The sequence below is a fragment of the Mangrovicoccus ximenensis genome, assembly GCF_003056725.1.
GTDB classification, from domain to species: domain Bacteria; phylum Pseudomonadota; class Alphaproteobacteria; order Rhodobacterales; family Rhodobacteraceae; genus Mangrovicoccus; species Mangrovicoccus ximenensis.
In genome coordinates, this window is the sequence record NZ_QBKZ01000025.1 from 218547 (window position 1) to 331132 (window position 112586).

Here is a 112586-nt window from a genome sequence, read left to right on the forward strand (position 1 = left end):
TGTTCCGGATGCCGACCGATGCCGAGCGCGCCGCGTTCGAGGATCTGGCCGCGCGCCTGGACGCCTGGGAGGGCGGGCTCGATGCCGAGGCGCTGCAATCCGAGGTCTTCGCGGTTGGCAAGGCGCATGGGTTCGAGCCGCTGCGCAACTGGTTCACCGCGCTTTACGAAGTGCTGCTCGGCCAGTCGCAGGGCCCGCGCTTCGGCGGCTTCATCGCGCTATACGGCGTCGACGAGACCGTGGCGCTGATCCGCCAGGCCCTGGCCGGCAAGCTGGCCGCCGCCTGACGCGGGAGCCGGACGGGCTCGCCATGCCCAGGCCTCTGCAACGCTGCCCGGACCGGGCAGCGTTCGCTGTTTCCGGGGTCCGGAGTCTGCCGGCAGGCCGGCGAGCTTGCAAAGGCCGGCTTCCGGTGCCCGGACAGGTGCGGCCAAAGCCGCGGCCATGTCGGGTCCCGTCCTGCAGCTCGCGATGGCGGCCTGCCGGCGATGTGAGGCGATCCGGCAAGCCATCTCCATGTCGTGATCGCCGCCAATGCCCGGCCGCCGTGGCGCGGACCAGCCCAATTCGGGTCATTGGCCGCGGCCGTCACGGAACGCTTCCGGGGCCGCGGCGCCCGCGGACCCGATCATCTGCAGAGAGATCCGCCTGGCCTGCATCACCGTTCGGCGGGGCATTTGCCCCCGGACGGATGCCCGCTCCGCCCGCCTCCGGCGGGCCTCGAGCACGCGCAAAGCCTCGATCAATCCAGTCCCGTCCTTCGGGGTGAAAATGCGGTGTCCGGCAACGGCCGCATGAGCCGCAGCTCCGGCCTCGAGATCATCCGTCCCGGGCACATTCGCGGCGCTTGCAGCGGACATGCCGGGCCGGTGGCGCCGGAGCGGCAGATCGGTCCACGCGCCGGGCAGGGGGCCTGCAGCGCGATGGGCTTCGCGTCCGCAGCGGGGCTGTGCTTGGGCCGGTCCGGCATCGACCCGCTGCCCTCCCGGCGATCTCCATGGCGTCCGTCATCGGTCCCGGATTTGCCTCCGGTCGCGTTCCCGGTCCGGGCAACGACGGCGGCTCGCTCCTTGGCCGCCGCCGGAGATGCGCCGATGGTCCGCCCCCCCTTCTCGGCGGCAATGGCAACCGGCCTGACATGGCCGGGCGCCTTGGCCCTGAAAGTCCTCCTCGGCCAGGACGGCGCGCCGGCGGCATTCTTCCGCTGACCGGGCTGCCGCGGCAGCAGGGCATTGCGGGCCGCCCGGCGTGTCACGGGGTGACCCTGCTCGGGTCTGCTGCCGCCCACTGCGCGAAGCCTGTCAGGTCACGCCGTTGTCCATCGGGCCCGGATCGGCGGTACCGCCACGGGCAACTTCGCGGGACAGGACCGGTGCTGAAGACGTCTGCATGGCCTCCGGGGAGCTCTGCCGGCGGGATCCGGGGCGAACGCAATCCCAAGGTGTGTCGGCGGCGCAGGCTCCCGGCGCTTTCCTGGCATGGCAGCCCGGGCGGAAAGTTTCTTGCCGCTCATGTGCAAGCGGTTTGACCGCCTAGTCTGCCATGCCGAGACCAATGTCCCGGATCAAGGAAGCAGATTAAGGATGACATTACTTTCCCGCTCTATAGGTTGAACCGCCAAGAGGAGAATTCGGACATGCGGATGCTCAGTTTGACGGCCGTCCTGTCGGGAACGGCGACCTTCAGCGCGGTCATGGCCATGGCGCAGGAAGACCGCGGCGCGGCGGTGCGCTCGGTGATCGACGGCCAGCTGACCGCCTTCGCCTCGGGGGACCTGCCGCGGGCCTATGCTGCCGCCTCGCGCTCGATCCGCGGACAGCTTGGCTCGGCGGACCGTTTCGGCCAGCTCATGCGGGCCGGATTTCCGATGGTCTGGGACGCGCGCCGGGTCAGCTATCTGCCGCTCACGGAAAGCCGTCCGCTGCGCCAGCGGGTGCTTGTCCGCGATGCCGAAGGGCTGACCCATGTGCTTGAATACGACATGGTCCAGGCGGACGGGGCGTGGAAGATCGACGGCCTGAGGACGCTTCCGGCGGTCGGGCTGGCGACTCCGGCCTGAACCCCGGCCATTGTCTGCGCTCCGGCCTGCCCGGTTGCCAGCCTTGCCGCGGCCCGGGCTTTCCGTCGGCTCGCGGACCAGGAGTGATCGTGCCCGCAGCGCAAGGGATCGCTTGCGAGCGGTCAGCCCGCGGCCGGTCGCCATGGAGCAGGCCTTGCGCCTGCCGGAGCCCGGCGGATCTCTGCGGAGTTCTCTCGCTGCCCGGGAACGGGCCGCCAGGGGTGCGGCAGGGACGGCGGTCTTGGCTGGCCTGCGCCGCAAGCCCGGCGCTTCGAGGAAGAGGCGCAGGCCATTGGCACGGGACAGGTCACATGGCGTTTCCTGCCGCGGCACCATCGGGCCGGGCCCGCTGGGACAGGCGGTGGCAGGAAGGCGGATCAGGTGCCAGTCCGAGGCACTTGGCGCTTGACGAAAACCGAGCCGGGACGACGAACCGGAGGTGCCATGCGGCGGAGGTCAAGGCATGGCAGGATCGGGAGCCGATCCAGCGGATCGCATCCCCTGCCGCCGGTCCTCCGTCGGGGCTTTCGGCGGGCAGCTGATGGCGGTCGAGACGTCCGGGAAGTGCGATTCTCCCGGGATCATCGGCTGGATGCGGACCGCGCCCAAGGCGCACGCTCGAGGCGCGTGGCAGTGGCTGCGGCCCAGGGCGTTCCATGCGCTAAAGCCCCAGATCCTCCGGCGCCAGCTGGTAGGCCTTGCCGAAGCCGCCGTTGAGCGCAGCGGAGCTGACCTCGAAGCGGGCAAAGAGGAAATCCGCGAAATCGGCATAGAGCTTGGCCTTGGGATAGAGGCCCAGATAGTGGCTGCGCAGCGCCGCGTGTCCGGCATCGCCATGGCGGACGAAGTCTGCGCGGCAGGCCAGCGTCATGCGCGGATGGGTCAGCGGATCGCCGGCCGGGCCCGGTTCGCCGACCAGTAGCGCGCAGCGCGGGTCGGCCAGCAGGTGGCCGGTATGGGCCGAGAGCTCCGAGATCAGCGTCAGCGGCGCGCCCTCCGGGCCGGGAACCAGCGCAATCCGGCTGACCGTGGGGATGCCTGTGGCGCGGTCGAAAACCGCAAGCGCGGCGAAACGTGCCCCGGCCAGCAGGCTCCGCGCCAGCGCACGGGCATCGTCATCGGTGTCGCGGATCGGGCCTCTCTCTGCCATGGCTGCAGGCTAGCGGCGTTCGGGGATTCTGCAAGCGCTCAGAATTCCAGCCATATCCCGGCGCGCAACCCGGCCCGGTCGCCGCCTTCGGCATCCCATAGCAGCGCGGTTTCCAGCGACAGCCAGTCGAGCGGGCGGAACACATAGGTCGGCACCAGGCGCCAGTTCGGCGGATTGTCCGGATAGTCGGAATACTGGAGCTGCAGATAGGCGAGGCTGCGATCGCCCGGCGCGAGACCGAGCGTGGCGTCGACCTTGGGGATGCGGTCGCCATGGTCCCGGCGGAGTTCCATGCGCGCGTCCACGGCCGCCCAGCCATTGCCCAGCGGGGTTCCGAACCCCATGCCCCAGGACAGGCCCGGGCGCAGCACCGGTTCGGTCCCGCCGGGACGGAGATCGGCAAGGTTTGCGGCGTCGAACCCGTCTGCGGGATAGTCCCGCTGGCCGATGCCGAATTCCAGCGCGACCTGCTGGCGCCATCCGGCAGGGGTGACGTTCACGCTGGCGAAGACGATGGCCTGGTAGGTGTCCGGCCCGTGATCCATCCCGGCATCGATGCCCAGCGTCACCCGGTCGGTCACGCCGAATTCGGCATAGACCGAGCTGAAACCGAAGCTCTCGGGATCGTCCTCCGGCGTCCCGCCGAAGCCGAGCGCCGCCAGCCCGGTCCCCTGGGCGGCGGTTTCCTCGTAGGCGAAGCTGAGGAAGCCATTGCCCTTGCCGCGCGGCCAGGCCCCGGCGAACGCCGCGGGCGCGCAGGCAAGCAGGAGAAGACAGGCGAGACAGCGCAGGATCATGCCGTTAACCATTTAGCCGTCGTGGTGAATCCCGGGTTAACGGCGCCGCCGGATCCGGGCGATTGCGCGCTGCGGGGGGCGGCGGCTGCGCGCAATGCCTGCTTGACGGGCGGCCTGGCGCGCCGCATCACTCGCGCCATGAGCCGCATTCTGTTCGTCGCCCCGCGCTTTCACACCAACCTGTTCTTCGCCACCAAGGCGCTGGTCGAGGCCGGCCACGAGGTCGAGGTCTTCGTGCCGAAGCGCGAGCCGGCCGAGGACTGGAGCTTCGTCACCCCGCGCATCTTCGCCCCGGGAACGCCGGGCCGGGAGATCCGCCGCGCGGTGCGGGACTTCGCGCCGGATCTCGCGCTGGTGCGCCATGCCCGCCCGGTCTCGGGGGCGGGACCACGCCGCGCCGGTCATGCCGCAAGGCGTGATCCCCGCGGTTCCTCCGTGGCCGGCTCTCCCGGTGCGTCCGCGCGCCGACGCGCTCCGCAGGGCAGGGTCGCGCGCCGGGCGGATGAAGGGCGGCGTTCGGCAGCAATCCGGCCTGTACAACGTGCTGCGGGCGGTAATGTGTTGCGGTTTCTCCGCGGCGACCGATGCGCCAGAGCGGTCTCGTCCGGGGTTCGCGGGATGCAGCCAGTGGATTCCGGCGCGCCGTCGCGGAGAAAGTCGTTCCGGATTTCATCAAGGCTGCACCCGGAATGGAGCTGGACGGGCCGCCTTCAGGGCCATTTGCCCAGTTTTTCGGCCATTCGCTGCGGTCTGTTGGGCTTTTCCTGAACTCTGTTCGGCGCCGGAAGCCGCTTGTCCGGGGTGCCCTCCGCGTCCGCGGCCTCCGCGTGACAAGCTTCTATGCCGGACGTGCTCAGCCGCCGGGCGGGCTGGCAGGATGGCGGCGGCCGCGCGCAGACATTCGGCGAGAAGCCGGACCGCAGGACATGCCGTGATCTGCGGGGCGCTGCCGGTTGCCCGCAGGCGCCGATACCGTGACGGGAGATCGGGCCGGGTCCCTGCGCTGAAGCCGGATGTTCCGGGCGCCGGCGGCGGGCAAGGGCCCTCGGGGTCGCCGCGGTCCTTCAGGAACGGGACGCAGAGCAGGCTCGCCGCGCCGCAGGCGGAGAAGGTCGCGGCCGAGCCGAGCAACGGCAAGGCGGCGAAGCCGGCGAAGATCGCCCCGAAGATCGCACCGAGCGACCCTGCCGCCAGAACGATGCCGAGCGACGATCCTTCGCGGCCGGGCCGCGCCTCGACGGCGAGCTTGGCGAGGAAGGGCGTCGGGAAGCTGACCAGAACCGATGCCGGAAAAAAGGCGGCGAGCACCGTGACCAGCATGCCGCCTGTGCCGCGCGCGCCTGCGGCATGCAGGAACGCCAGGACCGCGGGAGACAGCGCCATCAGCACCGACGTCGCCACCAGGGCCCGGCGGATCCGCAGGAAGGCGGCGCGGCGGTCGCCTTCGGCGGCGAGCCCGCCGAGCGCATTGCCCAGCGAAAACCCCGCCAGCACGGAAGCGATGACCGCCGTCCAGGTGATCAGCGAGGTGCCGAAGAACGGGGCCAGCACGCGGCCTGCGGCGATCTCGTAGGTGAGGCCGACGATGGAAAGGACCAGCAGAAGGCCGATCGTGGTCCAGAACCGCATGGGGGTCTCCTCGGACATCCTGGCTTGGCGCTGGACCGGGCCGCGCTCCGCCGGGGCGGATGGTCCCCGGGGCACCGGAATCCGATCTAGGCGGCAGGACGGGCCGCGGCAAGCCGCCCGCCGCCTTTGACGCCGGGCTGCGCCGATGCAGCGCATCCGGATCCGCGACGGGACGGCTACAGTGGGGCCACGCGCAGCAGCCCCGTGGAGACGCCATGTCCGACGCCCCCGAACAGTCCGCCCCGGCCCTAGAAGGCGAGACCGGCATTCTGGCCCGCCGCCGGATCGAGGCCGGCATCATCGCACCGATCTACGAAGAGCTCTGTGCGCGGCTGGGCAAGGCGGAGGCCCGGGACATCCTCGGCGCGGCGATCCGCAAGGACGCGCTGCAGGCCGGGCGGGGCTTTGCGGCACGGACCCCCGGCGGCACGGATCTGAAGAGCTTCCAGGAGCTCCAGCCGCTCTGGACCCAGGACGACGCGCTGGAGATCGAGGTGGAAGAGGCCGGCGACACGTCCTTCCGCTACCGGGTGACCCGCTGCCGCTATGCGGAGATGTACCGCGAGATGGGACTCGGCGAGATCGGGCACCTGCTGTCCTGCAACCGCGATTTCGCCTTCCCCGAGGGCTATGACCCGGCGATCTCGCTGGACCGGCCGCAGACCCTGATGGAGGGCGCCTCCTGCTGCGTGTTCCGCTACAGCTATGATCCCGGGACCGGTGCGGCGTGACGGAAGGCCGGCATCACGCGGCGCCGTCCGGCGCCTTCGTCTCCGCGAAAATCCAGTCGATGTAGTCCTGGTTGGCAGCCGCCACGTCGAGACAGAGGATGGCGGGCGTTTCATAGGGGTGGAGCGCGGCTGCGGCGGCCGCGGCCTCGGCGAAAAGCGCCTTGCGGGTTTTCACGAGAAGCGGCACTTCCTCCGCCTCGACCACCTCTCCCTTCCAGAAGTACCGGCTGGAGATCCGGGGATAGCGGTTCGAGCAGGCCACCAGGCGCTGCTCCATGAGGCCGCGTGCCAGCTGGTCCGCGGCGTCCTCCGAGGGACAGTTGATCCAGATCTCGACAATCATGGCGCCAGGGTCGCATGTTTTGAGCGGGCCGGGCAAGGCAGCTCTGACCGGAAGGCCGCCGCGGCCGGTGCCGGAGGCGCGGCAGGGCGCCATTGCCCGGCACGGGGAACGTCCCGGCCGGGGCTGGCCGATGTGCTGCTGCCGAGCCGGGGAGGCGCAGGTCCCGTCCGGCCCTGCACCGCCGCTCGGTCGGCGGCGCGCCGTGTCGGACCTCCAGCCGCTGGAGAGGGGCATCATCGACCGTCCGGCAAGAGGGCAGGCCAGGCTTCGCCGCGCCATTGATCGGGCTGCAAAAGGATGAGACTTCGCGGTGCATGGCGGCTGCCCCTCCGTTCTGCCGTGTTCCCTGATGCCGGACCCGCCGCACGGGTCCCGATTGCGGGTTCTCTGGCGGGCCCGGCCTCCGGAAATGGCCTGCCGGACCGCGAAGCGGCGCGAATCGCCGGATCGCCATGCAGCGCGGCCACCCGCTTTCCGGGGCACGCCGGAGGAGAGAGGACGCAGCCGCTCCGTCCGCCATGCAGGACCGCCGGATGCGGGTCTGCGCAGGAGGACGGCTGGTTCAGGGACTGCGTTCCGGGGCAGCGGCCGTCGAGGGGCTCCGCAGGCTGGCGGCGCGGCATCGCTCTCCTGTCACCGTCATTCGGGCAGCGCGACCGGCCCCCGCTCCGCCCAGAGGTCGCCGGGGCCGGGATTCTCCGCCGGGCTCGCGCCGCCCAGATGCGCCATGATCCCCCAGACCGCGTTCAGCGCCGTCTGAACCGCGCCCTCGACCCAGGCCGGGGTCCAGCTGACGCCGTCGCCCGCAAGGAACAGGCCGCGCTCGGCATCGGGCAGGTCCCCTTGCATGAAATGGCCGTAGATGCGGTGGTTGTAGCGGTAATGGCCGGGCAGCGCCCCCTTGAAGGCGCCGAGGAAATCGGCATCCGCCTCCCAGCTGACGCAGATCGGACGGCCGCGGATATGCGCGGCGATGTCTACGCCGGGATAGATCTTGGCCAGCGCCTTCAGTGCCAGCTCGACCCGCTTCTCGTCCGGCAAGGGCAGCACCTTCAGCGCGTCGGTCATCCAGGAGTAGCTGAGGCAGATCACCCCGGGCCGGTCCGGGCCGTTGTCGAAGAAATAGGTGCCGCGGGTCAGCCGGTCGGTCAGCGTCATCGACATCGCAGGCCGGCCGGTCGCCGGGTCGATGTCCTTCCAGAACGGCCGGTCGACCATCACGAAGGTCTTCGCCGCCTGCATGTAGCGTGTCCGGTCGAGCGCCATCCACATCTTCTGGCCGAAAAGCTCCTCCTCGGTGTCGATCGCGGTGGTCAAGAGATGCGTCTGGCAGGTCGCCAGCACCGCCGGATAGGCCGCCTCGTTGCCCCATTGGTCGGTGACCGCGATCATCCCGCCCGCGCGGTGCAGCCGTGCGACGCGGCTGCGGGTTGCGCCGCCGTTCAGCGCGGCCAGCGTCGTGCCTTCCGGCCAGTGGGCGCAGTCCGGCGCGGCCTGCCAGAGCCGGTGCAGCACCTGCTCCACCCCGCCCACGACGAAGCGCTGGTCGTCGTCGAGGCCCAGCAGGTTGACCCGCAGGATCTCCAGCATCGAGTTGGGGAAATCGCTGTCCCAGCCGCCGGTGCCGAAGCCGACCTGGCCGAACACCTCGCGGGCGCGGAAGCCGAGCGACTGGAAAGCCCGCGACCCGGCGATGAAATCGTAGAAGGTGCGCTCGTCCCAGAGCTTCACCAGCGGGTCCCAGATCGCCTTGATCCGGGCGACGTCGCGGGCGCGCACTGCGGCCTGCAGTTCGGGGAAGGCGGCCTGCTCGTCCAGCGCGGCGTCATAGGCTTCGGCGATGCCGGCATAAAGGGGCGGCAGGTCCGACAGCTTGCGGGCGAAATGGGTCTCGCCCTCGAGGTCGATCACGGTCGAGCCGGCCGCCGGGCTCAGCGGGTTCGGGAAGGGCCGGGTCTCGCAGCCGGCCAGCCCGAGATAATGGTAGAATCCCTTCGATGAGACCGGAAAGCGCATGCCGCCAAGTTCCGCGACGATGCCGTCCGACCCCTCGAAGGTCTCCGAGCGCAGCCGGCCGCCGAACTTGCCGGATTCGTAAATCACCGGGCGGAGGCCGAGCTTCATCAGCTCGTAGGCCGCTATGATCCCCGCCGCCCCTGCCCCGATCACCGCGACCGGGGTTCCGGCCATGTCGCGCGGCAGCTGCCCCAGCCCGGCGGGATGCGAGATCCAGCCCTGGTAATCGAAGGGGAAATCGGGACCGAAGGCGGAGAGATCGGACATGGCAGGTTCCTTTCCGGGGCTCAGATGCCGAGCCGGTAGACGGCGGTGATCAGGAGCGCGCCGCAGGCCGTCACGGCCAGCGCGAAGCGCAGGTTCCAGCGATGGGCGACGCGGGACGGCGGAACGCCGCAGAGCCGCCCGGTGATCAGCGACATGGCGCTGATCGGGTTGACGCAGATCGCCACCGCCCAGCCGATGCAGAGCGCGAGACCGAGCGCGGTGGCATGGTCCTGTCCCAGCGCGGTCGGCGCCAGAACCTGCGCGGCCATCACAACGAAGATGCTGTTCGGCAGGTAGAGCGCGGCGGCGAGCGGGATTGCGGCGAAGGCGGCCAGCAGCACCGGCAGCGAGGCGAAGCCCGCCGACATGAGCACCGGCCAGATCGGGCTGGCCTGGACTGCCGCCGACAGAGCCGCGCCGATCACGTTGGCGGCAAGGAAGAGCGCGCTTTCCGAGCGCAGGTCGCCGAGCCTGATGCGCGCGGCGGCACAGCCGGGCGAACCGGCGCTGGCGGCCGGGGACCGCGACTATGCGCTGGTCTGCCGCTTCCGCGAGGCGCTGGAGGACGGGTTCCGCACCAACCGCTCGATCGCCGATTATGCCCGTGCGCTCGGCGTCACCACCCACCGGCTGAACCAGGCCTGCCGCACGCGGGCGGGCAAGTCGCCCTCGGGCCTCCTGCACGAGCGCACCATCGTCGAGGCCAAGCGCTATCTGGTCTATCTCGACCGCTCTGTCGCCGAGATCGGCTACGAGCTCGGCTTCGAGGATCCGGCCTATTTCAGCCGCTACTTCACCCGCCGGGTCGGGACCACCCCGGGCAGCTACCGCCGCCGCATGACCGGAAGCCAGGACGGCGCCGCCGCGGATATGCAATAGGAACCGCCAAAGCTGCAATGAGCCGCCTGCCGCCGACCGCTAGAACCGGGGGACATCCAAGGAGGACAAGGCGATGTTCCATGAATTGCGGGTCTATGACCTCGTGCCCGGCAAGGCCCCGGACTATCTGGAGCTGTTCCGCACGAAAGGCGTGCAGCATGTCACGCGGCACCTGCCGATGGCGGGCTATTGGCTGAGCGATACCGGCGCGCTGAACCGCATCTACCATCTGTGGATCTATGCCTCGCTGGAGGAGCGCGCCGCGGCACGTGCCGGGCTGGGCGGCGACCGCGACTGGAACGACGGCTTCGTGCCCGAGGGCTTTCCGCTGATCCTCAGCCAGGAGAACATGCTGATGCGCTGCCTCGTCTCGTCACCGCTTCTCGACCGGGTCGCGGCCGCGCGGAAGGACCGCCACGGGCCGCAGCCTGCGGGCGAGCCGGTCTTCGGGCCGCGGCTGCTGACGCTCGTCGAAGGCGAGGCGAGCGGCATGGCCGCAGTGCTTTCCGCTGACGGAACGGAGATGGCGCGGCCAGCTTGCCGGCCCTTGCTTGGGGGCAAGCCGCGTCAGCGGCCCGCCTCCGGGGTCAGCGGCAGACCTTCTGCGCGGTCTGGCCGAACACCCTGTAGCGGCGCCAGAAATCCTCGTGGTTCGAGCGGTCGGACTGGCGGATGTCCTGGGCCATCTGCGGATCGCGGAAGAACTTGGCGGCGAGGCGCTGGTCCGAGCCGGTCAGGGTCTGGTCGGCGACCCGCTGGATGCAGTTGCACAGCGGTGCCGATGCGGCGGAGCGCTCGGATTTCAGGCAGGCACGCTCGATGCGTGCGGCCTCGGCGGCGGGGGCGGACAACAGGAACGCGGCGGCTATCAGGGCGCCAGCACGGGCCGCAGCGGCGGTCCGGATCGGGGTCTTCGCGGGTGACATGCTCTGCCTCGGATTTTTATTGAGTCTTGTTCCGCAAGGTTAGGAAAATCCCGATGTTTCGGCAAGAGCCGGGGCAGGGCCGCGCCGCAGCCCTGCGGATCAAAACGGCGAGATCGAGGCGCCCTGCGAAATCAGGAGCTTGCGGGCGGCCGAGGCGGAACGGATGGCGTCCTCATTGTCGCGGTAGTACCAGAGGGCTTCCACGGCGCGCGCGCTGTCCCAGCTGCCGGGCGTGCCGTCGCTGCCAATGATCCGGCTCCGCTTGGCGATGCAGTCGGCACGGGCGCATTCCAGCGCGAGAGACCAGAGCTCGGTCGTCCCTGCCGGGCGGCGCAGGACGGTGAGCCGTTCGTAGTCGAGCGCCTTCGGGTCGAGAGAATAGCAGGTCTGGACGCGGTCCCCCAGATGGTTCCTGACCTCTCCGCACCAGGACCAGGTGTCTCCGAGTTCCACCTCCGAGGGGGTCCAGATGGCGCGCCCGCCGCCCCCCGACAGCGGGACCGCGGCGATGCGCGACGCCAGGAACCGGGCGGCGGCCTGGTCGGCGCCTGCGGCGGAACGCGGCGCACCGTCTGGTCGAGCACCAGCCGCACGCCCGTCGCCGAGACCACCGCAGTCCCGACCTCGAGCCGCTCCTCGAAGCGAGCGGGCTTCAGGAACTCGGCGCCGATCCGGCGCACCACGAAGACCGTGCCCGCCTCGCGCAGCGCCAGCTGGTCGAGCCCGAGGCTGCGCACGAAGGCGCTGCGGGCGCGCTCGATGAATTTCAGGTAATTCGCGTGATAGACGATGCCGCCCATGTCGGTGTCCTCGTAGAACACCTCGGTCTCGAAGACATGCCGGACGCTCACCCCCGTGCCGCCCGCGCGAAGAGCCGCAGCGCATGCGACGGATCCGCCGCCGAGGCGGGCAGCACCGGGTCATAGGCCGCGCGCAACACCAGCGCGATCTCCGGGCGCAGCACCGGACGGCCATCCGGCAGCAGCGCCAGCGGGCTCTCTGCGGCAAAGGCCGTGTCCGACCACAGGAGCGCCACCTGCACCGCCTGCCCCAGCGCCAGAACCTCGGCCGGCTGCGCCGCCATCGCCGCGTCCATCCGCACGAAGGCGAAGCAGGCACGGATCGCCCCGTCCGCATCGAAGCGGAACGCCCGGTACTGGGTCGCCCCCGAAGCCGAGAGCCGCGCCACCAGCGCCGCCAGATCCGGCACCAGCCGGTCCAGATCCGGCACCGACAGCAGCTCTTCCCAGTCGCGGAAGAAGAACAGCATCAGGTTGGCGCCCAGCTCCGGATCGGTCTCGGCCAAGCCGGGCCCGGCGAGCTGCGCCACCGCCTCGATGCGCCCTTGATGGTGGAGAGCGTCGCGTCCTCCACCCCGAAGACGATCGGCGCGAAAGGCCGGCCCCAGCGGGCACAGAGATAGCTTCCGTCGGAACGGGTGAAGAGGCGGGTCACGTCATCGGGCGTCATCGCAGTCATGCGCCGGGTTCTGCGTCAGCCCCCGCCCGGATGCAAGGCCCGCGCGCCGGTCCAGCCGAGCGCCCGCGCCAGATGCGCCCGCGCCTCCTCCTCGACGATCCGCCCATGGGCCAGCACGATGCGCTGCGTCGGCCAGCCGAGGATCCGCTCCCATGCCGCACCATTCCGCCCCCGGCGCGGTGCTGGCCGCGATCGGCCGCGCCGCCCGACGCGCAGGCTGGCGTCCCGCCTCCGGCTCGGGCAATGTGGCGCCATGACAAAGACAGACCTGCCCTTCGGCGGCCAGATCAGCCGCTATTACGAGAAGGACGCCCCCGAAGAGGTCCGCAAGGCCATCGCCGGGGCCTCCAAGGACGACATTCTCGGCGAGAACTATCCCTATCCCGAGCGGATGCCGGGAAGGCTCTACGAGAAGGAGCTCTACAAGCTGCAGATAGAGCTGGCGAAATTCCAGACCCATGTGCAGCGCCACGGCACCCGCGTGGTGGTGCTGTTCGAGGGGCGCGACGCGGCCGGCAAGGGCGGCACGATCAAGCGCTTCCGCGAGAACATGAACCCGCGCGTCGCCCGCGTGGTCGCGCTTCCCGCGCCGAACGAGCGCGAGAAGAGCCAGTTCTACCTGCAGCGCTACATGTCCCACCTGCCCGCGGCGGGCGAGATCGCGCTGTTCGACCGCTCCTGGTACAACCGCGGCGTGGTGGAGAAGGTCTTCGGCTTCTGCTCGCCCGAGGAGCGCGCCCGCTTCTTCCGGCTCTGCCCCGGCTTCGAGACCGCGATGATCGAGGACGGCATCCATCTGGTGAAGTTCTGGCTGACCGTCAGCCGCCCCGAGCCGTAAAGCTCCACCACGCCATGGCTCATCGCCCAGATATGGGCGCTGAACATCGCTGCCGGCGGGCGGCGCTCGGGCGGGATGTGCTGGCTGAGCTGCTCGGCCGCCTTCTCCAGCACGCCGCGGGCGCGGGACGCGGCGGCGGCAAGCTCGGGATTGCGGTTCACCGAGATGCCGCTCTCGAACATGGCGACGTAATGGCCGGGATATTTCTCGGCAAAGGCCAGATAGGCGCGGCCGGTCGCCTCGAAGGCCGCGACCGCCGAGGGGCGGCCGTCATCGAAGGCGTAGTCCATCAGCTCGGCGAAGATCTCGTAGCCCTGGCGCGCGGCTTCGGCGATCAGGTCCTCGCGCCCCTCGAAATGGCGGTAGACGGCGGCCGGGGTGACCCCGGCCGTCTTGGCGGCTTCCGACAGCGTGAAGCCGGTGGGCCCCTTTTCGGCGATCAGCACCAGCGCGGCCTCGACCAGCGCCTGGCGCAGGTTGCCGTGATGGTAGCCGCGCTTACCCATGGAAGAGGGCGGGGCCCCCGCAGATCTCGGGATCGGGGGCATGGACGATNGTCCTCGTCGCGGCCCTCANTAGGGGATCTGGTTGAGCACGTGCCGGATCGCCGCGATGCGCGCCCGGCGCTTGTCGTCCGAGCGGATCACCGTCCAGGGCGCGGCCACCGTGTCGGTCGCCTCGAAGGTTTCCCGGATCGCCGTGGTGTAGTCGTCCCAGTGCCGCAGCCCCTCGACATCTATGTTGCTGAGCTTCCATTGCTTCAGCGGGTCGGTCTCGCGGGCGAGGAAGCGGCGCAGCTAAGAAGCTGGCCGATCCCGAGCTCTACGAGCCCGAGCGCGCAGGCGACCGCCAGGTCTGGCAGAAGAAATATGCCGAGGTGATGGACGGGATCGACCGCGCCGAGGCCCTCTGGATGGCCGCGCAGGAGAAGCTGGACGCCGCCGGGGGGTGACCCCCCCCCGGCTGCCGCCGCGGCGAACCGGCAGTTCGGCAAGCCCTTGCAAATGTTGAAATATTAACTTCACAAAAGCATCAGATCACCGTCAAGAACGGGTCTTAGAGGGGCGGCAGTTGCATTTGGCCAACTGCTTTCCAAGGACCACCCAATGACCGCAAAGACCTTGATGCTTGCCGCCTTCGCGGCAACCACTGCCCTCCCCGCCCTCGCTGCCAGCTTCAACACCCTCACCGGCGACGCGCCGCTGGTCATCGCGCATCGCGGCGCGTCCGGCTACCTGCCCGAGCACACCCTGGCCGCCTACGAGCTGGCCATCCAGATGGGCGCCGACATCGTCGAGCCCGATGTCGGCACCACCGCCGACGGCCAGCTGGTCGTGATGCATGACGACAGCCTGGCGCGCACCACCAATGTCGAAGAGCTCTTCGCCCCGCGCAACGGCGGCTATGCCCTGGCCGATTTCACCCTGGCCGAGATCAAGACCCTGACCGTCGAGCCCTACGCCACCGCGTCCGAGACCTATCCGGGCTTCGTGCCGTCGATGGCCGATCCCTACAGGGTGCCGACCTTCAACGAATTCCTCGACTGGGTCAGCGACTACAACGATGCCAACGGCACCACGATCGGCGTCTATCCCGAATCGAAGCCGCCGAGCACCCCGGCCCAGAATGCCGGCATCGTCGCCGCCATGAACTTCCACGGCTTCACCGGCGCCGACCAGAACAGCTACATCCAGACCTTCGACCACCTGGCCGCTTTCGAGATCGCCGAGCTGGAAGGCCTGCTGGGCATGGAAGTGCCGGTTGCCGCGCTCGGCTACGCGACCGAGACCGCCGACGGCTATGCCGTCTATGACTACATCAACGGCAGCGCCACCACGCTGGAGGCCATGGAAGGCCGTCTCGGCGGCGTCGGCGTCTCGCTGGGCAGCCCGGGCCTGACCTCGGAATTCGTCGCCGCCGCCCATGCGCTCGGCCTCGAAGTCCATGCCTGGACCTTCAACACGATGGATCCCGAAGCCGCCCGCGCGCAGTATCTCGAATACATCGCCATGGGCCTCGACGGCATCTTCTCGAACTACCCGGATCTCGCCGTGGCCGCGGTCCGCGAATATGCCGACATGGCGCCGGTCCCGCTGCCCGCCGCGCTGCCGGTGCTGCTGGCAGGCCTCGGCGCGCTCGGCGCGGGCCGCTCCGCCGCCCCGGCCAGCGTCCGCGCGGCATAGTCGAGAAGCCGCGCCCAGGCCGAGTCCGGGCCGCCGATCTTGACCCGCGCCGCCCAGAGCCGGTCGCAGGGCACGAAGCCGAACCAGCGTTCGGCGGTCTCCTCCATGGCGCTGTGCGGGATGGTCAGGTTGAGCTGCATGTGGCGGCCGTCGCCCTCGAGCCAGTACTCGGTGCGCGAACAGTCGACGACGAAGCTCTCGCCCGCGCCGGTCTCCACCGCGCCGCGGCTGCCGTCATGGCGAAGCGCCCCGGCGAGTGTGTTCAGCACGATGATGTTGCCCGCCCGCGGATCGAACCGGTCGAGCCGGATGCCGGTGCCGTAGGAAAAGCGCGACAGGGTGATCCGCCCGGCCCGCACCGGGATCATCGTCGCGTCGGGGCGCGCGCCGCGCTCCAGCGGCCGCACCCGGTAGGGCATGTAGACCGTCCTGCAGAACTCCTCGACCTCGTCCCAGTCGCTCGACCGGGTGCGGCCGCGATGCCGCGCGGTCCCGCCCGACGCATCGAGCAGCAGCGCGTCTTCCAGCATTCTGCCGTCCTCCCCGCAATCTCCTCCGGGGCCGAGGATAGCACGGGCCGGGCCGGTTGCGCCCGGCCCGGACCACAGACTTTGGTCGCAGGGACGGAACTCAGCGCTGGCGGCGCGCCGTCAGCCAGCGGTTCCAGCTTTCCTTGCTGCCGGCGAAGGCGTTCAGGTCGACCTGGCCGCCCACCCCGTGGACCACGCCGGTGCCGGTATACTGCCAGAAGGACCAGCTTTCGTTCGGATAGCGCTCGGACGGGTGCGCCGCGACCGAGCGCAGCCAGAACTCCGCCCCCTGGATCGCGCCGAGCTCGTTGTGCTCGTAGAAATCCGGCGTGGTGTAGATCACCGGCGTGGTGCCGTAATGGCGGCCGACGATGTCGAGGAAGGTCCGCATCTCCGAGCGGACGGTCTGGGGATCGGGCTTGTAGGGACAGGTCTTGGACTGGTGGTTCCATTCCATGTCCAGCACCGGCGGCAGGTCGCCCGCGCGGCGCGGCACGTTCTGGATGAACCAGTTGGCCTGCTCGCGCGCGGTGCGGCAGAAATAGTAGAAGTGGTACGCCCCGACCGGCACCCCGGCCGAGCGCGCCTTGGCGAGGTTCATCGCGAAGGCCGGGTCGGAATGGTCGCCGCCTTCGGTGGCCTTCAGCCAGGCGAAGGAAATCCCCGAGGAGCGCGCCCGCTTGAAGTCGATCTCGCCCTGGTAGCGCGAGGCATCGATGCCGTGCACGCTGTAGCGGTCGGGGGCCAGCACGTCCCAGCTGCTCGGGCGCAGGTCGCCGAACTGGTGCGGGATGCCGTCGGCGCGGTGGTCCGCGGGCAGCAGCTGGCGCGGCGTGCCGACGGGGGATGCGTGCTCCACCCTTCCGCCCCCGCAGGCGGACAGGAGGAAACTCGCCAGTATCAGGGCTGCGGCTCCGGCGCGGCGGAGCGCCTTGGGGTGGGACATTCTGCTCTCCATTTTTTGGCGGCCGGTTGGTTCTGCTCGGGTCCGGCCCGTGGATTCCGGACGCAAGATAGCACGTTCCGGGCGTCCGCGAAGCACCGGGATGCGGATTGCGGCCGAATCCGGGTCCGGAATTCAGGCAGGCGGGCCCTGCGGACCATTGCCTGTGCGGCGCAGGGCCTTACTCTGGGGGCGAGGCAAATCACCAAAGAACACAGGCGAGACACATGCAGATCACCAGGAGAGAGTTCGGGCTCGGCGCCATCGCGGCCGGGCTGGCGGGCTGCACGCAACCGGTCACACGCGGGGCCGATGCCTCGATCGGACTGCCCGACGACCTGAGGCCCGTGCGCAATGCAGGCTATGACGCCTGGGTCGCGGGCTTCCGCTCCCGCGCGGCGGCGCAGGGCATTTCCTCCGCCACCTTCGACCGCGCCTTCCGCAGCGCGGGCTTCCTGCCCGGCGTGATCTCGCGCGACCGCAACCAGGCGGAATTCTCGCGCACGCTGGAAGACTACCTGGCCATCGCCGCCTCGGACGAGCGGGTCTCGAAGGGCCGCGCGGCCTATTCCCGGCACCGCTCCACGCTGGAGGCGCTGCAGTCGCGCTACGGGGTCGATGCGCAGATCATCTGCGCGATCTGGGGGCTCGAGAGCTTCTACGGCGAACGGCGCGGCAATGTCCCGGTGATCTCGGCCACCTCGACACTGGCCTATGAGGGCCGCCGCGGCCAGTTCTTCGAAAGCCAGCTCATCGCTGCGCTGAAGATCATCCAGTCGGGCGACATCGATCCCGAGCACATGACCGGCAGCTGGGCGGGCGCGATGGGGCATACCCAGTTCATCCCGACCTCCTACCTGGCCTTCGCGGTGGACTACACCGGCGACGGGCGGCGCGACATCTGGTCGGAGGACCCGACCGACTCGCTGGCCTCCACCGCCGCCTACCTGGCGAAGAACGGCTGGGTGCGCGGCACCCGATGGGGCGAGGAATATCTCGGCGGCACGCCCTCGGGCAGCCTGATCCAGCCGCAGCCGGGCGGGCCGCGCTTTGCCGTCACGCGCAATTTCAGCGTCATCAAGCGCTACAACAACTCGGATTCCTACGCGATCGGCGTCGGCCACCTGTCGGACCGGATCGTCGGCGGCGGGCCGCTGCGCACGCCCTTCCCGCCGGACCGCTACGGACTGACCAAGGATGACCGGATGGCGCTGCAGGCACGGCTGACCCGGGCGGGCTACGATACCGGAGGCGTCGACGGCGTGCTGGGGCCGAACAGCCTCGAGGCGATCGAGGCCTACCAGCGCGCCCGCGGCCTGCCGGTCACCGGCCAGCCCTCGCAGGAGCTGCTGCGCATGCTGGGCTGAGGCTCAGTCCCAGGCGACCGACCGCAGGAGGTTGCCCCGCGCCGTGGCGAGGTGGTCCGCGAAATGCCGGACCGCCTCTTCTCCGCGGCCTTCGAGAATGGCGTCGAGCACCTTCAGGTGCTCTTCCGCCGCGCCGCGGTTGCGGGCGAATTCGTCGTCCTTGCGCCACTGGTAGTGGTAATGGACGATGATCGAGATCCGCTGGATGAACTCGTCGAAGAACCGGTTGCCCGCCGCGCCGCAGACCAGCGCGTGAAACTGAGCGTCGAGCGCCGGAAACTCGGCCAGCCCGGCCTCGGGCCCGGAGAGCAGCCGCCGGTGCGCCTCGGCCAGCGCCGCGCGAGGGCGCCGCGTTGCGCCAGATCGGGCGGTAGCGCCGCGGCAGCTGCGAATGGCCGAGCCCCGGCCGGTCGAAGCGGATCACCGTGAAGCCGCGGGCCAGCTCCGGCACCAGCGGCTCGAAATCCCGCAGATTTCCGCCCGCGCCATGCAGCAGGACCAGCGGCGGGCCGCTGCCCTCGACGGTCATGTGCAGCTCGATGCCGTCGATGCCGGTCATCTCGCAGGCAGGCGGATGGGCGGTTTCGGCGCGGTGCTCGCGCCGTTCCGCGGTGAGGTGGATGCCGAAATAGGCCGCGACTTTCGCCGAGGCCATGGCGATCATGAGGCTAGCTGCCAATGCGGTCGAGCTCGAAATGGGTGGTCTGGTAGATCTCGTTGATCCAGTTGCCGTAGAGCAGATGCGCATGGCTGCGCCAGCGGTTCAGCGGGGTCTTCGAGGGATCGTCGTCCGGATAGTAGTTGCCGGGCACGTTGATCGGCGTGCCGGCCGCGACGTCGCGGTCGTATTCCTGCTTCAGCGTGTCGGAGTCGTATTCGAAATGGTTGAAGATGTAGAGCGCGCGGTGGCCCGCATCCTCGACCAGGCAGGGGCCGACCTCGTCGCTGCCGAGCAGGATCTTCAGCCCGTCGACCGCCTCGATCTCATCCTGCTTCATCTCGGTCCAGCGGCTGACCGGGATCACGAAATCATCCGAGAAGCCGCGGAGGTAGGGCGAGGCGGGCGCGAGGTTCTGGTGGCGGAAGCAGCCGAAGGCCTTGTGCGGCAGGATGTGCTTCTGCACGCCGTGCAGCGCGTAGATCATCGCCATCCCGCCCCAGCAGACGCCGAAGGTGGAATGCACGTTGGTCTGGGTCCAGGCGAAGACCTCCTTCAGCTCGTCCCAATAGGTGACCTCGTCGAAGGGCAGGTGCTCGACCGGCGCGCCGGTGATGACGAGCCCGTCGAACTTCTGGTCCTTCACCTCCTGGAACGGGCGGTAGAAGGCCTCCATGTGCTCGGCGGCGGTGTGCTTCGACTGGTGCTCGGTCATGCGGATCAGCGTGAACTCGATCTGCAGCGGCGTGGCGCCGATCAGGCGGGCGAACTGGGTCTCGGTCTGGATCTTCTTCGGCATCAGGTTCAGCAGGCCGATGCGCAGCGGCCGGATGTCCTGGCGGGCGGCGCGGGTGTCCGACATGACCATGACGCCCTCGCGGTCCAGCACGGAATATGCGGGAAGCTCGGCGGGCAGGGTGATGGGCATTGTCGGTCTCCGGTTGTCTNGAGGGCTCGGATGTAGTCNCCGTCAGGCGCGCGCCTCAAGGGCANCGGGCGATCAGGTCTTCGAAAGCGGCGGGGCTGTCGACGCGGGCGACGTCATGCGCCTGCACGGTGATGCCCCAATTGTCGGCCATGGCCTTGTAGCGGGGGCGGCGGTGGGCCAGCGCGCGCGAATACATCCAGCGGATGAAGGCGTCGGGATCGACCTCTTCCTCGGCCAGCCCGTTCTCCGCCAGATAGGCGGCCCAGTTCTCCCTCAGGAAGCCCGGCTCGTAGTACATCGGCTTCGGCGCCCGGTCGAAGCGGGCAATCAGCGCGTCGCGGTGATCGGCGGTGTCCTCGATCCAGACCATCAGCGTNCTCGGAGGAGAGCGCGGTCAGCACCGGGTCGGCGGCATCCCATGGATCGACCACTTCGCAGATCGAGCCGCCGGTATCGCAGACGAAATTCGGGTACTGGTAGATGTCCTGGGCGCGGCGGATGAAATGGCCGGTGTCGAGCAGCGCGGAAATCTCGGCTGCGCGGTGCTGTTCCTGGCGGCGCATGTAGTCCTCGAAGGACAGGCCGCCCTTGGCCGGATTGCCGGGCTTGCCCAGATAGGTCGAGAGCGGCGCCAGGTTCTCGAAGGTGATGTTCGAGGCGATGTAGATCGAGTCGGTGCGCAGCAGCTCGGCGAGGAACGGGTTGCGCATCGCTTCGCGCTTGAAGTTGTCGACGATGTGCTCGCCCATGTAGCGCGTGCCGATGCGGTAATCGACCGAGTAGTGGAACCAGCGGCCGCTGCCGCGCAGGGTGTTCGAGACATGGGTCTTGCCCAGCCCCGACATGCCGAAGAGAAGCACGCGCTTCTCCTGTGAATCCCGCCAGTCCTGTGCAGAGGGAAGCGTCATTGGGCCGGTCCGTCCTGTTCTGTCCGGATGTCGCGTTAGCAGCGGCAGGGGACCGGTTTCAATGGCTATCTGGGGCCATCCGGCCGCGGCGGCCGCCCCGCGCGGGGGGGCGGCCGCGGCCGGTCAGAAGCTGTAGCCGAGCTTGATCCCGACCGAGACCGCGTCATTGTCGGGGAAATCGGCGCGCGCGACCTGCACGGTCTGGGCCTTGGCGTCGCCGAGCCACGTGTAGCGCAGCCCGGCCGAGACATCGACCTTGCCGATCGTGTACTGCCCGCCCAGCCGCAGCGCCTTGCTGCCATGGGTCGGCGCCAGCGGCGAGACCAGGTCGTCGCCGTCGACCACGTCGTAGATATAGGCCAGCGAGGCGCTGAAATCGTCGGTGAAGCGGTGGCCGACGCCCAGCGTGTAGGTCGTGCTGTCGTCGAGCGAGACCAGCCCGCCGCCGGTCATCNTCCTCGAAGAGCTCGGGCACCACGGTGAACTGCGAATGGNTCGACCCAGCGGACCTGGCCGNAAGGCCAGCCAGCCGGGCGCGATCCCGGTCCTGAANATCGAGGTTGACCGCGCGCNGGGGTCTTCACCTTGGTCCGNGTCCGAGCTGCCGAGGCTGGCGCCGTTCATCGTCTCGGAGGTGCGGAACTCGTGCTCGATCTCCGAGAAATAGGTCAGCGCGACGCGCAGCGCGATCTCGGGCCGCTCATAGGCACCGCCGATCAGGTAGCCGTAGCCGTCATCGCTCTTCAGGTCGACCTCGTAGCCCGAATAGGGGCCGTAGGCGGCACCCGACAGGNCCGATGCCGCCATCGNGCACGCTGGTAGCNGCAGGCCGCCATGCNACGCTGAAATTCGTGTCNGAGGTGATAGCGCNCCGATCAGCGACAGCGTGTAGCTGTCGGCTTCGGCATAGGTGCCCCCGAGCAGTGATCCCAGCGGTCCGGCCTCGGCGTCGTCATATTTGACATCGACGCCGTAATCCTCTCCGCCGGTGACGATCACCGAGACCTTCTCGTTCAGGTCGTATTTCAGGCCGAATCGCAGCAGGTCGAAATCGCCGGCCACGTCGCCGTAATCCGCGCCGCTGTCATAGGCGAAGGGAAAGCCCGGCGGGGACTGCCCGACATCTTGGCCCTGCACGCTGGTCCAGGTGCGCGCGACGGCGATTTCGGCATAGTTGCCGTCATGGAAGATCAGCGCAACGTCCTGTCCGGACCGGTCGATTCCGCCGGCATGGGCCGCGCCGGCCGTGCCGAGGCAGGCAAGTCCCGCGATCAAGCTCTTCATGTCATCCCCCCTTCGGCCGCCGTGATTGTCGTTCTCTGCTGGCCGCTTTCTTGATCAAGCGTCAAGCAAAGACGGGCGTCAATTCAATGACGCCCGTCCAGTGTTCTCGTGACGCAACGTTCTATGCTGCAGTCATTCCCATTCGATCGTGCCCGGTGGCTTCGAGGTGATGTCGTAGGTCACCCGGTTGATGCCCTTCACCTCGTTGATGATCCGCGTCGCGGTCTCGCCGAGGAAGTCGTGGCCGAACGGATAGTAATCCGCGGTCATGCCGTCGACCGAGGTCACCGCGCGCAGCGCGCAGGCATAGTCGTAGGTGCGGCCGTCGCCCATCACGCCGACGGTGCGGACCGGCAGGATCGCGACGAAGGCCTGCCAGATTTCGTCATAGAGACCGTGCTTGCGGATCTGGTCGATATAGACAGCATCCGCCTTGCGCAGGATCTCCAGCTTCTCGCGGGTGATCTCGCCGGGGCAGCGGATCGCCAGGCCCGGTCCCGGGAAGGGATGGCGGCCGATGAAGCTGTCGGGCAGGCCAAGCTCGCGGCCGAGGGCGCGGACCTCGTCCTTGAACAGCTCGCGCAGCGGCTCGACGAGCTTCAGGCCCATCTTTTCCGGCAGGCCGCCCACATTGTGGTGCGACTTGATCGTGACCGAGGGACCGCCGGAGAAGCTGACCGATTCGATCACGTCCGGATAGAGCGTGCCCTGCGCCAGGAATTCGGCGCCGTCGATCGTGTCGGCGTGCTTCTGGAACACGTCGATGAAGAGCCGGCCGATGATCTTGCGCTTGGTTTCCGGGTCCGACTGGCCGTCGAGCTCGCCCAGGAACAGCTCGGTCTCGTCGGCATGGATCANGCGGGATGTTGTAATGGTCGCGGAACATCGAGACCACTTCGTCGGCCTCGTTCATCCGCAGCAGGCCGTGATCGACGAAGACGCAGGTCAGCTGGTCGCCGATCGCTTCGTGGATGAGGACCGCGGCCACGGAGGAATCGACGCCGCCGGACAGGCCGCAGATCACCTTCTTGTCGCCGACCTGTTCGCGGATCTTGCGGATCGCTTCGTCGCGATAGGCCGCCATCGTCCAGTCGCCGGAGAAGCCCGCGATCTTGACGAAGTTCTCGAACAGGGTCTTGCCGTTCGGGGTGTGGTGCACTTCGGGGTGGAACTGCACCGCGTAGAAATGGCGGCTCTCGTCGGCGGTGATCGCGAAGGGCGCGCCCGGCGAGGTGGCGTGGACCTCGAAGCCCGGCGCGATGCGGGCGACATGGTCGCCATGGCTCATCCAGACCTGCTCGCGCGGGGTGCCGTCGGGACCGGCTTCGAGGAAGAGGCCGGCGAAGATGTCATGGCGCTTGTCGGTGGGCGTGATGTAGGCGCGGCCGAATTCGGCGGTNGCCGTGGCCCGACTCGACCTTGCCGCCCAGCATTTCCATCATCACTTGCTGGCCGTAGCAGATCCCGAGGATCGGCACGCCCAGATCGAAGACGGAGGCGGGGGGACGCGGCGACCCTTCGCGGGTCACGCTGTCGGGGCCGCCGGACAAGACGACGGCTTTCGGCGAGAACTCCTTCAGGAAGGCGTCGGAGACGTTCTGATAGGGGTGGATCTCGCAATAGACATTCAGTTCGCGCAGGCGGCGCGCAATCAGCTGCGTTACCTGGCTGCCGAAGTCGATGATGAGGAGGGAGATCCTCGAGGATGTTGGCGAATTTGCAGACTTCCGCATGGAGCTGGCGGTAGGTGATGTGGCGCGCGGGCTCGTTGGGATCGTCCGGCTCGAAGATGATCGCGGTCTGGCTGCCGCGGGTTTCGAGATGGCGGTCGATGCAGTTGGCGGCGACGTTGAGCGTGCCGTCCTCGAACCATTTGATCCCGACATTGCCGGGGGCGAAGGAGGTGTTCTTGACCTTGGTGAAGGGCTTGATCCAGTCGAGCCTTTCGCGCGCGGCCTCGCCCCAGAACCCCTCGGGGTCCGTGACGGAGCGTTCGTACATTTCCAGGTACTGCGCCTCGGTCACCAGCGCCTTCGCCTGCACATCCGCAGACGGGGGATAAACCCCCTCCACCTTATCGAGCATATGTCTCTCCCGTGTCCATGACCACGGGCTGCACCGCTGGCTGCGGCTGCCGGAGGGCAGCAGCGAAGAGGCCTTTCTGAACCGCGCCCTGCTGCACGATGTCGCGCTGACGCCGGGGGCGGCCTTCAGTGCCGGAGAGACCGGACCGGCCGTGCGGATATGCCTCGGCGGGGTCTCCCGCGAGGCGCTCAGGGAGGGGCTGCGCCGCCTCGCGCCGCTTCTGCGCGAGGCCGGTTCCGGGCTCCGGAACAGCGCCTGAACGGCGGTTCCGCCCGGATTGTCATGGGTCAATGTTCGGATTGACATGAGATTGGCCTGCTTTGAGGCTTGGGGACAGTCACGGCGGGCAGAAGACCCGCCGCACCGGATAAGGTGAATTCCAAATCGGTTTGGCGCCGTTATCGAACCAGACAAGGGGAATGACACGATGACCCGTAGAACGATTTTCGCCACCAGCGCGCTTGCCCTGATGCTCGGAGCCGGGGCGGCCGCCGCGGATACCTGGCGCTATGCTTTCGAAGAGGCGATGGAAGAGGTGCAGGGCAAGTTCGCCCAGAAATTCAAGGAAGAGGTCGAGGCCAATTCGGATCACGAGATCCAGCTCTTCCCGTTCGGCACGCTCGGCGAGTCCGCCGACATCATGGAGCAGGCGCAGTCCGGCATCCTGCAGTTCGTCGACCAGTCGCCGGGCTTCACCGGGGCGCTGATCCCCGAGGCGCAGGTGTTCTTCGTACCCTACCTGCTGCCTTCGGACGAGGAACAGCTGGTCAGCTTCTTCCGCAATTCGAAGGCGATCAACGAGCTTTTCCCGCCGCTCTATGCCGAGCAGGGGCTCGAGCTGCTGACCATGTTCCCCGAAGGCGAGGTCATGATGACCACGACCGAGGCTGTGAGCGGTCCGGCCGATCTCGACGAGGTGAAGTTCCGGGTGATGACCAACCCGCTGCTTGTCGAAAGCTACAAGGCCTTCGGCGCCACGCCGACGCCGCTGCCCTGGGGCGAGGTCTACGGCGCGCTGCAGACCGGCATCATCCAGGGCCAGGAGAACCCGGCCTTCTTCATCGAGTCCACCAAGATGTACGAGGTCACCGACCACATCACGCGGGCCGGGCACAACAACTTCACCACCGCGGTCATGGCCAACAAGGAGTTCTTCGACGGCCTCTCCGAAGAGGACCAGACCGTCATCTCGAACGCGATCGACGCGGCCTTCGACTACATCATCGACTACCAGGACGGGCTGACCGAGGAGTCGCTGGCCAAGATCCAGGAAGCCAAGCCGTCGATGACGATCACCACGCTCAGCGAGGAGGAGCGCGCGCCGTTCAAGGCCACCGCGGACTCGGTCGAGCAGGAGTTCCTGGAGATCGGCGGCGAGCAGGCGCAGGCGATCCTCGACCAGATGAAGGCGGATCTGGAAGCGGCCGCCGACGGCTGAGCGCCGTGCCGATCCACTGAAACGGCCGGGCCGCCGCGATGCGCGGCCCGGCGCCCGAGGACAGCTTCCCCTCCCCATCAAGGACCGCTGCCATGAATGCAGATGACCCGCGCATGCGCGATGCCGATCCGGACCTGCTGGCCGAAGTGCAGGTTCCTGCGGTCGACGACGATATCGACGACTCGAACTACGTGTCCGGCCTGCCCGGATTTCTCGGCGTGATCGACGTCGCCATCGCCCGGATCGAGGCGGTGCTGCTGGCGGCGGGGGTGCTGCTGATGGCGCTCAACACCGTGGCCAACGTGGTCGGGCGCTATCTGCTGGGACAGAGCCTGTTCTTCTCCGAGGAGCTGAACCAGGCGCTGATCATCCTGATCACCTTCGCGGGCATCTCCTATGCCGCGCGGCATGGCCGCCACATCCGCATGTCGGCGATCTTCGACGCGCTGGCGCCGCCCCTGCGCAAGCCCTTGATGGTGCTGATCGCGGTGGTCACCGCAGCGGCGATGTTCCTGCTCTGCTGGTACGCGGTCGATTACGTCGGCACGCAGGCCTCGCGCGGACGGCTCCTGCCGGCGCTGCAGATCCCGGTTTGGTGGATCATCGTCTGGGCGCCGCTCGGTTTCTTCCTGACCGGGCTGCAATACGCGCTGACCGCCATCAAGAACGTGATCGACAAGGATATCTGGCTCTCCACATCGACGATGGAAGGCTATGACAATGACGGCGAAGAGGAGGTCTGAGCCATGAGCCTCGCCATCTTCGGCACGATGATCGTGCTCTTGCTGCTCGGCTTCCCGATGATGATCCCGCTGATCGCCGGGTCGCTGATCGGCTTCGTGTCGCTGTTCGGCGGTCTGGGACAGCTCGACACGATGGTGCAGCAGATCCTCGCGGGCATCCGGCCCGCCAGCCTGATCGCCGTGCCGATGTTCATCTTCGCCGCCGACATCATGACCCGTGGCCAGTCGGCCTCGCGGCTGATCGACCTGGTCATGGCCTTCGTCGGCCACCTCAAGGGCGGTCTCGCGGTCTCGACCGCCACGGCCTGCACGCTGTTCGGCGCGGTCTCGGGCTCCACCCAGGCGACGGTGGTCGCGGTGGGCGGGCCGTTGCGGCCGCGGATGCTGCAGGCGGGCTACAAGGACAATTTCGTGCTGGCGCTGATCGTCAACGCCTCCGACATCGCCTTCCTGATTCCGCCCTCGATCGGCATGATCATCTACGGCGTGGTCTCGGGCACCTCGATTTCCGAACTCTTCATCGCGGGCATCGGGCCGGGGCTGCTGATCCTCCTGCTGTTCTCGATCTATTCGTATTTCTACGCCAAGCGGCACAACGTGCCGACCGAGCCGAAAGCGAGCTGGGCCGAGCGCGGACAGGCGGTCCGCCGCGCGCTCTGGCCGCTGGGCTTCCCGGTGATCATCGTCGGCGGCATCTATGGCGGCATCTTCTCGCCCACCGAGGCGGCGGCGGCCTGCGTGCTCTATGCGCTGATCCTCGAAATGGGCGTGTTCCGCGAGATGTCGGTGAAGCAGCTCTATGCCACCGCCAAGTCGACCGGCCTGATCACCGCGGTGGTCTTCATCCTCGTCGGCGCGGGCGCGGCGTTTTCCTACGTGATCAGCTTCGCCCAGATCCCGCAGCAGGTGCTGGCCGGCATCGGCATCGACCAGATGGGGCCCTACGGCATCCTCTTCACCATCTCGGTCGCCTTCTTCGTCGGCTGCATGTTCGTCGATCCGATCGTGGTGATCCTGATCCTGGTGCCGATCTTCGCGCCGGTGGTGCAGTCGGCCGGGCTCGACCCGGTGCTGGTCGGCACGATCATCACGCTGCAGGTCGCCATCGGGTCCGCCACGCCGCCCTTCGGCTGCGATATCTTCACCGCCATCGCCGTGTTCCGGCGGCCCTATGCGGAGGTCGTGAAAGGCACGCCGCCCTTCATCCTGATGCTGCTGGGCGTGGCGGTCCTGCTGATCTTCGTGCCGGAAATCGCGCTCTTCCTGCGCGACCTGGCATTCGCGAAGTGAGGAGGAGGCCGAGATGTTCAAGAAAATCCTGCTGGGCTATGACGGCTCGAAAGGCGCCTGGGCGGCGCTTGAGAAAGCGGCGGAGCTGGCCAGGCTGACCGGCGGCACGCTGGTGGTGCTGACGGTGTACCGCCACCATTCGATGCTGGAGGCGTCGCTGTCCATGGTGCGCGGCAGCGAGGAGAAGGGCGCGCATCTCGACGACGTGATGCGGGCGGTGGCGCGCGAGGAGGCCGAAGCGGCCAAGGCCCATGCGCAGGAGCTGGGCGTGGCCTCGGTGCAGGCCTTCATCAAGACCGGCCCCTATGCGCGCACCATCGTGTCCTTCGCGCGCGACAAGGATTGCGATCTGATCGTGCTGGGCTCGCGCGGGCTCGGCTCGTCCGAGGGCTACATGCTGGGCTCGGTGAGCCACAAGGTCACCAGCCTGACGGATGTGCCGGTGCTGGTCATCTAGGCAGGAGAGGCAGCGATGTTCGGACCCGGCCCGGTGCGGCGCTTCGGGCTCGTGGCGCTGGCCACCGACCTGACGATCGAGGGCGATGCCGCGCGGCTGATGCCTGCGGGCACGCAGCTCCACGTCACGCGGATCGGCTTCGACAACCCGACCACGCCCGAGAGCCTGCGCGCGACCGGGCCGCGGCTGTGCTGCCCGGCTGCGGCGAGGCGGGCGCCACGGAATTCGGCCGGGTGCTCGAGGATGTCGAGGTGGTGCTGCTGGCGGCCGATCCCGAGGTCTCGGCGGCGGCGGCGGTGCCGCAGCGGCCGCGGCTCGACTGGGTCCACACCATGACCTTCGGCGCGCAGCTGCCGAAATCGCTGCACGTCAACGAGGTGGAACAGCGCCTGCAGGTCGCGGTCGACACCCGCGCGGGCAGCGCGCATGGATATGTCTTCGTCTCCGACACCGACGAGGCGGCGCAGACTCATGATCTGACCGCGCTGCTCGAAGGGCCGGAGCAGCTCCACGACACCCAGTCGAGCCGCGAGACCGGCCTGGTCTTCTTCGCGGGCCAGTCCTGGGGATTTGCCGACGGGCTGCACGGCGTCGGCGTCTGGCGGGCCGGCACGGTCGCCTCGCAGGCGGCGCCGCTGGCGCTGATCCCGACCGAGGGACGCTATCAGCGGCTTGCCGTCTCGCCGGTCTCGGGCGCGCTCTTCGTGCTGGAAACCGATGGCGGCGGCGACGCCCGGCTGGCGTCCTACGGGGCGGCGGATCTCCTCGGCGCCGGGCGATCCGCCCGGCTCGCGGGTCAGCGTCACCGGCAGGCCGCGCTCCCGCAGCGTGGCGGCCAGCCGCCTTGCCTGGGTGGACTTGCCCGAGCCGTCGATCCCCTCGAAGCTGATGAAGCGGCCGCGGCTCAAAACAGCCCCTGCACCTGGGTCACCAGCTTCTGCGCCAGCACGTTGGTGGCGGTGCGCACGCGCGGCACGAAGCCGCCGCGGATCACGTCGCGGTCGGAGACCAGCGGGATATGCGCGTCCGGCAGACCCTCGCGGCGCACGACCAGATCGGCGACCGGCTCGCCTGCCGAGATCGGCGCCTCGAGCGGACCGGTGAATTCGACCGTCGCGGTCATCTCGCCGAGATTGATCGACGGCACCAGCACCGAGGCGTCCTGCGGCGCGACCAGGCCGATTTCCTGCACGTCGCCCATCCAGACCGGCGCGGCGGCGACCTTCTGGCCCTGGGTCAGCAGGTCGGTCTTGACGAACTGGCGGAAGCCCCAGTTGACGATCCGCTCGGCCTCTTCGGCGCGGGCATCCGAGGATTGCAGCCCGGAGATCACGAAGACGATGCGGCGGTCGCCCTGCATGGCGGAGCCGACGAGGCCATAGCCCGCTTCGCTGGTATGGCCGGTCTTCAGCCCGTCGGCGCCGATGCCGAGACCGAGGAGCGGGTTGCGGTTGAACCGGTTCTGCGGCGCGCGCCCGTCGAAATCCCATTCCGGGATCGAGAAATAGCCGTAGTATTCCGGGAAGTCCGTGATGATGCGGGTGGCCAGCGTCGCCAGGTCATGGGTGCTCATCCGGTGGATCGGGTTCGGCCAGCCGCTCGCATTGGCGAAGGTCGAGTTGGTCATGCCCAGATCCTGCGCCCGCTGGTTCATCAGCCGCGCGAAGGCGTCCTCGGTGCCCGCCAGCCCCTCGGCCACGACCACCGTCGCGTCATTGCCGGACTGGACGATGATCCCGTGCAGAAGCTCGTCCACCGTCGGGCGGTCGCGCTCGTTGAGGAACATGGTGGAGCCGCCCATCTCGCGCGCCTTGGTGGAGACGCCGAAGCGGGTGTCGAGCGAGACGTTCGGGTTGTCGCGCAGCGCTTCGAACAGCATGTAGACCGTCATCAGCTTCGACATCGAGGCCGGCGGCAGCGGGATGTCGGCATTCTTGTCCAGGAGGACGGTGCCGGTCGTCAGGTCGACGACATAGGCGGAGGTCGCCTGGGTCTCGAATTCCGCGCGTGCCGGGACCGCGACGGTGCAGGCCGGGAGGAGAAAGGCCAGGGTGAGCAGCAGACGGATCATGGGAACTCCCTTATGGGTCGTGCTGTCCCTCTATAGCGTGCTGCATCGCGGCTTCAAACCCGCGCGCGCCATTTCGCGGAGATTGCCGCGAGGGCAGAAACGGCGCTGCTCCGGGGCCGGATCCCGGGCTGGTTTGCCTTGCGCGCGCGGCAGAGCCGTCGGCGGATACGAGGGCGGCGAGGGGGTCACGCTGGTTTGCCTTGCGCGCGCGGCAGAGCCTCCGGGCCGGGTCCGCCGGACGTTTCGATGCATTGAGCCTTCCGAAACCCGCCTGAGCCTTCGCGCAGTCACACAAACGCCATTTCGGAATGAACAATATCAATCACTTATCGGATTAACTGTCGAACTTGGGAGAGCCGGGTGATATCAACAGAGCCCAGTTCCCCCGGGCCTTGTTGCACAAAGATGCTCCAGGATTCACTTCGTGAATCCAATGTCGTAGCGGGCTCGCATGAGCAGACCGCCGAAGCCGACCTGTAAGACCACCAATTGGCCCGCGCAGCTCGCCGGTGCGCGCCACCGGTCCGGGCGCAGCGGCGAGCGAGGCGCTGAAGCAGCGTGGATCGCTGACCGTCTGGTTCGATCCTTCGATGCAGTGGGAGGCAGTGCCTTCCGGACGTCGCGGCCGCCAGCAAGCGTGCAGCGACGCGGCGATCCAGGCCTGCCTGACCCTCAAAGTCCTTCTCGGGCTGCCGCTTCGCCAGGGTGAGCCAGCGAGGCGCCATCGGTCCGGGCCCGCTGGCGACCGGTTTCGTGGCAAGCCTGCTGGACCTGTCCGGGCTGGGTTGGCCGGTGCCCTTCGTCGGGCGACCGCGGCTCCAAGGGGGCGCTGCACCTGCCCGTCCCCTCCCGGGCATTGCTGCGCAATGCGCAGACGCCGCAGGGCTTCCGGGCGGCGGCGATCCGGTCGGCCCATGCCGCCTGGACCGGCGCCCCCGCCGCCGACGACGTCGAGGTCGCCCGCGCCCATGGGCTTGACGTTGCCATCGTCGAAGGGGATGAAAACAATCTGAAAGTCACCCATCCGCAGGATTTCGCGCGCGCCGCGGCGATCCTGCAGAGGCAGGAACGGGAACCCCGGACCATGGATATCCGCACCGGCAACGGCTTCGACGTGCACGCTTTCGAGCCCGGCGACCATGTGATGCTCTGCGGCGTGAAGGTGCCGCACACGGCGGCGCTGAAGGGCGATGGCCCTGAAGGACTGGATCGCCTGCCGGACCACGGGGCGGATTTCGCGCTATGCACTGACCCAGGGCGGCCGCGCCGCNGCTGCGCAGGATGCTGGCCGGGGAAGAGCAGGAGGGCTTCGCCGAGGCCATGTCGCCCTTCGCCGCCCAGCATCGCGACATGGAAGAGCGCGAAATCGCGGAACCGGGCGGCCGCGGCCAGCGGGTGAAGTACAACCTGGCGGAGTCGCCNGCTTTCGGTGCTGGCGCGGCGCCGCGACAAGGACGGCCAGCCCTTCCTGTCGAACGCGCTGGTGGCGGCGGGCGAACGGCTGCGCGAGGATTTCGAGCTGGCGCAGATGGGGCCGCGCACCACGCAGAACTGGGAGGCCTTCCTGACCGCGGGCGACCGNGACGCAGCCGGGCTCCGGCGAAGGCACCGGATACGGCCCGCAGGCGGCGCGCGACCGGGTGCAGGCGGCGCTCCAGGATCTGGGGCCGGGGCTGGGCGACGTGGTGCTGCGCTGCTGCTGCTATCTCGAAGGCATGGAGAGCTGCGAGAAGCGGATGGGCTGGTCGGCGCGCTCGGGCAAGGTGGTGCTCAGGATCGCGCTGCAGCGGCTCAAGCGCCATTACGAGGAAACCCATGGCAAGTTCGGTCCGCTGATCGGCTGACCGGCCGGGGTCCGGACAGGCAAAAGGGGCCCGCCGGGCCCCTTTCCTTTTGCGGTTGCAGCATGCAACCGCGTACCGGCTGCGCTTACGCGGCTTCGGTCTTGGCCTTTTCCAGGTAGGCCATCAGGGTCTCGGGGGAGGACTCGCCATAGGGGTCTTCGCCGAAGTTGTCGCACAGGCCGGGCTCTTCGAACCAGGCTTCGATCACGCCGTCCTTGACGACGGCGGCATAGCGCCAGGAGCGCGCGCCGAAGCCCAGGTTGTCCTTCTGGACCAGCATGCCCATGCGGCGGGTGAACTCGCCCGAGCCGTCCGGGATGACCTTGACGTTGTCGATGCCCTGGGCCTCTTTCCACTTGTTCATGACGAAGCTGTCATTGACCGACATGCAGTAGATTTCGTCGATGCCCAGTTCCTTGAACTTCTCGAAGTTGCCCNTCGAAGCCCGGCAGCTGGTAGGTCGAGCAGGTCGGGGTGAAGGCGCCCGGCAGGGAGAACAGGATGACGCGCTTGCCGGCGAAGTAATCGTCGGTGGTCATGTCCTGCCAGCGGAACGGGTTCGGCCCGCCGACGGCCTCGTCGCGGACGCGGGTCTTGAAGGTGACTTTCGGCAGGGGAAGTCCGGCTTTCATCGGGGTATCCTCATCATCGGGAGCATGAATTCTCTGGCAACGGGCAGGTGCCGCGTCGCAGCACGGCCCTTTTAGAACCTTTCCAAACTTCGCCGCAAGGCAGCAAATGCGCCCCGCGACCGGATGTGCCAGGATTCCGCGGGTATCCGAGTGTTTTGCTCAATTTCCGTGCGCCGCCCGNGGCGCCCCCGGCGGAAGGGAGCCGCCGGCTGCCAAGGCGATTCGCACATGGCAGGGTTGCGGCCCGGGCCATGTCCCCTTTGCCGATCCCCGTATAAGGGTATATAGCGGCATGAAACTTGGAGGCCCCNCATGCGCGACCTGAAGATCCCCGGCGAACGCCATCCCGAGAAGGCGCACCGCAAGGACAATGCCCAGCCGAAGAAGCCGGACTGGATCCGCGTGAAGGCGCCGGGCTCGGAAGGCTACCGCAAGACCAAGGCGATCATGGACGAGCACAAGCTGGTCACGGTCTGCCAGGAAGCGGCCTGCCCGAATGCCGGGGAGTGCTGGTCGCAGGGCCATGCCACCATGATGATCATGGGCGACATCTGCACCCGCGGCTGCACCTTCTGCAACGTCGCCACCGGGCGTCCGGACACGCTCGACGTGTTCGAGCCGGGCCGCGTCGCCGATGCCGTGCAGAAGCTGGGGCTGAACCATGTCGTCGTAACCTCGGTCGACCGCGACGACCTGAAGGATGGCGGCGCCGAGCATTTCGCCCAGACCATCCGCGCGATCCGCCACCGCTCGCCCGAGACCACGATCGAGATCCTGACGCCCGACTTCCTCAAATGCGGCCCCGAGGCGCTGGAGGTCATCGTCGAGGCGCGCCCGGACGTGTTCAACCACAATCTCGAGACCGTGCCCGGCCTCTATCCGGAGGTCCGTCCCGGCGCGCGCTACTTCCATTCTCTGCGGCTGCTGCAGCGCGTGAAGGAAATGGACCCGACCATGTTCACCAAGTCCGGCATCATGGTCGGCCTCGGCGAGGACAAGCAGGCGGTGCACCAGATCATGGATGACATGCGCGCCGCCGATGTCGATTTCCTGACCATCGGCCAGTACCTGCAGCCGACGCCCAAGCACCATGCCGTCGACCGCTTCGTCACGCCCGAGGAGTTCAAGAGCTACGAGACCGTGGCCTATGGCAAGGGCTTCCTGATGGTCTCGGCCACGCCGCTGACCCGCTCGAGCTACCATGCGGGCGACGATTTCGCCCGGCTGCGCGACAACCGCCTGAAGAAGATGGGCAAGCTGCCGGCATAAATCCCGCCTGGATGGAGGGTTCCGTGCTACCCTCCGGGCATGGCTTNGCCCGGGGGATCAGATGCGGCTGAAAATCCTGTCCTGGAATGTCGAGCATTTCAGCGGCCGGGGACGCGGTGCGCGGGCAGGCCGGATCGAGCGGGTGGGCGCCGCGCTCGAGGCCGAGGCCCCCGACATCTTCGCCCTGATCGAGGTCGAGGGCAGCACGGTCTTCGGCGAGCTGACCCGGCGCTTCCCCGGATACGTTCTGAACATCACCGAAGGCCCGCAGAGCCAGGAAATCCTGATCGGCGTGCGTGGCGGAATTTCCGCCTTCTTCACCCAGCGCGACGNAGTTCCGCCGCAACAACCTGAGCTTGCGGCCCGGCGCGCTCCTGACGCTGACCAATCCGGATGGCCGGCCGCTGACCATCCTCTTCGCGCATCTCAAAAGCAGCCCGGCGCCCGAGGGATTCGGCCTGCGCGACGCGATGTTCGAGAAGGTCCGCGGCCTGAAGCGGGCGCTCGACCGGGCCAATGCCCCGGAGGAGGCGCGGATGCTGCTGGTCGGCGATCTCAACACGATGGGGCTGAACACGACCTATTCCGATGCCGATCTCGATTCGCGCCAGGAAATCGCCCGGCTCGACCGGGTGCTGGCCGTGGCCGGCCTGCACCGCCAACCGGCTTCGCACGACGCGAGCTACTGGGAAGGCTCGGCAGGCAGCTACGGTCCGGCGATGCTCGANCCATGTCTATGCGACGGCNGAATGTCGGGATCGCCGCGCTTCCGGGCGGGGCGAGGGTGCGCGTCGGCGGCTGGGCCGAAGCCGCGCCGGGTCCCGGCCGCGACGCCTGGATCGCGGCCTTCTCGGACCATGCGCCGCTGATCTTCACGGTCGAAGGTTTCTGACGCCTCAGTCGATCGTCGGCAGTGCCTTCAGATAGGCGGCGACGGCGGCGCGGTCCTCCGCGGGCAGCTTCGCGTAATTGTCGACGATGAAGGCCATGTGGCCGCCGACCGAATCGAAATCCGGGGTGAAGCCCGATTCGAGGTAATAGGCGATGTCCGCCTCCGACCAGTCGAGCCCGCCGGGCGAAATGTCCGGCACCGTGCCCTGGCCGTCGGGATTGGGCGCGCCGCCGAGCCAGGCGCTGCGGATGGTGGCGCCGAGCAGGTTGCGCGGCGTGTGGCATTCGCCGCAATGGCCGAGCGCCTCCACCAGGTAGCGGCCCTCCTCGGGCGCGTCTTCGATCACCCAGTCGTCGCCGAGGAACATCCATTTCCAGCCGCCCAGGGCGCGGCGGATGTTGAAGGGAAAGCCCACTTCATGCGGCTGGCTCGGGACGTCGGAGGCCGGGAGCGTGTCCATGTAGGCCTTGAGGTCGGCGATGTCGCCGGGGAGCATCCGGATATAGGCGGTGTAGGGGAAGGCGGGATAGTAATGCTGCCCCTCGGGCGAGACGCCGCGGGTCAGCGCCAGCGCCAGATCCTCGGTGCTCCAGCCGCCGATGCCTTCGGGCGCGGGCGAGATGTTCGGGGCGACGAAGGTGCCGAATTCCGACGGGAAGCGCATGCCGCCCGCCAGCACCAGCCGGTCCTCGCCCTCCGCGTCGGGGGCGGCATGGCAGGAGGCGCAGCCCGCGGCCAGGAAGATGCGCTCGCCGCGCCCGACATCTGCTTCGGCTGCCTGCAGGGCCTGCCGCGTGTCGCGGGCCAGCTTGCCCGGGGCGGTGAGCCACAGGAACATCCCGAAGCCGATCAGCGCGACGAGCGCCAGCGCCGCCAATCCCCTGAGAAATCCCATCATCCGTTCTCCAAATCGTGAAGCAATGCGAGCCATGGTGGGGCGGCTTGCCGCCCCGGGCCAATGACAAATCCGTGGCCGCGCCATTGCGGCGCAGCCGGAGCCGCCTCAGTCGAGGAAGCGGACCTTGCCGATATAGGGCAGGTTGCGGTTGCGCTGCGCGAAATCGATGCCGTAGCCGACGACGAATNTCGTCGGGGATCTCGAAGCCGATCCAGCGTGCCTTGAAATCGACCTCGCGGCGCGACGGCTTGTCGAGAAGCGCGATCGTCGCCAGCGACTTGGGATTGCGCGATTTCAGCATGTTGGTGACATGGTGCAGCGTGAAGCCGGTATCGACCACGTCCTCCACCACCAGCACGTCGCGCCCCTCGATGCCGCTGCGCAGGTCCTTCAGGATGCGGACCTCTCGGCTCGATTCGGTGGCGTCGCCATAGGAGGACGCTTCGATGAAATCGACCTCGATGCCCATGTCGAGCTCGCGCACCAGGTCGGAGATGAAGATGAAGCTGCCGCGCAGCAGACCGACCACGACCAGCTTGTCGACGCCCGCATAGGCGGTCTCGATTTCGCGGGCCAGCGCCTCGATCCGGGCCGCGATGGCCTTGGCCGAGATCATCTGGTCGATCACATAGGGTCTTTCAGGCATGACGCCCCCTTGAACTTTGCTCGTGATCGCTAGGATAACACCGCGACCGCAGGAAGTTCCACGAGACCGATGCCCAAGCACCAAGAGACCCGCCAGCTGCCCTATTCCGCCGACGACATGTATGCGCTTGTCGCGGATGTGGGATCCTATCCGAAATTCCTGCCCTGGTGCGCCGCGGCGCGGATCCGCTCGCGCAAGCAGGCCGGGGACCANCGAGGTCATGGAGGCCGACCTGGTCATCTCTTTCAAGGTCTTCCGCGAGAAATTCGGCTCGCGCGTGACGCTCTGGCCCGAGAAGCGGCGGATCGACACCGAATATATCGACGGCCCCTTCCGCTACATGCAGTCGACCTGGGAATTCGCCGACCGCCCCGAGGGCGGCTGCACGGTGGAGTTCTCGACCGATTTCGAATTCCGCAACCGCGTGCTGCAGGGCGTGATCGGGGTCGTGTTCAACGAGGCGATGCAGCGGATCGTGCGCGCCTTCGAGGAGCGCGCTGCGAAGATCTACGGTCCGCAGGGCTGATCGGCGGCAGTTGCAGTTTGCAACCGGGGCGGTTGCGGGCTGCAATCACCNCTTCGGAAAGCCGCGCCGCAAGCNAGCTCCAGCGCATGCGCGACGGTCGCGGCGCGGACCTCGGTGCGGCCGATCGCGCCGAAATCGACGGTCTCGGTGACGGTCTTGCGGCCGGTCTGGGCGAGGCCGAAACAGACCCGGCCTTCCGGCTTGTGCTCCGATCCGCCGGGGCCCGCGATGCCGGTCACCGCGACGGCCAGATCCGCGGCCGAGCGGTTCAGCGCCCCTTCGGCCATTTCCCGCGCGACGTCTTCGGAGACGGCACCGACCGCCTGGAGNCGTGCGCGGATGGACCGCCAGCATCTCGATCTTGGCCTGGTTGGTATAGGTGACGAAGCCGCGGTCGAAGATGGCGGAACTGCCCGCCACCTCGGTGATTGCGCCGGAAATCAGCCCGGCGGTGCAGCTTTCCGCGGTGGCGATCATCACGCCCCGGGCGCGGGCCAGCTCGAGAAGCCGCGCCGCACTCATGCCCCCAGCACTCCATGNGGCGATGAAGGCGGCGAAGGCGACGGTGACGGCGGCCATCAGGCCCGCGATCACGTCATCGACCATCACCCAGTGGGGCGCGTCCTTGCGGTCGGCCCAGCCCACCGGCCCCGGTTTCCAGATGTCGAAGAGGCGGAACATCACGAAGGCGCCGACCCANGCCCGGCCAGGGGAANCAGCCAGGGATCGACCCCGGCATGGCTCAGGCCCAGCGACAGCGGCCACATCGCGACCCATTGTCCGGCGACCTCGTCGATGACGATTTCCGACGCGTCCTTCTTGNCCGGTGGCGGCGCGTTCGGCGCGGCNAGGCCCAGATGCCTGCCGCAAAGACGGCGAGCGTGGCCAGCGACAGCAAGGCGAAACCGCCCAGCCCGTGCNAGGACATAGCCCAGCGGGATGGCGGCGGCGGAGCCCCAGGTGCCGGGGGCGGGACGCAGCAGGCCGACGCCGCCGAAAGTGCCGATCAGGCGCGACGGTCTCATTGTGCAACCACCGTGCAGGTGGCGATGGCGGCGATGCCTTCCTCGCGCCCGGTGAAGCCCAGCCGCTCGGAGGTGGTCGCCTTGACGCTGATCCGCCCCGCCTCGATGCCGGTGATTTCCGCCAGGGCGGTCATCATCGCCTCTGCGTGGGGCCCGACCTTGGGGCGCTCGCAGATCAGCGTGCAGTCGATATTGGTGACGGCGAAGCCGCGCGCGCGGGCCAGATCGACGGCGTGGCGCAGGAAGATCTCGCTCGCCGCGCCCTTCCATTGCGGGTCCGAGGGCGGAAAGTGGCGGCCGATATCGCCTTCGGCCAGCGCGCCGTAGATCGCGTCGGTGATGGCGTGCATGCCGACATCGGCGTCGGAATGGCCTCGCCTGCGCCAGCAGCGCGAAGCTCGCCGCCATGAAGACGACCGTGCCGAGGCTCGGCCAGAAACGGGTGAAGCCCGCGGATTGCTTCATCAGCAGCGCCCAGGCGATTTCGAGAAGACCGGCAATGACGAGATAGGTCCAGGCCACGGTGAGCTCCTTGCTTCGGACCGCCGGGCCGTCCCGGTCTTCTGCCCTCTTCAAGGGGGGGGGGGACGTGGCCCCGCCCACCATCTGGAGGTGCGGCAGCCCGGTTGCAAGGCATGGATTTCCCTTCGGCGGGCGATCGACCTGCACTTTGTGCCGGCGGAGCCATGTGCGGCGGGCTGCGCGGGCCGGGGGCATCGCCGGGACCGGCCCCGAGATCGCGGCAGTGGCAGGGGCCCCTGCCGCCGGGGTTCCCTGCGCTTGGCGCAATCCGGGGGGCATGAGCGCACGGGTCGGGACGCTGTCCCGCCCGGACATCTTTATGTCGCGACCGGTTTGGCGCCTGTCGCGATGGTCCGCCCCCGGAGCACCGGGGTGCCGTGCGCCGCTCCGTGAGCCTTGCACGCTGCCGGATTGCCCGTGCAGGGCGATCGCGGGATGCTGCTGCCGGTGTCTCCGGTTTCGGCGGGGCCATGGCCGCAGGCCGATGGAGTCATGCCGGGCTCGCAATGTCGCGGGCCAAGGGCGGTGACGCGGGCCGCTGCGGGATGCGGCCGATTTGCGCAGGCCCGGACGTCCCGGCCGTGCAACCGGGCAAACATGGCAGGCGATGTGCCGGACAGGCGGCCGCACGGACTGCAATTCAGGGTTGCGGGTGCTAGGCTGGCCATCGGGGCGAGGACGGAGGAGGCATGCAGATGGAACGGAAGCGGGGGCGTCTTGCCGCGCTGCTGGTGGCGGCGGCCACCCTGCCGGGGGCTGCCGCGGGCGGCGAGGGCGGCTTTGTCCCCTGTGCCGATCCGGCCTATCTGGCGGAAGACGGCGCGGCGCACGGAGCGGTCTGGAGCCCCGGCCGGGCCAGGTCGCAGGCATTGAGATCCTCGAAGCGGAGCGGCAGCGCGCGGGTCCGGGCGGCGCGGGCATGCAGGCCGATCCCGGCGGCGCAGGCCGGGCAGTCGCCGTTGTAGATCACCGTGACGGAGCGGCAGGCGCGGGACATGGCGCAAGGATAGACTCCTGCGCCGATGGATCAACCGTGAGCGGCACGCGTCTTGTCTGCACCGGAGGGCGCCGCTAGATACTTGTACTGGCTGGGTGAGGAGAGATGCATGCGCCTGGGAAGATCGGCTGTTCCGTCACTGCTGCTGGTTGCGGCGCTCGGGCTTCAGGCCTGTGCCGTTCCGGTGGCGCCGCAGGGCGGGCAGGGCAATGCGGGATCGGCTGCGGCGATCTCGGGGACGCCGACGCCGGCGCCCGCCACCAAGTCGTTTTCCGTGATCGTCGGCCGGGTCGAGCCGGTGGCCGAACAATTCTGCCGGTCGACGCCGGGCCAGAGGGACTGCAACTACCGCATCGTGCTGGACCGCGATCCCTCGAAGCCGGCGAATGCCTACCAGACCCGGACCGAAAGCGGCCAGCCGCTTCTGGTGGTGAACCAGACGCTGCTCGACGAACTCGACAATGCCGACGAGGTCGCCTTCGTGATCTCGCACGAGGCGGCGCATCATATCGGCGACCACATTCCGCGCCAGCAGAGCAGCACCGAGGCCGCGGCGATCGCGGCCGGGCTTGCCGCCGCGGCGCTCGGCGGGGATTCCTCGCTGATCGCCAATGCCCAGCAGATGGGCGCCTTTGCCGGGTCGCGCGCCTATTCCAAGAATTACGAGCTGGAGGCAGACAGCCTCGGCGCGCAGATCGCCTTTTACGCGGGCTATGACCCGGTGGTCGGCATCAACTACTTCGCCCGCGCCCGCGATCCGGGGGACCAGTTCCTCGGCACCCACCCGCCGAATGCCGACCGCATCAAGGTGGTGAAAGATACGATGGCGCGGGTGCGGCGCACGCAGTAGCGCCCGGCCGCCCGGCCCGCAGCCGGGACCAGAGCCCGGCCAGGCTGACGGCGAGATAGAAGACCTGGATCATCACCGAGCCGAGGTTGAAATCCATCGTCAGGCTGGCCAGCACCGCCAGCGCGGCGAGGCCGTTGAGCGCATAGAAGGACGGGCTGTCGCCGGTGATCCGTCCGATGCTGATCCCGGCATAGGCGACGGCATAGAGCGCGAATCCCGCGACCCCGAGGATTTCGGCCGCTCCGGCCCGTTCGAGCATGTCCATGCAATCCCCCCTCGGCTGGCATGGCGGACACGCCCGCACATGCGTTTCTGGAACGATCATGACCCTGGGGAAGGGTGCGGGTCCGTGAGGAATGGCACAGACGCCGGAATTCCCGGCCCGGGGCGGGCCGGGAGGCGGGGCGGCTCAGACGAGCCGGCCCCAGAGATCGTACTCGCCGGCCTCGTCGACCTCGACGGTGACGATGTCGCCGGGCTTGAGCGCGTCGAAGCCTTCGTCGATGAACAGGTTGCCGTCGATCTCGGGCGCGTCTGCCATGGTGCGGCAGGTCGCGGCCTCGCCGTCGACCTCGTCGACGATGACCTGGATCACCTTGCCGACCTTGGCTTCGAGCTTCGCCTCGGAGATCGCCTGCGCCTTCTCCATGAAGCGCTCCCAGCGCTCCTGCTTGACCTCGGCGGGCACATGGTCCGGCAGGTCATTGGCGCGGGCGCCCTTGACGTTCTCGTACTGGAAGCAGCCGACCCGGTCGAGCTGGGCCTCGTCCATCCAGTCGAGCAGATGCTGGAACTCGGCCTCGGTCTCGCCGGGATAGCCGACGATGAAGGTCGAGCGCAGCGTCAGGTCCGGCACCGCGGTGCGCCAGGCGGCGATTTCCTCCAGCGTCCGCGACGCGGCGGCCGGACGCGCCATGCGCTTCAGCGTGTCCGGATGGGCGTGCTGGAACGGGATGTCGAGATAGGGCAGCAGCCCCTGGCCGGTGGCGGCGGCCTCCATCATCGGCACCAGGTCGCGCACATGCGGATAGGGATAGACGTAGTGCATCCGCACCCAGGCGCCCAAAGAGCCCAGGTCGCGCGCCAGGTCGAGGATCGGCGCCTTCGACGGCCGGTCGGCCCAGTCGGTGCCATAGGCCGAGGTGTCCTGGCTGATCACCAGCAGTTCCCGCACGCCCGCTTCGACCAGCTTTTCGGCCTCGCGCATCACCGCCTTGTGCGGGCGCGACGCCAGCCGCCCGCGCATGTCGGGGATGATGCAGAACTTGCACTTGTGGTTGCAGCCCTCGGAAATCTTCAGATAGCTGTAATGCCGCGGAGTCAGGCTGACCCCGCTGGCGGGCAGCAGGTCGATGAACGGATCGGGCGCGGGCGGCACGGCGCCATGCACGGCATCCAGAACCTGCTCGTATTGATGCGGCCCGGTCACGGCCAGCACCTTGGGATGCACGCCGGTGATGTATTCGGGCTCCGCCCCGAGGCAGCCGGTGACGATCACCTTGCCGTTCTCGCGCAGCGCCTCGCCGATCGCCTCGAGGCTTTCGGCCTTGGCGCTGTCGAGGAAGCCGCAGGTATTGACGATCACCGCCTCCGCGCCCTGGTAGTCGGGCGAGATCGCATAGCCCTCGGCGCGCAGCCGGGTCAGGATGCGTTCGCTGTCGACCAGCGCCTTGGGACAGCCGAGGGAGACCATGCCGATGGTCGGCTGGCCGGGGCGGGCGGGCTCGTCGAAGCGGCCCTTCGGAGCGAGGTCCGGACGGAGGGACGGGGGATTCTGGGACATGCCGCCGCATCTAGCCTGTTTCCCGCGCCGTGGGAAGCGTCCGGCGCGGCACCGCCTGTGCGGAAAGTCACCGACCGCGGGCGCCGTTCTGGTATGCTTGGCCAAAGCAGGCCCGGGAGGCGGGCAGGGAGGCCGGAAATGAGCGACGTCCATGAATGGTGCAAGTCGAAATATCCCCGGATCAAGGCGATGGTCGACAGCTTCTACGAAAGCAAGCCGGACCGGGAGCTGCGGGCCCCGACCCAGGATGCCAGCAACCTGATCCGCATCGCCGGCGAGATCGAGTCGGTGGTCAGCACGCTGAAATACGTCCGGCGGCCGACCAGTCCGCTGGCCGACCTTGCCGGCATCGTCGGCAACGAGCGCACGCCCGACCATGCGTTCTTCGGCCCGGCGCCGAACCTGAATGTCGCCGATGCCGGGGGTTTTGCCAGTGCCGCAGGTCTGGCCGCCGATCTGGGCGGGGCGCTGCTGGCGGTCTTCAAGGGCGCGCGCGAAGAGGCGAAACTCTCCGCGAGCCTCGGAAAGGACGGCACCGCAAGGTCCGAGTACAAGATCGGCATGCTGCGCAACTACGAGACGCTGGTGCAGCTGCTGCTGCTTTTTGCCGAGATGGGCGCGGGCAGCGAGGACGCCGCGAAGAAGCTCAACAAGAACGGGCTGAACGTGCCGATCCTGAACAATGCCTGGCGGGTGATGAGCGGCAACCGCTGGCTGGTGCTGGCGGGCTGAACGGCGGCTTCGGCGCGGCCTATCCGCTGCTGAGGCAGAACCGGCTTGCCGCAGCGGAGGGCCGGGCGCAGGGTCTGGCCTGCCGACCTGTCCGCCGAGGAGCCCCGCATGACCAGCCCCGCCGCCGAGCTTGCCCGCACTGTCGCCCGGCCCTTCGGAGAGGCCGCGGCGATGCCGGTCTCCGTCTATGTCTCTCCCGAGTTCCTGGCGGCGGAACAATCCGAAATCTTTGCCAAAAGCTGGATCTGCGCGGGCCGCGCGGATGCGCTGGCGTCACCGGGAGACTACCTGGCGCTGGAGATCGCGGGCGAGCCGGTGATCGTGCTGCGCGACGGCGAGGGGCGGCTGCGCGCCCTGTCGAATGTCTGCCGCCACCGGATGTCGGTGCTGCTCGAGGGGCGCGGCCATGTGCGGGCAATCACCTGTCCCTACCATGCCTGGACCTACAATCTCGACGGCTCGCTGCGCGGCGCCCCCGCGATGGAACGCAACGGCAGCTTCTGCAGGGCGGAGACGCGCCTGCCGGAAATCCGCGCCGAAGACTGGAAGGGCTGGATCCTGCTGACGCTCGATCCGGAGCTGCCGCCGCCGGAGGAGGTCTTCGCCGGGATCGAGGGGCTGGTCGGCTATCTCGGCATGGAAAGCTACACCGAGACCTTCCGCGAGGAACACCGCTGGAACACCAACTGGAAGATCCTCGCCGAGAATTTCATGGAAAGCTACCATCTGCCGATGTGCCATGCCGGCACGATCGGCGGCGCCTCGAAGCTTTCCGAGATGGTCTGCCCCGAGGGCTTCCCGGGTTTCAACTACCACCACATCCTGAAGGACGAGCGGGTGCCGCTGGCGCTGGCGCATCCGTCGAATGCCGGGCTCAAGGGCGAAGACCGGCGGCGCACCTGGCTGCTGGCGCTCTACCCGTCGCTGCTTGTCACGCTGACGCCGGGCTATTTCTGGTATCTCTCGCTGACGCCTGACGGGCCGGACCATGTGAAGATCCTGTTCGGCGGCGGCCTGTCGCCCGATTTCATGGCCGATCCGGAGGCGGAGGCGCATTTCGCGGCGCTGAAAGGCTTGCTCGACGAGGTGAATGACGAGGATCGCGGCTGCACCGAGCGGGTCTGGAAGGGGATGCAGAGCCGCTTCGCCGCGCCCGGCCCGCTGTCGCATCTGGAACGGCCGAACTGGGAATTCGCCCGCTGGATTTCGGAGCGCATCCCGGGCTAGGCGCAGCGGCGGCGCGCGGCGCAGAGGCCGGGCAGGGCCTTGTCCACCCGATACGGGACGGTGCCGCTGTGGCCGCAGATGGTCCGGGAGCCGGACGCCCCTGCCGCGCGGTGCGGTCCTGTCGCCGGTGATCCCGCAGCGCTTCTTCCCGCCGCAGGCGGACCTGGGCCGCCCCCGTGGCGGCGGAAAAATTTCCGGGCCGTGTTCCGCCATCCGGGCCGGTTCGCCAGGCAATCTTCCGGTCTTTTCGGACGCCCCGCCGGGGTGCTGCCCTGCAGCGGACATGCGCAGCTTTGCGGCTTCGGCTGGCCGCCTTCGCCGAGGAGGACAGAGCGCGCCGCGGGGCCTCCAGCCGACCTCGCCTGCAGGCGTTTCCGGCTCCGCGTGGCAGAGCGGCCAGCTCGGAGGGCCGCTGGCCTGCGCTTCGGGCGGGTCCGGTCCGTCATGGGGGCGCTCCTGCCTTGGACACCCCGGCCCGTCTCGTCGGCCCGGAACGGCGGGCGCCGCATCCATGTCTTGCAGCCTTCCGGCGATATCCTTTGCCATGCCCCGCAGGACCCGGCCAGGCTCATGCCGAAATCCCGCGATTTCAGGCCGCGGATGAAACATCGGCGGCCGGAAGACGCTAGGGGACCGTCGAGGCAGCGGCAGGGCACGAGCCCGCAGAATGATTTGCTTCACCGGCGCCTCACCGACAGGATCGATCTGCGCCACGCGCCGATGCAGATCACCGGGCTGAACGGCTTGGAGAGCTTCGGGTGCCAATGGCCCGGGCCTGCCGGCTCGCGACCGGCCGTCCGGCAATGCAGCTGCGGCTGGGCGCCGGGCGGTTTTTCCTGCAGAACGCCCGTTGGTTTTCCGACAAATCCGTCGCGTACCGGGGCGAAAATCCTTGCCGCGGGCCTGTCTCCGGCGAGGCAGACTTCCGGCGCCGTCCGCCGGTTGCGCCCTCGTTTCCGAAGGGAGGACGCAACCGGATCGGCGCGTGGCGCAGCCTGTGGCATTGGTCCGGGCAAGCCCGGGACGGCGCGGAAACCATGCTGTCCCGGATGATCTCGGCCGGAAAAGGCAGCCGGGGCCCCGGCGGAGCTGCCCCCCTGCGGGCGCGGGCGCGGCAAGCCGTTTGCCTTGGGGCAGGAAGGGGGGGTGAACCTGCGGCAGCCCTGTGTCCGGCTCGCCCGCCGTCTGGCCCGGTTGGCGGGACGAACCCGGTGCATGGCAGGTTCAGCACGCGCAAGGTCCAGCAAAAGCGCAGGCGATATGCCGGACGGGTCATGCGGGAGCTGCAGCACCACTTCGGCAACATGCCCGAGGGCAGGCTGCGCGACCGGAAGATGAGATCGCGGCGGCTGCGCCGGGCGCCGAAAGTCCATGCGAGGCGCGGGACGACCGGAGACTGCCGCTCGACAGACAAGGCACCGCTGCGCTGCGGGGCCGCCAGCGCAGCCGCCCGGCGGCCATCATCGGCGGCATTTTCATGGTCGGCGGGCGGAGCTTTCCGTGCTTCGCCCTTGGAGGCCGCTCGCTCGTTCCCGCGCCGGAGCAGGTGGACGGCACAAGGCGGCGGCCTGCTCCGGCGCGGGAGCTCGATCGGGCCCGGGATCGGCTGCATGAAAATGGATGGCGGCCTGGCGCGATCTGCACCGTGCCCTGCGGCCACGGCAACGGCATCCGAAAGAATCGCGCCCGCCGCACATCGCTTCGGGCTGCGGTCATCGCCGTGATCCTTGCATTGGGGAGGCGCCCAGCCCTGCGGGGCTGGGCTGTGGCCACCGCTTGGTCAGGTTGCAGGCGTCCGCCCGGCAGGGGGGAGCGGCGATGCCGCCGGCTCCGCAGCCGGGCACGCGCCGGAGTTGGGCGCAGCCCGGAGGCGGAGTATCTTTGCCTGGAATGATCCGCGCCAGAGTGCATCGGTCACAGGAAGGGCCGGGGCGGCGCCGGGGTGGTTGCAAAGTGCAACCAGCACGCGCTCGATCACGTCATGGGCCAAGAGCGGCCGCGCCGCGTCATGGATCAGCACCTCCGCGGTGCCGTCCGGCAGGGCGGCCAGCCCCGCGCGCACCGAGGCATCCCGGGTTGCCCCGCCATCGACCAGGATCGTGCCCTGCGGCAGCGTGACCTTGGCCAGGTGCCCCGCGCGGTCATCGGGGTGGACGACCAGCACGGTTGCGGACACCCGGGGATGCGAGGCCAGTGCCCGGAGCGTGTGAGATAGGATTGGCATCCCGGCAAGAGACTGATATTGTTTGGGAATGTCTCCGCCTGCGCGGGTGCCGCGGCCGGCGGCGACAATCAGGGCTGTGACGGACATGCGGAGGCCTCCTTCGTTCGGGCTGCATAGACCGGGCGCGTGTTGCTGACAATCCATGCAGCCGCGAGGAGATTTCAGCCTATAATTTGTGCAGGAGATGTTTTATGCGGAGTTCGACGCGGCGAGCGATTGCACAGGATTTGCCGCCCGTTTAGTTCCGAAGCAGAGCTGCGCAAGGATTGGGCACTTGACTAAACAGCTGGCGGCACCGGGTGCGCCAACAATATCGCTGGCCCCGATGGCGGGGATCACCGACCTTCCGTTCCGGCAGCTTGTCGCGGGGTTCGGTGCCGATCTCGTGACCAGCGAGATGGTGGCCAGCCAGGAAGTTGTCCAGGCGAAGCCGGGGGTGCGCGAGCGCGCCGAGCTGGGTCTGGACCAGGCCCGCACTGCGGTGCAGCTGGCCGGGCGCGATCCGCACTGGATGGCCGAGGCCGCGCGCTTCGTCGCCGGGCAGGGCGCGCAGATCATCGACATCAACATGGGCTGCCCCGCCAAGAAGGTGGTGGGCGGCCTGTCGGGCTCGGCGCTGATGCGCGATCTCGACCTGGCGCTGCGGCTGATCGAGGCGGTGGCCGAAGCCGTCGAGGTGCCGGTGACGCTGAAGACCCGGCTGGGCTGGGATGACGGCACGCTGAATGCCGCGGAACTGGCGCGCCGTGCCGAAGGCGCGGGCGTGCAGCGCATCGTGATCCATGGCCGGACCCGCTGCCAGTTCTACAAGGGGCAGGCCGATTGGGCGGCGATCCGCGAGGTGGTCGAGGCCGTCTCCGTTCCGGTCATTGCCAATGGCGACATCATCGACGGCGGGACCGCGCGCGAGGCGCTGCGGCTCTCCGGCGCGGCCGGGATCATGGTGGGGCGCGGCGCCTATGGCCGCCCGTGGTTGCTGTCTGCAATCGCCCATGAGCTGACCGGCACGCCCGCTCCGGACATTCCGGAAAACCAGGCGCTTGTGGAGATGGTTGCAGATCACCACCGCGCCATGCTCGACTTCTACGGCCCCGAACTGGGCATCCGCGTCGCGCGGAAGCACCTGGGCTGGTACATGGACGCGGCCGGGACCGATCCCGAGACCCGCCGCGCCGTGCTGACTTCCCGCGAGGCCGCCGAGGTTCACCGCCTCCTGCCGCGCGCCCTACTGCCAACGGAGGCTCTTGCGGCATGACCGCGGACTGGACCGAACAACTCTGGGCCTCGCTGCCCATTCCCGCCTTCCTCCTCAATGCCGACGACACGATCGCCGACATCACGCCGACGGCCGAGGCCTTCCTCAACATGTCCGACAAGGCGCTGATCGGCTATCCGATCTGGGACAAGCTGATGATCGACGCGCCGCTGGAGGANATCCTTCGNCCCGCGTCCGCCGCGACCAGTCGGGGCTGNTTCATCAACAATGTCGATGTCGGCGGCGGCAACCGCCCCCCCGTCCAGTGCAACATCCAGATCGGCCCGCTGATCGACACGCCCGANCATGGTGCTGGTGCTCTTGGAGCCGCGCCAGATTGCCGACCGGATGGAAAGCGCCCACGCGGTGAAATCCGCGGCGAAATCGGCGATCGGCATGGCCGAGATGCTGGCCCACGAGATCAAGAACCCGCTGGCGGGCATCACCGGCGCGGCGCAGCTGCTGAGCATGAACCTCTCGGGCGAAGACCAGGAGATGACCGACCTGATCGTCGCCGAGACCCGGCGGATCACCAAGCTGCTGGAGCAGGTCGAGCAGTTCGGCAACCTGCGTCCGCCGGAGCTGAAGGCGATCAACGTCCATGACCTCCTCGACCGGGCGCGGCGCTCGGCCGTGGTGGGCTTTGCCGCCCATATGCGGATCATCGAGGAATACGATCCCTCGCTGCCCTCGACCTATGTCGACGGCGACCAAATGCTGCAGGTCTTCCTGAACCTGCTGAAGAACGCGGCCGAGGCCTCGGANCGGGGCCGGGACGATCCGGATCCGCACGTTCTACGAACTCAGCCTGCGGCTGCGGCGCACCGATGGATCCGGTGCCGCATTGCCGCTGCAGGTGGAAATCATCGATGACGGTCCCGGGCTGAAGCCCGAGATCNGCGGATTCGATCTTCGATCCCTTCGTGTCCGGACGGGAGAACGGAACGGGGCTGGGGCTTGCGCTGGTGTCGAAGATCGTGTCGGAACATGGCGGCTGGATCGGGGTGGAGAGCGTGCCGGGGCGCACCGTGTTCCGCATCTCCCTCCCGGTTGCACCGNAAGAATACGGAGAATGACTGATGGACGGGACCGTTCTTGTTGCAGATGACGACCGGACGATCCGGACGGTGCTGACCCAGGCGCTGACCCGCGCCGGCTGCAAGGTCCATGCGACTTCCTCGCTGATGACGCTGCTGCGCTGGGTCGAGGAAGGGAAGGGCGATCTGGTCATTTCCGACGTGATGATGCCCGACGGCAACGGGCTCGACGCCCTGCCGAAGATCGCCGAGTACCGGCCCGGCCTGCCGGTGATCGTGATCTCGGCGCAGAACACGATCATGACCGCGATCCAGGCGGCGGAGGCGGACGCCTTCGACTACCTGCCGAAGCCCTTCGACCTGCCCGACCTGATGAAGCGCGCGGGCAAGGCGCTGGAGGTCAAGCGCCGCGCGCCGCAGCCGCGCAAGGAGACCGAGCAGGCGNACCGGCGACCTGCCGCTGGTGGGGCGCACCCCGGGCATGCAGGCGCTCTACCGCCTGGTGGCGCGGGTGATGAATTCCGAGCTGCCGGTTCTGATCACCGGCGAATCCGGCACCGGCAAATCGCTGATCGCCCGCGCGATCCATGACTTCTCGGACCGCCGCACCATGCCCTTCGTGGTGGTCTCGGCCTCGGACCTGGCCTCGATGGACGGCCCGGCGCAGATCATCGCGCGCGCCCGCGGCGGCTCGATCCTGTTCGACGAGGTCGGCGATTTCGACGACGAGGCGCAGGCCCGCATCGTGCGGATGCTCGACGGCTTCGGCGATCCGGCGCCGCGCGTTCTGGCCTCGTCGCAGGGCGACCTGGCCTCGCGGATGGACGAGGGGCGGTTCCGCCAGGACCTGTTCTACCGGCTCGGCGGCGTGACCATCGCGGTGCCGAGCCTGCGCGAGCGGGTCGACGACATCCCGCTGCTGGCCGAGCATTTCCTGACCCGTTCCGAGCGCGACGGCGGCCCGGTGCGCCGCTTCACGCCCGACGCGATGGAGATGATCCGCGCCTATAGCTGGCCCGGCAACGTCCGCCAGCTGGAGAACACGATCCGCCGCCTGGTGATCACCGCCGGCGAAGAGGACATCACCCGCGCCGAGGTCGACCAGATCCTCGGCAACCAGCCGGCCATGGAGCCGCTGTCGGGGCGCGGCGACGGCGAGAAGCTGAGCGCTTCGGTCGCCAAGCATCTGCGGCGCTATTTCGACCTGCATGGCGGCGTGCTGCCGCCGCCGGGGCTTTACCAGCGCATCCTGCGCGAGGTGGAGCTGCCGCTGATCGAGATCGCTCTGGATGCCACCGGCGGCAACCAGGCCAAATGTGCCGACCTCCTGGGGATCAACCGCAATACCTTGCGGAAAAAGATCACCGATCTCGATATTCGGGTGACACGCCGGCGCAAGTTGATGTAAACCTGCCACNAGCGTGGCGCGAAAGCCNGCAACAGACGGTTTTGCGCCCGAGGTGGGTNTCGGGTGACTTGAATGCGAGCGAATGCGGGCCAGCGTGCCTGGCNGTGATCTGATNCCTCCGCCTGGAGCGGGGGCGCATGTCCAATGCCGCGACCCTGGGGCTGGTGCTCCTGGGTCCGGTGATGACGGTGGCGACCTATCTGGTCCTCGGCCCGCTCGACAAGGGCGGCAGCGGCANTGTCGCTGCGGCTGATCCTGCTGGCCGATCTCGTCTATGTCCTTTTCATCGCCACGCTGGTGCTGCGCCGGATCGCCAAGNATGGTGGCGGCGCGGCGGGCGAAATCGGCGGGCTCGCGGCTGCACCTGCGGCTCACCGGGGTCTTCGCGCTGGTGGCGCTGGGGCCGACCGTGCTGGTTGCGGTGTTTGCCGGGCTGACGCTGAATGTCGGGCTCGAGGGCTGGTTCTCGGACCGGGTGCGCCAGGTGGTCGGCACCTCGCTGGCCGCGGCGCAGGCCTATGAGCGCGAGCACCGCGAAGGGCTGGCCACCGATGCCCGCGCCGTTGCCGATTTCCTCGACCGCCAGCGCCAGCAGACCGTCCTGATGTCCGACGGCGACGTGCGCCAGGTTCTGGGCCAGGCCCAGGGCGCCATCCAGCGCGGCCTGAAGGAAGCCTATGTGATCGACGGCGGCCGCGAGATCCGCGCCCGCGGCGACCGCTCCTACCTGTTCAACTACGATCCGCCCGCCGAGGACGAGATGGCCCGTGCCCGCGACGGCGAGACGGTGATCATAGAGGACTGGGAGCATAACGAATACCGCGCGCTGATCCGGCTCGACGCCTTCGTCGACCGCTATCTCTATGTGTCGCGCACCGTCGACGGCGGGATCCTGACGCTGCTCGACGACACCNCAGGCGACCGTGCGGCTCTACAACCAGCTCGAGACCGAGCGGGGGCGGCTGCTCCTCGAATTCGGCCTGATCTATCTCGGCTTCGCGCTGATCCTGATCCTGGCGTCGATCTGGCTCGGCCTGTGGTTCGCCGAACGGCTGTCGAAGCCGGTCGGGCGGCTGGCCTCGGCGGCGCAGCGCGTCGGCCAGGGCCATCTGAACGTCAAGGTGCGCGAGGAAGAGGGCGATGACGAGATCGCGCTGCTCGGGCGGATGTTCAACCAGATGACCCGCGAGCTCAGCCAGCAGCGCGAGAGCCTGATTCACAGCGCCTCCGAGACCGAGGCCCAGCGGCGGCTGTTCGATTCGGTGCTGGGTTCGGTCAGCGCGGGCGTCATCGGCCTCGATGCCGAGGGCCGCGTCGAATTCGTCAACCGCTCGGNGGCGGGGGATGCTCNGATCTCGAGGGGTTCGAGCCCGCCGGCCAGCAGCTCGCCGAGATCGTGCCGGAATTCGCCGAGCTGCTCGACACGCTGCGCAACGGACGGCGCGAACAGGTGCAGCAGGAGTTGAAGCTGCGCCGCCACGGCGCGCTGGAAAGCNGTGCTGGTGCGGATGGGCGAGCGGCGCGCCGATGACGGCACTCCCGAGGGCTTCGTGGTCGCTTTCGACGACGTGACCGAGCTGGTCTCGGCGCAGCGCACGGCGGCCTGGGGCGACGTGGCGCGGCGGATCGCGCATGAGATCAAGAACCCGCTCACCCCGATCCAGCTGTCGGCGGAGCGGGTGAAGCGGAAATTCTCCCGCGAGGTTGCCGAGCCGCAGAAGCTGGGCGAGCTGACCGACGTGATCGTGCGCCAGACCGAAGACCTGCGCCGGATCGTCGACGAATTCTCGAAATTCGCGCGGATGCCCGAGCCGAACGCGACGCGCNCAGGATCTGTCGGCGCTGCTGCGCGAGGCGGTGACCCTGCAGAAGGCCGGCAATCCGCAGGTGCGGCTCAAGGCCGACCTGCCCGGCGACGCGGTCTGGGGCGATGTCGACAAGACGCTGGTGGCGCAAGGTCTGACCAACCTGATCAAGAACGCCATCGAGGCGACCGAGACCCGTGCCGAAAAGGGCGCGGAGTTCGATCCCGAGGTGCGGGTCTCGCTGGTGCCGGGGGCGCCGGGGGGCATGGCGGAGATCGCCGTCGAGGATAACGGTCCGGGCTTTCCCGAGGACCGCTCGCGGCTGTTCGAGCCTTACGTGACGACGCGCGAGAAGGGGACCGGACTCGGCCTCGCCATCGTGAAGAAGATCGTCGAGGAACATGACGGCGAATTGCGGCTGGAAGATGCCGGAGCCTTCGGCACGGACGGGCACCGGGGGGCGCGCGTCGTGATGCGCCTGCCGATGTGGGCCGAGAAGTCCGTGCCGGACGCGGCGGCCGAATAAGACAAAAAGGGATCGANGGCATGAGCGACATTCTCATCGTGGATGACGAAAGGGACATCCGGGAGCTGATCGGCGACATCCTGGAGGACGAGGGCTTCGCCACCAGGCGGGTGGGGACCTCGGATGACTGCGTGGCGGCGCTNGGCCGAGCAGCTGCCGGCGCTGATGATCCTGGATATCTGGCTGAAGGACAGCGACATGGACGGGATCGACATCCTGTCCAAGGTCAAGCGCGAGACGCCAGAGGTTCCGGTGGTGATCATCTCGGGCCACGGAAATGTCGAGATCGCCGTCGCCGCGATCAAGCAGGGCGCCTATGACTTCATCGAGAAGCCCTTCAACATCGACCAGCTGCTGGTGGTGATCCGCCGCGCGATGGAGACCTCGCGGCTGCGCCGGGAGAATTCCGAGCTNGCGCCGCGCGGAATCGACCCCGACCGAGCTGGTGGGCTCCTCGCCGGTCTTCCGCTCCTTCCGCAGCCAGCTCGACAAGGTCACGCGCTCGAACGGGCGGGTGATGCTGGTCGGCGCGCCGGGATCGGGCAAGGAGACGGCGGCGCGCTACATCCACCGCAACAGCGCGCGGGCGGGGGCGAGCTTCGTCACCATGAACTGCGCCGCGATCGAGGCCGACCGGCTGGAGGCGGCGCTGTTCGGCCGCGAATCCGCGGGCCAGCAGGTCGAGCCGGGCCTTCTGGAGCAGGCCGACGAGGGCACGCTCTATCTCGACGAGGTGGCGGACCTGTCGCCCGAGACCCAGGGCAAGCTCCTGCGCGTTCTGGTCGACCAGCGCTTCCAGCGGGTCGGCGGATCGGCGCAGATCAGTGTCGACGTGCGGATCATCTCGGCCACGGCGCGCGACCTCAAGCGCGAGATCGCCGCCGGACGGTTCCGCGAGGAACTCTACCACCGGCTGAACGTGGTGCCGATCCACGTGCCCTCGCTCGAGGACCGGCGCAGCGACATTCCCGAGCTGGCCCGCCATTTCGCCGAAGTGTTCAACCAGTCCGAGGGGCTGCCCGCCCGCGCGCTCAGCGACGACGCCGCGGCGCTGGTGCAGACCATGAGCTGGCCGGGCAATGTCCGCCAGCTCAGGAACATGATCGAGCGCATCCTGATCATGGGCCAGGAGAAGGGCGACATCGAGCCGGGCGAGCTGCCCGGACCCGATGGCGGCAACGGCGCGGGCACCGAGGAGGAACGGCTGATCCTGTCGAACGCGATCGCCCATCTGCCGCTCAGGGAGGCGCGCGAGCTGTTCGAACGGGAATACCTGCTGACCCAGATCAACCGCTTCGGCGGCAACATCTCGCGGACGGCGAATTTCGTCGGCATGGAACGCTCGGCGCTGCACCGCAAGCTGAAGTCGCTCGGCGTGGTGACCTCGGCCAAGTCGGGCGCGCGCATTGCCGCCTTTGCCGACAGCGCCGAGAANTTGACCCCGGTCNCCCGCTCCGTGTCAGNGACGGGGCCGGNAGCATGTTGAAGGACGCGGCATGAAAGTCATCATCTGCGGCGCGGGCCAGGTCGGCTGGCAGATCGCGCGGCACCTGTCTGTCGAGAAGAACGACGTGACGGTGGTCGACAGCAATCCCGAGCTGGTGCGCCGTGCGACGGACAACCTCGACGTGCAGGGGATCGCGGGCTTTGCCTCCTATCCCGACGTGCTGGCCAGCGCCGGCGCGCGCGATGCCGACATGATCATCGCCGCCACCCATTCGGACGAGGTCAACATGGTCACCTGCCAGGTGGCCCATTCGGTCTTTGCCGTGCCGCGCAAGATTGCGCGGCTGCGCGCCCAGAGCTATCTGGACGCGATCTATTCCGATCTCTACCGCCGCGACCACCTGCCGATCGACGTGGTGATCAGCCCCGAGCGCGAGGTCGCCGAGGCGGCGCTGTCGCGCTTCGCGGTGCCGATGGCCTTCGATACCGAGCAGTTCCTCGGCGGGCGGGCGCAGATGCTGGGCATTGCGCTCAGCGATGACTGCCCGGTGCTCGACACGCCGCTGAGGCAGCTGACCGACCTGTTCTCGACGCTGCGCGCCGTGGTTGTGGGCGTGCGCCGCGAGGGCTCGCTCTTCGCGCCCGATCCCGGCGACATGCTGTTCGCGGGCGATGAAATCTACGTCTTCGCCCATGTCGACGATGCCGAGCGCACCATGGAGATCTTCGGCAAGACCAATCCCAAGCAGGAACGCGTCGTCATCGTCGGCGGCGGCAATGTCGGGCTGGCGGTGGCGCGGCGGCTGGAGAAGCAGGCCAAGCGGGTCCGCGTGCGGATGATCGAGCGCGACCGCAAGATCGCCGAGCGTGCCGCGGATTCGCTGGAGCGCACCATCGTGCTGAACGGCGACGGGCTCGACGCGGAACTGCTCGAAGAGGCCGGGATCGACCGCGCCGACGCGATCCTGACCGTGACCGATGACGACAAGGTCAACCTGCTGGCGGCGGTGCGCGCCAAGGCCAAGGGCTGTCCGATGGCAATCAGCCTGGTCAACGACCCGTCGCTGCTGCCGCTGATGGGGCCCCTCGACATCGACGCCTACATCAACCCGCGCTCGACCACCGTGTCCTCGATCCTGCGCCATGTCCGCCATGGCCGGGTGCGCGGCGTCTATTCGATCGGCGATGCCGAGGCGGAGATCATCGAGGCGCAGGTGCTGTCGACCTCGCCGATCGCNGGGCAACGTGATCCGCGACATTCCCTTCCCCGAAGGCGTGCTGGTCGGCGCGGTGCTGAAAGGCCAGAAAGTGGTCACGCCCAGGGGCGACACGCGGCTGGAAGAGGGCGACGTGATCTCGCTCTTCGCGCTGACTGCCGACATCCCGGAGGTGGAGCGCCTGCTGCAGGTCTCCATCGACTTCTTCTGACATGAGGATGGACTGGGANGCGGGTGCCGCTCTTCCTCTGGTTCGTGGGGATCTGCGCGGTGGCGATGCTGCCGGTGGCGCTCCTGGCGGCGACGGATGGCGACCACGCCACCGGGCGGCCCTTCCTCTACGGCGCGGTGCTGTTCTCCAGCGTGGCCTACATGGTGGCGCTGGCGATGAACAACGTGCCGATCGTCAACCATGCCCGCAGCCAGCTGCTGGCGCTGCTCGGCGCCTTCACGCTGCTGCCGTTGATGCTGGCCNTGGCCGATGGTCGAGGCGGTNCGGCGANCATGAGCCTGCTCGACGGCTATCTCGAGATGGTCTCCTCGGCCACCACGACCGGCATGACGATGGAGCCCGCGCCGCTNGACCTGGCACCGCGCGGTGCATTTCTGGCGTGCCGAGGTGGCCTGGCTCGGCGGGCTGCTGATCTGGGTGGCGGCGATCGCGATCCTGGCGCCGCTCAGGATCGGCGGCTTCGAGCTGATCCTCCCCCGCAACCGCGAAATCCGCAAGCAGGTGCGCTGGATGGGGCAGAGGGCGATCTCGCCGCCGCGCCGGGTGCNAGCGCGCGGTCCAGCAGCTCGCCGGGGTCTATGCCGGGCTGACCTTCGCGCTCTGGGTCCTGCTGATGATCGTCGGCGAAATGCCCTTCGTGGCGCTCTGCCACGCAATGGCGGTGCTCTCGACCTCGGGCATCTCGCCGGTCGGCGGGCTGACCGGCGGCGAGGCGGGGCTCCTTGGCGAGGTCGTGGTCTTCGGCTTCCTGATCTTCGCGGTCAGCCGCCGCAGCTTCTCGAAGGACCTGCCCGCGCTCGGGCGGCGCTGGCTCTGGCAGGAGCCCGAGGTGCAGGTGGCGGCGGGCTGCGTCGCGCTGGTGACCTTCGTGCTGTTCGTGCGCCACTGGTACGTGCTGTTCGAGACCGCCGAGAGCTTCGGCATCGACCTGATCCCGCGCGCGGTCTGGGGCGCGGTCTTCACCGCCGCCTCCTTCCTGACCACGACGGGCTTCGTCAGCCAGGAATGGGAAATCGCCCGGCTCTGGTCCGGCCTCTCGACGCCGGGCATGGTGCTGATGGGGCTGGCGCTGATCGGCGGCGGCGTGGCGACCTCGGCGGGCGGCGTCAAGCTGCTGCGCATCTACGTGCTCTACAAGCATGGCCAGCACGAGTTTTCCCGGCTGATCCACCCCTCGACCGTCGGCGGGGTCGGGGGCANCGCGGCAGCGCATGATCGGACGGCAGGCGGCCTTCATGGCCTGGCTCTTCTTCATGCTGAGCGCGCTGTCGATCACCTTCGTGACCATGGTGCTCTGCCTGATCGGCCATTNCCTTCGAGACCGCGACCGTTCTGACGCTGGCGGCGATCTCGAATACCGGCCAGCTGACCGATGTCGCGATCCTGCCGCCTCTCGACACCGGATCGCTGTCCGAGCGGACCAAGATGGTGCTGGCCGCGGCCATGGCGCTGGGACGGCTCGAGACGCTGGCGATCATCGCGCTCTTCAACCCGAATTTCTGGCGGAAATGATGCGCCTTCGGGCCGCAGATGCGATCAATTCGACGTGGATTGCATTAATGCCGCATCTGCAAATTATTCCCGGAAACCCCTCGCGGAGGGTCTGGAACTCCCCCATGGGCCGCGACATACTCCGNGCGGTGAGTATCCGGTCCGCNCCAAAACGGAAAGAAAAAAACAAAATGCCGTCAGACAAGCAAAATCTCCAAGACGCGTTCCTCAATCACGTCCGCAAGACCAAGGTTCCGGTCACGATCTTCCTGATCAACGGTGTCAAGCTCCAGGGCGTGATCACCTGGTTCGACAATTTCTGCGTGCTGCTGCGCCGCGACGGACAGTCGCAGCTGGTCTACAAGCACGCGATCTCGACCATCATGCCGAGCTCTCCCATCAATCTTTACGACGGGGACGACTGATAGACACCCCAGAGACCGAGGAAAGGCCGACCCGTGCCTTTGTCCTCCATCCCGACCTGAAATCGGAGCGCGACCGGCGGGATGCCGAGCGCGCCCTTGAAGAGGCTGTTTCGCTGGCCGCCGCCCTGCCGGGCATCGAGCTGGTGGGCGATGCCGTCGTGCCGCTTGCCAAGCCGCGGGCCGGATACCTGTTCGGCTCCGGCAAGATGGACGAGCTGGGCGCAATGCTGGAGGCTGCCGGGGCCGACCTTGTCCTGATCGACGGGCCGGTGACGCCGGTGCAGCAGCGCAACCTGGAAAAGGCGTGGAAGGTCAAGCTTCTCGACCGGACCGGGCTGATCCTGGAAATCTTCGCCGACCGGGCGCGCACCCGCGAGGGCGTGCTGCAGGTGGAGATGGCCGCGCTCAGCTACCAGCGCACCCGCCTCGTCCGCGCCTGGACCCACCTGGAACGCCAGCGCGGCGGTCTCGGCTTCGTCGGCGGCCCCGGCGAGACCCAGATCGAGGCCGACCGGCGCGCCATCGACGAACAGATCGTCCGGATCAAGCGCCAGCTCGAGAAGGTGGTGAAGACCCGCACGCTGCACCGCGCGGCGCGCGCCAAGGTGCCCTATCCGATCGTGGCGCTGGTCGGCTACACCAATGCCGGGAAATCGACGCTCTTCAACCGGGTGACCGGCGCCGAAGTCCTGGCCAAGGACATGCTCTTCGCGACGCTCGACCCGACGATGCNGCGAGCTGCAGATCGAGGACGGGCCGAAGGTGATCCTGTCCGACACGGTGGGCTTCATCTCCGACCTGCCGACCCAGCTGGTCGCGGCCTTCCGCGCCACGCTGGAAGAGGTCCTGGCCGCCGACCTGATCCTGCATGTCCGCGACATCTCGCATCCCGAGACCGCCCTGCAGGCGCAGAACGTCACCGAAATTCTCGGCAGCCTCGGCGTCGGGAAGGACGTGCCGCTCTACGAGGTCTGGAACAAGATCGACCAGCTGCCGAGCACCGGGCGAACCTGTCGCAGAAGCGCGCCTTCGACGCGATGACCGAGGGCACCGGCGTGGCGCGCTCCCGGGGGATCCTGTCCCCGGCGAATGCGATCCGGACCTGTCTCACGCTGAAGGTCCCGTTCGACCTGCCGCTCCGCCGGACCGTCGGCCTGGTGGCGAGCCTGATCGAGATGGCCGGGCTCGACTGGCCCGTGCCCGACCATGCGGCGCTGTGCCGGCGTCAGGCCCGGATCGCGGTGCAGATCCCGCATCGGCGCTCCGGGGCGCCTCTGAAGCTGCTGATCTCCTCTCGGGCATTGCGGCGCAATGCCCTGCCGGGCAGCGGACAGCACCGGCATCCGTTTCCGCGGCGACGGCGAATGGCTGGCGCGCAAGCATGGTGCGACGCGCAGGCGCGAATGGCGGAAGGTGCATCTGGCGCTGGACAGGGCCACGGGCGATATCCGCGCGGCCGAGTTCACCTCGAGCCGACAGGGCGGCAGCCGGATCCTGCCGATCCGTCGCAACGGGCGCGCCTGGAAGCCGGACTGCCCCGCCGCGCTCGCCGAAACGAAATCCTGCGGGCGACGCGTTGTCCGGGGCGATCGATCTGGAAGAAATGGAGCAGCTGCCATGCGCGGAATCGCGTCGAGGCCCGGATGAACCGCCTCAAACTCTTCGGCGAACGGATCATGTCACGAGACCCCGGCCGCCGGACCGCCGAAGTCCGGATCCGCATCATTCGCAGCTGCGCTCGGACCGGTGGCGCCTGCCGCTCATTCATGAACCGCTGCCCGGCCTTGGGAAGAGCCGAGATCGAAGCCGTCGCCTGAAACCTTCGGGGAAAGGGGCAGAGCACCCTGTCGGCCGATCAGCGCAACAAATCCCCGTGCGGGCCGTCCCGTTCCGGCATCCGCCCGGGAGGGTCCGCCCGGCGCCCGGCTTGACCGCGCTCCCGTCAGGATCCGGCGGATATAGCCGATTCAAGGGTGGCTGCCGCGACAGGGCGGCGGCACGGCGGCGGCTGCGCCACGGAGGGGTGGCGGGGCAGCTCCGCCCCGCCGGGCCTGGTCCCGTCCGGAATTGGCGCGGAGGCAGGAGACGTCCGAACGCCGCCAACCGCGTTGCGGGCGCGACGCCGGGAAAGGCCGGGTCCGGAACGGAAACGGGGCCGCAAAGGCGGCCCCGGTCTTCAATTGCAGCGCGTTCTGCGGGATCAGAGACCCAGCTTGGCCGCCACCAGATCGTTCACCGCCTTCGGGTTGGCCTTGCCGCCGGTGGCCTTCATCACCTGGCCGACGAACCATCCCGCGAGCTTCGGGTTCTGCTTGGCCTTCTCGACCTGCGCCGGGTTCGCCGCGATGATCTCGTCGACCGCAGCCTCGATGGCGCCGGTATCGGTGACCTGCTTCATGCCGCGGTCCTCGACGATCTTCTCCGGGTCGCCGCCCTCGACATAGACGATCTCGAACAGGTCCTTGGCGATCTTGCCGGAAATCGCGTCCGACTTGATCAGGCGGATGATGCCCGCCAGCTGTTCCGGTGAGACCGGGCTTTCGGAAATGCCCTTGTCGTCCTTCTTCAGCCGGCCGAAAAGCTCGTTGATCACCCAGTTGGCGGCCAGCTTGCCGTCGCCGCCTTCGGCGACCTTCTCGAAATAGGCCGCGTTCTCGACCTCGGCGGTCAGCACGGAAGCGTCATAGTCGGTCAGGCCGAAAACCTGCATGAACCGCGCCTTCTTGGCGTCGGGCAGCTCGGGCAGCGCGGCGGCGATGCCGTCGACCCAGGCCTGCTCGATCTCCAGCGGCATCAGGTCGGGGCAGGGGAAGTAGCGGTAGTCATGCGCCTCTTCCTTCGAGCGCATCGAGCGCGTCTCGTTCCTGTCCGGATCGTAGAGCCGGGTTTCCTGGTCGATCTTGCCGCCATCCTCGAGAATCGCGATCTGGCGGCGCGCCTCGTAGTCGATCGCCGCCTGGATGAAGCGCATCGAGTTCATGTTCTTGATCTCGCAGCGGGTGCCGAGATGCGAGAAATCCTGGGTTTCCTGGTATTTCTCGTACTGGCCCGGACGGCAGACCGAGACGTTGACGTCGGCGCGCAGGTTGCCGTTCTGCATGTTGCCGTCGCAGGTGCCCAGGTAGCGCAGGATCTGGCGCAGCTTGCCGACATAGGCGGCCGCTTCCTCGGGGCCGCGGATGTCGGGGCGCGAGACGATCTCCATCAGCGCGACGCCGGTGCGGTTCAGGTCGACGAAGGACATGTGCGGGTCCATGTCATGGATCGACTTGCCGGCGTCCTGCTCGAGGTGGATGCGCTCGATGCGCACCAGCCGCGCGATGCCTTCGCCCATCTCGACCAGGACTTCGCCTTCGCCGACGATGGGATGGTAGAGCTGGCTGATCTGATAGCCCTGCGGCAGGTCGGGATAGAAGTAGTTCTTGCGGTCGAAAGCCGAGACGAGGTTGATCCCCGCCTTCAGGCCGAGGCCGGTGCGCACCGCCTGCTCGACGCAGAACTCGTTGATCACCGGCAGCATGCCGGGCATCGCGGCGTCGACGAAGGACACGTTGGAATTCGGCTCGGCGCCGAATTTCGTCGAGGCGCCCGAGAACAGCTTGGCCTCGGAGGACACCTGCGCGTGGATCTCCATCCCGATCACGAGTTCCCAGTCGCCGGTAGCGCCGGAAATCACCTTGGGTTTCGGGGTGTCGTAGGTCAGGTCGAGCATGGGATCTCCGTCGAGGGCATTGCCGGGATGGGGTCTTCTACGCCAAGCGGGGCGCGGGAAACAAGGGCCGCCGGGCAGGCGGGATGTTACAGCGGATGAGCGGGGATCTGCCCATTTCCGGCATGCGTCAACCTTTGTCTTTGCCGGGTGCGCAACCCGGCCTAACCAGTCCGACGGCGAAATTGCGATAGAGGTTCCGCATGTCGAAGCTGCGGCTTGGCGTTCTGGTTCTGAGTATGGCCCTCGGGGCCTGTTCCGTTGAAAACGGCCCGGCCCTGGCCAGCAAGTCCGAAACGCCCGCAATGGCGTGGGACAAATCGGCCAAGGGAGAGGTCTGGACGCAGGCCGCGCTGAAGGCGCTGCAGGAGCATGGCAGCGGCCTGCCTGCCATGGTGCCGAAAGATATCGACAACTACTGCCCGGGCTACAAGTCCGCCTCCACCGAGGACCGGCAGGCCTTCTGGGCGGGGCTGATCTCGTCGCTGGCCAAGCACGAGAGCACCTGGCGCGAGACCGCCGTCGGCGGCGGCGGGCGCTGGTTCGGCCTGGTGCAGATTTCGCCGGGCACCGCGCGCGCCTATGGCTGCGAGGCCAAGAGCGGCTCGGCGCTGCTCGACGGCTCCAAGAACGTCAGCTGCGCGGTCCGCATCATGAACCGCACCGTGTCGCGCGACGGCGTGATCTCGGCGGGCATGCGCGGCGTCGCGGCCGACTGGGGTCCGTTCCACTCCTCGCGCAAGCGCAACGACATGATGACCTGGGTCAAGAGCCAGGGCTACTGCCAGCCCGAGGGCTGATCCGCAGCGGATCAGCCGATCTGCCCGCCGCGGCGCAGATAGGGATCGTCCGGCTCGGGCGCAAGATTCATGATGACGTCCTGGGCGGGCGAGGGCGCGACGTGGTTGAGGGCCTGCATCGGGTTCCGGGACAGCGCGAACTGCGCCTTCAATTCCTGCTGCATCTCGAGCTTCCGGAAGGTCTGCCGCCCGGTCACGTGATCGGCGTCGCAGAGCTTCTGGTCCTGGAAGCGCCTGATCGCGGCGGCAAGCAGCGTGTCGTCATGGGGCCGGAACAACTGCCGTCCGATGAAGGGGTTGCGGCTGGTATGCTTGCATCTGGTCCCTTCGAATTCCTTCGCCACGATCCGTCCGCGGGAATAGTAGTTGCCGATGCGGTATTGGGGATGCGTCCGCACGCTGGCGCGCCCGATATTGGTGCGGATGCCGTGGAATTGCGTGATGCGGCCGTAGTCGTTACCGTTTCGGAAATAGACTGTCGGATTGCCGATGAGGCATCCGGTGTAGCCGATGATGTTGCCGATGACGTAGAAGTCGTCGCGATAGCCCATGGTGCCTGTCTCCCTGCATGGAATGCGCAGGCTTGCGCATCCTTCTGCAGGTCAGTCGCGGCAGGACCCGGCCCGGTTCAAAGAAAGTTCAGTAGCTGAGCCGTTTCGTCTTGGCGACCCAGCGGCTGTTCTGCACCAGCGAGACATCCGGCGCGTAGCGGCCGCCGAGCGCCAGCGTCGCCTTGCGCAGCATCTCGATCCCCTCGTCGGATTTCACCGGCAGGGAGGCGGGCGAGATCGCTTCGCCGATGGTCACGCGGTAGGGCTGCTTGGCCTTGTTCAGCGTCTCGTGGAACAGCGTGATGTCCCTGAGCGTCGGGTGCAGGAAGTCGAAGAGATAGAACAGCACCGAGTTGCGCGCGCGGATGTTCACCGGGATCACCGGCAGGTCGAACTTGCGCGCGATCATCGCCGCCGAGGCCATCCAGGGCCGTTCGTAGAGCCTCAGGCCGCGGCGCTTGGCCAGCCGCCCCGAGGGGAAGATCACGCCGATCCGGCCCTGGTCCACCGCCTTGCGGGTATAGGCCATGGTCTCGCGGGTCTTGGAGTGGCTGCGCTTCTCCTTGCGCCATTCGACCGGGGCAATCATGCCGTCGAATTGCGGCAGCACCCGCAGGATGTCGCTGTTGGCGTAGAAATACGCGTCGCTGCGCACCTTGTTGAGGACCGTGTTCAGGATGATGCCGTCGGCGATCCCGGTCGGATGGTTCGCCACGATCAGCGCGGGACCGGCGGCGGGGATGTTCGCGATCCCGGAGAATTCCAGATCCTTGGCCAGCATCTCGCCCAGCTGGCACATGATCTCCTGGACGGGAAGCGGGTCGAAATGTTCGCCCAGCCGCACGGTCTTCGGATAGCCGAGCATGCGGGTCAGCGCGAAACGGCAGGGGGGGGCCCAGGGAAGGTCCTTGAACAGCCAGGGCGCCCTTTCGGCGATGAGAGGATCGATTCTGTCTTGCATCCGAATATCCTGACCGCGATCTGCGACGGCCCCGTGACAATATGCGCTGCCGGTGCCTGTCTTCAAGGCAATTTGCGGACCGCCTGCCGTACGGGGCGCCGCGGCGCCTATCCCGTCAAGCTTATCGCAGGCCGCAGCAGGGCGTCGATGCGGCGGTGGAGCGCGTCCGGGTCGATCGGCTTGCGCGCCACCTCGACCCCGCGGCGCTCCATCTTCTGGCGCAGCTCCAGCGATTTGTCGGAGGCGATCACCAGCGTCGGCAGGCTGGTCAGCTGCGGCACGCGCTGCCGCAGCCCGTCGAGCTGGGCCACGCCCTCGCCGCGGTGGATGCCGAGGATCACCAGGTCGGGCAGGATGCCGATCTCGCCGATCAGCTCGGCCGCCTCCGCGGCGTCCGGCACGTCGAGCACCTCCATCTGCCAGACATCGAGCTGCTGGGCGAGGGCGGCGCGCAGCGTCTCGTCGGCCTCGACGATCAGCGCGATCTGGCCTTCGAGCGACGAGCCACCGCTGCGCGCGCGGCAGCCTGAGCCATGGCGGTCGAGACCCCCGTCTGCGACTTCGGCTGGCAGCCCCCGCCCTTCGCCCTGCCCGGCACCGACGGGCGGCTCCACACGCTCGGCGGCATCGCCGGGCCGAAGGGCACGCTCGTCATGTTCATCTGCAACCATTGTCCTTACGTGCTGGCGGTGCTCGACCGCATCCTGCGCGACGCGCGCGATCTGCAATCCATCGGCATCGGCGTGGCCGCGATCTGCTCGAACGATGCCGAGGCCTATCCCGCCGACAGCTTCCCGCGCATGAAGGAGATGGCCGCGCGCGACGGCTTTCCTTTCCCGTACCTGCATGATGCCGACCAATCCGTGGCCGGTGCCTGGGGCGCCGCCTGCACGCCGGATTTCTTCGGTTTCGATGCCGAAATGGGGCTGCAATACCGCGGTCGGCTCGATGCCTCGCGCAAGCAGGCCGCGCCGCGCGACACGCGCCGGGACCTCTTCGAGGCGATGCGGCAGGTCGCCGGAACCGGCCGCGGCCCGGAGGCGCAGATCCCCTCGATGGGCTGCTCGATCAAATGGAGGGAACCGGCATGATCCCGATCGTCTTCGATCTCGACGGCACGCTGATCGACAGCGCCCCGGACATCCACGCCGCGGCCGCCAAGATGCAGGAAGAGGCCGGGCTGGCGCCGCTCGATCTGCCCCGCATCCGCAGCTTCATCGGCAACGGCGTGCCCGTCCTGGTCGAACGGATCATGGAGGCCCACGGACTCGGCTCCGCCCCGTCTCGCCACGCAGCGCTGACCGCGCGCTTCCTCGCCCATTACGACGCCGCGCCCGCCGCGCTGACCCGGCCCTATGCCCATGTCCCAGAGATGCTGGCCGAGCTGGCGGCGGCCGGCCATCCGCTCGGGATCTGCACCAACAAGCCGGCCGGTCCGGCCCGCGCCATCGTGCTGCGGCTGATCTATGCCGGGCCGTTTCCCGATCCGGCGGCGGCCAAGGCGGGCATGGCGGAGATCCGCGGCCTCGGCTTCCGCGACGCCTTCGTCTGGGACCGGCGCTGAGCGCGGATCAGCTGCCGCTCGCTGGGCCTTGCCTCGCTGCCATGGCCATCTGCGGCAGGAAGGAAGGCGATCGGGCATCTTGCCGGTCTGGCCGCATGGGGCGAGCCGGCTCCGGACCTGGGCCGCGACCGCCCGCCGGAGATCGGGCCTTCCCGCGCCGACAGGGCGTGCTGCGGAATGATCTGTCCTGCCCGCTCTTTGCTAATCCGCTTGCCGGGGGGCGGAGGGCCTGTGTGCGGGAGCGGGCCGAGGCCGTTCAGCTGCCGTTTGCCGGAGGTCGGCCGGGCCTTCCCTCGCCGCCACTGCGTGTTGCGGCGGGAAGGCGATCGGCACCTTGCCGGTCTGGCGGCATGAGGGCGAGCCGGGGGCGGGCCGCGGCGGCACCCTTGTCCGGGGACGACGCCGCGCGGATCAGCTGCAGACGGCCTGCAGCCTGAGCCAGTCGGCATCGCTCATCAGCGGCGCGGGCGTGCCGCCCGGGAAGGGATCGTCCTCGATCATCTCGATCCAGGCATCGCCGCCGGGCAGGGCAGTCCGTCCGAAGGGCTCCGAGGACAGCTCGGCCTCGGCGAAGCGCTGCAGGACGGGTGCCGGATCGGCTTGGCCGGGCAGCAATCCCGGCGGCAGCTGTCCCAGCGCCAGCGCATCGGCGGCGCGGCCCATCAGCTCCTGCGGCACCACGCCGGTGGTGAGCATGCGGAAGGTCTGCCACGGCCCGGCCAGCTCCAGGAGCCAGATCATCGGATCTTCGGAGGTGCCCATCGCCGCCGCCGCGAGCAGGTGGCCCGCCACGGTGTCGGGGCCGTCCTCTTCGGACAGCAACTGGCCGCCGATCGCCAGGATGCCGCCGGGCAGCACCTTCACGTCGGCGCCGTTCTCCAGCACCCGCAGTTCCCAGGGCGCATCGCCGAACAGCCGCTTCTGCAGCTTGCCGAGCGCGCGCCGGCCGGGAATGTCGCGGCAGGGGCGGCCGGAATAGGGCTCGAGCGCAATCACCAGGCGGCGGCCGATATCCTGGCGCGTCGCCTCGGGCAGGGCCTGGGCGGTATGGGTCACCAGCGCGCCCGGAAGCCACATCACCGCCGCTGCCAGCGCCGCCGCGAAGAGGCACAGGGTCATGAACAGCCGCAGCGCGCCATGGTGCGGGCGGCTGCGGGCCACGGCGCGGCGCACCGTCTCGATCGCGGCGATCATCTCGGGATCGCTGAGTTCCAGCCGCTCGTCATCCTCCGGTCCCGGCGCATAGATCGCGGGATCGTTGCCGGGCGCGACGCGCCGGATCGCGGCAAGCGACCAATGGGTCAGCGCGGCGTCGGTCTGGTCGTTGATCACCAGCGTCGCCTCGCCGAGCGAGACGAAGACGTCCCTGCGCTGGCTGTCGGGGCTTTCGTGCCAGACCCCGGGGGCCTCGAGCCGCTGGTACTGGGTCAGGGCAGTCATGGCCGGTTCTGCTCGTCCTTGGCTTTTTCCGATGCTTAGCCGATGCCGGGGCGTTCGTCTATCGCCTGCGCACTGCCGCAAACGTGATGGTGCCGCAGGCCGGCGGGGCGGGTGTGGGCGATTCGTTAACCATGTCCCGGGCAGAAGGAGGGGCGGAACAGGCCGGCGGGCCGATGGCCGCGCGCGCCCGTGCTGCGGGGCGCTCCGTCGACGCGCTCCGGAACGTTGCGTCCCTGCCGGCACGCCTGGCGGCGCACCAACCACACCCGGCCGCACGGCACCACGTTCCGTTCCCTGCGTTTGCCGGGGGACGCAACGTTTCGGACCTTTCACGGAAATTTCCCTTCCGTGCCAGCGGCTCCTGCGGCTAGCGTGGCGGCGGAGCATCTGCCCGGGAGGACGCCGTGACATTGAAACTCTACTGCTTCGGCGAGAGCGGACACAGCTACAAGGCGGCGCTTGCGCTGGAACTGGCGGGGCTGGACTGGGAGCCGGTCTTCGTCGATTTCTTCGCGGGCGAGACCCGCAGCGCGGCCTACCGGACCGAGGTCAACGAGATGGGCGAGGCGCCGGTGCTGGTCGATGCCTCGGGGCTGCACCTGACCCAGTCGGGGGTGATCCAGATGGCGGTCAGCGAGCTCAGCGGCAAGTTCGCCGGCGACACGCCCGACGAGGCCCGCGAGATCCTGCGCTGGGTGCTGTGGGACAACCACAAGCTCAGCTCGATCGCCGGCATGGCGCGGTTCCAGATGAACTTCCTGCCGGAAGAGAAGCGCGTGCCCGAGGTGATCGGCTTCCTCAAGGGGCGGCTGGCGGCGGCGCTGGAGGTGCTCGACACGCATCTGGAGGGGCGCGACTGGATCGTCGGCGAGGCGCCGAGCAATGCCGACCTGACCTGCGCGGGCTATCTCTACTATCCCGAGGAGTTCGGCTTCGATCGCGCCGCGCATCCGGCGGTCGATGCCTGGCTGTCGCGGCTTTCGGGGCTGCCGGGATGGAAGCATCCCTATGAGCTGATGACCCCGGCCCATCCGGCGGTCCGCAGGAAATTCCTGGAAGAAGCGGTGACCGAATGACCGACGCCTATATCTACGATGCCATCCGCACGCCCCGCGGGAGGGGGCGCAGGGACGGCGCGCTGCACGAGGTGACCTCGGTGCGGCTCTCGGCGCTGGCGCTGAACGCCATCAAGGCGCGCAACGAGCTGGAAACCACGGCGGTGGAGGACGTGATCTGGGGCAATGTCACCCAGGTCGGCGAGCAGGGCGGCTGCCTGGCGCGGACCGCCGTCCTCGCCTCGGACTTCGCCGACCGGGTGCCGGGTCTGTCGATCAACCGCTTCTGCGCCTCGGGCATGGAGGCGGTGAACCTCGCGGCCAACCAGGTGCGCGCGGGCGCGGGCCAGGCCTATGTCGCGGGCGGGGTGGAGATGATGAGCCGCGTGCCGATGGGGTCGGACGGCGCGGCGGTGGCGGTCGATCCGACGGTTGCCATGGCGCATTACTTCGTGCCGCAGGGCATCGCGGCCGACCTGATCGCCACCGAATACGGCTTCACCCGCGACGAGGCGGATGCTCTGGCGGTGGAAAGCCAGCGCCGCGCCAAGGCGGCCTGGGATGCGGGCCGCTTCGACCGCTCGGTGGTGCCGGTGACCGACCGGAACGGGCTGACCATCCTCGACCGCGACGAATACATGCGCCCCGAGACCGACATGCAGAGCCTCGGCGCGCTGAAGCCGTCCTTCAAGGATATGGGCGAGACCATGCCCGGTTTCGACCAGGTGGCGATCATGCGCTATCCGCATCTGGAGCGGATCGAGCATGTCCACCATGCCGGGAATTCCTCGGGCATCGTCGACGGCGCCGCGGCGGTGCTGATCGGCTCGAAGGCCTTCGGCGAAGCGCATGGGCTTAAACCGCGGGCGCGCATCCGCCACACCGCGAAGATCGGCACCGACCCGACGATCATGCTCACGGGGCCGGTTCCCGTGACCGAGAAGGTGCTGGCCGAGACCGGCATGGCAATCTCGGATTTCGACCTCTTCGAGGTGAACGAGGCCTTCGCCGCCGTGGTGCTGCGGTTCATGCAGGCCTTCGGCGCGGATCCTGCCAAGGTCAACGTCAATGGTGGCGCGATTGCCATGGGGCATCCCCTGGGCGCGACCGGCGCCATCATCATCGGCACGCTGCTCGACGAGCTGGAGCGGCAGGACAAGGAAACCGGCCTGGCGACGCTCTGCATCGCCAGCGGCATGGGGGCAGCGACGGTGATCGAGAGGGTCTAGGGCATGGAGACAGGGGCGGCAGCGGAGATCGTCACGATCGAGATGGTCCGGAAATACCTGGACCGGCTCTCCGCTGCCGTCATGGCGCGCGATTTCGACACATTCGCCGACATGTACGCGCTGCCCTTTGTCATCCATTCCCGGCTCCACCGCTATGAACGGGGAACGCGGGAGGAGCTGCGCAGGAGCTTCGACCTCTGGCAGCGCACCATCGAGGTCAATCAGGTGACGGAGGTGGTGCTGCGGCCGCGGCGGATCGAGACCTTCGGGCATGACATGCTGATTGTCGATTACGATGCCGATCTGCTGAACGGCGCGCAGAAGATGCTGCCCACCTTCGGCAATGTCGTGCTTCTGCGCCGCTGCGAGGGAGTCTGGCGGATGGAACAGGCGATGACCGGCACCGAGAATGGCCCCGCCTCGCTGTTTCTCAGGGTCGATGCAAAGAACCCGCAGCCGCAGGCGGAAAGCTATATCCTGGACGGAAAGCGTCCGAAGAAGACCTGAGGAGAGACATGGTGATCGAAGGCGGATGCGCTTGCGGGCAGGTGCGCTACCGCAGCCCGGGGCCGGTGAAATTCGCGCTGCGCTGCGCCTGCCGGTCCTGCCAGAGGGACTCGGGCGGCGGCCACGGCACCCATGCGGCGCTGCCGCTCGACGGGTTCGAGGTGACCGGCGAAACGGCCGCCTGGACGCGCAGCGGGCGGTCGGGGCTCTCGGTGACCAAGGTGTTCTGTCCCGCCTGCGGCTGTCCGCTCTACGGGCTGGCGGAGCGCGCCCCGACGACGGTGATGGCCGCGGCCGGATCGCTCGACGACCCGTCGCAGATTGCGCCGGGGCTGGTCGTCTATCGCGAGGAGGCCCCGGACTGGGACCTTCTGCCCCCGGAACAGGAGCGCTGCCATGCCGAAGCTTGATCTTTCAGAGGTGCCGGTGAGGACCGGCTCGATCTACCCCGCGCCCTATGACGCGATGATGGCGGGGCGGTCCTCGCTCCGGCTCGGCCAGGCGGGCGGGCTGACCCAGTTCGGCGTCAACCTGGTGACGCTGGAGCCGGGGTCGGTGTCCTCGCTGCGCCACTGGCACCTGAACGAGGACGAATTCGTCATGGTCACCGAAGGCGTTCTGGTGCTGATCGACGAGGCTGGCGAACACCAGATGCGGCCCGGCGACTGCGCCGCCTTTCCCGCCGGCGTGCCGGACGGGCATTGCTTCGCGAACAGGACGGGCGAGGCGGCGCGCTTCCTCGTGGTGGGCTCGAGGGCGCCGCGCGAGGTGGCGACCTACAGCGACAAGGACCTGGTGGTCACCGTGGAGGACGGCACGGCCACCTTCGCCCGCAAGGACGGGCGCCCCTACGAGCAGGAGGAGAGCGATGGCTGATTTTTCGTATGGCGTGGACGGCGACGGCGTCGCGGTCATCACCTGGGACGTGCCGGAAAAGTCGATGAACGTGATGAGCCTCGAGGGGCTCGCGCTCTTCGAGGAGCTGATCGACCGGGCGCTGGCAGACGGGGCGGTGAGGGGCGTGGTCTTCACTTCCGGCAAGGACAGCTTCGCCGGCGGCATGGATCTCAACATCATCGCGACGATGAAGGCCGCGGCCGGCGACACCCCGGCGAAAGGGCTCTTCGAGGGCATCTGCGGCATCCACAGGATGATGCGCAAGGTCGAGCTGGCCGGGCGCGATCCGAAGACCCGGAAGGGCGGCAAGCCGATCGCCGCCGCGCTGACCGGCACCGCGCTGGGGCTGGGGCTGGAGCTGCCGCTTGCCTGCCACCGCATCTTTGCCGCAGACAATCCGAAGGCCAAGATCGGCCTGCCCGAGATCATGGTCGGCATCTTCCCGGGCGCGGGCGGCACCACGCGGCTCAGCCGCAAGCTCGGCGCGATGGCGGCTTCGCCGGTGCTTTTGGAAGGCAAGCTCTTCGCGCCCGACAAGGCCAGGGGCGCCGGGCTGGTCGACGAGGTCGTGCCGGCGGGCGAGCTTCTGGCGCGGGCCAAGGCCTGGGTGCTGGAGGCCAAGGAGGCCGATCTGGTGAAGCCCTGGGATGCGCGCGGCGAGAAGATCCCCGGCGGCACGCCCTATCACCCGGCGGGCTTCATGACCTATGTCGGCGCCTCGGCGATGGTCAACGGCAAGACCAAGGGCGTCTATCCGGCGGCCAAGGCGCTGCTGTCGGCGGTCTATGAAGGCGCGCAGGTCGATATCGACACCGCGCTTCGGATCGAGGCGCGCTGGTTCACCAACGTGCTGATGAACCCGTCCTCGGGGGCGATGATCCGCTCGCTCTTCATCAACAAGGAAGCGCTGGAGAAGGGCGCGCGGCGTCCGGACGTGCCGGATCAGCGCGTGCAGAAGCTCGGCGTCCTCGGCGCGGGCATGATGGGGGCGGGCATCGCCCATGTCTCGGCGCTGGCCGGGATCGAGGTCGTGCTGGTCGACCAGTCGCAGGAGGCCGCCGAAAGGGGCAAGGCCCATTCCGAGGGCCTGCTGCAGAAGGCCGTCAGCCGCCGCAAGTCGACGCCGGAGAAGATGGCCGAGGTGCTGGCGCGGATCACGCCCACCGGCGATTTCGCCGCGCTCGCGGGCTGCGACCTGGTGGTCGAGGCCGTCTTCGAAGACCCCGAGGTGAAGGCCGAGGCGACCGCCAAGGCCGAAGCGCATCTGCCCGAAACGGCGGTCTTCGCCACCAATACCTCGACCCTGCCGATCGGCGAATTGGCGAAGGCCAGCCGCAGGCCGGAGGACTTCATCGGCATCCATTTCTTTTCGCCGGTCGACCGGATGGCGCTGGTGGAGATCATCCGCGGCAAGCAGACCGGCGACCGCGCCGTGGCCAAGGCGCTGGATTTCGTCCGCCAGATCCGCAAGACGCCGATCGTGGTCAACGACGCGCGCTATTTCTACGCCAACCGCTGCATCCTTCCCTATGTCGACGAGGGCGTGCGGATGGTGCGCGAGGGCGTGGTGCCGGCACTGGTGGAGAACGCGGCCAAGCTCGTGGGCATGCCGGTCGGGCCCCTGCAGCTGATCGACGAGGTGTCGATCGATCTCGGGGCCAAGATCGCGCGGGCGACCAGGGCGGCGATGGGCGCGGCCTATCCGCCGGAGAACACCGATGACGTGATCTTCTGGATGGAGGAGCAGGGCCGTCTCGGCCGCAAGGCCAAGGCGGGATTCTACGCCTATGACGGGGAGGGCAGGCGGACCGGGCTCTGGGACGGTCTGGCCGCGCGCTTCGACCCGACGGGTCCGCAGCCCGAGCTGGCCGAGATCCAGCACCGCCTGCTGATGATGCAGGCGCTGGAGGCGGTGCGCGCGCTGGAGGAGGGCGTGCTGATGGACGTGCGCGAAGGCGATGTCGCCTCGATCCTCGGCTGGGGCTTCGCCCCCTGGTCGGGCGGCGTGCTCAGCTGGCTCGACATGATCGGCGCGGCGAAGGCCGTGGAGATCTGCAACGGGCTCGAGGCCAAGTTCGGCTCCCGCTTCGCCGCGCCCGAGCTCCTGCGGGACCTCGCCGTGAAGGGCGAGAGCTTCTATTCCCGCTACCGTCCCGCGCAGGCGGCCTGATCCGGCGCGGGTGAGGGGGCCGGGGGGAGAGGGCCTGCCCTCTCCCCCCGCCTGGTCAGCGGATCAGCAGCACCGGCACATGGCAGCTGCGCACCAGCTCGGAGGTCGTCGAGCCCAAGAGCAGCCCGCGGATCCGCGAATGGCCATAGGCGCCCATCACCAGCATGTCGGCGCCGCGCGCTTCGATCTCGCGGGCGATCACCTCGTCGGGCGCGCCCGGCAGGATGTCGCCCTCGGCATTGTGGCCCGCGCCGCGCAGCATGGCGAGCGCGCCGTCGAGGCGGCGGCGGCCCTCGACCGACTCGGTCCCGGCCATGATCACCTGGAAATCGAGCCCGGCGAAGATCGGGTCGCGCATCGCATGGTCCACCGCCTTCAGCGCGGCGGGCTTGCCGTCGAAGGCGATCATCACCTTCGAGATCGGCTTGAAGGCGCGCGCGGCGACGATGATCGGCTTGGTCGAGGAGCGCGCCACCCGCTCGAAATTCGAGCCGAGATGCAGCTTGGCGTAATCCGCCGCCTCGCCGCGCTTGCCGATCAGCACGTAATCGGCCGTGCCCTCCAGCTCGGCGATGGCCTCGACCAGATCGCCCGAGCGCAGCCGGACCTCGGCTTCGGCGACGCCCGCATGCTCGATCCGGGTCTTGGCATCCTCGAGGATCGCCCGGCCGCGCTTCTGCGCGAGCTTGGCCTTGGCGGCGTCCAGCTCGGCCAGCTCCTCGAGCAGCTGGGTGCGGGCGCCGAGGCCGATATTGCCCGACAGGTCCTGCTTCACCCCCTGGCGGTGGCCCATCACATGGACGGCCGTGACGCCGCCCTTGATGCGCTCGGCCGCCCAGGCGGCGAGGTCGCAGACGCTTTCGGAATAGGTGGAGCCGTCCACCAGCGCGATCAGTTTGCTCATCTCAATGCCCCAGCAGGTCTTCCATGGCGCCCGGCTTGTCATGGACGGCAAGCTTGTCCACGATCGTTTCGGAGGCCCTGTTCATGCCGACGATCTCGACCTCGGCGCCGTCGCGGCGGAATTTAAGCACCGCCATGTCCAGCGCCTGGACCGAGGAAATGTCCCAGATATGCGCGTTCGACACGTCGATGACCACCTTTTCCAGCGCTTCGCCATGGTCGAAGCTCTGCGAGAAGGCATGCGCCGAGGCGAAGAAGATCTGTCCCTGGAAGCGGTAGGTGCGGGTCTTGCCGTCCGCCGACAGCTCGCTCTCCACCCGGAAGAGCTGGGCGATCTTGGCGGCGAAGAAGATCCCCGACAGCAGCACGCCGGTCAGCACGCCATAGGCCAGGTTATGCGTCGCCACGGTCACCGCGACGGTCGCCAGCATGACGACAGAGGACGAGGTCGGGTGCTCCTTCAGCTGCTTGATCGACGACCACGAGAACGTGCCGATCGACACCATGATCATGATCGCGACCAGCGCGGGCATCGGGATCTTCGAGACCAGCACGTCGCCGAGGATCACCACCAGGATCAGGAGGAACACGCCCGCGACGAAGCAGGAAAGCCGCCCGCGGCCGCCCGATTTCACGTTGATCATCGACTGGCCGATCATGGCGCAGCCCGCCATCCCGCCGATGAAGCCCGAGGCGATGTTGGCGAGGCCCTGGCCCACGCATTCGCGGTTCTTGTCCGAGCTGGTGTCGGTCAGGTCGTCCACGAGCTGCGCGGTCATCAGGCTTTCCAGCAGGCCCACGACCGCGATGGCGGCGGAAACGGGAAGGATGATGAAGATGGTCTCGAGGCTCACCGGGATGTCCGGGATCAGGAAGACCGGCAGGCTGTCGGGCAGGTCGCCCATGTCGCCCACGGTGCGCACGTCGAGCCCCAGCACCATGGCCAGCGCGGTCAGCACCACGATGTTGACGAGCGGCGAGGGCACCGCCGTGGTGATCCGCGGGAACAGGTAGATGATGGCCAGCCCGGCCGCGATCATCACGAAGGTCAGCCAGTTCACGCCGGGCGTCGCCGGGTTCATCTCGGGGATCTGCGCCAGGAAGATCAGGATCGCCAGCGCGTTGACGAAGCCGGTCATCACCGAACGCGACACGAAGCGCATCACCTGGCCGAGCTTGAGCGCGCCCAGCCCCACCTGGATCACGCCGGCCAGAACCGAGGCGGCGAGCAGGTATTCCAGCCCGTGGTCGCGCACCAGCGTGACCATCAGGACCGCGGTGGCGGCCGTGGCGGCCGAGATCATGCCGGGCCGGCCGCCCGCGATGGCGGTCACAACGGCGATGCAGAAGGAGGCATAGAGCCCGACCTTGGGATCGACGCCCGCGATGATCGAGAAGGCGATCGCCTCGGGGATCAGCGCAAGCGCCACCACCAGGCCTGCCAGCAGGTCGGCGCGGACATTGCCCAGCCAGTCCTGTCTGAGATTGTCGAATACCGATGCCGTCACGGGCCACACCTCACGTCTTCGTTGAAACGCAGCCGCTTTAGCGCGAACAGGCCCCGGAAAGCGACCCAAATATGCCGCCGTGCCAATTCCGCGCGGGGCTGCGGGGCGCGCGGCCTTGTGCGCTGGACGCGGCGGGCGCATTGTCCTAGCAAAACGGACTGGTTTGTCTCCCGCACCGGCGGGAGAGGTTAAAGGAGATGCTGCGATGGTGACCGAAGCAGACGTCAAAGCCAAGCTCGCGCTTGTCACGGGGCCCGACAGGCAGGGCGACCTGGTCTCGCTGGGCATGATCGAGGGCCTGTCGATCCGCGGCGACCGGGTGACCTTCGTGATCCGGGTTCCGGCCGCGCGCGCCCGCGAGCTGGAGCCGATGCGCCAGGCCGCCGAGCAGGTCGTGGCCGAGATCCCGGGGATTGCCGGGGTGACCGCGGTGCTGACCGCCGAGCGCGACCCGAATGCGAAGCCGCCGGAAATCCCCAGCCTGAAGCCCGCCGCAGCGAAGAAGCCTACGCCGCATGGCGGGCTGAAGCCGAAGGCGCCGATCGCGGATGTCGCCGCGGTGATCGCGGTGGCCTCGGGCAAGGGCGGGGTCGGCAAGTCGACCACCTCGGTCAACCTGGCGCTGGCGCTGAAGGCCGAGGGCAAGCGCGTCGGGCTGCTCGATGCCGATATCTACGGGCCGTCGCTGCCCCGGATGCTCGGCTCGACGCTGCGGCCCGAACAGGTCGACAAGCGGATGAAGCCGGTCGAGGCGCAGGGGCTGCAGGTCATGTCGATGGGCTTCCTCGTCGACGAGGCGGCACCGATGGTCTGGCGCGGCCCGATGGTGATGTCGGCGCTGACCCAGATGATGCGCGAAGTCGACTGGGGCCCTCTCGACGTGCTGGTCGTGGACATGCCGCCCGGAACCGGCGACGCGCAGCTGACGCTCTGCCAGTCGGTCCCGCTGGCGGGCGCGGTGATCGTCTCGACGCCGCAGGACATCGCGCTGATCGATGCGCGCAAGGGACTCAACATGTTCCGCAAGGTCGAGGTGCCGGTTCTCGGCATCATCGAGAACATGAGCTATTTCCTCTGCCCGTCCTGCGGCGACCGTTCGGACATCTTCGGCCATGGCGGCGCGCGCGAGGAGGCGGCGAAGCTCGGCGTGCCGTTCCTCGGCGAAATCCCGCTCCACATGGAGATCCGGCGCAATTCGGATGCCGGCACCCCGGTCGTGGCCTCCGAGCCCGACGGCCCGCATGCCGGGGCTTACCGCGCCATCGCGCGCGGCGTGCTGGCGCAGATGGCGGCGGAGCCTGCGACCGCCTGACCCGCCGCGGCGTGATAGTATCACCGGCGCTCTCCGCCCTATCCTGGGGGCGGGGAGGTCCGGAGCCGGGAGAGGCAGATGCCGCACGACCATCATCACGGCCATGGCCATCATCATGTCGATCCGGCGGCGGGCGATGCCCGCGTCGCGATGGCGGTCGGCGTCAACCTGGCGCTGACCGTGGCGCAGGTGATCGGCGGCATCTTCTCGGGCAGCCTGGCGCTGATCGCCGATGCGCTGCACAACCTGTCGGACGCGATGGCGCTGGTCATCGCCTTCGCGGCGCGCAAGATCGCGCGGCGCCCGGCGGACGAGGCGATGACCTTCGGCTATGCCCGCGCCGAGGTGGTGGCCGCGCTGATCAACTACACCACGCTGATCGTGCTCGGGCTGTTCCTCGTCTACGAGGCGGTGATGCGCTTCTTCGCGCCCGAGCCGGTGGCGGGCTGGACGGTGGTGATCGTGGCGGGCATCGCGCTGGCCATCGACCTGGCGACCGCGGCGCTGACCTATTCGATGTCCAAGGACAGCGTGAACATCCGCGCCGCCTTCGTGCACAATGTCGCCGATGCGGCCGGGTCCGTGGCGGTGATCGTCGCGGGCAGCCTGGTGATCCTGTTCGACTGGTGGATCGTCGACCCGCTGGTGACGCTGGGCATCGCGGGATACATGCTGTGGATGAGCTTCGCCGAGATCGGCGGGGTGATCCGCATCCTGATGCTGGGCGCGCCGCCGCAGATGGACGCCTCGCAGGTGCTGGCGACGGTGCGCGCGACCGAGGGCGTCGCCGGGGTGCATCACGCGCATCTGTGGCTGATGGACGAGAAGGGCGCCTCGCTCGACATGCATGTCGTCGTGCAGGAGGGCGCCTGGGAGCGCGCCGACAGCATCAAGCTTGACCTGCGGCAGCGCCTGAAGGATGCGCATGGCATCGGCCATGGCATGATCGAGCTGGAAAGCGCGGGCCATGCCTGCCGCGGCGCGCGGCTCTGGGGGCACTGAGCGCGGGACGTGACGCGACGGCGCGTGGAACTCCGCCCCGTCCTGCCGCATTTTTCCTGCGGAGACAGCCATCAGGAGTCCTGCCATGTCCCGCATCTTCGTCATCGGCGCCACCGGCGGCGTCGGCCACCGCCTCGTTCCCCTGCTGACCGGCGCCGGCTACGGCGTCTCTGGCCTCCACCGCAAGCCGGAGCAGGCAGACGCGCTGCGCGCGGCGTCGCGGGTCAGCCGCCACTCGATGGGCGCGGGCAGGCGGTAGAGCGCGCCGGGCGGCGACAGCAGCACCGTGGCGGAGCGGCAGGACAGGGTGACGAGGCGGGGTGCGGTCATCGCGGATCGGCCTTTGCGGGAAACGGCCGGGGGCGGCAGCGGACCGCCGCCCCCGGAGAGGAGGCTCAGGACTTGATGTCGTCGAGCGCTTCCTGGATGGCGTAGATCATCTCGTCCGCCGCGGTTTCCGCGTCGATTTCGCCATAGGCGAAGAGTTCGAGATTGTCCTCCATCGCGGAGCGGACATCGGGATGCTCCATGTAGGGATGGATCGCCGGGCCCTCGGCGCCGATCACCAGCTCCTGCGCGGCGATCTGGCCGGGCTTCAGCACGCCCTCGTCGGTCAGCTGCGTGAGCGCGGCCTTCGAGGCCGGCACGCCGCGGGCGGAGCCCATGGCGGCGATGCCCTCGGGCTCGTTCAGCAGGCAATTGACGATTTCGGCGGCGGCCTCGGGGTTCTCCGAGTTCTTTGAGATCGAGAACACCATCGACGCCTTGCGGTAGACGCCCTCGGTCAGCTCGTCCGCCTGGTCGATGATGCCGGTATATTCAAGCTCCTGGCCCTCTTCCATCGGGTCGGAAATCTTGAAGTAGGTGCTGTCCCACTGGTAGCTGCCGGCGATCTCGCCCTTGGTCCATTTCGGGTTCTCGTGGATCGGCAGGTTGCCCGCCGCCAGAACGTCTGGCCAGGGCTGGATGACATGGTTGTCGACCAGGCTCTGGTAGAAGGTGATCGCGTCGGCCAGCTCCTCGAGCGTCCAGAGGACCTCGTTGGTTTCGGGATCGATCAGCGGCTTGCCGGTCTTCTGCGTGCCGTAGAGCGTGACCAGCAGCGTGCCGTCGAGCGCGATGCCCTCGAACGGGTAATAGGCGTCGCCCAGCTTCTCCTGGAAGACCGGCCCGGCGGCCAGCAGGTCGTCCCAGGTCTTCGGCAGCGGCAGGCCCGCCTTGTCATAGGTGGTCTTGTTGAAGACGAAGAGCCGCCCGGTGGTCGAGACCGGCAGGCCGTTCAGCACGCCGTTGCGGCGCCCGGCCTCGAGCTGTTCCGCGGTCCAGTTGGTCAGGTCGAGATCGTCGAACTGCTCCAGATCGGCGAAGCCGTCGCCGCGCGCCGAGAAGATCGGCAGCCAGGGCCAGTTGATCTGCATGATGTCGGCCTCGGTCCGGCCGGCGATCTGGGTGGCGACCTTCTCGAAATGGCCCTGCCAGCCGGTGAATTCCGGCTTGATCACATGGCCGTGCTTCTCGCCGCAGACCTTCAGCGCCTCCTGCGTAGCCAGGTGGCGGCTGTCGCCGCCCCACCAGCTCATCCTCAGTTCCGCCGCCTGTGCCGCGCCCGCAAGCGCCGTGGTGGCAAGCGCGAGGCCCATCAATGCCGTTTTCATCCCGTTTCTCCTCCCTTGGATCGTCAGTTGAGCGCGCCCTTGAGCGAGACATTCTCGCCCGAGGACACGTCGAAGACATGCGCGTGGCTGCCCGAGACGGTCAGGCCGACCCGGTCTCCGCGCTGCGTGCTGCGGTCGAAGGCTTCGGAGGGCACCACCGCGACGAAGGCGGCATTGCCGACCTTTGCGTGGAGATTCACCTCGTGGCCCATGAATTCGATGTTGGTGACGGTGCCGGTCAGGCTGTTCGGGCTGCCTGCCGGGACCACGCCCAGATGCTGCGGCCGGATGCCGAGGGTAACCGGACCGTCCTGGATGTAGAGCCTGCGCGCCAGCTCGTCGCCCGCATCGACCGTCTGGCCGTCGAGCGTCAGCTGCGCGCCCAAGCCGCGGGTCAGCACGGCCGGGACCAGGTTCATCTCGGGCATGCCGATGAAGCCCGCGACGAAGGCGTTGGCCGGGCGCTCGTACAATGTCACCGGATCGGCGACCTGCATGATATGGCCGTCCTTCATCACGCAGATGCGGTCGCCCATGGTCATCGCCTCGACCTGGTCATGGGTCACGTAGACGACCGTCGCCGGGCGGCCTTCCGCCTTCAGCCGCTTGTGCAGGTCGGTGATCCGCACCCGCATCGCGGCGCGCAGCTTGGCGTCGAGGTTCGACAGCGGCTCGTCGAAGAGGAAGACGTCGGGGTGCTTGATCAGCGCGCGGCCCACGGCGACCCGCTGCGCCTGCCCGCCCGACAGCTGCTTCGGGAGCCGGTCGAGGAGCTTTTCGATCTCGAGGATCTCGGACACCTCGCCGGTGGCCGTGGCGATCTCGTCCTTCGGCTTGCCGCGCAGCTGCAGCCCGAAGCCCAAGTTCCGCCGCACCTTCATGTGCGGGTAGAGCGCGTAGTTCTGGAACACCATGGCGATGCCGCGCTTGCCCGGCACCAGGTCGTTCACGACGTTGTCGCCGATCCGGATCTCGCCGCCCGTGACGGTTTCGAGCCCGGCGATCATCCTGAGCGTGGTGGACTTGGCGCAGCCCGACGGCCCCACCAGCACCATGAATTCACCTTCCTTGACATCGAGGTTGATCCCGTGGACCGCCTTGAAGCCGTTGCCGTAGGTCTTTTCGACCCCTTTGAGTTGAAGTTCAGCCATCAGCCTTTGACTCCTCCGGACGAGATGCCTTCGATGAAGTATTTCTGTGCCATGAAGAACACGGCGAGGGACGGGGCGAGCGCGAGGACCGACATCGCGAGGATCTGGTTCCAGGCGAAGGCCTCGGTCGTGTCGATCGACAGCTTGAGCGCCAGCGAGACCGGATATTTCTCGACCGAGGAGATGTAGATCAGCGGGCCGAGGAAGTCGTTCATGGTCCACATGAACTGGAACAGGCAGACCGAGATCAGCGCGGGCATCAGCATCGGCACGACGATGTAGACCAGCGTCTGCAGCGTGGTCGCACCGTCGACGCGGGCGGCCTCCTCCATGTCGCGCGGGATGGCGCGCAGGAACTGGATCACCATGAAGACGAAGAACGCGTCGCCCGCCAGCGCCGAGGGCACCCAGAGCGGCAGGAAGCTGTCGAGCCAGCCGATGTCGCGGAACAGCAGGTATTGCGGGATCCGCGTGACCACGTTCGGCAGGAGCAGCGTCGCGATCACGGTCATGAACAGGAACTTCTTGCCCGGGAAATCGAAGCGGGCGAAGCCGTAGGCCACCAGCGTGCAGGAGATCGCGGTCCCGATGGTCTTGGGGATGATGATCCACAGCGTGTTCACGAAGAACTTGCCGAAGGTATAGGGCGTCGAGGTCTGCCAGCCTTCGATATAGCCCGAGAGCGTCGGCTCCTTCGGCCAGAACCCGGCCGAGGAAAACATCTCGGCATTGGTCTTGAAGGAGGCGCCGACCAGCCAGATCAGCGGGTAGATCATCACGAGCCCGACCAGGGTCAGCAGGCCATAGCGCAGGATCGAGGATCGCATGGCCTTGCGGCGGTGCTTCAGCTCGATGGCGGTCGGCGGCTCGGAGCCTTTCCGGACGGGGATGTCGGTAATGGCGGCCATGGATCAGCTCCTCTTGTCGCCGGCGTAGTAGACCCACTTCTTCGACGACCAGAACGCGATGAGGGTCAGGACCATGATGATGGCAAAGAGCACCCAGGCGATGGCGGAGGCATAGCCCATGTCGAAGCTCTTGAAGGCCTTGTCGTAGATGTAGAGCGGCAGCAGGTAGGTGGATTTCATCGGGCCGCCGTCGGTGATGATGTAGGGGCCGTTGAACTCCTGGAAGGCCTGCACCGTCTGCATGATCAGGTTGAAGAAGATCACCGGGGTGATCAGCGGCAGGGTGATGTGGCGGAAGATCTTCCAGGGCCCCGCCCCGTCGATCGCCGCCGCCTCGTAGAGCGACTTGTCGACGGATTGCAGCGCGGCGAGGAAGATCACCATGGCCGAGCCGAACTGCCAGCAGCGCAGCAGCGTGATGGTGAAAAGCGCGTTCTCGGGATCGCCGAACCAGTTGATCGGCTCCATGCCGAGGCTGCCCAGCATCATGTTGACGAGGCCGGTATCGGCGAAGATGTAGCGCCACAGCACCGCGATCGCGACCGAGCCGCCGAGGATCGAGGGCACGTAATAGGCGGTGCGGAACAGGTTGATCGCCTTCAGCCGGTAGTTCAGCACGACCGCGATGAAGAGCGCGAAGGCGAGCTTCAGGGGCACGGTGGTGAAGACGTAGATCAGCGTCACCTTCAGCGACTTGTCGAAAGTGCGGTCGCGGGTGAACAGCTTCTCGTAATTCGCCGTGCCCACCCATTCCGGCTTGTTCAGCAGGTCATAGTCGGTGAAGCTGAGATAGAAGGACGCGAGGAACGGGAAGGCCGTGAAGAGCAAGAGCCCGATCACGTAGGGCGACACGTACCAAAGCCCCATCCATTTGCTTTCGCCACCCATCATGCGGCTCCTTTCAGGGTCTCGGGAATCCAGGCGCCGGTGGCGGCGATCATCTCCTGGAACAGGCTCCGCGCCCGCGCCTCGCCGAGAGGCGCCACCAGCGGATCGGAACGGAAGAGCGGGAAGAGCGCCGCGCCATCGCCTGCCATCACGGCCTCGAGAAGCGCCGCCTGGCGCTGCGCATGGTCCGCGACCACCGGTTCCAGCGCGGCGGGCAGCCGCCCGGCGAAGACCGGCGCGATGCCGAGCCCGGAGAACACCGCGTTGCGGCGGGGGCCGGTCCGGACATCGCCATGACCGGGCCGAACCCGGTCAATGCCGCCGCCGCGAGCCTGTTTGCGCTGATCGGGCGGATCCGCAACCGCGCCCAGCATGCCGATCCCGAGGAGCTGCGCCGCGCCGTGGTGGCCGAGATCCGCGGTTTCGAGGACCGCGCTTTGCAATCGGGCGTCGACCAGCAGACCGTCCGCGTGGCGCGCTACGCGCTCTGCGCGACGATCGACGACGTGGTGCTGAACACGCCCTGGGCGGGCGAGTCCTCCTGGGGGCAGCAGAGCATGGTCGCCACCTTCCACCGCGAAACCGTGGGCGGCGACCGGTTCTACGACCTGCTCGGGCGGCTCAAACAGGACCCGGCCAAGAACCTGCATCTGCTGGAATTCCTGCATGTCTGCCTGTCCCTGGGCTTCGAGGGGCGGCTCAGGGTCGAACAGTCCGGCCGCGACCGCCATGCCGAGATCCGGCTGGGGCTGCAGCGCATCATCGCCTCGCAGCGGGGCATGCCGCCCGAGGCGCTGTCGCCGCATTGGGAAGGCGTGAAGAAACCTCACCGGCCGCTCTCGGCGTGGAAGCCGGTCTGGGTCTCCGCCGGGCTTCTGGGCCTCGTGCTGCTCTGCGGCTTCCTGGCGCTGAGCTACACGCTCGGCCTCTCGACCCGCGGCCTTGCGGGGCAGCTCGCCGTGCTCGACCCGCCGGGCGTGGCCAGGCTCGACCGGCCGGCGCCGCCCGCGCTGCCCTTGCCCGACGACACGCGGCAGCTCGAGGAAGTGCAGGGCTTCCTGACCGAGGCGATCGCCGCCGGGCTGGTCACCGCCTTCCAGGACGCCAACACGATCACCGTGCGTTTTGCCGGGGCCAACATGTTCGCCTCCGCCTCCGACCGGCTGCAGCCGCAATTCGAGGCGCCCTTGGCCGCAGTGGCCGAGGCGCTCAACGAAAGCACCACCGGCCCGGTGCTGATCGCGGGGCATTCCGACAGCGATCCGATCCGCACCGCGCGCTTCCCCGACAACATGGCGCTGTCGCTGGCGCGCGCCGAGGCGGTGCGGGCGCGGCTCGCCAAGCTGGTCGGCGACCCCTCGCGGCTCAGCGCCGAGGGCCGCGCCGCCGCGGAACCCATCGCCGACAACGCCACCCGCGAGGGCAAGGCGCAGAACCGGCGGATCGAGATCATCCTCCTGCGCGAAGGCGTGCAGTTGCAAGGAGGCGTGCAGTGAAGCAGGTCTGGAACGCGCTGACCTCGGCGGTCGGCATCCTCGTCATCGTCGCGCTGGTCTTCTCGGGGATCATCTGGCTGGTCGGGCCGCTCTTGGCGATCGGCGAGGCACGGCCCTTCGACACAGTGACCGGACGGCTGGTCGGGCTCGCCGTGCTCTGGCTGTCGACGCTCCTCGTGATCCTCCTGGTGCTGGTCTCCGGCCGCAAGCGCGATGCGGCAATCGTCGAGGAGGTGACCGCTCAGGCCGAGGACGCGCCGCCGCCCGACGGCTATGCCGCCGAGGATGTCGAGGAAATGCGGGGCAAGCTCCGCCGCGCGCTCAAGGTGCTGCGCGGCGCCAAGGGCGGGCGCAAGCGGCTCTATGACCTGCCCTGGTACGTGATCATCGGCCCGCCGGGCGCCGGCAAGACCACCGCCATCGCCAATTCCCGGCTGAACTTCCCGCTCGAGGACGAGTTCGGCAAGGCGGCGCTGGCCGGGGTCGGCGGCACGCGGAACTGCGACTGGTGGTTCACCGACCAGGCGGTGCTGATCGACACGGCCGGGCGCTACACCACCCAGGACAGCGACGCGGCCTCGGACAATGCCGCCTGGCAGGGCTTCCTCGGCATGCTCAAGCGCCAGCGCCCGCGCCAGCCGGTGAACGGCGCCATCGTCGCGATCAGCCTGTCGGACCTGTCGAACCAGGACGAGATCACCCGCAAGGCCCATGCCCAGGCCGTGCGCCGCCGCCTGCACGAGCTGCGCACCCGGCTCGGCATCCGCTTTCCGGTCTACGTGCTCTTCACCAAGGCCGATCTGGTGGCGGGCTTCGCCGAGTATTTCGACCGGCTCGGCAAGGACGGGCTGGCGCAGGTCTGGGGCGCGACCCTGCCGCTCGCGGATCCGCGCGACAAGACCGCCGCCTGGGACCGGCTGGCGCCGGAATTCGACGCGCTGGTGGCGCGGCTGAACGAGGGGCTGATCGCCCGCCTGCAGGAGGAGCAGGACCCGCAGCGCCGCGCGCTGATCGCCGCCTTCCCGGCGCAGATCGCCTCGCTGAAGCCGGTGGCCGAGGAATTCCTCGGCGAGCTCTTCCAGGAGAACAGCTACGAGCACCGCCAGATGCTGCGCGGCGTCTATTTCACCTCGGGCACCCAGGAAGGCACGCCGATCGACCGGCTGATGCAGGGCATGGCGCGGACCTTCGGCATCGGGCGGCAGGCGATCGGCTCGGGCCGCGGCACCGGGGTCTCGTATTTCCTGACGCGGCTCTTCTCCGACGTGATCTTCCCCGAGGCCGGGCTGGTCAGCGCCGATGACAAGATCGAGCGCCGCTACCGCTGGAGCCGCCGCCTGGCGATCGCCGCCGCGGTGCTGGCGGCGGCCGGGCTGGGCGCGGTCTGGACCCGCAGCTAGGATGGCGGCATGACGGTCGGCGTTCTGCTCGGCGCGATCGGCGCCGGGCTCCACGCCCTGGCCTTCGGCCCCGACCCGATGAAGAGCAAGGGCATCGCCTCGGACGATTTCCAGTCCGGCCGCGTCGCCCGCGCCGTCGACAGCGCCGAGGCGGAGCTGGCCGCGATGCACCGCGCGCTCGATCCGCTGAAGGACCGCGAACTGGAGCTGGTCGTCGCCCGCTTCCAGGCCACCGCCCGCGAGATGTTCCGCACTGTCGAGCAGGATCCGCGCGACCTGACCGCGGCGCGCAAGTATCTCGGGGTCTACCTGTCCGGTGCCCGCGAGGCGTCCGAGAAATACGCCGCCTATTACGCCCGCAGCCGCGAACCGGCCGCGCGCAGCGATTTCATGGCGCTGCTCGACGACCTCGACCGGAATTTTTCGAAGAAGACGGAAACCTTGCTTCTGGACGACCGTTCCCAGCTTGACATCGAGATGGAAGTGCTGAGAGAGCGGCTGTCGCGGGAGCCCCATCTGAGCGCGCCGAGGACAGACGAATGACCGACACCAAGCTTCAGTCCGAAATCGCCAGCCTAGCCGCGGCGGCACTGCCCGAACCGGCCGAGACGCCCGCCCTGCCGCCGGAAAAACAGGCCGAGATCGAGCGCCGCATGGCCGAGATCCGCATCGGCGACACCGGCACGATCATCGGCTTCGGCTCCGCCGCGCAGGCCGAGCTGCAGTCGATCAGCCAGGCAATGCTGGCCGATGTGCGCAACAAGGATCTCGGCCCGGCGGGCGACTCCTTGCGCGACATGGTGGCGACGATCCGCGGGTTTTCCACCGAGGAGCTCGACCCCGGCCGCAAGCGCAGCTGGTGGGAGAAGCTGACCGGCAAGCGCGGCGACGTATCGAAATTCATGTCGCAATACGAGGATGTGCAGGCCCAGATCGACGAGATCACCGGCAGCCTCGAAAAGCACGAGCACACGCTCCTGAAGGACATCAAGGGGCTCGACCTGCTCTACGGCAAGACTCTGGCCTTCTATGACGAGCTGGCGCTCTACATCGCGGCCGGCGAGATGCGGCTGGCCTCGATCGACGCCAATGACATCCCCGCCAAGGAGGCCGAGATCGCCGCGGCGCCCGAGGGCGACCAGGTGATGGAGGCGCAGGAGCTGCGCGACCTGCGCGCCGCGCGCGACGATCTGGAGCGCCGGGTGCATGACCTGAAGCTGACCCGGCAGGTGACGATGCAGTCGCTGCCCTCGATCAGATTGGTGCAGGAAAACGACAAGGCGCTGATCACCAAGATCAACTCGACGCTGGTCAATACCGTGCCGCTCTGGGAAACCCAGCTGGCGCAGGCGCTGACCATCCAGCGCTCGGCCGCCGCCGCCAATGCGGTCAAGGAGGCCAGCGACCTGACCAACGAACTCCTGACCTCGAATGCCGCCAACCTGCGCCAGGCCAATGCCCAGGTGCGCGAACAGACCGAGCGCGGCGTCTACGACATCGAGGCGATCAAGACTGCCAATGCCGAGCTGATCGCGACGATCGAGGACTCCCTGCGCATCGCCGACGAGGGCAAGGCGAAGCGCGCCGCCGCGGAGCAGGACCTGCTCCAGATGGAAGCCGAGCTGCGCGACACCCTGGCCTCGGCCAAGTCGCGCGGACCAGCCGGGAGCTGACACGCCATGGTGGCATGGGGGCGGAGAACCTGCGGCATTGCAGCCGCCGCGATGCTGCTGGGGCTGGCGGGATGCCTTTCGCCCGCGCCCGTCCCCGAGGCTGCGCCCGAAAAGCCGCGGCTGGTGCGCAGCTCGCCCGCCAGCCCGGCCACCGCATGCCAGGCCCAGCCGCACAGGATCAGCGGCATCATCCTCGGACCCACGGTGCAGGCGACGAGCCCGACCAGCCCCATGCGCGATTTCGACAGCAGGATCATCGTCACCCCTGCCGCGACGCCGATGGCGCGCCATTTGATCCGGCGTTCCTCCAGCGCGAAGCACACCTGGATCACGCCGAGCAGCGCGGCGAAGGGAGACCAGGGCGCGTAGAACTGCCAGCGCGGCGTCCAGCTCCCCGGATCCCAGGTGAAGAAGAACACCGTGAAATATTCCGGTCCGGGGCCGCCCACCGCCTTCAGTGGCGAGGTGAACAGCCGCTCGGGCAGCCCGATCTGCGGCGCCATGAACAGGATCGGCGTCAGAGCCAGCGTCCAGAGCCCGACGATGCATTGCCCGCGCACGAGGATCTCGCGCCGGATGGGCAGCACCGCGCCGGCGAAGGGAAAGAGCGCCAGGAGCGCCCAGCCCTTCGCCCAGCCGACGGTCGACTTGATGGTCTGCTTCAGCCCGAGCCCCCAGTCGAGATGCCCTGCCCAGAGCGCCGCCAGCATCGCCGCCATCCCGGCCGCCCAGGCCAGCACCACCGGCGGCACCGGCCCGGCGGCGCGCAGATCCCGGGCCGGAAAGCGGCACTGCGCCCGCCCGCCGCGCAAGCCGGTCCGGAGCGCCATTGCCTGCAAGGGCGCAGCCGCGCGGGCAGCCCTTTCCGTTCCATATTCCGGCTCAGCCTTCGTTCCGGCCATGCCGCGCGCCCTGACGCGGTTCAAGACCGCCATGCAGCTGCGCCCGGCGCCGTGGCGGGAAAGCGGATCGTCGGCCGATTGCCGCGGAGCGCCCAGTTGCCCAGCCTTCTCAGGGCTTGCCAGGCCCCGATGCGGATGGCCGAGGCGCCGCCCGCTGTCCCGACTGGCAAAAACGGGCCGCTGCCGGAGGCCGGCCGGTCCGCCTGCGGCTGGGGAAGCCGGATCGGTCCCGGAACCGCAGCTGAAAACAGCATTGTTTCACAACTCCTGGTGCAACGAATTAATATTCGAAATCCGTGCGGTTAGTCGGAGTTTGAGTGCAAAGAAAAGCCCGCCCGCAGCCGCAGGACGAACTGGTGCGCCCATGACGATGCCCCACGCGTCCTGAGGGCATCGTCATGGGCCGTGCGGGACGCCCGCCGGTCATCCCGAAGGCGGCAACCCGGTTTCGCTTGCCAATCAAGGGCCTGTTCCGGCCGCAGCCCCGGCAGACCATCGGGATGGTGGCCAGCCCGCTGCGCCTGGCCGGGCTGGTCCACGCTGTGGGGCAGGCAGAAGGCCCTCGAGGTCCGGGTCCCGGATCGGCAAGCTGCCGCGCGGCTGACCCTGCGGGTCCCCTCTCGGGCAGCGGACAGCACCGGCGTCAAGCTCCTCGGTGAATGAAGCGGTACCGTGGAAGCGCTGGCACCGCGGAAGCAAGACGGCTGAGTGGCAAGCCCGGAAGCCCGGAAGCCCGGTGTTCAGGACCGGCGCCAATGGCGCAAGCTCCATCTGGCCATGGAGCCAGCCACCTCGCACAGAGAGGCCGGCAGCCCGGCCTTGCCTGATCTGCCGGAGGAGGTCCCAGAGGGCGGGGATATCGGCACCGTGACTGCCGATGGTGCCCATGACATCTGCCGCTTCCACGCCTCAAATCTCGAGCCTGGCGCAGTTCCGATCATTCCCATCCGCAAGAGTGCTCGATTGCGGAAGGAAAACCGCCCGGCTGCGCTCGCCGGAAACCAACCCCTGCGGGCAGGCCGGTACTATGCAGGGCGTTCCGGAAGCGCCGGGCCGGAGACCGCGCCCGGAGCCGGATCGGGGCGAAGATGCGATGACCGGAAGCATTCGGAAAGCGTATCGAGGCCAGAGACCCTGACCGCCGAAACTCTCATCTGCATCATTCGCGGCTGCGCCAGGACCGATGGCGCTCGCCGCTCATTCACGAATCCACGCAAGGCCACGGCACTGCCGAGATCGAATGCGCGGTCTGACCTCATGTGGGGAAAGAGGGATCACGTCCGGAGGCCGGCTTCTGCAGCACTGCAGTTCTGCCGGAGCGATGGACCGCTGCGCGGGCGCCTCCAGTCCCGGCGGATCGCTGCGGCAGCCGCCGCGCCTGTCCTGCACAGGCCTTCACATGCCCGACTGCTTCAGCCGGACCTCGGGACCCGGTGAACGGAGGTCCTGCTCCCGATGATGCACAGCAGCGCCAGCGGCCATGCCGGCAGGGCTGGGCGCGGGAGGCGAAGGCCGCAAGCCCCTGCCGCGGCGCAGCTGGCGTCTCCCGGCCGTCCTGCCGTTCGCATCGAGGCCGCGCAATCCGGAAAATGCGGCCTGAGCCCGCCTCCCGGAAAACCGCCGCCCCCGCGCTCCGGTGGGGGCGGCTGCGCAAGGACAGCCCCATGACCCGCATGATCCCCGGCCTCGCAGCCGCCCTGCTTCTGCCCTTGGCGGCCGCGGCCGCATCGCAGGACGGCAAGTTCAAGGCCGACGGCGCCGGAACGGCGCCCTGCTCGGATTTCACCGCGGCACTCGAGGCCGGAGACCGCGTCAAGGTGGCGGGCTTCGCCGCCTGGACCGAGGGTTTCCTCACCGCGGTCAATGCCTTGCAGGCGGACACCTATGACATCACGCCTTGGCAGACCACGCCGGTTCTGATGGAGAAGCTGCGCCGCTTCTGCCTCGGGCATCCCGGAACGCAGATGATCGAGGCCACCGGACAGCTGGCCGCGGTGCTGGCACCCTATCGCCAGGTCGCGGAGTCGCCGATGGTCCAGGCCCGCAATTCAGGCCGCGCGGTCATGCTGCCTGCCGTCATCCTCGAACGCGTGCGCCAGGTCCTGGAAGAGGAGCGCGGCAGCGGCCTGTCCACCGCCGGAGGAGATTTCGACGCCGCGTTCTCTGCCGCGCTCGCCGGGTTCCAGAAGGCCCGCGGCCTGGCGGAGACCGGGCTTCCCGACCAGCTGACGCTGAATATGATGTTTCCGTAAAAGCCAGGCCATTGCCGGAAGGACGGATTGATAATTCGCCGCAACCCAGCCAAGAGGGGGACAACTGCTTCATCGGGAAGGATACAGTCATGAGCAAAGTTCTGGTCATCGGCGCGGGCGGCGTCAGCTCGGTCGCGGTGCACAAGATGGCGATGAATCCGGAGATCTTCTCCGAGATCCACCTGGCCAGCCGCACGAAATCCAAATGCGACGACATCGCCGTCGAGGTGAAGAAGCGGACCGGCGTCGAGATCTCGACGTACGGGATCGACGCGATGGACGTGGCCGCGACCGCCGCGCTGATCCGCCAGACCGGCGCGTCGCTGGTGGTCAACCTCGCGCTGCCCTACCAGGATCTGGCGCTGATGGATGCCTGCCTCGAGGCGGGCGTGAACTATCTCGACACCGCGAATTACGAGCCCGAGGACGAGGCCAAGTTCGAATACAGCTGGCAGTGGGCCTACCAGGACAAGTTCAAGGAAGCGGGCCTGACCGCGATCCTGGGCTCCGGCTTCGATCCGGGCGTGACCTCTGTCTATGCGACCTGGCTGAAGAAGCACAAGCTCGAGGGCATCCGGCAGCTCGACATCCTCGACTGCAACGGCGGCGACAACGGGCTGCCCTTCGCGACGAACTTCAACCCGGAGATCAACATCCGCGAAGTGACCGCGCCGGCCCGCCACTGGGAGAACGGCGCCTGGGTCGAGAGCCCGGCGATGACCACCAAGGTCGCGTTCGACTTCCCCGGCGTCGGCGAGAAGAACATGTACCTGATGTATCACGAGGAGCTGGAGTCGCTGTCGGCCCACAACCCCGAGATCGAGCGGGCGCGGTTCTGGATGACTTTCGGCGATGCGTACATCAACCACGTCACCGTGCTGGAGAACGTGGGCATGACCTCGATCGAGCCGGTGATGCATAACGGCGTCGAGATCATCCCGCTGCAGTTCCTCAAGACCGTGCTGCCGAACCCGGGCGACCTGGGCGCGAAGACCGTCGGCAAGACCTGCATCGGCGACATCGCGACCGGTCCGGCGAAGGACGGCTCGGGCGAGAAGACCTACTACATCTACAACATCTGCGACCACGAGGAGTGCTTCGCCGAGGTGGGATCGCAGGCCGTGGCCTACACGACCGGCGTTCCGGCGATGATCGGCGCGGCGCAGGTGCTGCTGGGCAACTGGACCCAGCCGGGCGTGTGGAACATGGAGCAGCTCGATCCCGACCACTACATGGACATGCTGAACAAGCATGGCCTGCCCTGGCAGGTGGTGGAGCTCGACGCCCCGGCGGCGTTCTGATCCGGACGTGACGACAGGCCGGGCGCCGCGGCATCGAGCCCGCGGCGCCCGGCGCGACCCCCGCGCGGCCGACGCAGAGGGCCGCGCGGCTGCTGCGTTCCAGGACGGAGCCTTCGGCAAGCGGGACCGGCCGGATCAGGCGGTAGCCGCTGCGGCCGACGGTTTCGATGAATTGCGGATCGGCGGCGCTGTCGCCGAGCAGCTGGCGCAACTCGCGGATGCACTGTTTCGGTCCCGCCTCGCTGCCATGGCGGCTGCCCCAGACGAGGCCGCGCAGCTCGTCCTGGCTGACGGTTTCGCCTTGGCGCTCGGCCAGCGCCACCATGACCGCCAGCGTCTTGCGGCGCAGCCTGTGGGCCTTGCCGTTGCGGATCAACTCGCCGCGGGAAATGTCGAGTTCGATACTGGTCACTGCACGTCTTGCCTGTCCTTGTGCCGCTTTCGGCCGGCCGCCTCCGCTCCGCCGGAGCCTAGCCGGCCCGGTGTACTGCCAATGATGACAATAATTATACTAAAATTGACCGGTGCCTGGCTTTGATTTGCCTGCGGGCCGGGCCAGACATGTTTCCGGACGGAGGCGCGGCGGCGGCGCGCGGAGCAAGCGGGAGCGGAACAGGCGGAATTGGCGACCGGGCCGGAACGGAGCCCAGGCGGCGGGGCGGCGATCGCCATTGCAGGGCGCTGCCATCCCCGCAGACGCTCAGGCGCGACCCCCGGTCCGCCATCCAGACGCAGCCCGGACGGCCCCGGGGCGCCACGGCAGACTGCCTCGACGGCACAGGCAGCCCGTCCGGCGCGATCCGCACGCCCCGGAAGGATCGGTCCCAGTGCCGCCCGGCCGGACGGACGGCCTGCCCCGCAACACCGCATGCCGATACGGCGCAACCGGACCGCGCCGCCTGCAGGCACAGCAATCCATTTCGATGTCCCGCCGGACCGGATCACAAGATTTCCTGACCGGCATGCTGCGTGAACCGTGCGGCAGCAGAAGGACCGGCCGGGATGGCGCTGCTCCCGACGGTCCGGAGCCTCGGCACGCACCGGCGTCCTCGTCCCCCTTCCGGATTTTGCCCGCGAAATGAATTGCTTCTGCTTGCCCGCGCAGGCCGCTCCAGACCGTCCGGAGCACCATCGGGATGCTGCAACCGGCGGCGGAGATGGCCCGGCACGGAACGCCGCCGGGCCCTTTCCGCGACCTATCGGGCCTCGGATCGCCCGGCGGGCGGACCCGGCTTCCCCCGATCGCGGAAAACTGCGGGCAGGAGCCAGCCTGTGCGGGACGCCAAGCCCGTCACGAGCTCCCAGAACCCTATGACGTTCGGCAGGGGGACAGCCGACGCTGTCAGGACGGAACGCCCGTCTCGCCCCATTGCGCCAGCTTGCGGTCGATGGTCTTGCGCGACACGCCGAGACGCCGCGCCGCCTCGGCACGGTTGCCGTCGCAGCGGTCGAGCATGTGCAGGATGTGGCGCTGCACCACCAGGTCCAGATCTTCGATCGCCTGCGTCCCGGTGACCGCGCCGCCGCCGGCAAATTCCTCGGGAAAGCCGCCGAGAATCACCGAGCGCTCCACCAGGTTGCGCAGTTCGCGGACATTGCCGGGCCAGCCATAGCGGCGCAGCTTCAGCAGGGTCTCCTGATCAAGCTCCAGCCCCGGCATGCCGAGCGCGCGGGAGAACTGCGTCATGAAGAGCGCCGCCAGCTCGAGGATGTCGTCGGACCGTTCGCTGAGCGGCGGCATCTCGACCCGGAGCACGTCGATGCGGTGGTAGAGATCGGCGCGGAACCGGCCCTCGGCCACCAGCGCGCGCAGGTCGGCATTGGTCGCGAAGAGAAAGCGCAGGTTCAGCCGCAGCTCGCGCTCGGCGCCGACCGGGCGGATGCGCTGGTCCTCGAGCACCCGCAGCAGCGCCGCCTGCAGAGGCTCGGGCATCTGCGCCACCTCGTCGAGGAAGAGCGTCCCGCCATCGGCCAGCAGCAGGAGCCCCGGCTTCAGCCGCCCGTCGGCGCCGATGCTCCCGAACAGTTCCTGCACCATCCGCTCGGGCGCGATCGCAGCGCAGTTTACCGGCACGAAGGGTTTCTCGGCGCGCTCCGACAGCTCGTGGAGCTGCCGCGCCGCCAGTTCCTTGCCGGTGCCGCTGGCGCCGGTGAACAGCACGGGGGTCGGCAGCGGCGCCAGCTTCTCCAGCATCGCGCGGACCTCGACCATGCCGTCGGAGGTGCCCAGGAGCTTGCCCTGGAGCTGGCCGCTGCGCAGTTCCCGGCGCAGGAGCGCGTTGTCGCGGCGCAGGTACTTGCGGTCGAGCGTGCGCGCCACCGCGCCGAGGATCTGGTTGGCGCGGAACGGCTTCAGCACGAAATCGCTGACCCCGGCCCGCAGCGCGGCGATCGCGGTTTCCAGATCCGCATAGGCGGTGACCAGGATCGTGTCGCCGAAGAAGCCGCGCCGGGTCTGCTCGGCCAGCCAGTCGAGCCCGGTGGTCTTCGGCATGACATTGTCGAGGATCACCAGATCGAAATGCGCCGCGTCGAGCATCTGCGTGGCCTCGGCCGCGGAGCCCGCCGCCTCGACCTTCTGAACCCGGGGTGCCAGCAGCTTCACGAGGAAATTGCGCATGCCGGGCTCGTCATCGACCACCAGGACCGAAGCCCCGGCCAGCATCGGCCCGTAATCGTCCCGGCTTGCGTCCTTCGGCGTCACGCGCAGGCCCTCAGTCGACCCGGACGTTCGGGCTGGAGAAGACGTGCTCGGACGAGAGGCCGAGCGCGTGCAGGCCGAAATAGGCGGCAACGCCGATCAGGGCGATGGCGGCGAAACCGGAGAACATGGCTTTCATGGCGGGTCACTTTCCTTTGGTGGCCACTTTGAGATAGGCGATCAGGTCGCTCCGGTCATCCGGCGCGGCGATCACCTGCATCGGCATTTTCGACCCCGGGATGTAATGGTCCGGGCCCTCGTCGAAAAGCGCGTCGATGGTTGCGGCGTCCCAGACGATGTCCGAGCCGCTCAGCGTGTCGGAATAGGCATAGCCGGGCAGGCTGCCTGCCGCGCGGCCGAAGAGCCCGTGCAGCGTGGGCCCGGCCTTGCGCGACGGCCCCGGCTCCAGAGCGTGGCAGATCGAGCATTTGCGCATGAACTGCCGCTCGCCGTTCGGCATCGTGGCGGCCTCGCGCAGGAAGGAGCGCGCGCCTGAAATGCCGGGTTCGAAGGCGTCGAGCATCTCGACGGGCCACGAATAGGCAATGTCGTCAAGCCCGCCGGCATGGATCACGTCGCCCGCCGCCGAGAAGGCCAGTGCCCAGACCGGACCCTGCCGCGTGGCGCGGAAATCGCGGTCGATCCGCCAGCTGGCCGTATCGACGACCATGATGAAGCCCTCGCCGTCGCCCACCGCCAGCTGCTGCGTGGCGGGGTGATGCGCCATGGCGAGGATCGGGCGGCGCTCCAGCGTCAGATCGGCGATCTGCGCGCCGGTCTCCGGGTCCAGGACCCGCGTGCCGCCATCGACCGCGCCATAGGCGATCCAGCCGTCGCCGGGCACGATCCGGTTGATGCCGAAGCCGTGCTGCGCGAGCGCCAGCGGCGCCGCCTCGCCTGGTCCGTAGCGCAGCAGCGCCCCGGCCATCGACGAGATGAATCCCCCTGATTTGCGCAACAGCGCCAGCGGATACCAATCAATGGCAGGCAATTGCACGTTCCCCGAGACCGGCAACGACAGCTGCCGAGGGAAGGCCAACGCCGGGGCAGCAGGACCCGGGACGGAGAAGTGACTGGCATTGACCGCCGCATGAACCGGGCGCCCTGGACTGCGGGCCGGTGAATTCCCGATGGAAAACCGGGGCAGTTCCCAAAGGAAATCAACCCAGTGATCCTCGGCGCCGTTATCTTCCCCCGATGCGCTCCGCAAATTGACACCACTAATCGCGGAGAAGAGTTTTGAGCCGGCGCGGCGATTTCAGATTGCAACCGGGCTGGATGAGGGAACTCAGGCAGCCCTCGGTGCTTCCGGCAAGGCAATCGGGCCAAACCCGTTGAGCACGTCGCCTTCGACCTCGTAGAGCCGGGTGCGGATGGTCATGTCCGGTTCGCGGCCCATCAGATGCTCCTCCCGCAATTCCCTCTGGAACCGCCGCCAGAGGCGCTGGCCGCCGCCATAGAACAGCCGCGGGCGCAGATCGCCCGGACCGGGCGCGTCCTCGAGCCCCCAGGCGCAGAGTTCGACAATCGCAGGCACGAGCTGGATCGCGGTCTCGGTCAGGGCATAGGGGCGCCGTTGATGCGCGTCGGCCCGCTCTGCCTGGGTCAGCAGGCCGTCCGCCACCATTCGCTTCAGCCGCGAGGCCAGGATGTTGCTGGCGATGCCCTCGCGCGAATTCTGCCGCAGTCCGCGGAAGCAGCGGGTGCCGTCGAACATGATGTCGCGCAGGATCAGGAGCGTCCAGCGGTCGCCCAGCAGCCGGGTTGCGCGGTGCAGCGGATGCTCGGTTCCGGCATCCTCGGGGGAAAGGTCCTGGGCAAAGGGCTCTGACATGGCGGTTTCACCTTGCAATCGGGTCGCTGGACCCGGTGTCGCACGGCAACCCTTGCAGAGCCCTTAACCACGCTACCGGCGCGGCGGCCTGAGCCAGACCGTGCCTTCGGCTCCGGCCCGCGCCAGGTCCAGATCCAGCGTCATCGGGATGTATTCGCCGCGCCGCCAGAGCTCGCCGAGGTCGTCGTAATGGCGTGACAGCGGATGGCCGGACTGGCCGGTCGCGATGACGAAGAGGGAGGCGTTCGGATCGGCCAGGTCGTAGACGCCGCGATAGCCCGAGGCATGGACATTGGCGAACGGATCGGGGCCCGTGCCCTTGGTCTGGCCGCGCGCCAGGGTCTGGTCGCCGCCGGAGGTCGATTGCCGGATGTTCACCAGCCAGTTCAGCACCGGCACGCTGCCCAGCACGGGATGGTCGTGCCGCGCCTGGTGGGCATCGCCCCAGCGCAAGGATTCCAGCCGCCCGCCATGGGTCTCGTCCAGCCAGACCAGCGCGTCGTCGAGCGACAGCCGGGCGATTTCCGCACAGGTTTCGACCCGGTCCGANCTGGGCCACGTCGCACCAGGCGGCAGCGCCGTCGACATTGCGGAACACGCGCTCGATGAACAGCGGCTCGACATGCGAGAAGGTCGCGGCCAGCGGGCCGCCGAGCTCGTCCTCGATCAGCCGTTGCTGCAGGAAGCGCATCCAGGCCATGTAGATCAGCGGCTCGGGCAGGTGCTCGTTCATTTCGCCGTTCCAGTCTGCCAGAAGATCGAGCGCCTCGCGGCGGCGGCGTTCCGGCGTGCCCTCGGCGGCGGCGTCGCCGGTGTACCACAGATCGGCGCCGACCAGTGGCAGCAGCGTGCGGGCTGAGACCGAGACGGTGTCGAGCTGCGCTTCCATGAAGCTCTCGCGGGTGTGGACCTCGCGGTCCTGCATCAGCCGCTGCCAGCGCTGCACCCGCTGGGTGTCGCCCCAGGTGAAGCTGACATGGCGCGGATAGGGGGCGTCGGTGAACTTGTTGTTGGTATTGCCGAGGATGCCGCCCGCGGGGTCGCGGAAGCGCGGATTGTCCTCGTAGGGCAGGTAGCCGTCCCAGCGGTTCTGCGCGACCCAGCCGAGCGAGGGAATGGCGCCNGCGGCCGTGCATCGCNGGGATCGCGCTTNCGGCTGGCGGCCGATCAGCTGCATGCCGACATGCGTGCCGTCTGCCATGGTCAGCACCTGCGCCGGGGCAATGATGCCGCGCGCCGCCTCGGTGGCTTCGGCGACCGAACGCGATTGCATCAGCCGCAGCGCGGCGGTCATGGTGGTGTCGGCCGGGTCGAGCACCGTCCAGTTCAGCGACATGACATGGCCCGGCGGGGTGATCTCCGAGAGTTCGTAGACCGTGCCGGGCAGGACCGGGCCGTTCTCGGTGCGGCGCAGGGTCAGGGTGCGCGGCGCGGCATCCTTCACCTGCAGCAGCACCTGCTCGGTTTCAAATTGCAACCACCCGTCCGGTCCGCGGTATTGCGACGGGTCCTCCGGGTTTACTTCCTCGATATGCAGGTCCTGGTCGTCGAGATAGGCGCTGGTCAGCCCCCAGGCGAAATCGCCNGTTCCGCCCGATCAGCACGTTCGGCATGCCGGGGATCGTGCCGCCGATCACGCCGCCGCCGGGCAGCTGCAGCTCGGCGAGATACCAGATCGACGGCGCGGTCAGTTCCAGATGCGGATCATTGGCGAGGAGCGGCCCGCCACCGCGACCGTGTCGCCCTTGCCGATGCCGCGCGCCGAAAGCGCCGAGGCCAGGCGGCGGCAGCGGGCATAGGTCTCGGACCAGCTGCGGCGCACTTCGCCATAGCTGACCGCCAGGTTGTCGGGATAGATGTCGGCGGTCCGCGCCAGGAAGCTCAAGGGCGACAGCGCCTCGAAATTCGCCCCGGTCTTGTCCAGACCCTGTTCGTAGATATTCGCTCCGCCCGTTCCGGACATCCCTCGCCTCCCCGCAGAAATCCCGATTGCACAATGTGTGGCGCGGCGATGTTTCCCAAGATTTTCCCAAACCTTACGAATTGTAACGGGGTCTTCGCGGCGCCCGAAAATGGCCTAAACTGCTATGACCCGAGGGAAGAGGGCGATGTACCACGCAACGCAGGGCGAGAAGCGCGCAGACGAGCTGTTCCAGGCCGGGCTCGATCATATCGACCAGGGCATCACGATTTTCGACCGCAATCTCCGGCTGGTCGGCTGGAACAAGCGTTTCATCGACCTGCTGGGCTTCCCGGAGGACCTCGCCTATCCCGGCGCGCCCTTCGAAATCTTCATAAGGCACAATGCGGAACGCGGCGAATACGGTCCCGGCGACACCGAGGACCAGATCCGCTCCCGCGTCGAGCGCGCGCGGCTTTTCGAGCCGCATCTCTTCGAGCGCCCCCGCCCCGACGGCCGCATCCTGCGCGTCGAGGGCGTGCCGATGACGACGGGCGGATTCGTCACCGTCTATACCGACATCACCAACGAAAAGAGCCGCGAGGAGGTCCAGGAGAGGCTGATCCGCGAGCGCACCGCGGCGCTTCGCCTCAGCGAGGAGCGGCTGCGCCTGATCGCCGACAACGTGCCCGCCGGCATCGCGCAGGTCGACCGCGACATGCGCATCCGCTTCGCCAATATCCGCTTCGCCCGCGCCTACGGGCTGAGCCCGACCGAAATCCTCGGCCTGACCTGCGACGACATCCTGAAATCCGAGACATTGGATTTCTCGCGGCCGTTCTTCGAGCAGGCCCGCCAGGGCGTGCCGGTGGATTACGAGATGACGGTGACGCTGCCCTCCGGCCGGGTGATCGAGATCCGCACCTTCCTGCGCCCCGACCGGCCCGGCGACGGCACGCCCTGCGGCTTCTACCTGCTGTCGGTCGACATCACCCGGCTGAAGAAGGCGACCGCCGCGGCGCTGCAGGCGCAGAAGATGGACGCGCTGGGGCAGCTCAGCTCGGGCATCGCGCATGACTTCAACAACCTGCTGACGGTGATCATCGGCAACCTGGTGCCGCTCTGCGACCGGCTGGGCGATACCGAGGTCACCCGCGAACTGGCCCAGCCCGCGCTTGCCGCGGCACGGCGCGGCGCCAATTTCACCCGGCGGCTGCTGGCGGTGGCGCGGCGCCAGGCGCTGCAGCCCTCGGCGGTCGATGTCGAGGACGCGATCGGCCAGCTGGTGAAGCTGCTGCGCCCCTCCCTGCCCGACAACGTGGAAATCTCCACCCGGCTGCGCGGCGGCTCGAAACCGGCCTTCGTCGATCCCGGACAGCTGGAGATGGCGCTTCTGAACCTCGCGATCAATGCCCGCGACGCGCTCAAGGACGGCGGCCGGATCGAGCTGGCCACGCGGCGCCAGACGCTGGGCGCGGCCGAGGCGGAATCGCTGAAGCTGAAGCCCGGCGACTACGTGCGGATCTCGGTCTCGGATGACGGGCCCGGCATGCCGCCGGAAACCGCGGCGCGCGCCTTCGAGCCGTTCTTCTCGACCAAGACCGATGGCGGCGGCTCGGGGCTGGGCCTGGCCATGGTCTACGGCTTCGTCCGCCAGTCCGAGGGCGCGATCCTGCTCGACACCGAGCAGGGCCGCGGCACCCGCTTCGACATCTTCCTGCCCGCGGTCTGCGCGCCGGTGCTGCCGCAGGCGGAGGAGGAGGACGGGATCGTGCTGACCGGAGAGGCCCCGGGGCTGGCGCTCTTGGTCGAGGACAATCCCGAGGTGCGCCGGGTGATCCGCCGCCAGCTCGCAGATCTGGGCTACCCGATCATCGAAGCCGCCAGCGCCGAGGAGGCCGAGGAAACGCTCGACGCGGTGTCGGCGATCCACCTGGTGGTGACCGATGTCGCCATGCCCGGTGCCGTCGACGGGCGCGAACTGGCGCGGCGGCTGCGTGCCGCACGGCCCGAGATTGCCGTCGTCGTGATGACCGGGCATAGCGAGGTGCCCTCGACCGAGACCGGCGCGGCGGCGATTCCGTTCCTGAGGAAGCCCTTCGAACGTCCCGCCCTTGCCGCCGCCATCGCCGCCGAGGCCAACCGCATTGCCTGCCTGGAGGAGAAGGCCTGATGGCGCAGCTGGTGTTCCTGCTCGAAGATGACAGCGACGTGGCCGCCGTGCTGCGCCGGTCGCTCGAAGAACACGGTTTCGAGGTCGAGCGCTTCGCCCGGCGCGCCGATATCGTCGCGCGGCTGTCGCGGGTGCGCCCGGATGTCTGCCTCGTCGATCTCGGCCTGCCCGACGGCGACGGGCTGAGCGTGGTGGGCCACCTGATGCGCGACCTCGCCATCCCGACGATCATCGTCTCGGGCCGCGGCGAGGTCACCGACCGCGTGGTCGGGCTGGAGCTCGGCGCCGACGACTATCTGGTGAAGCCGGTGGAGCCGCGCGAGCTGGTCGCCCGCGTCCGCTCGCGCAAGCCGCGCGCAAGGATCCCGCGCTTGTCCTCTGGGCCTTCGGCTACGGCGCCCGCGCGGGCGATGCGATCCGCTTCGTTCTGGAGGGGCCCGGCGGCGAGGTCATCGACCGCACCGTGTTGCTGGAAAAGACTCAGGCGCAAGCCTTCCNGGCAGGTATCGCGGCCGGGTCGACTGGCGCAGGAACGGCGCAGTGATCGACAGCCGGGACATCGCGCTGACCCTGACCGACTGAGCTCAGCGCTCGGTCAGCTTCAGCTCGATGCGGCGGTTGCGGGCGCGGGCGTCGGGCGTGCCGGCAGGATCGACCGGCTGGAACTCGCCGAAACCGGTCGCAGCCAGCCGCTCGGGCGGGAAACCGTATTCGTCGATCATGAAGCGCACCACCGACAGCGCGCGGGCCTGGCTGAGCTCCCAGTTGTCGCGGAACCGGCTGGAGCGGATCGGGATGGCGTCGGTATGGCCGTCGACGCGGACGATCCAGTCGATGCCCGGCGGGATCACCGCGGCGACCTCCTGCAGGAGCTGGGCGACCTTGGCGATCTCCTCGCGGCCCGCAGGCGACAGCTCGGCCTGGCCGACATCGAACAGCACCTCGCTGTCGAAGACGAAACGGTCGCCGACGATCTGCACGCCTTCCTGGTCGCCGATCGCATCGCGCAGCCGCCCGAAGAATTCCGACTGGTAGCGCTCGAGCCGCTGCGCCTCTTCCTCCAGCCGCTTGCGCTCGGCCTCTTCCAGCTGGGCGCGGCGCCGCTCCTCCATGTTGGCACGCGCCAGCGCGGTGTTCAGCCGCTGGCCGAGATCGCCGATCTCGGCCTCTGCCGCATCGCCGCGCGCATCGGCGGCATCGAGCAGCAATTGCAGGCTGCCGAGCTGGTCGCGCAGTTCCGAGAGCTGGGCATTGGCCAGCGCGACCTCGCGCGCCCGCGCCGGCTGAGCGCTCGGCGCGGGCCATCGCCTGCCCTGAGCCTGCGCTTCGCGGGGCGGAGGCATGGCCGGATTCGAACCGGCCGGACAGGGCTTGCAGGCCGGCGGCGTTGCCGCGATGCTGGCGGCCGGATGGGCGGAGAGGGGGCCTTGGGCATCTGGCGCATGGTGCGGGCGCGCCGATGGATACGGAGTTCATGGCCGGGATGGCCGCCGCGCTGGCCGCGCAAGGGCTGCGCGTGGCCCGGTTCGAATTCGGCTACATGGCCGCGCGGCGCAGCGGCGGCCCGAAGCGGGCCCGCCTCGATGCCGAGCGCGCGGGCCTCCTCGTCGCCGAGGCTCAGCACGTTGATCCGCCAGCGCAGCAGCGCCAGCGGCACCAGCCCGGCCAGCACCATCGGCAGCGCGGGCAGGATATCCGCCGCCGTGACCGAGGCCAGCGAGCCCAGGAGCCAGAAGGTGATCGCCGGAAGCTGGTCATAGGGATCGGCCATCACCTTCAGGAGCGACGTCGCCGCCCCCGCCAGCGCCCCGATCACCACGCCCAAGAGCACCAGCGTCAGCACCCGGTCGCCCTGGCGCACCATCGCGCCCGCCGCCGTCACCGCGCCCACCGCCGCCATGCCGCCGAGAAAGGCCGACATCTGGATCGCCGCGACCGGCAGCGACAGGAAGATCCAAGGCGCCGATCATGCTCAGCGCCGGGGTGCCGCAGCCGAGCGAGATCACCAGCCACGCATAGCCCGGCGGAGCGAGGTTCAGCAGCACGCCGAGCGGCGCCGCAATCAGCGTCAGCGGCAGGCCGGTGGTCAGCCAATGCGCCGCCGCCTTGATCAGGATGACCCCCTCGAGCGGCAGCGGCGCGGTCGCCATCAGCTCCAGCGTGCCGTCCTCGTGGTCGAGTGCCAGCATCCGGTCGAGCGACAGCAGGCACGCGAGCAGCGCGCCGATCCACAGCACGCCCGCCGCGATCGGCTGCAGCCGCTGGGTGTCCGGGCCGACCGCGAAGGGCACCAGCACCGTGACGATCAGGAAGAAGGCCAGCGCCAGGCCGAAGCCGCCCCCCGCCCGCACCGCGAGCTTGAGATCGCGCGCCAAGAGGGCGATCACAGGAAGGCCTCGTCGAAATCGGAGGCGCGGGTCTGCGGCCTCGCCTTGTAAGGCGCCAGATCGAGGAGCCGCGCCTCGGCCAGGCCCAGATCGATATGGGTGGCGATCAGCGCGGCGCCTCCGCCCGACAGATGCGCCCGCACGGCCGCCGCGAAAAGCCCGACACTGGCCGCGTCGAGCGACACCGTGGGCTCGTCGAGCACCCAGACCGGGCGTCCGGTGACCAGCAGCCGCGCCAGCCCCAGCCGCCGCTTCTGCCCGGCGGACAGCGTTCCGGCGAGCCGCGCGCTCAGGTCGTTCAGGTTGAAGGCGTCGAGCGCCGGGGCGATGCCGGTGCTGCCGAAGACCGCGGCCCAGAAGCGCAGGTTCTCGGTCACCGAAAGCTGCGCCTTGATGCCGTCGGCATGTCCGGCATAGGCGATCCGCTCCGCGCCCTCGACATGGCCCGAGAGCGGCGGCGCCAGCCCGGCGACCACCCGCAAGAGCGTCGTCTTGCCGATCCCGTTCGGCCCGCGCAGCACCAGCGCCTCGCCGGCATCGAGCCGGAAGGAAACGCCCTCGGTCACGGGCACGCCGCCGCGGGCGCAGGTCAGGTCGGTCACGCTCAGCATCCCTGCCTGCTATCCCATGGAACCCGCCGGGAAAAGCCCTGCCGCAGCGGTTGCGACCTATTGGGGAGGCTGCCCGGTCCGGTCCGGCGCAACCCGGCCTTAACCCTGGCCGGGCGATGACGGCGCATGACGCACATCCTGCTCCATGTCGGTCCCTGTCCGCTCGGCGCGGGCGGGCCAGCGGCAGGGCGGCGAGGCCGGCGCAGAAGCCGCGGCGGGTGATGTCGAAGGTCATGTCAGTCGATCCCGTTCGCGCGCTGCAATTCGCGGACATAGGCGGTGATCGCGGCCACGTCGGCGCGGGTGACGCCGGGCTGGGCGGGGTCGGCATGATGGCCGGGCTCGTAGATCACATGCACCAGCGGCGGTCCGGAGCCCTGCCGGCCGGCGGCATTCTCTCCGTGGCACTCGGCGCAGGCCGCATCGAAGGCCTGCTTGCCGGTGGCCACCGCCGCGACGACGCCGCCCGAGGAGCCGCCAGGGGTCAGCGCCGGGTCGTAGGGATTGCGCGTCACGCCGAAGGTCAGGTTGTCCGTATAGCCCTCGACCGCGAATTCCGGCGTGTTGCCCTTGCCGGTGACGATCGCGCCGGCACGGCGCAGGGCCGCCACCGGCAGCTCGTCATGATCCGGCACCCGGCGGGCCAGTTCCGCATTGCCCCAGGCGGCGGGCAGCCCGGCACTCACGAGGTTGTCCTTGATGATCACCGGCAGGCCGTCGAGCGGACCGAGGGGCGTTCCGGCCTTCCAGCGGGCGGCAGCGGCCCCGGCCTCGGCCATGGCGGTCGCCCCGGGGACGGAGGCTCCGGGCAGGGCCGCGACGGAGCGGCGGACAATTCCGCCGGCCGCGGCTCGGGGGGGCGCAACGGCGGCGACGGCGGCCGGGACAACGATCGTTCCAGTGATCGTTCCAGTAACCGGTCCAGCGATCGCTCCGGTGACCGGGCCAATGACCGGGATCGCGACGGGAAGGACCGCGCATCGCGCGCATCGGAGCGCTCGGTCAGCTCCTCCTCGGACAGGAAAACCTCGGGCCTCGGTCGGAACTGAGGCCGGACCTGCCTTGGCTGTGACCAATTTTCGGGCAAATTTTGACCGAATGGTCATGAAATTTTCCGCTCCGGCATCGATGCGGGCAGTTTCCGGGCATTTCCATTGACGCGCACGGGCCGGGCAGCGGTAGCGTGAGGCCGGGCGGCCCGCGGCCGGCGCGATGCCGCCCGCGACGGTCGGCAACGGAGTCGGGGATGAGGCCCAGGGATCGCAGGGGCGAGATCGCGAAGCTCGTGCAGCGCAGCGGCGAGATCGGCGTCGACGCGCTGGCGCGGCTCTTCGACGTGTCGCCGGAGACGATCCGGCGCGATCTCGGGCAGATGGCCGAAGAGGGCACGATCCTGAAGGTCCATGGCGGCGCGCGGGCGCTGGGGCGGAACTTCGTCGAGGACAGTTTCCAGGCGCGGATGCAGGAGGAGCCGCTGGCCAAGGCGGTGATCGCGGAAAAGCTCTGCGAGGTGGTCCGCGCGGGCGACACGGTGATGATCGACACCGGATCGACCACGGCGATCGCGGCCGAGCGGCTGGCGGGGCTGCGCGGGCTGAAGGTGATCACCAACTCCCTGCATGTCGCCGAGACCTTCGGCCGCCACGGCGCGCAATCGGGGATCGAGATTTTCCTGCTCGGCGGCAGCTATGCGCCGGGCAACAGCCAGACCACCGGGCCGGACGCCATCGCGCAGATCGATCTCTACCGCGCCGACCATGCGATCTCGGCCGTGACGGCGGTCTCGGCGCGCGAGGGCGCGACCAATTCCAATGTCCACGAGGCGCAGATCGCGCGCGCGATGATCGCCCGCGCGCAGAACGTCATCGTGCTGGCCCATGCCGGCAAGTTCGGGCGCCGCGCGGCTTTCCGGGTCTGCGGCTTCGACCGGATGGACATGCTGATCAGCGACCGCCGCCCCGAAGGGGCGCTGGCCCATGCGCTGGACGGCGCCGGGGTGACGGTCCGGTGAAACCAAGGGGTAGCGATTAGAGCGATGCCAAACGCCGTGAGAACCTATGTGCGGGTCGTGGACCGCCTGTCCGACTGGGTCGGAATAGTGGCCATGTACCTGATCTTCCTGATGATCGCCGTCCTGCTTCTGGATGCCGTCACCCGCAACGTGATCGACATCCCGCTGCATTGGTGCATCGAGTTCACCCAGTTCACGCTGGCCGCCTATTACTTCATGGGCGGCGCGATGACGCTGAAGAACGAGTCCCATGTCCGCATGGACCTGTTCTACGAACGGCTCTCGCCGAAGGGCAAGGCGCGGCTCGACGCGGTGACCATCCTCTGCCTGCTCTTCTATCTCTGCGTGCTGCTCTGGGGCTCGGTCTCGTCGCTGGAATACGCGATCCAGACCAACGAGAAGCGGTTCTCGATGTGGAATCCCTCGATGATCCCGATCAAGACGCTGATGACTGCCTGCATCGTGCTGATGATCCTGCAGTCGCTGTCGATCCTCGCCAAGACCGTGGGCTTCCTCAAAGGGGAGGACCTGGCATGAGCTACGAGATGATCGCGCTGCTGATGTTCGCCTCGATGATGGTGCTCCTGCTGACCGGGCAGCGGGTCTTTGCCGCCATCGGCTTCGTCGCTTCGGGCATGGTGCTGATGCTCTACGGCACGGGGGGCGTCGAGATCCCGTTCTCGGCGGCGTTCAAGCTGTTCAACTGGTTCCCGATGCTGACGCTGCCCCTGTTCATCTACATGGGCTACATCCTCAGCGAGGCCGGGATCGCCGAGGATCTCTACCGGATGCTGCATGTCTGGTTCGGACGGGTGCGCGGCGGGCTGGCGATCGGCACGATCTTCCTGATGGTGATCATCTCGGCGATGAACGGGCTGTCGGTCGCGGGCATGGCGATCGGCGCGACCATCGCGCTCCCGGAGATGCTGCGGCGGGGCTATGACAAGGTGCTGATCACCGGGGTGGTGCAGGGCGGCTCGTCCCTGGGCATCCTGGTGCCGCCCTCGGTCGTCATGGTGCTCTACGGCATGATCGCGCGCCAGCCGGTCAGCCAGCTCTGGCTGGCGGGGGTGGTCCCGGGTCTGCTGATGGCGGCGATGTTCGTGGTCTATGTGGTGATCCGGGCCAAGATGAACCCCGCGCTGGCGCCGACCGTGCCGGAGGAAGACCTGAACATGCCGCGGAGCGAGAAGCTGAAGCTGCTGCGCGCGGGCATCATCCCGTTCCTGATCTTCTTCCTGATGACCGGGCTCTTCGTGATGGGCGTCACCTCGCTGGTCGAAAGCTCGGCCGTGGGCGCCACCGCCGCGACCGTGGCCGCCGCCGTGAAGGGACGGCTGAGCTTCCGGCTGATCCACGAGACCGCGCGCAAGACGCTGAACGTCTCCTGCATGTTCCTGTGGCTGATCCTCGCCGCTTTGGCCTTCGGCTCGGTCTTCGACGGGCTCGGCGCCGTCCGGGCGCTGGAGAACCTGTTCATCAACAACTGGGATCTGAGCCCCTGGCAGGTGATCATCATGATGCAGGTGAGCTTCATCGTGATGGGGATGTTCCTCGACGACACCGCCATGCTGGTGATCGTGGCGCCGCTCTACGTGCCGCTCGTCAAGATGCTCGATCTCGGATTCGACAACCAGCTGATCTGGTTCGGCGTGCTCTACACCATGACCTGCCAGATCGCCTATATCACGCCGCCCTTCGGCTATAACCTCTTCCTGATGCGCGCCATGGCGCCGAAGGAGATCACCCTCACGGACATCTACCGTTCGATCTGGCCCTTCGTGATCATGATGGCCGCGACGATCGCTCTGGTGATGCTGTTTCCGCAGATCGCGCTCTGGCTGCCCGCGGCCGTGCGCTGACCATAACCAACTGGGAGCAAGTGAATGACCGAAAAGAAATTGACCCCCTCCGAGAAGATCCTGGCCTCGCGCCGGAAATTCCTGGCGACCGGCGCCTTCGGGGCGGCGGGCGCGCTGGCGGCCCCGGCGGTCGTGGCGCAGACCGGACCGATCAAGTGGCGGCTGCAGACCTATTCGGGTGCGCCGCTGGGCGCCCATGTGATCAAGCCGCAGATCGAGGCCTTCAACGCCGCCGCCAATGGCGAGATGGAGATCGAGCTCTACTATGCCGACCAGCTGGTGCCGACGGGCGAGCTGTTCCGCGCGATGCAGTCGGGCGTGATCGACGCGGTGCAGTCGGACGAGGCCACGATGGCCTCGCCGGTCGATATCGGCGTCTTCGGCGGCTATTTCCCCTTCGCCACGCGCTACTCGCTCGATGTGCCGGCGATGTTCATGTATTACGGCCTCGATGAAATCTGGAAGTCGGCCTATGACGAGGTCGACAACGTCACCTGGCTGTCGACCGGCGCCTGGGACCCTCTGCACATCTTCACCAAGGAACCGATCCGCTCGCTCGCCGACATGCGCGGCAAGCGCGTCTTCGGCGTGCCGACCGCCGGGCGGTTCCTGTCGAAATACGGGCTGATCCCGGTCACCGTGCCGTGGGACGATGTCGAGGTCGCGCTGCAGACCGGCGAGCTGGACGGCGTGGCCTGGTGCGGCTTCACCGAGGCCTATGAGGTCGGCTGGGCGGATATCTGCAACTACGCGCTCACTAACTCGGTCACCGGCGCCTGGTTCGGGTCGTATTTCGCCAATACCGCCAGCTGGGAGAAGGTGCCGCCGCATCTGCAGCAGCTCTTCAAGTCGACGATCGACCAGAGCCATTACTACCGCGATGTCTGGTATTGGGGCGGCGAGGCGAAGCTGCGCGTCGAGGGCGAGAAGATGGAACTGACCTCGCTGCCGCCCGAGGAATGGGCGCAGGTCACCAAGGATGCCGAGGGCTTCTGGGACGACGTCGCCAGCTCGTCGGAGCGCGCGGGGAAGGTCGTGGAGATCTTCAAGACCTATGCCGCCAACATGGAGAAGGCGGGCTATCCCTACCGCTGACCGGGAGGCGCCGGGTCAAGCCCGGCGCGGCCCTGCGCGGGACAACAGCGGCGGCTGCAGCCTGCGGCCGCCGGACTGACCAGAAAGGCTCCGGACATGACCCTCTACCGCAGCACCATCGGCGGCGAGCGCCACGTTTTCGACGACCTGCGCGCCACCATGGCGGCGGCCACGCCGCTGCGTTCGGGCGACGAGCTGGCGGGCATCGGGGTTCGGCCAGGCTCTGCAGCGGCGCGCCGGTTTCCGCGTCGAAGCACTGCACCAGCGAGCCGCGCGGCGAGCTGATCGCCGCCATCTGCCCGTCCCGCGACATCGCCACCGAGCCGGCATAGCCCTGCATCTGCCGGTGCGCATCGCCCTCGAAGGCGGCGAAGACCGGCGCCCCGCCCCGGCGGTGCAGCATCAGCAGGGGCGGCGCAACGGCAATGTCGCCCTCCCATTGCATCGCTGCCGCGACAAGCCCGTCGGACCGCACCGCCAGGTGGCGGATCGAGTTCAGGTGCCAGTCGGGCGGCAGATCGACGGTCTCGAGGATCTCGCCGTCGGCCGTCGCATAGGCGAGGTTCGGCTTCATCACCGGCAGGTTCAGCTTGGCCCGACCGCTGTCGGGATGGGTGTCGATGCCGCCATTTGCGATCGCCAGCACCCCGGTGCCGGGCAGGAACAGCGCCTCGTGCGGACCGACGCCGCCGGACCGGAACTCGCCGATCCGCCGGTAGCCCGCGGCGGCGTCCCAGATGCCGATCCGCCCCTCGCCCAGATCATAGGCGTTTTCCGGCGTGAAGAGCAGGCTGCCATCGGCAGAGAAGGTGCCATGCCCCATGAAATGGCGGTTCTCCGGCGATTCGAGCTCGGCCAGCACCGCACCCGAGCGGCAGTCGATCACCAGCGCGAAGGTCCCCGGACGGCGGGCGAAGGCCACCGCCTCGGGGCGTTCGGGATGCGCCGCCCCGGCATGGCCGCGCCCCGGCAGCGGCAGCTGGAACACGATCTCTCCGCCGGCCCGCAGCTGCGGCGTCGTCGGCTACCGGCCCTCGCCGGGCGTCGTGCCGGGCAATACCCGCGGCATCGGCTTCTTCCCGCTCTCGACCTCCGGCCCGATGGGCCGAAGCGTGGAGGACACCGCGCTGATGCTGTCGGTGCTGGCACGGCCCGACATGCGCGATCCCTATACCGCGGTGGTCGACGGCCGCACCGCCTGGGACCCGGCGCGCTTCGCCGCCCTGCCGCGCCGCGACCTGTCCTCGCTGCGGGTCGCCTTCACCGAAGATTACGGCTTCGCGCCCACCGAAGGAATCGTGCGCGACCACTTCCGCCGCGTGGTTCCGCAGATCGCGCCGTTCTTCTCGGCCGCCGGCGAAGGCACGCCCGACTGCTCCGGCGCCGACCGCATCTTCTCGGTGCTGCGCGGCATCCTGTTCCTCGGCATGCACGGCAAGCGGCTCGACGCCCATCCCGAGCAGGTCGGCCCCAACGTCACCGAGAACATCATCGAAGGCCGCAGCTTCACCCCGGACGATATCGCCGAGGCGCTGTCGATGCAGGGCGCCTACCACCAGCGCTGGCAGACCTGGTTCGAGACCCATGACTTCGTGATCTCCCCGGCGGTGACGATCAGCCCGCGCGACTGGCACGAACTCTATCCGACCGAAATCGACGGCGTGGCGACCAAAAGCTACTATCACTGGCTCGCCATGGCCTATGCCTCGACCCTCGCGGGGCATCCGTCGATCACCATTCCCTGCGGCCATGACGCGAACGGCATGCCCTTCGGGCTTCAGATCGTCGGGCGCCGCTATGACGACCTCGGCGTTCTGGCCGTGGCGGCCGAACTGGAAGCGGTGATCGCGGGCCTCGGCGATCTCGCTCCGCGCCGCCCCGACATCGCCGCCCTGAAGGCGGCGGGGCCGCTGTCGGAGGTCGAGGGCTTCCTCAGCCTCTGACCCCTGCCGGAACGCAGAAAGGGCGCCCCGCGGGGCGCCCTTTCCCTGTCCGGAGAGCAGTGCAGATCACTCCGGCGCGTAGTCGTTGACGAAGCTGCGCAGCTCTTCGATCCGCTCGGCGGGAACCTCGGACAACACCCCGGCCATCGGCAGGGTCGCCTCGCGGAACGTCGCCAGCTCCTCGGCGCTGGGTTCGTAGACCGCGATGCCCGCCTCTTCGAGATTCTGCTTGTGGACCACTTCGGAGGCATCGACCCAGTCGAAGACTTCGGCCAGCGCCTCGACCGAGGCTTTCTCGAAGCTCGCCTGCTCCTCTGCGGACAGGCCGTCCCACCACGCGGTGGAGGCCAGCGCGAGGCGGGCGGACATGATCACCTTGGCGTCGGTGAAATTGGAGAACAGGTCGGCCTGGCCGAAGACCAGCGGCACCAGCGAGGCGTTGACATAGCCGTTGGCGATGCCGGTCTGGATGGCGTTCGGCACTTCCGAGAACGGGATGACCACGCCGCTGGCGCCCATCATCGAGAACATCTCGAGCTGGTTCGGGTCGAGCGCCCGCATGCGCAGCCCCTCCATGTCCGAGACGGTCCGGACTTCCTTCTCGTTGTTGAAGATGCCGAGGAAGCCGCCGGTCGGCACGATGGCCATGATGCGCATGCCTTCGGCGGCCAGCTCCTCGTTCACCTCGTCGAGATAGCCGGACTCGGTGAAGAACCTGAACTCGTGCTGCGGGGTCTCGAAGGTGTAGGGCAGCTGCAGCGCGCGCATCTCCTCGACGAACTGCGTCGCCACGGCATAGTTCGACATCGACAGGTCGAGGATGCCCGCGCGGATCTGGTCGAGCCGCTCGTCCTCGCCGCCGATCGTGTCGCGCGGGAAGGTCTCGGTGTCCCAGCCCGCCTCGGCCAGCGCGGCGAACAGGTTGTCCACGTAGCGATAGGTGCCGGACTGTTCGCGGTCGGGATTGGAATCCAGCGCCACGTTGATCGACTGCGCGGAGGCAGCGGAGGCCAGAAGCAGCGCGGCGGCGGCGGTCGGAAGAAGGTTCATCGGTTACTCCAGCATGTTGGATTCGGTGTTCTTGGCAAAGGCGATCTCCTGCTCGAGCACCTTCGGCGAGACGAGCGCGCCGAGGCCGGCGAGCCCGTGGAACAGGATCAGGATCAGCGCGACGGGCAGGGCAGAGGCCATCCAGGCGGTGGAGACTTCGAGCCCCTCGGAGGTGCGGCCGATCTGGCGTTCGAGATAGGGCCAAGTGTACCACAGGACCGGCGCGAAGAAGGTCCAGGCGGCCAGGAACCGGGCCACGACCTGGACCTTCTGCCGCCAGATCACGTGGCTCGGCGGATGGACCATCGCCGGGTCGGCATGGGTGTGGAACGCCACCGAGGCGCCCAGCAGCCCGCCCCAGACCATGAGCCAGCGCGCCAGCTCCTCGGTCCAGAACGGCGGAGAGGCGAAGACGTAGCGCGCCACCACCTGGAGCATCATCACGCAGAGCATCGCGCCGAAGCACAGCGCGGCGGCGCGCATGGCGATGCGGTTGAGCTGCTGCGACAGCGCGTAGGCAAGGTTGGCAAGTCGGATCATGTGTCTCTCCTCACTGGGCGAAGCCGGCAAGACGCGGCAGGAAGAGCGTCAGCTCGGGGATGAAGGTCAGCAGCATGAGCACGGCCAGCTGCACCAGGAGGAACGGCGCCGCCGCCCGGGCGATGCCCCAGTAGGGCGCGCCCGACACCGCGGAGACCACCAGCAGCGCCGCGCCGAAGGGCGGGGTGACGATGCCCAGCATCAGGTTCACGACGATGACGATGCCGAGATGGATCGGATCGGCGCCCATCGAGATGCCGGTCGGCACCAGGAGCGGCACCAGCAGGGCCAGAGCGACGGGCACTTCGAGGAACATGCCCGCGACCAGGAACACCGCGTTGAGCAGCAGCAGGTATTTCCAGCCTTCGAAGCCCAGCCCGATCAGCGCGTCGGCAAGCAGCGTCGGCAGCTTCTCCAGGCCGGCGAGGTAGCCGAAGATCGCCACGCCCGACAGCAGGATGAAGATCGAGCCGGACAGGATCGCGGTGCGTTCGAGGCTCTTGATCAGCTTGCCCCAGGACATCTGGCCGTAGATGAGCCCGGCGAGGATGGCGCAGCAGACGGCGACGCCGGCGGCTTCGGTCGGGGTCATGACGCCGAAGACGATGCCCGACAGGATGATCACCGGAATGACGGTGGCGGGCAGGGCATAGACCGCGCGGCGCAGCACTTCGCGGGCAGGCACGCGCTCGCCCGAGGGGTGGTCGTGGCGGTGCGCCATCCAGGCATTCGCGCCGAACAGCGCCAGCGCCATGATCAGCCCCGGGATGATGCCCGCCACGAACAGCGCCGCGACCGAGGTGTTCATCAGCGCCCCGTAGAAGATCATCACGATCGAGGGCGGGATGATCGGCCCGATGACCGAGGAGGCGGCGGTGACGGCGCCCGCATATTGCACGCTGTAGCCCGCCTTGCGCATCGCCGGGACCAGCGTGTTCGACACCGCGGCCGCATCGGCCATCGCCGAGCCGGAGATGCCCGCGAAGAACACCGAGGTCAGGATGTTCACATGGCCGAGGCCGCCCTTGAGCCGTGCCATCATCGCCATGGCCAGGTCGATCAGCGCCTTGGTGACGCCCGCGCGGTTCATGATCTCGCCCGCCAGGATGAACAGCGGCATCGACATGATCGAGAACAGGTCGACATGCGCGATGATCCGCTGCGGAGCCGCGGCCAGGAACCGCGCCCGGTCGGCGGCGAAGAAGGAGAGGATCGAGGCGGCGCCGATCAGGTGGGCAAGCACGGCGCCGCCCATGAGGAGGGCGGCTGAGAAGACTAAGATCGGCAGTGCCGTCATTTTGACCCCATTCGTCAGGTTCGTGTATTTCGCGGCCCGCCGGACGGCCAAGCTTGTTGCGTTCCCAATTGAACGATGTTCTATAAGGGATAAATCCAACTCGTGCAGGCTGTCGCGGAAAAAATTTTTAGCCTGTTTTTTGATCGGAATTTGCGCCAATGACCACCGGAAGCGCTGATAAATCGGGCAAGTCTCCGCGCGGACGGGCCGCGGCGGTCGGTTTGAGCAAGAATCAGGTGGTCGCCGCAGCGGTCGCGCAGATCGACGAGAAGGGCCTCGCGGCCTTCTCTTTGCGCGAACTGGCGCGCAGCCTGGGCGTGTCTCCGGCGGTGATCTACTGGCATGTCGGCGGCACCAAGGAGGATCTCTTCGCCGAGATTTCCGCCTCGATCACCGGATCGCTCTCCGGCAGCCTCGACGCCGGCATGCCCTGGGACGCGCGGCTGCGGCAGGTGTTCCGCAACTACCGGACGCTGGTGCACCGCCATCCGGCCGTGGCGCCGTTGCTCGGAGCGCAGATGAAATCGAACGGCGTCGCCAACCTCGACTGGGTGGAGACGATCCTGTCGGCGCTGCATGACGGCGGCTATCGCGGCGATGCGCTGCGCCCGGCCTTCAACGTGCTGGTCGGCGGCCTGGCAGGCTTCGTCACCATGGAGCTAGCGCCGCCGCCCGTCGGCAAGCCCGACAGCGCGGGCAAGGGCTGGGAAGACCTGTTCGCCGAGCGCGTCGCGCAGATCGATCCCGAGGTCTACCCGCTGACCTCGGCGGCGCTGCCGGACATCACCAACCGCATCTTCGTCCTGCGCTGGCAGAACGGCGCCGACGTGTCCTACGGCGACAGCTTCGAACTGCTTCTCGATCTGCTGATCGAGGGGCTGAAGGCCCGGGCACCCGCCGTTTCCTCCTGACTCCTCCGACTCCCACTCTCAGAACACAAGGAAAGTCTGATGAACCTCCCCTTCTCCAAGACCCGCCGCGTCGGCAGCACCGTCTATCTCTCGGGCGAGATCGGCTTCGGCGCCGACGGCACCGTGCCC

87 protein-coding genes and 34 pseudogenes (2 of these 121 cut by a window edge) are annotated in these 112586 nt (G+C 68.4%); 58 read left to right on the plus strand and 63 right to left on the minus strand.

What is annotated here, in order from left to right; genetic code table 11:
• Together C7T91_RS28875 and C7T91_RS28880 are read left to right on the plus strand one after the other, a co-directional pair.
• Positions 1–287, plus strand: partial view of a lysine--tRNA ligase gene (locus C7T91_RS28875; RefSeq protein ID WP_108263464.1) — the end only. Its footprint begins 1300 nt before the window's first position; the window shows 287 of its 1587 coding nt (coding positions 1301–1587); its start codon lies off the left edge, out of view; its stop codon occupies positions 285–287.
• Positions 288–1642: 1355 nt separating this feature from the next.
• The gene (locus C7T91_RS28880) at positions 1643–2059 is read left to right on the plus strand and encodes a DUF4864 domain-containing protein (protein ID WP_161556155.1); all 417 of its coding nucleotides are present in this window, start codon (positions 1643–1645) and stop codon (positions 2057–2059) included.
• 661 nt (positions 2060–2720) lie between these two features.
• Here C7T91_RS28880 and C7T91_RS28885 read toward each other — a convergent pair.
• On the minus strand, positions 2721–3209 hold the full coding sequence (locus C7T91_RS28885) for a HugZ family pyridoxamine 5'-phosphate oxidase (RefSeq protein WP_108263317.1): 489 nt from the start codon (positions 3207–3209) through the stop codon (positions 2721–2723).
• A 38-nt stretch (positions 3210–3247) separates the two neighbouring features.
• Positions 3248–4018 (minus strand): hypothetical protein, encoded by a 771-nt coding sequence (locus C7T91_RS28890; RefSeq protein ID WP_145963061.1) that lies wholly within the window; start codon positions 4016–4018, stop codon positions 3248–3250.
• Between the two features lie 126 nt (positions 4019–4144).
• On the opposite strand from C7T91_RS28890, the gene C7T91_RS31965 reads away from it, so the two are divergent.
• A complete protein-coding gene (locus C7T91_RS31965) occupies positions 4145–4774 on the plus strand; it encodes a hypothetical protein (RefSeq protein WP_145963062.1) in 630 nt (209 codons plus the stop codon).
• Here the strand turns inward: C7T91_RS31965 and C7T91_RS34030 are convergent.
• Positions 4679–5635: a fused MFS/spermidine synthase gene (locus C7T91_RS34030; RefSeq protein ID WP_201742294.1), complete on the minus strand. Its 957-nt coding sequence runs from the start codon at positions 5633–5635 to the stop codon at positions 4679–4681. The genes C7T91_RS31965 and C7T91_RS34030 overlap by 96 nt on opposite strands.
• A gap of 215 nt (positions 5636–5850) precedes the next feature.
• Between C7T91_RS34030 and C7T91_RS28900 the strand changes: the two genes are divergently transcribed.
• The gene (locus C7T91_RS28900; protein WP_108263319.1) at positions 5851–6366 is read left to right on the plus strand and encodes an L-2-amino-thiazoline-4-carboxylic acid hydrolase; all 516 of its coding nucleotides are present in this window, start codon (positions 5851–5853) and stop codon (positions 6364–6366) included.
• 13 nt (positions 6367–6379) lie between these two features.
• On the opposite strand, the gene cutA is transcribed toward C7T91_RS28900, so the two are convergent.
• From cutA to C7T91_RS28915, 3 genes are all read right to left on the minus strand, one after another.
• On the minus strand, positions 6380–6709 hold the full coding sequence (gene cutA / locus C7T91_RS33045; RefSeq protein ID WP_161556156.1) for a divalent-cation tolerance protein CutA: 330 nt from the start codon (positions 6707–6709) through the stop codon (positions 6380–6382).
• Between the two features lie 639 nt (positions 6710–7348).
• Entirely contained in the window at positions 7349–8992 is a 1644-nt protein-coding gene (locus C7T91_RS28910; RefSeq protein WP_108263321.1) for a flavin monoamine oxidase family protein, read from the minus strand.
• A gap of 20 nt (positions 8993–9012) precedes the next feature.
• A complete protein-coding gene (locus tag C7T91_RS28915) occupies positions 9013–9366 on the minus strand; it encodes a hypothetical protein (RefSeq protein WP_145963063.1) in 354 nt (117 codons plus the stop codon).
• Between C7T91_RS28915 and C7T91_RS28920 the strand changes: the two genes are divergently transcribed.
• Together C7T91_RS28920 and C7T91_RS40175 are read left to right on the plus strand one after the other, a co-directional pair.
• Positions 9359–9871: a helix-turn-helix domain-containing protein gene (locus tag C7T91_RS28920; RefSeq protein ID WP_145963064.1), complete on the plus strand. Its 513-nt coding sequence runs from the start codon at positions 9359–9361 to the stop codon at positions 9869–9871. The two genes, C7T91_RS28915 and C7T91_RS28920, sit on opposite strands and share 8 nt — an antisense overlap.
• A 73-nt stretch (positions 9872–9944) precedes the next feature.
• Positions 9945–10238: pseudogene (locus C7T91_RS40175) on the plus strand (NIPSNAP family protein); the annotation flags it as partial.
• A 220-nt stretch (positions 10239–10458) separates the two neighbouring features.
• On the opposite strand, the gene C7T91_RS28930 reads toward C7T91_RS40175, so the two are convergent.
• From C7T91_RS28930 to C7T91_RS28940, 4 genes and pseudogenes are all read right to left on the minus strand, one after another.
• A complete protein-coding gene (locus C7T91_RS28930) occupies positions 10459–10797 on the minus strand; it encodes a hypothetical protein (protein WP_108263324.1) in 339 nt (112 codons plus the stop codon).
• Positions 10798–10896: 99 nt separating this feature from the next.
• Positions 10897–11250 (minus strand): hypothetical protein, encoded by a 354-nt coding sequence (locus C7T91_RS37380; protein WP_236638615.1) that lies wholly within the window; start codon positions 11248–11250, stop codon positions 10897–10899.
• Positions 11251–11357: 107 nt separating this feature from the next.
• Positions 11358–11648 (minus strand): annotated as a pseudogene (locus C7T91_RS37385) (YbgC/FadM family acyl-CoA thioesterase); the annotation flags it as partial.
• Positions 11645–12267 (minus strand): annotated as a pseudogene (locus C7T91_RS28940) (hypothetical protein). The pseudogenes C7T91_RS37385 and C7T91_RS28940, both read right to left, overlap by 4 nt.
• A 400-nt stretch (positions 12268–12667) precedes the next feature.
• Between C7T91_RS28940 and C7T91_RS28945 the strand changes: the two are divergent.
• Positions 12668–13114: a polyphosphate kinase 2 family protein gene (locus C7T91_RS28945; RefSeq protein ID WP_236638605.1), complete on the plus strand. Its 447-nt coding sequence runs from the start codon at positions 12668–12670 to the stop codon at positions 13112–13114.
• Here the strand turns inward: C7T91_RS28945 and C7T91_RS28950 are convergent.
• Positions 13111–13620 (minus strand): annotated as a pseudogene (locus C7T91_RS28950) (TetR/AcrR family transcriptional regulator); the annotation flags it as partial. The gene C7T91_RS28945 and the pseudogene C7T91_RS28950 overlap by 4 nt on opposite strands.
• A 66-nt stretch (positions 13621–13686) precedes the next feature.
• Positions 13687–13911 carry a polyphosphate kinase 2 family protein gene (locus tag C7T91_RS28955; RefSeq protein WP_108263326.1) on the minus strand — a complete coding sequence of 75 codons (225 nt, stop codon included), beginning with the start codon at positions 13909–13911 and terminating at the stop codon, positions 13687–13689.
• A 309-nt stretch (positions 13912–14220) separates the two neighbouring features.
• Here C7T91_RS28955 and C7T91_RS37390 point away from each other — a divergent pair, with 309 nt between their 5' ends.
• Complete coding sequence (locus C7T91_RS37390; protein WP_108263327.1) at positions 14221–15297, plus strand: glycerophosphodiester phosphodiesterase family protein; 1077 nt, start codon at positions 14221–14223, stop codon at positions 15295–15297.
• A 20-nt stretch (positions 15298–15317) separates the two neighbouring features.
• On the opposite strand, the pseudogene C7T91_RS28965 reads toward C7T91_RS37390, so the two are convergent.
• Together C7T91_RS28965 and C7T91_RS28970 are read right to left on the minus strand one after the other, a co-directional pair.
• Positions 15318–15827: pseudogene (locus C7T91_RS28965) on the minus strand (AraC-like ligand-binding domain-containing protein); the annotation flags it as partial.
• 100 nt (positions 15828–15927) lie between these two features.
• Positions 15928–16773, minus strand: a complete 846-nt coding sequence (locus C7T91_RS28970; protein WP_108263329.1) for a glycoside hydrolase family 25 protein — start codon at positions 16771–16773, stop codon at positions 15928–15930.
• A gap of 224 nt (positions 16774–16997) precedes the next feature.
• Between C7T91_RS28970 and C7T91_RS28975 the strand changes: the two genes are divergently transcribed.
• Positions 16998–18137, plus strand: a complete 1140-nt coding sequence (locus C7T91_RS28975; RefSeq protein ID WP_108263330.1) for a lytic murein transglycosylase — start codon at positions 16998–17000, stop codon at positions 18135–18137.
• Positions 18138–18140: 3 nt separating this feature from the next.
• Here the strand turns inward: C7T91_RS28975 and C7T91_RS28980 are convergent, their stop codons facing one another.
• The 6 genes and pseudogenes from C7T91_RS28980 to C7T91_RS29010 all read right to left on the minus strand — a co-directional run.
• Positions 18141–18530 (minus strand): FCD domain-containing protein, encoded by a 390-nt coding sequence (locus C7T91_RS28980; protein WP_108263331.1) that lies wholly within the window; start codon positions 18528–18530, stop codon positions 18141–18143.
• Between the two features lie 43 nt (positions 18531–18573).
• Positions 18574–18885, minus strand: a pseudogene (locus tag C7T91_RS38790) (alpha/beta fold hydrolase); the annotation flags it as partial.
• On the minus strand, positions 18806–19723 hold the full coding sequence (gene metA, locus C7T91_RS28990) for a homoserine O-acetyltransferase MetA (protein WP_108263332.1): 918 nt from the start codon (positions 19721–19723) through the stop codon (positions 18806–18808). The pseudogene C7T91_RS38790 and the gene metA, both read right to left, overlap by 80 nt.
• Positions 19724–19778: 55 nt before the next feature.
• A pseudogene (locus C7T91_RS28995) lies at positions 19779–20631 on the minus strand (ATPase).
• Between the two features lie 1416 nt (positions 20632–22047).
• Positions 22048–23648 (minus strand): annotated as a pseudogene (guaA, locus tag C7T91_RS29005) (glutamine-hydrolyzing GMP synthase).
• Positions 23608–24000 (minus strand): annotated as a pseudogene (locus C7T91_RS29010) (acetyl-coenzyme A synthetase N-terminal domain-containing protein); the annotation flags it as partial. The pseudogenes guaA and C7T91_RS29010, both read right to left, overlap by 41 nt.
• A 427-nt stretch (positions 24001–24427) precedes the next feature.
• On the opposite strand from C7T91_RS29010, the gene C7T91_RS29015 reads away from it, so the two are divergent.
• The 4 genes from C7T91_RS29015 to C7T91_RS29030 all read left to right on the plus strand — a co-directional run bounded on the left by C7T91_RS29015 (position 24428) and on the right by C7T91_RS29030 (position 27928).
• Positions 24428–25438 carry a TRAP transporter substrate-binding protein gene (locus C7T91_RS29015; protein ID WP_108263334.1) on the plus strand — a complete coding sequence of 337 codons (1011 nt, stop codon included), beginning with the start codon at positions 24428–24430 and terminating at the stop codon, positions 25436–25438.
• A gap of 92 nt (positions 25439–25530) precedes the next feature.
• Entirely contained in the window at positions 25531–26181 is a 651-nt protein-coding gene (locus C7T91_RS29020) for a TRAP transporter small permease (protein ID WP_236638580.1), read from the plus strand.
• Positions 26182–26184: 3 nt separating this feature from the next.
• On the plus strand, positions 26185–27471 hold the full coding sequence (locus C7T91_RS29025; RefSeq protein WP_108263335.1) for a TRAP transporter large permease: 1287 nt from the start codon (positions 26185–26187) through the stop codon (positions 27469–27471).
• Positions 27472–27484: 13 nt separating this feature from the next.
• Positions 27485–27928: a universal stress protein gene (locus C7T91_RS29030; RefSeq protein ID WP_108263336.1), complete on the plus strand. Its 444-nt coding sequence runs from the start codon at positions 27485–27487 to the stop codon at positions 27926–27928.
• A gap of 746 nt (positions 27929–28674) precedes the next feature.
• Here C7T91_RS29030 and C7T91_RS37400 read toward each other — a convergent pair.
• Both C7T91_RS37400 and C7T91_RS29040 read right to left on the minus strand, forming a co-directional pair.
• Positions 28675–28836, minus strand: a pseudogene (locus tag C7T91_RS37400) (dTMP kinase); the annotation flags it as partial.
• Positions 28833–29999, minus strand: coding sequence for a D-alanyl-D-alanine carboxypeptidase family protein (locus tag C7T91_RS29040; protein WP_108263338.1), 1167 nt, complete (start codon positions 29997–29999; stop codon positions 28833–28835). The gene C7T91_RS29040 and the pseudogene C7T91_RS37400, both read right to left, overlap by 4 nt.
• A gap of 451 nt (positions 30000–30450) precedes the next feature.
• On the opposite strand from C7T91_RS29040, the pseudogene C7T91_RS40180 reads away from it, so the two are divergent.
• Positions 30451–31188 (plus strand): annotated as a pseudogene (locus C7T91_RS40180) (2-C-methyl-D-erythritol 4-phosphate cytidylyltransferase); the annotation flags it as partial.
• A pseudogene (locus C7T91_RS37410) lies at positions 31184–31843 on the plus strand (DUF6456 domain-containing protein); the annotation flags it as partial. The pseudogenes C7T91_RS40180 and C7T91_RS37410, both read left to right, overlap by 5 nt.
• An 85-nt stretch (positions 31844–31928) precedes the next feature.
• Here C7T91_RS37410 and C7T91_RS29060 read toward each other — a convergent pair.
• Positions 31929–32475 (minus strand): annotated as a pseudogene (locus tag C7T91_RS29060) (redoxin family protein).
• A gap of 312 nt (positions 32476–32787) precedes the next feature.
• Here C7T91_RS29060 and lipA point away from each other — a divergent pair.
• The gene (lipA, locus tag C7T91_RS29065) at positions 32788–33744 is read left to right on the plus strand and encodes a lipoyl synthase (RefSeq protein ID WP_108263339.1); all 957 of its coding nucleotides are present in this window, start codon (positions 32788–32790) and stop codon (positions 33742–33744) included.
• Between the two features lie 57 nt (positions 33745–33801).
• Here the strand turns inward: lipA and C7T91_RS29070 are convergent, their stop codons facing one another.
• From C7T91_RS29070 to hpt, 3 genes and pseudogenes are all read right to left on the minus strand, one after another.
• Complete coding sequence (locus C7T91_RS29070) at positions 33802–33999, minus strand: hypothetical protein (protein WP_108263340.1); 198 nt, start codon at positions 33997–33999, stop codon at positions 33802–33804.
• Positions 34000–34640: 641 nt separating this feature from the next.
• Entirely contained in the window at positions 34641–35531 is an 891-nt protein-coding gene (locus tag C7T91_RS29080) for a cytochrome c (protein WP_108263342.1), read from the minus strand.
• A gap of 108 nt (positions 35532–35639) precedes the next feature.
• A pseudogene (gene hpt, locus C7T91_RS29085) lies at positions 35640–36180 on the minus strand (hypoxanthine phosphoribosyltransferase).
• A 69-nt stretch (positions 36181–36249) separates the two neighbouring features.
• On the opposite strand from hpt, the pseudogene C7T91_RS29090 reads away from it, so the two are divergent.
• Positions 36250–36706, plus strand: a pseudogene (locus C7T91_RS29090) (type II toxin-antitoxin system RatA family toxin).
• On the opposite strand, the pseudogene C7T91_RS29095 reads toward C7T91_RS29090, so the two are convergent.
• The 5 genes and pseudogenes from C7T91_RS29095 to C7T91_RS38805 all read right to left on the minus strand — a co-directional run.
• Positions 36688–37228: pseudogene (locus C7T91_RS29095) on the minus strand (CinA family protein). The pseudogenes C7T91_RS29090 and C7T91_RS29095 overlap by 19 nt on opposite strands.
• 90 nt (positions 37229–37318) lie before the next feature.
• Positions 37319–37387: pseudogene (locus C7T91_RS38225) on the minus strand (phosphatidylglycerophosphatase A); the annotation flags it as partial.
• Complete coding sequence (locus C7T91_RS29100) at positions 37387–37731, minus strand: phosphatidylglycerophosphatase A family protein (RefSeq protein WP_269102721.1); 345 nt, start codon at positions 37729–37731, stop codon at positions 37387–37389. The gene C7T91_RS29100 and the pseudogene C7T91_RS38225, both read right to left, overlap by 1 nt.
• Positions 37728–38108, minus strand: a pseudogene (gene ispF, locus C7T91_RS29105) (2-C-methyl-D-erythritol 2,4-cyclodiphosphate synthase); the annotation flags it as partial. The pseudogene ispF and the gene C7T91_RS29100, both read right to left, overlap by 4 nt.
• A gap of 58 nt (positions 38109–38166) precedes the next feature.
• Positions 38167–38568 (minus strand): annotated as a pseudogene (locus C7T91_RS38805) (DMT family transporter); the annotation flags it as partial.
• A 380-nt stretch (positions 38569–38948) separates the two neighbouring features.
• Here C7T91_RS38805 and C7T91_RS33050 point away from each other — a divergent pair.
• A complete protein-coding gene (locus C7T91_RS33050; RefSeq protein ID WP_161556157.1) occupies positions 38949–39218 on the plus strand; it encodes a hypothetical protein in 270 nt (89 codons plus the stop codon).
• 141 nt (positions 39219–39359) lie between these two features.
• On the plus strand, positions 39360–40100 hold the full coding sequence (locus C7T91_RS29120; RefSeq protein ID WP_108263345.1) for a M48 family metallopeptidase: 741 nt from the start codon (positions 39360–39362) through the stop codon (positions 40098–40100).
• On the opposite strand, the gene C7T91_RS29125 is transcribed toward C7T91_RS29120, so the two are convergent.
• Both C7T91_RS29125 and rimO read right to left on the minus strand, forming a co-directional pair.
• Positions 40054–40365, minus strand: a complete 312-nt coding sequence (locus tag C7T91_RS29125) for a CBU_0592 family membrane protein (protein ID WP_108263346.1) — start codon at positions 40363–40365, stop codon at positions 40054–40056. The genes C7T91_RS29120 and C7T91_RS29125 overlap by 47 nt on opposite strands.
• A 144-nt stretch (positions 40366–40509) precedes the next feature.
• On the minus strand, positions 40510–41883 hold the full coding sequence (rimO, locus tag C7T91_RS29130; RefSeq protein ID WP_108263347.1) for a 30S ribosomal protein S12 methylthiotransferase RimO: 1374 nt from the start codon (positions 41881–41883) through the stop codon (positions 40510–40512).
• 138 nt (positions 41884–42021) lie between these two features.
• On the opposite strand from rimO, the gene C7T91_RS29135 reads away from it, so the two are divergent.
• Positions 42022–42615, plus strand: coding sequence for a hypothetical protein (locus C7T91_RS29135; RefSeq protein ID WP_108263348.1), 594 nt, complete (start codon positions 42022–42024; stop codon positions 42613–42615).
• A 108-nt stretch (positions 42616–42723) separates the two neighbouring features.
• Complete coding sequence (locus tag C7T91_RS29140; RefSeq protein ID WP_108263349.1) at positions 42724–43842, plus strand: aromatic ring-hydroxylating oxygenase subunit alpha; 1119 nt, start codon at positions 42724–42726, stop codon at positions 43840–43842.
• Positions 43843–45622: 1780 nt separating this feature from the next.
• Here C7T91_RS29140 and C7T91_RS29145 read toward each other — a convergent pair.
• Positions 45623–46153, minus strand: a complete 531-nt coding sequence (locus tag C7T91_RS29145) for an IspD/TarI family cytidylyltransferase (protein ID WP_108263350.1) — start codon at positions 46151–46153, stop codon at positions 45623–45625.
• A gap of 187 nt (positions 46154–46340) precedes the next feature.
• Between C7T91_RS29145 and dusB the strand changes: the two genes are divergently transcribed.
• The 10 genes and pseudogenes from dusB to C7T91_RS29200 all read left to right on the plus strand — a co-directional run.
• Positions 46341–47321, plus strand: coding sequence for a tRNA dihydrouridine synthase DusB (gene dusB, locus C7T91_RS29150; protein WP_269102693.1), 981 nt, complete (start codon positions 46341–46343; stop codon positions 47319–47321).
• A pseudogene (locus C7T91_RS29155) lies at positions 47318–48397 on the plus strand (two-component system sensor histidine kinase NtrB). The gene dusB and the pseudogene C7T91_RS29155 overlap by 4 nt, the downstream one beginning before the upstream one ends.
• Before the next feature lie 3 nt (positions 48398–48400).
• Positions 48401–49766, plus strand: a pseudogene (locus C7T91_RS29160) (response regulator).
• Positions 49767–49903: 137 nt separating this feature from the next.
• Positions 49904–52097: pseudogene (locus C7T91_RS29165) on the plus strand (ATP-binding protein).
• 20 nt (positions 52098–52117) lie between these two features.
• Positions 52118–53583: pseudogene (gene ntrX, locus C7T91_RS29170) on the plus strand (nitrogen assimilation response regulator NtrX).
• 10 nt (positions 53584–53593) lie between these two features.
• Positions 53594–54971, plus strand: a pseudogene (gene trkA, locus C7T91_RS29175) (Trk system potassium transporter TrkA).
• Positions 54972–55647: 676 nt separating this feature from the next.
• Positions 55648–56328, plus strand: a complete 681-nt coding sequence (locus C7T91_RS29185; protein WP_456237879.1) for a potassium transporter TrkG — start codon at positions 55648–55650, stop codon at positions 56326–56328.
• A gap of 346 nt (positions 56329–56674) precedes the next feature.
• Positions 56675–56908, plus strand: a complete 234-nt coding sequence (gene hfq, locus C7T91_RS29190) for an RNA chaperone Hfq (protein ID WP_108263468.1) — start codon at positions 56675–56677, stop codon at positions 56906–56908.
• Positions 56905–57928 (plus strand): annotated as a pseudogene (gene hflX, locus C7T91_RS29195) (GTPase HflX); the annotation flags it as partial. The gene hfq and the pseudogene hflX, both read left to right, overlap by 4 nt.
• A 71-nt stretch (positions 57929–57999) precedes the next feature.
• A pseudogene (locus tag C7T91_RS29200) lies at positions 58000–58725 on the plus strand (transposase); the annotation flags it as partial.
• 383 nt (positions 58726–59108) lie between these two features.
• On the opposite strand, the gene gatB reads toward C7T91_RS29200, so the two are convergent.
• A complete protein-coding gene (gatB, locus tag C7T91_RS29205) occupies positions 59109–60620 on the minus strand; it encodes an Asp-tRNA(Asn)/Glu-tRNA(Gln) amidotransferase subunit GatB (RefSeq protein ID WP_108263354.1) in 1512 nt (503 codons plus the stop codon).
• A gap of 302 nt (positions 60621–60922) precedes the next feature.
• Between gatB and C7T91_RS29210 the strand changes: the two genes are divergently transcribed.
• Entirely contained in the window at positions 60923–61417 is a 495-nt protein-coding gene (locus C7T91_RS29210; RefSeq protein WP_236638581.1) for a transglycosylase SLT domain-containing protein, read from the plus strand.
• An 11-nt stretch (positions 61418–61428) separates the two neighbouring features.
• Here C7T91_RS29210 and C7T91_RS29215 read toward each other — a convergent pair whose 3' ends face one another.
• From C7T91_RS29215 to C7T91_RS29225, 3 genes are all read right to left on the minus strand, one after another.
• The gene (locus C7T91_RS29215; protein WP_108263356.1) at positions 61429–61968 is read right to left on the minus strand and encodes a hypothetical protein; all 540 of its coding nucleotides are present in this window, start codon (positions 61966–61968) and stop codon (positions 61429–61431) included.
• 88 nt (positions 61969–62056) lie between these two features.
• Positions 62057–62929, minus strand: a complete 873-nt coding sequence (locus C7T91_RS29220) for a 1-acyl-sn-glycerol-3-phosphate acyltransferase (RefSeq protein WP_108263357.1) — start codon at positions 62927–62929, stop codon at positions 62057–62059.
• A gap of 107 nt (positions 62930–63036) precedes the next feature.
• Complete coding sequence (locus tag C7T91_RS29225; protein WP_236638616.1) at positions 63037–63600, minus strand: PleD family two-component system response regulator; 564 nt, start codon at positions 63598–63600, stop codon at positions 63037–63039.
• Here C7T91_RS29225 and C7T91_RS29230 point away from each other — a divergent pair.
• Positions 63517–64020: a thioredoxin family protein gene (locus C7T91_RS29230; protein ID WP_236638608.1), complete on the plus strand. Its 504-nt coding sequence runs from the start codon at positions 63517–63519 to the stop codon at positions 64018–64020. The genes C7T91_RS29225 and C7T91_RS29230 overlap by 84 nt on opposite strands.
• A complete protein-coding gene (locus C7T91_RS29235) occupies positions 64017–64493 on the plus strand; it encodes an HAD hydrolase-like protein (RefSeq protein WP_161556158.1) in 477 nt (158 codons plus the stop codon). Before C7T91_RS29230 ends, C7T91_RS29235 begins: the two co-directional genes overlap by 4 nt.
• 411 nt (positions 64494–64904) lie before the next feature.
• Here C7T91_RS29235 and C7T91_RS29240 read toward each other — a convergent pair whose 3' ends face one another.
• Positions 64905–65933 carry a hypothetical protein gene (locus tag C7T91_RS29240; protein WP_108263360.1) on the minus strand — a complete coding sequence of 343 codons (1029 nt, stop codon included), beginning with the start codon at positions 65931–65933 and terminating at the stop codon, positions 64905–64907.
• Between the two features lie 404 nt (positions 65934–66337).
• Here C7T91_RS29240 and C7T91_RS29245 point away from each other — a divergent pair, with 404 nt between their 5' ends.
• From C7T91_RS29245 to C7T91_RS29270, 6 genes are read left to right on the plus strand one after another with little or no spacing between them, the layout of a single operon-like run.
• The gene (locus C7T91_RS29245) at positions 66338–67009 is read left to right on the plus strand and encodes a glutathione S-transferase family protein (RefSeq protein WP_108263361.1); all 672 of its coding nucleotides are present in this window, start codon (positions 66338–66340) and stop codon (positions 67007–67009) included.
• Positions 67006–68217, plus strand: coding sequence for an acetyl-CoA C-acetyltransferase (locus C7T91_RS29250; RefSeq protein ID WP_108263362.1), 1212 nt, complete (start codon positions 67006–67008; stop codon positions 68215–68217). The genes C7T91_RS29245 and C7T91_RS29250 overlap by 4 nt, the downstream gene beginning before the upstream one ends.
• 3 nt (positions 68218–68220) lie before the next feature.
• Positions 68221–68724 carry a nuclear transport factor 2 family protein gene (locus C7T91_RS29255; RefSeq protein ID WP_108263363.1) on the plus strand — a complete coding sequence of 168 codons (504 nt, stop codon included), beginning with the start codon at positions 68221–68223 and terminating at the stop codon, positions 68722–68724.
• Positions 68725–68735: 11 nt separating this feature from the next.
• Complete coding sequence (locus C7T91_RS29260; protein WP_161556159.1) at positions 68736–69134, plus strand: GFA family protein; 399 nt, start codon at positions 68736–68738, stop codon at positions 69132–69134.
• Positions 69121–69600 carry a cupin domain-containing protein gene (locus C7T91_RS29265; protein ID WP_108263365.1) on the plus strand — a complete coding sequence of 160 codons (480 nt, stop codon included), beginning with the start codon at positions 69121–69123 and terminating at the stop codon, positions 69598–69600. Before C7T91_RS29260 ends, C7T91_RS29265 begins: the two co-directional genes overlap by 14 nt.
• Positions 69593–71791, plus strand: coding sequence for a 3-hydroxyacyl-CoA dehydrogenase NAD-binding domain-containing protein (locus tag C7T91_RS29270; protein WP_108263366.1), 2199 nt, complete (start codon positions 69593–69595; stop codon positions 71789–71791). The genes C7T91_RS29265 and C7T91_RS29270 overlap by 8 nt, the downstream gene beginning before the upstream one ends.
• 55 nt (positions 71792–71846) lie before the next feature.
• Here the strand turns inward: C7T91_RS29270 and C7T91_RS29275 are convergent, their stop codons facing one another.
• Together C7T91_RS29275 and C7T91_RS29280 are read right to left on the minus strand one after the other, a co-directional pair.
• Positions 71847–72695 (minus strand): universal stress protein, encoded by an 849-nt coding sequence (locus C7T91_RS29275; protein ID WP_108263367.1) that lies wholly within the window; start codon positions 72693–72695, stop codon positions 71847–71849.
• 1 nt (position 72696) lies between these two features.
• On the minus strand, positions 72697–74202 hold the full coding sequence (locus C7T91_RS29280) for a SulP family inorganic anion transporter (RefSeq protein WP_236638582.1): 1506 nt from the start codon (positions 74200–74202) through the stop codon (positions 72697–72699).
• A 205-nt stretch (positions 74203–74407) separates the two neighbouring features.
• Between C7T91_RS29280 and C7T91_RS29285 the strand changes: the two genes are divergently transcribed.
• The 3 genes from C7T91_RS29285 to C7T91_RS33055 all read left to right on the plus strand — a co-directional run bounded on the left by C7T91_RS29285 (position 74408) and on the right by C7T91_RS33055 (position 76775).
• Positions 74408–75514: an Mrp/NBP35 family ATP-binding protein gene (locus C7T91_RS29285; protein WP_108263369.1), complete on the plus strand. Its 1107-nt coding sequence runs from the start codon at positions 74408–74410 to the stop codon at positions 75512–75514.
• Positions 75515–75592: 78 nt separating this feature from the next.
• A complete protein-coding gene (locus tag C7T91_RS29290; protein ID WP_108263370.1) occupies positions 75593–76516 on the plus strand; it encodes a cation diffusion facilitator family transporter in 924 nt (307 codons plus the stop codon).
• An 85-nt stretch (positions 76517–76601) separates the two neighbouring features.
• On the plus strand, positions 76602–76775 hold the full coding sequence (locus C7T91_RS33055; RefSeq protein ID WP_161556160.1) for a hypothetical protein: 174 nt from the start codon (positions 76602–76604) through the stop codon (positions 76773–76775).
• A 136-nt stretch (positions 76776–76911) separates the two neighbouring features.
• On the opposite strand, the gene C7T91_RS29295 is transcribed toward C7T91_RS33055, so the two are convergent.
• The 5 genes from C7T91_RS29295 to C7T91_RS31975 are packed head-to-tail and all read right to left on the minus strand — an operon-like array spanning position 76912 to position 81378.
• The gene (locus tag C7T91_RS29295) at positions 76912–78171 is read right to left on the minus strand and encodes an ABC transporter substrate-binding protein (RefSeq protein WP_108263371.1); all 1260 of its coding nucleotides are present in this window, start codon (positions 78169–78171) and stop codon (positions 76912–76914) included.
• A 23-nt stretch (positions 78172–78194) separates the two neighbouring features.
• Positions 78195–79322 (minus strand): ABC transporter ATP-binding protein, encoded by a 1128-nt coding sequence (locus C7T91_RS29300; protein WP_108263372.1) that lies wholly within the window; start codon positions 79320–79322, stop codon positions 78195–78197.
• On the minus strand, positions 79322–80230 hold the full coding sequence (locus C7T91_RS29305; RefSeq protein ID WP_201742296.1) for a carbohydrate ABC transporter permease: 909 nt from the start codon (positions 80228–80230) through the stop codon (positions 79322–79324). The genes C7T91_RS29300 and C7T91_RS29305 overlap by 1 nt, the downstream gene beginning before the upstream one ends.
• Before the next feature lie 3 nt (positions 80231–80233).
• Positions 80234–81118, minus strand: a complete 885-nt coding sequence (locus tag C7T91_RS29310; RefSeq protein ID WP_108263373.1) for a carbohydrate ABC transporter permease — start codon at positions 81116–81118, stop codon at positions 80234–80236.
• Positions 81118–81378, minus strand: coding sequence for a hypothetical protein (locus C7T91_RS31975; protein WP_201742306.1), 261 nt, complete (start codon positions 81376–81378; stop codon positions 81118–81120). The genes C7T91_RS29310 and C7T91_RS31975 overlap by 1 nt, the downstream gene beginning before the upstream one ends.
• Before the next feature lie 33 nt (positions 81379–81411).
• Here C7T91_RS31975 and icmH point away from each other — a divergent pair, with 33 nt between their 5' ends.
• The 4 genes from icmH to C7T91_RS29330 are packed head-to-tail and all read left to right on the plus strand — an operon-like array spanning position 81412 to position 85687.
• A complete protein-coding gene (gene icmH / locus C7T91_RS29315) occupies positions 81412–82614 on the plus strand; it encodes a type IVB secretion system protein IcmH/DotU (protein ID WP_236638583.1) in 1203 nt (400 codons plus the stop codon).
• Positions 82611–84014: a type VI secretion system membrane subunit TssM gene (tssM, locus tag C7T91_RS29320; protein WP_108263375.1), complete on the plus strand. Its 1404-nt coding sequence runs from the start codon at positions 82611–82613 to the stop codon at positions 84012–84014. Before icmH ends, tssM begins: the two co-directional genes overlap by 4 nt.
• Before the next feature lie 9 nt (positions 84015–84023).
• Positions 84024–84557, plus strand: coding sequence for a 5-bromo-4-chloroindolyl phosphate hydrolysis family protein (locus C7T91_RS29325; RefSeq protein WP_108263376.1), 534 nt, complete (start codon positions 84024–84026; stop codon positions 84555–84557).
• Positions 84554–85687, plus strand: a complete 1134-nt coding sequence (locus tag C7T91_RS29330) for a toxic anion resistance protein (protein WP_108263377.1) — start codon at positions 84554–84556, stop codon at positions 85685–85687. Before C7T91_RS29325 ends, C7T91_RS29330 begins: the two co-directional genes overlap by 4 nt.
• Positions 85688–85815: 128 nt before the next feature.
• Here C7T91_RS29330 and C7T91_RS29335 read toward each other — a convergent pair.
• Positions 85816–86517 (minus strand): annotated as a pseudogene (locus tag C7T91_RS29335) (O-antigen ligase domain-containing protein); the annotation flags it as partial.
• A 1736-nt stretch (positions 86518–88253) separates the two neighbouring features.
• On the opposite strand from C7T91_RS29335, the gene C7T91_RS34045 reads away from it, so the two are divergent.
• Both C7T91_RS34045 and C7T91_RS29345 read left to right on the plus strand, forming a co-directional pair.
• Complete coding sequence (locus C7T91_RS34045) at positions 88254–88841, plus strand: peptidoglycan-binding domain-containing protein (RefSeq protein ID WP_201742297.1); 588 nt, start codon at positions 88254–88256, stop codon at positions 88839–88841.
• Positions 88842–88930: 89 nt separating this feature from the next.
• Positions 88931–90142, plus strand: a complete 1212-nt coding sequence (locus tag C7T91_RS29345) for a saccharopine dehydrogenase family protein (protein ID WP_108263378.1) — start codon at positions 88931–88933, stop codon at positions 90140–90142.
• Positions 90143–90338: 196 nt separating this feature from the next.
• Here the strand turns inward: C7T91_RS29345 and C7T91_RS40185 are convergent.
• The 7 genes and pseudogenes from C7T91_RS40185 to C7T91_RS37420 form a co-directional block, all read right to left on the minus strand.
• A pseudogene (locus C7T91_RS40185) lies at positions 90339–90467 on the minus strand (hypothetical protein); the annotation flags it as partial.
• A 1017-nt stretch (positions 90468–91484) separates the two neighbouring features.
• A complete protein-coding gene (locus C7T91_RS29355; RefSeq protein WP_108263472.1) occupies positions 91485–92807 on the minus strand; it encodes a sigma-54-dependent transcriptional regulator in 1323 nt (440 codons plus the stop codon).
• Between the two features lie 49 nt (positions 92808–92856).
• Entirely contained in the window at positions 92857–92982 is a 126-nt protein-coding gene (locus C7T91_RS38230; protein ID WP_269102701.1) for a hypothetical protein, read from the minus strand.
• A gap of 6 nt (positions 92983–92988) precedes the next feature.
• Positions 92989–93783 (minus strand): annotated as a pseudogene (locus C7T91_RS29360) (c-type cytochrome); the annotation flags it as partial.
• 348 nt (positions 93784–94131) lie between these two features.
• Complete coding sequence (locus C7T91_RS29365; RefSeq protein WP_108263380.1) at positions 94132–94677, minus strand: winged helix-turn-helix transcriptional regulator; 546 nt, start codon at positions 94675–94677, stop codon at positions 94132–94134.
• A gap of 72 nt (positions 94678–94749) precedes the next feature.
• Positions 94750–96482 (minus strand): annotated as a pseudogene (locus C7T91_RS29370) (penicillin acylase family protein); the annotation flags it as partial.
• Positions 96365–96640, minus strand: a complete 276-nt coding sequence (locus C7T91_RS37420; RefSeq protein ID WP_108263473.1) for an AMP-binding protein — start codon at positions 96638–96640, stop codon at positions 96365–96367. The pseudogene C7T91_RS29370 and the gene C7T91_RS37420, both read right to left, overlap by 118 nt.
• Positions 96641–96785: 145 nt before the next feature.
• On the opposite strand from C7T91_RS37420, the gene C7T91_RS29380 reads away from it, so the two are divergent.
• Positions 96786–98750, plus strand: a complete 1965-nt coding sequence (locus C7T91_RS29380; RefSeq protein WP_161556161.1) for a hybrid sensor histidine kinase/response regulator — start codon at positions 96786–96788, stop codon at positions 98748–98750.
• Positions 98750–99079 (plus strand): annotated as a pseudogene (locus tag C7T91_RS40190) (response regulator transcription factor); the annotation flags it as partial. The gene C7T91_RS29380 and the pseudogene C7T91_RS40190, both read left to right, overlap by 1 nt.
• Positions 99080–99334: 255 nt before the next feature.
• On the opposite strand, the pseudogene C7T91_RS29395 reads toward C7T91_RS40190, so the two are convergent.
• From C7T91_RS29395 to C7T91_RS38810, 5 genes and pseudogenes are all read right to left on the minus strand, one after another.
• Positions 99335–100021, minus strand: a pseudogene (locus tag C7T91_RS29395) (OmpA family protein); the annotation flags it as partial.
• A 347-nt stretch (positions 100022–100368) separates the two neighbouring features.
• A pseudogene (locus C7T91_RS37430) lies at positions 100369–100671 on the minus strand (iron chelate uptake ABC transporter family permease subunit); the annotation flags it as partial.
• Positions 100672–100684: 13 nt separating this feature from the next.
• Positions 100685–101137: pseudogene (gene ccmB, locus C7T91_RS29410) on the minus strand (heme exporter protein CcmB); the annotation flags it as partial.
• On the minus strand, positions 101134–101748 hold the full coding sequence (gene ccmA / locus C7T91_RS29415; RefSeq protein ID WP_108263384.1) for a heme ABC exporter ATP-binding protein CcmA: 615 nt from the start codon (positions 101746–101748) through the stop codon (positions 101134–101136). The gene ccmA and the pseudogene ccmB, both read right to left, overlap by 4 nt.
• A gap of 236 nt (positions 101749–101984) precedes the next feature.
• A complete protein-coding gene (locus C7T91_RS38810; RefSeq protein ID WP_330848907.1) occupies positions 101985–102854 on the minus strand; it encodes an amidase family protein in 870 nt (289 codons plus the stop codon).
• Positions 102855–102994: 140 nt separating this feature from the next.
• On the opposite strand from C7T91_RS38810, the gene C7T91_RS29425 reads away from it, so the two are divergent.
• The 4 genes from C7T91_RS29425 to dctP are packed head-to-tail and all read left to right on the plus strand — an operon-like array spanning position 102995 to position 106716.
• A complete protein-coding gene (locus tag C7T91_RS29425) occupies positions 102995–103759 on the plus strand; it encodes a DeoR/GlpR family DNA-binding transcription regulator (RefSeq protein ID WP_108263386.1) in 765 nt (254 codons plus the stop codon).
• 36 nt (positions 103760–103795) lie between these two features.
• A complete protein-coding gene (locus tag C7T91_RS29430; protein ID WP_201742299.1) occupies positions 103796–104296 on the plus strand; it encodes a TRAP transporter small permease subunit in 501 nt (166 codons plus the stop codon).
• Positions 104293–105621, plus strand: coding sequence for a TRAP transporter large permease (locus tag C7T91_RS29435; RefSeq protein WP_108263388.1), 1329 nt, complete (start codon positions 104293–104295; stop codon positions 105619–105621). The genes C7T91_RS29430 and C7T91_RS29435 overlap by 4 nt, the downstream gene beginning before the upstream one ends.
• 60 nt (positions 105622–105681) lie before the next feature.
• Complete coding sequence (gene dctP, locus C7T91_RS29440; protein ID WP_201742303.1) at positions 105682–106716, plus strand: TRAP transporter substrate-binding protein DctP; 1035 nt, start codon at positions 105682–105684, stop codon at positions 106714–106716.
• On the opposite strand, the gene C7T91_RS29450 is transcribed toward dctP, so the two are convergent.
• Positions 106667–107704, minus strand: coding sequence for a DUF1513 domain-containing protein (locus C7T91_RS29450; protein WP_236638585.1), 1038 nt, complete (start codon positions 107702–107704; stop codon positions 106667–106669). The genes dctP and C7T91_RS29450 overlap by 50 nt on opposite strands.
• A gap of 58 nt (positions 107705–107762) precedes the next feature.
• Here C7T91_RS29450 and C7T91_RS29455 point away from each other — a divergent pair, with 58 nt between their 5' ends.
• Complete coding sequence (locus tag C7T91_RS29455) at positions 107763–108659, plus strand: amidase family protein (RefSeq protein ID WP_236638586.1); 897 nt, start codon at positions 107763–107765, stop codon at positions 108657–108659.
• A gap of 66 nt (positions 108660–108725) precedes the next feature.
• Here C7T91_RS29455 and C7T91_RS29460 read toward each other — a convergent pair whose 3' ends face one another.
• From C7T91_RS29460 to C7T91_RS29470, 3 genes are read right to left on the minus strand one after another with little or no spacing between them, the layout of a single operon-like run.
• Positions 108726–109709, minus strand: coding sequence for a TRAP transporter substrate-binding protein (locus C7T91_RS29460; protein ID WP_108263391.1), 984 nt, complete (start codon positions 109707–109709; stop codon positions 108726–108728).
• Positions 109710–109712: 3 nt separating this feature from the next.
• On the minus strand, positions 109713–110249 hold the full coding sequence (locus tag C7T91_RS29465; RefSeq protein ID WP_108263392.1) for a TRAP transporter small permease: 537 nt from the start codon (positions 110247–110249) through the stop codon (positions 109713–109715).
• Between the two features lie 10 nt (positions 110250–110259).
• Entirely contained in the window at positions 110260–111546 is a 1287-nt protein-coding gene (locus C7T91_RS29470) for a TRAP transporter large permease (protein ID WP_108263474.1), read from the minus strand.
• A gap of 221 nt (positions 111547–111767) precedes the next feature.
• Between C7T91_RS29470 and C7T91_RS29475 the strand changes: the two genes are divergently transcribed.
• Positions 111768–112457, plus strand: coding sequence for a TetR/AcrR family transcriptional regulator (locus tag C7T91_RS29475; protein WP_236638587.1), 690 nt, complete (start codon positions 111768–111770; stop codon positions 112455–112457).
• 39 nt (positions 112458–112496) lie between these two features.
• On the plus strand, positions 112497–112586 hold the 5' portion of the coding sequence (locus tag C7T91_RS29480) for a RidA family protein (RefSeq protein WP_108263394.1). The gene runs 243 nt beyond the window's last position; only the first 90 of its 333 coding nucleotides appear in the window; it begins with the start codon at positions 112497–112499; the stop codon falls past the right edge of the window.

Excerpts from the sequence above, each read along its gene's own strand:
- C7T91_RS33050 (WP_161556157.1), top strand. The coding sequence starts at position 38,949 with ATGGAACGGAAGCGGGGGCGTCTTGCCGCGCTGCTGGTGGCGGCGGCC.
- C7T91_RS29020 (WP_236638580.1), top strand. The coding sequence starts at position 25,531 with ATGAATGCAGATGACCCGCGCATGCGCGATGCCGATCCGGACCTGCTG.
- C7T91_RS29275 (WP_108263367.1), bottom strand. The coding sequence starts at position 72,695 with ATGAGCAAACTGATCGCGCTGGTGGACGGCTCCACCTATTCCGAAAGC.
- C7T91_RS29215 (WP_108263356.1), bottom strand. The coding sequence starts at position 61,968 with ATGGGCTATCGCGACGACTTCTACGTCATCGGCAACATCATCGGCTAC.
- C7T91_RS31965 (WP_145963062.1), top strand. The coding sequence starts at position 4,145 with ATGAGCCGCATTCTGTTCGTCGCCCCGCGCTTTCACACCAACCTGTTC.
- C7T91_RS29365 (WP_108263380.1), bottom strand. The coding sequence starts at position 94,677 with ATGTCAGAGCCCTTTGCCCAGGACCTTTCCCCCGAGGATGCCGGAACC.
- C7T91_RS29135 (WP_108263348.1), top strand. The coding sequence starts at position 42,022 with ATGAGCGACGTCCATGAATGGTGCAAGTCGAAATATCCCCGGATCAAG.
- C7T91_RS29040 (WP_108263338.1), bottom strand. The coding sequence starts at position 29,999 with ATGATCCGTCTGCTGCTCACCCTGGCCTTTCTCCTCCCGGCCTGCACC.
- C7T91_RS29460 (WP_108263391.1), bottom strand. The coding sequence starts at position 109,709 with ATGAACCTTCTTCCGACCGCCGCCGCCGCGCTGCTTCTGGCCTCCGCT.
- C7T91_RS29225 (WP_236638616.1), bottom strand. The coding sequence starts at position 63,600 with ATGGTTGCAGATGAACATGACGAGCGTGCCCTTCGGCCCGGCGATGCC.
- C7T91_RS28900 (WP_108263319.1), top strand. The coding sequence starts at position 5,851 with ATGTCCGACGCCCCCGAACAGTCCGCCCCGGCCCTAGAAGGCGAGACC.
- C7T91_RS28890 (WP_145963061.1), bottom strand. The coding sequence starts at position 4,018 with ATGGTTAACGGCATGATCCTGCGCTGTCTCGCCTGTCTTCTCCTGCTT.
- C7T91_RS28885 (WP_108263317.1), bottom strand. The coding sequence starts at position 3,209 with ATGGCAGAGAGAGGCCCGATCCGCGACACCGATGACGATGCCCGTGCG.
- C7T91_RS29425 (WP_108263386.1), top strand. The coding sequence starts at position 102,995 with ATGAGGCCCAGGGATCGCAGGGGCGAGATCGCGAAGCTCGTGCAGCGC.
- C7T91_RS29220 (WP_108263357.1), bottom strand. The coding sequence starts at position 62,929 with ATGCAAGACAGAATCGATCCTCTCATCGCCGAAAGGGCGCCCTGGCTG.
- C7T91_RS29305 (WP_201742296.1), bottom strand. The coding sequence starts at position 80,230 with ATGGCCGCCATTACCGACATCCCCGTCCGGAAAGGCTCCGAGCCGCCG.
- C7T91_RS29265 (WP_108263365.1), top strand. The coding sequence starts at position 69,121 with ATGCCGAAGCTTGATCTTTCAGAGGTGCCGGTGAGGACCGGCTCGATC.
- gatB (WP_108263354.1), bottom strand. The coding sequence starts at position 60,620 with ATGCTCGACCTGACCTACGACACCCCGAAACCCAAGGTGATTTCCGGC.
- C7T91_RS29070 (WP_108263340.1), bottom strand. The coding sequence starts at position 33,999 with ATGTTCAGAACGTATCCGGGGAAGCGCCGGGTCAGCTCGCCGAAGACC.
- C7T91_RS29435 (WP_108263388.1), top strand. The coding sequence starts at position 104,293 with ATGAGCTACGAGATGATCGCGCTGCTGATGTTCGCCTCGATGATGGTG.
- C7T91_RS29355 (WP_108263472.1), bottom strand. The coding sequence starts at position 92,807 with ATGCTGGCCGGGGCTTCGGTCCTGGTGGTCGATGACGAGCCCGGCATG.
- C7T91_RS29380 (WP_161556161.1), top strand. The coding sequence starts at position 96,786 with ATGTACCACGCAACGCAGGGCGAGAAGCGCGCAGACGAGCTGTTCCAG.
- C7T91_RS28880 (WP_161556155.1), top strand. The coding sequence starts at position 1,643 with ATGCTCAGTTTGACGGCCGTCCTGTCGGGAACGGCGACCTTCAGCGCG.
- hfq (WP_108263468.1), top strand. The coding sequence starts at position 56,675 with ATGCCGTCAGACAAGCAAAATCTCCAAGACGCGTTCCTCAATCACGTC.
- C7T91_RS37390 (WP_108263327.1), top strand. The coding sequence starts at position 14,221 with ATGACCGCAAAGACCTTGATGCTTGCCGCCTTCGCGGCAACCACTGCC.
- C7T91_RS38810 (WP_330848907.1), bottom strand. The coding sequence starts at position 102,854 with ATGACCATTCGGTCAAAATTTGCCCGAAAATTGGTCACAGCCAAGGCA.
- C7T91_RS29235 (WP_161556158.1), top strand. The coding sequence starts at position 64,017 with ATGATCCCGATCGTCTTCGATCTCGACGGCACGCTGATCGACAGCGCC.
- C7T91_RS29345 (WP_108263378.1), top strand. The coding sequence starts at position 88,931 with ATGAGCAAAGTTCTGGTCATCGGCGCGGGCGGCGTCAGCTCGGTCGCG.
- rimO (WP_108263347.1), bottom strand. The coding sequence starts at position 41,883 with ATGTCCCAGAATCCCCCGTCCCTCCGTCCGGACCTCGCTCCGAAGGGC.
- lipA (WP_108263339.1), top strand. The coding sequence starts at position 32,788 with ATGCGCGACCTGAAGATCCCCGGCGAACGCCATCCCGAGAAGGCGCAC.
- C7T91_RS29310 (WP_108263373.1), bottom strand. The coding sequence starts at position 81,118 with ATGGGTGGCGAAAGCAAATGGATGGGGCTTTGGTACGTGTCGCCCTAC.
- C7T91_RS29255 (WP_108263363.1), top strand. The coding sequence starts at position 68,221 with ATGGAGACAGGGGCGGCAGCGGAGATCGTCACGATCGAGATGGTCCGG.
- C7T91_RS29140 (WP_108263349.1), top strand. The coding sequence starts at position 42,724 with ATGACCAGCCCCGCCGCCGAGCTTGCCCGCACTGTCGCCCGGCCCTTC.
- C7T91_RS34030 (WP_201742294.1), bottom strand. The coding sequence starts at position 5,635 with ATGCGGTTCTGGACCACGATCGGCCTTCTGCTGGTCCTTTCCATCGTC.
- C7T91_RS29285 (WP_108263369.1), top strand. The coding sequence starts at position 74,408 with ATGGTGACCGAAGCAGACGTCAAAGCCAAGCTCGCGCTTGTCACGGGG.
- C7T91_RS29080 (WP_108263342.1), bottom strand. The coding sequence starts at position 35,531 with ATGGGATTTCTCAGGGGATTGGCGGCGCTGGCGCTCGTCGCGCTGATC.
- C7T91_RS29125 (WP_108263346.1), bottom strand. The coding sequence starts at position 40,365 with ATGGACATGCTCGAACGGGCCGGAGCGGCCGAAATCCTCGGGGTCGCG.
- C7T91_RS28945 (WP_236638605.1), top strand. The coding sequence starts at position 12,668 with ATGCCGGGAAGGCTCTACGAGAAGGAGCTCTACAAGCTGCAGATAGAG.
- C7T91_RS29270 (WP_108263366.1), top strand. The coding sequence starts at position 69,593 with ATGGCTGATTTTTCGTATGGCGTGGACGGCGACGGCGTCGCGGTCATC.
- C7T91_RS29295 (WP_108263371.1), bottom strand. The coding sequence starts at position 78,171 with ATGAAAACGGCATTGATGGGCCTCGCGCTTGCCACCACGGCGCTTGCG.
- C7T91_RS29145 (WP_108263350.1), bottom strand. The coding sequence starts at position 46,153 with ATGTCCGTCACAGCCCTGATTGTCGCCGCCGGCCGCGGCACCCGCGCA.
- C7T91_RS29300 (WP_108263372.1), bottom strand. The coding sequence starts at position 79,322 with ATGGCTGAACTTCAACTCAAAGGGGTCGAAAAGACCTACGGCAACGGC.
- C7T91_RS34045 (WP_201742297.1), top strand. The coding sequence starts at position 88,254 with ATGACCCGCATGATCCCCGGCCTCGCAGCCGCCCTGCTTCTGCCCTTG.
- C7T91_RS28920 (WP_145963064.1), top strand. The coding sequence starts at position 9,359 with ATGAGCACCGGCCAGATCGGGCTGGCCTGGACTGCCGCCGACAGAGCC.
- C7T91_RS29015 (WP_108263334.1), top strand. The coding sequence starts at position 24,428 with ATGACCCGTAGAACGATTTTCGCCACCAGCGCGCTTGCCCTGATGCTC.
- C7T91_RS33055 (WP_161556160.1), top strand. The coding sequence starts at position 76,602 with ATGTCCCGCATCTTCGTCATCGGCGCCACCGGCGGCGTCGGCCACCGC.
- C7T91_RS29210 (WP_236638581.1), top strand. The coding sequence starts at position 60,923 with ATGGCGTGGGACAAATCGGCCAAGGGAGAGGTCTGGACGCAGGCCGCG.
- C7T91_RS29465 (WP_108263392.1), bottom strand. The coding sequence starts at position 110,249 with ATGATCCGACTTGCCAACCTTGCCTACGCGCTGTCGCAGCAGCTCAAC.
- C7T91_RS29290 (WP_108263370.1), top strand. The coding sequence starts at position 75,593 with ATGCCGCACGACCATCATCACGGCCATGGCCATCATCATGTCGATCCG.
- metA (WP_108263332.1), bottom strand. The coding sequence starts at position 19,723 with ATGCCCATCACCCTGCCCGCCGAGCTTCCCGCATATTCCGTGCTGGAC.
- C7T91_RS38230 (WP_269102701.1), bottom strand. The coding sequence starts at position 92,982 with ATGAAAGCCATGTTCTCCGGTTTCGCCGCCATCGCCCTGATCGGCGTT.
- icmH (WP_236638583.1), top strand. The coding sequence starts at position 81,412 with ATGACCGGGCCGAACCCGGTCAATGCCGCCGCCGCGAGCCTGTTTGCG.
- cutA (WP_161556156.1), bottom strand. The coding sequence starts at position 6,709 with ATGATTGTCGAGATCTGGATCAACTGTCCCTCGGAGGACGCCGCGGAC.
- C7T91_RS29120 (WP_108263345.1), top strand. The coding sequence starts at position 39,360 with ATGCGCCTGGGAAGATCGGCTGTTCCGTCACTGCTGCTGGTTGCGGCG.
- C7T91_RS29250 (WP_108263362.1), top strand. The coding sequence starts at position 67,006 with ATGACCGACGCCTATATCTACGATGCCATCCGCACGCCCCGCGGGAGG.
- C7T91_RS29325 (WP_108263376.1), top strand. The coding sequence starts at position 84,024 with ATGACGGTCGGCGTTCTGCTCGGCGCGATCGGCGCCGGGCTCCACGCC.
- C7T91_RS29025 (WP_108263335.1), top strand. The coding sequence starts at position 26,185 with ATGAGCCTCGCCATCTTCGGCACGATGATCGTGCTCTTGCTGCTCGGC.
- C7T91_RS29470 (WP_108263474.1), bottom strand. The coding sequence starts at position 111,546 with ATGACGGCACTGCCGATCTTAGTCTTCTCAGCCGCCCTCCTCATGGGC.
- C7T91_RS29030 (WP_108263336.1), top strand. The coding sequence starts at position 27,485 with ATGTTCAAGAAAATCCTGCTGGGCTATGACGGCTCGAAAGGCGCCTGG.
- C7T91_RS28975 (WP_108263330.1), top strand. The coding sequence starts at position 16,998 with ATGCAGATCACCAGGAGAGAGTTCGGGCTCGGCGCCATCGCGGCCGGG.
- C7T91_RS28930 (WP_108263324.1), bottom strand. The coding sequence starts at position 10,797 with ATGTCACCCGCGAAGACCCCGATCCGGACCGCCGCTGCGGCCCGTGCT.
- C7T91_RS37420 (WP_108263473.1), bottom strand. The coding sequence starts at position 96,640 with ATGTCCGGAACGGGCGGAGCGAATATCTACGAACAGGGTCTGGACAAG.
- C7T91_RS28970 (WP_108263329.1), bottom strand. The coding sequence starts at position 16,773 with ATGTCCCACCCCAAGGCGCTCCGCCGCGCCGGAGCCGCAGCCCTGATA.
- C7T91_RS28910 (WP_108263321.1), bottom strand. The coding sequence starts at position 8,992 with ATGTCCGATCTCTCCGCCTTCGGTCCCGATTTCCCCTTCGATTACCAG.
- ccmA (WP_108263384.1), bottom strand. The coding sequence starts at position 101,748 with ATGCTGAGCGTGACCGACCTGACCTGCGCCCGCGGCGGCGTGCCCGTG.
- C7T91_RS29240 (WP_108263360.1), bottom strand. The coding sequence starts at position 65,933 with ATGACTGCCCTGACCCAGTACCAGCGGCTCGAGGCCCCCGGGGTCTGG.
- C7T91_RS29330 (WP_108263377.1), top strand. The coding sequence starts at position 84,554 with ATGACCGACACCAAGCTTCAGTCCGAAATCGCCAGCCTAGCCGCGGCG.